The organism is Enterococcus sp. DIV0901a, from assembly GCF_051711525.1.
In the GTDB taxonomy this organism is placed as follows: domain Bacteria; phylum Bacillota; class Bacilli; order Lactobacillales; family Enterococcaceae; genus Enterococcus_B; species Enterococcus_B faecium.
In genome coordinates, this window is the sequence record NZ_JBIOMW010000001.1 from 1,593,428 (window position 1) to 1,708,770 (window position 115,343).

108 protein-coding genes and 1 riboswitch (2 of these 109 running past the window's edge) are annotated in these 115,343 nt (G+C 38.0%); of the genes, 27 read left to right on the forward strand and 81 right to left on the reverse strand.

Features of this window, described 5'->3' with window-relative positions; all coding sequences use genetic code 11:
- The 3 genes from IGL70_RS07620 to IGL70_RS07630 all read right to left on the reverse strand — a co-directional run.
- Positions 1-196 carry the 5' portion of a LacI family DNA-binding transcriptional regulator gene (locus IGL70_RS07620; protein WP_002289258.1) on the reverse strand. The gene continues 752 nt to the left of window position 1, outside the view, so the window shows 196 of its 948 coding nt (coding positions 1-196); the start codon lies at positions 194-196; its stop codon lies beyond the left edge, outside the window.
- A 128-nt stretch (positions 197-324) separates the two neighbouring features.
- Positions 325-1,089, reverse strand: a complete 765-nt coding sequence (locus IGL70_RS07625; protein WP_002289259.1) for an alpha/beta fold hydrolase — start codon at positions 1,087-1,089, stop codon at positions 325-327.
- A gap of 3 nt (positions 1,090-1,092) precedes the next feature.
- Positions 1,093-1,482, reverse strand: a complete 390-nt coding sequence (locus tag IGL70_RS07630; protein ID WP_002297001.1) for a hypothetical protein — start codon at positions 1,480-1,482, stop codon at positions 1,093-1,095.
- Positions 1,483-1,616: 134 nt separating this feature from the next.
- Here IGL70_RS07630 and IGL70_RS07635 point away from each other — a divergent pair, with 134 nt between their 5' ends.
- Entirely contained in the window at positions 1,617-2,159 is a 543-nt protein-coding gene (locus tag IGL70_RS07635; RefSeq protein WP_002289260.1) for a DUF2179 domain-containing protein, read from the forward strand.
- Positions 2,160-2,306: 147 nt separating this feature from the next.
- Positions 2,307-2,939 (forward strand): hypothetical protein, encoded by a 633-nt coding sequence (locus IGL70_RS07640; RefSeq protein WP_002289266.1) that lies wholly within the window; start codon positions 2,307-2,309, stop codon positions 2,937-2,939.
- A gap of 133 nt (positions 2,940-3,072) precedes the next feature.
- Here the strand turns inward: IGL70_RS07640 and IGL70_RS07645 are convergent, their stop codons facing one another.
- Both IGL70_RS07645 and IGL70_RS07650 read right to left on the reverse strand, forming a co-directional pair.
- On the reverse strand, positions 3,073-3,198 hold the full coding sequence (locus IGL70_RS07645) for a GNAT family protein (RefSeq protein WP_002296999.1): 126 nt from the start codon (positions 3,196-3,198) through the stop codon (positions 3,073-3,075).
- 133 nt (positions 3,199-3,331) lie between these two features.
- Positions 3,332-4,228: a DUF1803 domain-containing protein gene (locus IGL70_RS07650; protein ID WP_002324666.1), complete on the reverse strand. Its 897-nt coding sequence runs from the start codon at positions 4,226-4,228 to the stop codon at positions 3,332-3,334.
- A 124-nt stretch (positions 4,229-4,352) separates the two neighbouring features.
- Between IGL70_RS07650 and IGL70_RS07655 the strand changes: the two genes are divergently transcribed.
- Positions 4,353-5,312, forward strand: coding sequence for an IS30 family transposase (locus IGL70_RS07655; RefSeq protein ID WP_002336308.1), 960 nt, complete (start codon positions 4,353-4,355; stop codon positions 5,310-5,312).
- A 162-nt stretch (positions 5,313-5,474) separates the two neighbouring features.
- On the opposite strand, the gene IGL70_RS07660 is transcribed toward IGL70_RS07655, so the two are convergent.
- From IGL70_RS07660 to IGL70_RS07685, 6 genes are all read right to left on the reverse strand, one after another.
- A complete protein-coding gene (locus tag IGL70_RS07660; protein WP_002289263.1) occupies positions 5,475-6,401 on the reverse strand; it encodes a manganese-dependent inorganic pyrophosphatase in 927 nt (308 codons plus the stop codon).
- A gap of 84 nt (positions 6,402-6,485) precedes the next feature.
- On the reverse strand, positions 6,486-7,247 hold the full coding sequence (gene pflA, locus IGL70_RS07665) for a pyruvate formate-lyase-activating protein (RefSeq protein WP_002289264.1): 762 nt from the start codon (positions 7,245-7,247) through the stop codon (positions 6,486-6,488).
- Between the two features lie 243 nt (positions 7,248-7,490).
- Positions 7,491-9,722: a formate C-acetyltransferase gene (gene pflB / locus IGL70_RS07670; protein WP_002289265.1), complete on the reverse strand. Its 2,232-nt coding sequence runs from the start codon at positions 9,720-9,722 to the stop codon at positions 7,491-7,493.
- 276 nt (positions 9,723-9,998) lie between these two features.
- On the reverse strand, positions 9,999-12,449 hold the full coding sequence (gene parC / locus IGL70_RS07675) for a DNA topoisomerase IV subunit A (protein WP_104873784.1): 2,451 nt from the start codon (positions 12,447-12,449) through the stop codon (positions 9,999-10,001).
- 11 nt (positions 12,450-12,460) lie between these two features.
- Positions 12,461-14,506, reverse strand: coding sequence for a DNA topoisomerase IV subunit B (gene parE, locus IGL70_RS07680; RefSeq protein ID WP_104873785.1), 2,046 nt, complete (start codon positions 14,504-14,506; stop codon positions 12,461-12,463).
- A 165-nt stretch (positions 14,507-14,671) separates the two neighbouring features.
- Entirely contained in the window at positions 14,672-15,106 is a 435-nt protein-coding gene (locus IGL70_RS07685; protein WP_002298106.1) for a CoA-binding protein, read from the reverse strand.
- Between the two features lie 126 nt (positions 15,107-15,232).
- Here IGL70_RS07685 and plsY point away from each other — a divergent pair, with 126 nt between their 5' ends.
- Positions 15,233-15,871, forward strand: a complete 639-nt coding sequence (gene plsY / locus IGL70_RS07690) for a glycerol-3-phosphate 1-O-acyltransferase PlsY (protein WP_002296995.1) — start codon at positions 15,233-15,235, stop codon at positions 15,869-15,871.
- A gap of 131 nt (positions 15,872-16,002) precedes the next feature.
- On the opposite strand, the gene IGL70_RS07695 is transcribed toward plsY, so the two are convergent.
- The 10 genes from IGL70_RS07695 to ylqF form a co-directional block, all read right to left on the reverse strand.
- On the reverse strand, positions 16,003-16,878 hold the full coding sequence (locus IGL70_RS07695) for an aldose 1-epimerase family protein (RefSeq protein ID WP_002296994.1): 876 nt from the start codon (positions 16,876-16,878) through the stop codon (positions 16,003-16,005).
- 81 nt (positions 16,879-16,959) lie between these two features.
- Positions 16,960-17,751, reverse strand: coding sequence for a GTP-sensing pleiotropic transcriptional regulator CodY (codY, locus tag IGL70_RS07700; RefSeq protein WP_002290223.1), 792 nt, complete (start codon positions 17,749-17,751; stop codon positions 16,960-16,962).
- 19 nt (positions 17,752-17,770) lie between these two features.
- Entirely contained in the window at positions 17,771-19,171 is a 1,401-nt protein-coding gene (gene hslU, locus IGL70_RS07705) for an ATP-dependent protease ATPase subunit HslU (RefSeq protein ID WP_002298110.1), read from the reverse strand.
- A gap of 13 nt (positions 19,172-19,184) precedes the next feature.
- Complete coding sequence (hslV, locus tag IGL70_RS07710; RefSeq protein ID WP_002288419.1) at positions 19,185-19,733, reverse strand: HslVU peptidase proteolytic subunit; 549 nt, start codon at positions 19,731-19,733, stop codon at positions 19,185-19,187.
- Between the two features lie 36 nt (positions 19,734-19,769).
- Positions 19,770-20,675, reverse strand: coding sequence for a tyrosine recombinase XerC (gene xerC, locus IGL70_RS07715; RefSeq protein ID WP_002288415.1), 906 nt, complete (start codon positions 20,673-20,675; stop codon positions 19,770-19,772).
- A 197-nt stretch (positions 20,676-20,872) separates the two neighbouring features.
- The gene (gene trmFO, locus IGL70_RS07720; protein WP_016627889.1) at positions 20,873-22,249 is read right to left on the reverse strand and encodes an FADH(2)-oxidizing methylenetetrahydrofolate--tRNA-(uracil(54)-C(5))-methyltransferase TrmFO; all 1,377 of its coding nucleotides are present in this window, start codon (positions 22,247-22,249) and stop codon (positions 20,873-20,875) included.
- On the reverse strand, positions 22,218-24,296 hold the full coding sequence (gene topA, locus IGL70_RS07725) for a type I DNA topoisomerase (RefSeq protein ID WP_002288411.1): 2,079 nt from the start codon (positions 24,294-24,296) through the stop codon (positions 22,218-22,220). Before topA ends, trmFO begins: the two co-directional genes overlap by 32 nt.
- Positions 24,297-24,417: 121 nt before the next feature.
- Positions 24,418-25,275 (reverse strand): DNA-processing protein DprA, encoded by an 858-nt coding sequence (gene dprA / locus IGL70_RS07730; protein WP_104857729.1) that lies wholly within the window; start codon positions 25,273-25,275, stop codon positions 24,418-24,420.
- A gap of 55 nt (positions 25,276-25,330) precedes the next feature.
- Entirely contained in the window at positions 25,331-26,098 is a 768-nt protein-coding gene (locus IGL70_RS07735; protein ID WP_002296990.1) for a ribonuclease HII, read from the reverse strand.
- Positions 26,091-26,951 (reverse strand): ribosome biogenesis GTPase YlqF, encoded by an 861-nt coding sequence (gene ylqF / locus IGL70_RS07740; RefSeq protein WP_104873786.1) that lies wholly within the window; start codon positions 26,949-26,951, stop codon positions 26,091-26,093. Before ylqF ends, IGL70_RS07735 begins: the two co-directional genes overlap by 8 nt.
- 260 nt (positions 26,952-27,211) lie before the next feature.
- Between ylqF and IGL70_RS07745 the strand changes: the two genes are divergently transcribed.
- Both IGL70_RS07745 and IGL70_RS07750 read left to right on the forward strand, forming a co-directional pair.
- A complete protein-coding gene (locus IGL70_RS07745; RefSeq protein WP_002298119.1) occupies positions 27,212-27,610 on the forward strand; it encodes a VOC family protein in 399 nt (132 codons plus the stop codon).
- 236 nt (positions 27,611-27,846) lie between these two features.
- Complete coding sequence (locus IGL70_RS07750; protein WP_002298120.1) at positions 27,847-28,389, forward strand: folate family ECF transporter S component; 543 nt, start codon at positions 27,847-27,849, stop codon at positions 28,387-28,389.
- An 82-nt stretch (positions 28,390-28,471) separates the two neighbouring features.
- Here the strand turns inward: IGL70_RS07750 and lepB are convergent, their stop codons facing one another.
- From lepB to IGL70_RS07780, 6 genes are all read right to left on the reverse strand, one after another.
- On the reverse strand, positions 28,472-29,023 hold the full coding sequence (gene lepB / locus IGL70_RS07755; protein ID WP_002294418.1) for a signal peptidase I: 552 nt from the start codon (positions 29,021-29,023) through the stop codon (positions 28,472-28,474).
- Positions 29,024-29,175: 152 nt separating this feature from the next.
- Positions 29,176-29,403 carry a YozE family protein gene (locus IGL70_RS07760; RefSeq protein WP_002288398.1) on the reverse strand — a complete coding sequence of 76 codons (228 nt, stop codon included), beginning with the start codon at positions 29,401-29,403 and terminating at the stop codon, positions 29,176-29,178.
- Complete coding sequence (msrA, locus tag IGL70_RS07765; protein WP_002288397.1) at positions 29,400-29,918, reverse strand: peptide-methionine (S)-S-oxide reductase MsrA; 519 nt, start codon at positions 29,916-29,918, stop codon at positions 29,400-29,402. Before msrA ends, IGL70_RS07760 begins: the two co-directional genes overlap by 4 nt.
- A gap of 19 nt (positions 29,919-29,937) precedes the next feature.
- Positions 29,938-30,651 (reverse strand): YpmS family protein, encoded by a 714-nt coding sequence (locus IGL70_RS07770; protein WP_002288396.1) that lies wholly within the window; start codon positions 30,649-30,651, stop codon positions 29,938-29,940.
- Between the two features lie 2 nt (positions 30,652-30,653).
- Positions 30,654-31,550 (reverse strand): SGNH/GDSL hydrolase family protein, encoded by an 897-nt coding sequence (locus IGL70_RS07775; RefSeq protein WP_104873787.1) that lies wholly within the window; start codon positions 31,548-31,550, stop codon positions 30,654-30,656.
- Positions 31,551-31,707: 157 nt separating this feature from the next.
- On the reverse strand, positions 31,708-32,550 hold the full coding sequence (locus IGL70_RS07780) for a DegV family protein (protein WP_002298122.1): 843 nt from the start codon (positions 32,548-32,550) through the stop codon (positions 31,708-31,710).
- A gap of 131 nt (positions 32,551-32,681) precedes the next feature.
- Between IGL70_RS07780 and trhA the strand changes: the two genes are divergently transcribed.
- Entirely contained in the window at positions 32,682-33,335 is a 654-nt protein-coding gene (gene trhA / locus IGL70_RS07785; RefSeq protein WP_002288393.1) for a PAQR family membrane homeostasis protein TrhA, read from the forward strand.
- Between the two features lie 62 nt (positions 33,336-33,397).
- Here trhA and IGL70_RS07790 read toward each other — a convergent pair whose 3' ends face one another.
- From IGL70_RS07790 to IGL70_RS07825, 8 genes are all read right to left on the reverse strand, one after another.
- On the reverse strand, positions 33,398-33,925 hold the full coding sequence (locus IGL70_RS07790; protein WP_002288392.1) for a dihydrofolate reductase: 528 nt from the start codon (positions 33,923-33,925) through the stop codon (positions 33,398-33,400).
- Positions 33,926-33,944: 19 nt separating this feature from the next.
- On the reverse strand, positions 33,945-34,892 hold the full coding sequence (locus IGL70_RS07795; RefSeq protein ID WP_002298126.1) for a thymidylate synthase: 948 nt from the start codon (positions 34,890-34,892) through the stop codon (positions 33,945-33,947).
- Positions 34,893-34,903: 11 nt separating this feature from the next.
- Positions 34,904-36,787: an ABC-F family ATP-binding cassette domain-containing protein gene (locus IGL70_RS07800; RefSeq protein ID WP_033581979.1), complete on the reverse strand. Its 1,884-nt coding sequence runs from the start codon at positions 36,785-36,787 to the stop codon at positions 34,904-34,906.
- A 167-nt stretch (positions 36,788-36,954) separates the two neighbouring features.
- Positions 36,955-39,027: a cation:proton antiporter gene (locus IGL70_RS07805; protein ID WP_002324658.1), complete on the reverse strand. Its 2,073-nt coding sequence runs from the start codon at positions 39,025-39,027 to the stop codon at positions 36,955-36,957.
- Between the two features lie 12 nt (positions 39,028-39,039).
- Complete coding sequence (locus IGL70_RS07810; RefSeq protein ID WP_002290188.1) at positions 39,040-39,315, reverse strand: hypothetical protein; 276 nt, start codon at positions 39,313-39,315, stop codon at positions 39,040-39,042.
- Positions 39,316-39,676: 361 nt separating this feature from the next.
- Positions 39,677-40,132, reverse strand: a complete 456-nt coding sequence (locus IGL70_RS07815; protein ID WP_002290187.1) for a hypothetical protein — start codon at positions 40,130-40,132, stop codon at positions 39,677-39,679.
- Between the two features lie 153 nt (positions 40,133-40,285).
- The gene (locus tag IGL70_RS07820; RefSeq protein WP_002324657.1) at positions 40,286-41,494 is read right to left on the reverse strand and encodes a CCA tRNA nucleotidyltransferase; all 1,209 of its coding nucleotides are present in this window, start codon (positions 41,492-41,494) and stop codon (positions 40,286-40,288) included.
- Positions 41,495-41,605: 111 nt separating this feature from the next.
- A complete protein-coding gene (locus IGL70_RS07825) occupies positions 41,606-41,938 on the reverse strand; it encodes a nucleotide pyrophosphohydrolase (RefSeq protein ID WP_002290045.1) in 333 nt (110 codons plus the stop codon).
- Between the two features lie 147 nt (positions 41,939-42,085).
- Here IGL70_RS07825 and IGL70_RS07830 point away from each other — a divergent pair, with 147 nt between their 5' ends.
- On the forward strand, positions 42,086-42,961 hold the full coding sequence (locus IGL70_RS07830) for a YitT family protein (protein WP_002294412.1): 876 nt from the start codon (positions 42,086-42,088) through the stop codon (positions 42,959-42,961).
- Positions 42,962-43,042: 81 nt separating this feature from the next.
- On the opposite strand, the gene IGL70_RS07835 is transcribed toward IGL70_RS07830, so the two are convergent.
- The 10 genes from IGL70_RS07835 to IGL70_RS07880 form a co-directional block, all read right to left on the reverse strand.
- On the reverse strand, positions 43,043-43,624 hold the full coding sequence (locus IGL70_RS07835) for a ReoY family proteolytic degradation factor (protein ID WP_002289878.1): 582 nt from the start codon (positions 43,622-43,624) through the stop codon (positions 43,043-43,045).
- Positions 43,625-43,629: 5 nt separating this feature from the next.
- Entirely contained in the window at positions 43,630-44,889 is a 1,260-nt protein-coding gene (locus tag IGL70_RS07840; RefSeq protein WP_002298134.1) for a tetratricopeptide repeat protein, read from the reverse strand.
- A gap of 1 nt (position 44,890) precedes the next feature.
- Positions 44,891-45,937: a hypothetical protein gene (locus tag IGL70_RS07845; RefSeq protein ID WP_104873788.1), complete on the reverse strand. Its 1,047-nt coding sequence runs from the start codon at positions 45,935-45,937 to the stop codon at positions 44,891-44,893.
- A 234-nt stretch (positions 45,938-46,171) separates the two neighbouring features.
- Positions 46,172-46,447 (reverse strand): HU family DNA-binding protein, encoded by a 276-nt coding sequence (locus IGL70_RS07850; protein WP_002290178.1) that lies wholly within the window; start codon positions 46,445-46,447, stop codon positions 46,172-46,174.
- A gap of 242 nt (positions 46,448-46,689) precedes the next feature.
- Entirely contained in the window at positions 46,690-48,000 is a 1,311-nt protein-coding gene (gene der, locus IGL70_RS07855) for a ribosome biogenesis GTPase Der (protein WP_002296982.1), read from the reverse strand.
- A 181-nt stretch (positions 48,001-48,181) separates the two neighbouring features.
- Positions 48,182-49,411, reverse strand: coding sequence for a 30S ribosomal protein S1 (gene rpsA / locus IGL70_RS07860; protein WP_002294406.1), 1,230 nt, complete (start codon positions 49,409-49,411; stop codon positions 48,182-48,184).
- A gap of 134 nt (positions 49,412-49,545) precedes the next feature.
- On the reverse strand, positions 49,546-50,226 hold the full coding sequence (cmk, locus tag IGL70_RS07865) for a (d)CMP kinase (protein ID WP_002294405.1): 681 nt from the start codon (positions 50,224-50,226) through the stop codon (positions 49,546-49,548).
- A 48-nt stretch (positions 50,227-50,274) separates the two neighbouring features.
- Complete coding sequence (locus tag IGL70_RS07870; protein ID WP_002294404.1) at positions 50,275-50,910, reverse strand: SAG1386/EF1546 family surface-associated protein; 636 nt, start codon at positions 50,908-50,910, stop codon at positions 50,275-50,277.
- A 65-nt stretch (positions 50,911-50,975) separates the two neighbouring features.
- Positions 50,976-52,379 (reverse strand): RecQ family ATP-dependent DNA helicase, encoded by a 1,404-nt coding sequence (locus tag IGL70_RS07875; protein ID WP_002339416.1) that lies wholly within the window; start codon positions 52,377-52,379, stop codon positions 50,976-50,978.
- The gene (locus IGL70_RS07880; RefSeq protein ID WP_104765465.1) at positions 52,366-53,397 is read right to left on the reverse strand and encodes a helix-turn-helix domain-containing protein; all 1,032 of its coding nucleotides are present in this window, start codon (positions 53,395-53,397) and stop codon (positions 52,366-52,368) included. The genes IGL70_RS07875 and IGL70_RS07880 overlap by 14 nt, the downstream gene beginning before the upstream one ends.
- Positions 53,398-53,427: 30 nt before the next feature.
- Here IGL70_RS07880 and IGL70_RS07885 point away from each other — a divergent pair, with 30 nt between their 5' ends.
- Complete coding sequence (locus tag IGL70_RS07885; RefSeq protein ID WP_002294401.1) at positions 53,428-53,649, forward strand: ferredoxin; 222 nt, start codon at positions 53,428-53,430, stop codon at positions 53,647-53,649.
- A 164-nt stretch (positions 53,650-53,813) separates the two neighbouring features.
- Here the strand turns inward: IGL70_RS07885 and IGL70_RS07890 are convergent, their stop codons facing one another.
- From IGL70_RS07890 to IGL70_RS07970, 17 genes are all read right to left on the reverse strand, one after another.
- A complete protein-coding gene (locus tag IGL70_RS07890) occupies positions 53,814-54,551 on the reverse strand; it encodes a thioesterase (RefSeq protein WP_002294400.1) in 738 nt (245 codons plus the stop codon).
- Between the two features lie 153 nt (positions 54,552-54,704).
- Positions 54,705-56,045, reverse strand: coding sequence for a M20 family metallopeptidase (locus IGL70_RS07895; protein ID WP_104873789.1), 1,341 nt, complete (start codon positions 56,043-56,045; stop codon positions 54,705-54,707).
- A gap of 236 nt (positions 56,046-56,281) precedes the next feature.
- Complete coding sequence (locus tag IGL70_RS07900; protein ID WP_002290168.1) at positions 56,282-57,805, reverse strand: YfcC family protein; 1,524 nt, start codon at positions 57,803-57,805, stop codon at positions 56,282-56,284.
- A gap of 377 nt (positions 57,806-58,182) precedes the next feature.
- Positions 58,183-58,794, reverse strand: coding sequence for an ECF transporter S component (locus IGL70_RS07905; RefSeq protein ID WP_002294393.1), 612 nt, complete (start codon positions 58,792-58,794; stop codon positions 58,183-58,185).
- Between the two features lie 122 nt (positions 58,795-58,916).
- Positions 58,917-59,041: riboswitch (FMN riboswitch) on the reverse strand.
- A gap of 81 nt (positions 59,042-59,122) precedes the next feature.
- Complete coding sequence (locus IGL70_RS07910) at positions 59,123-59,839, reverse strand: pseudouridine synthase (RefSeq protein WP_002294391.1); 717 nt, start codon at positions 59,837-59,839, stop codon at positions 59,123-59,125.
- A 5-nt stretch (positions 59,840-59,844) separates the two neighbouring features.
- Positions 59,845-60,414: an SMC-Scp complex subunit ScpB gene (scpB, locus tag IGL70_RS07915; protein WP_002296975.1), complete on the reverse strand. Its 570-nt coding sequence runs from the start codon at positions 60,412-60,414 to the stop codon at positions 59,845-59,847.
- Positions 60,398-61,168, reverse strand: a complete 771-nt coding sequence (locus IGL70_RS07920) for a segregation/condensation protein A (protein ID WP_002298145.1) — start codon at positions 61,166-61,168, stop codon at positions 60,398-60,400. Before IGL70_RS07920 ends, scpB begins: the two co-directional genes overlap by 17 nt.
- Positions 61,165-61,536: a GNAT family N-acetyltransferase gene (locus IGL70_RS07925; protein WP_002298147.1), complete on the reverse strand. Its 372-nt coding sequence runs from the start codon at positions 61,534-61,536 to the stop codon at positions 61,165-61,167. Before IGL70_RS07925 ends, IGL70_RS07920 begins: the two co-directional genes overlap by 4 nt.
- An 18-nt stretch (positions 61,537-61,554) precedes the next feature.
- Positions 61,555-62,442, reverse strand: coding sequence for a site-specific tyrosine recombinase XerD (gene xerD / locus IGL70_RS07930; RefSeq protein WP_104873790.1), 888 nt, complete (start codon positions 62,440-62,442; stop codon positions 61,555-61,557).
- Positions 62,443-62,537: 95 nt separating this feature from the next.
- Positions 62,538-63,011 carry a ferric iron uptake transcriptional regulator gene (gene fur / locus IGL70_RS07935; protein WP_002294385.1) on the reverse strand — a complete coding sequence of 158 codons (474 nt, stop codon included), beginning with the start codon at positions 63,009-63,011 and terminating at the stop codon, positions 62,538-62,540.
- 104 nt (positions 63,012-63,115) lie between these two features.
- On the reverse strand, positions 63,116-63,979 hold the full coding sequence (locus tag IGL70_RS07940) for a virulence factor B family protein (protein ID WP_002290060.1): 864 nt from the start codon (positions 63,977-63,979) through the stop codon (positions 63,116-63,118).
- Between the two features lie 407 nt (positions 63,980-64,386).
- Complete coding sequence (locus IGL70_RS07945; protein WP_104873793.1) at positions 64,387-66,492, reverse strand: cell division site-positioning protein MapZ family protein; 2,106 nt, start codon at positions 66,490-66,492, stop codon at positions 64,387-64,389.
- Between the two features lie 219 nt (positions 66,493-66,711).
- Positions 66,712-67,821, reverse strand: a complete 1,110-nt coding sequence (gene rpoD / locus IGL70_RS07950) for an RNA polymerase sigma factor RpoD (protein WP_002289498.1) — start codon at positions 67,819-67,821, stop codon at positions 66,712-66,714.
- Between the two features lie 23 nt (positions 67,822-67,844).
- Positions 67,845-69,686 carry a DNA primase gene (gene dnaG, locus IGL70_RS07955; RefSeq protein WP_025476769.1) on the reverse strand — a complete coding sequence of 614 codons (1,842 nt, stop codon included), beginning with the start codon at positions 69,684-69,686 and terminating at the stop codon, positions 67,845-67,847.
- 181 nt (positions 69,687-69,867) lie between these two features.
- On the reverse strand, positions 69,868-72,183 hold the full coding sequence (locus tag IGL70_RS07960) for a cation-translocating P-type ATPase (protein WP_002303731.1): 2,316 nt from the start codon (positions 72,181-72,183) through the stop codon (positions 69,868-69,870).
- A gap of 184 nt (positions 72,184-72,367) precedes the next feature.
- A complete protein-coding gene (locus tag IGL70_RS07965) occupies positions 72,368-73,228 on the reverse strand; it encodes a DUF368 domain-containing protein (protein ID WP_104873791.1) in 861 nt (286 codons plus the stop codon).
- Between the two features lie 58 nt (positions 73,229-73,286).
- Positions 73,287-73,919: a lysozyme family protein gene (locus IGL70_RS07970; RefSeq protein ID WP_002289460.1), complete on the reverse strand. Its 633-nt coding sequence runs from the start codon at positions 73,917-73,919 to the stop codon at positions 73,287-73,289.
- 166 nt (positions 73,920-74,085) lie between these two features.
- On the opposite strand from IGL70_RS07970, the gene IGL70_RS07975 reads away from it, so the two are divergent.
- Positions 74,086-74,847 carry an alpha/beta fold hydrolase gene (locus tag IGL70_RS07975; protein WP_002289461.1) on the forward strand — a complete coding sequence of 254 codons (762 nt, stop codon included), beginning with the start codon at positions 74,086-74,088 and terminating at the stop codon, positions 74,845-74,847.
- A 25-nt stretch (positions 74,848-74,872) separates the two neighbouring features.
- Positions 74,873-77,464 (forward strand): bifunctional lysylphosphatidylglycerol flippase/synthetase MprF, encoded by a 2,592-nt coding sequence (gene mprF, locus IGL70_RS07980; protein WP_002300997.1) that lies wholly within the window; start codon positions 74,873-74,875, stop codon positions 77,462-77,464.
- A 187-nt stretch (positions 77,465-77,651) separates the two neighbouring features.
- Here the strand turns inward: mprF and tuf are convergent, their stop codons facing one another.
- On the reverse strand, positions 77,652-78,839 hold the full coding sequence (tuf, locus tag IGL70_RS07985; RefSeq protein WP_002289463.1) for an elongation factor Tu: 1,188 nt from the start codon (positions 78,837-78,839) through the stop codon (positions 77,652-77,654).
- A 367-nt stretch (positions 78,840-79,206) separates the two neighbouring features.
- Here tuf and IGL70_RS07990 point away from each other — a divergent pair, with 367 nt between their 5' ends.
- Positions 79,207-79,563: a YxeA family protein gene (locus IGL70_RS07990; RefSeq protein ID WP_002289464.1), complete on the forward strand. Its 357-nt coding sequence runs from the start codon at positions 79,207-79,209 to the stop codon at positions 79,561-79,563.
- A gap of 240 nt (positions 79,564-79,803) precedes the next feature.
- Here the strand turns inward: IGL70_RS07990 and IGL70_RS07995 are convergent, their stop codons facing one another.
- A complete protein-coding gene (locus IGL70_RS07995; protein WP_104765457.1) occupies positions 79,804-80,808 on the reverse strand; it encodes a nucleoid-associated protein in 1,005 nt (334 codons plus the stop codon).
- A 165-nt stretch (positions 80,809-80,973) separates the two neighbouring features.
- Between IGL70_RS07995 and IGL70_RS08000 the strand changes: the two genes are divergently transcribed.
- From IGL70_RS08000 to IGL70_RS08010, 3 genes are all read left to right on the forward strand, one after another.
- A complete protein-coding gene (locus IGL70_RS08000) occupies positions 80,974-81,825 on the forward strand; it encodes an aldo/keto reductase (RefSeq protein WP_002319269.1) in 852 nt (283 codons plus the stop codon).
- Positions 81,826-81,841: 16 nt separating this feature from the next.
- Entirely contained in the window at positions 81,842-82,087 is a 246-nt protein-coding gene (locus IGL70_RS08005; protein ID WP_002289275.1) for a hypothetical protein, read from the forward strand.
- Positions 82,088-82,273: 186 nt separating this feature from the next.
- A complete protein-coding gene (locus IGL70_RS08010; protein WP_002289272.1) occupies positions 82,274-82,978 on the forward strand; it encodes a hypothetical protein in 705 nt (234 codons plus the stop codon).
- A 329-nt stretch (positions 82,979-83,307) separates the two neighbouring features.
- On the opposite strand, the gene IGL70_RS08015 is transcribed toward IGL70_RS08010, so the two are convergent.
- A complete protein-coding gene (locus IGL70_RS08015) occupies positions 83,308-85,749 on the reverse strand; it encodes a hydroxymethylglutaryl-CoA reductase, degradative (RefSeq protein ID WP_104765456.1) in 2,442 nt (813 codons plus the stop codon).
- Between the two features lie 184 nt (positions 85,750-85,933).
- Between IGL70_RS08015 and IGL70_RS08020 the strand changes: the two genes are divergently transcribed.
- A complete protein-coding gene (locus IGL70_RS08020; RefSeq protein WP_002289270.1) occupies positions 85,934-87,088 on the forward strand; it encodes a hydroxymethylglutaryl-CoA synthase in 1,155 nt (384 codons plus the stop codon).
- Between the two features lie 21 nt (positions 87,089-87,109).
- Here IGL70_RS08020 and IGL70_RS08025 read toward each other — a convergent pair whose 3' ends face one another.
- A complete protein-coding gene (locus IGL70_RS08025) occupies positions 87,110-87,862 on the reverse strand; it encodes a class I SAM-dependent methyltransferase (RefSeq protein WP_002289269.1) in 753 nt (250 codons plus the stop codon).
- A 363-nt stretch (positions 87,863-88,225) separates the two neighbouring features.
- The gene (locus IGL70_RS08030) at positions 88,226-90,892 is read right to left on the reverse strand and encodes a cation-translocating P-type ATPase (RefSeq protein WP_002294372.1); all 2,667 of its coding nucleotides are present in this window, start codon (positions 90,890-90,892) and stop codon (positions 88,226-88,228) included.
- Between the two features lie 340 nt (positions 90,893-91,232).
- On the opposite strand from IGL70_RS08030, the gene cls reads away from it, so the two are divergent.
- A complete protein-coding gene (gene cls, locus IGL70_RS08035) occupies positions 91,233-92,684 on the forward strand; it encodes a cardiolipin synthase (protein ID WP_002294371.1) in 1,452 nt (483 codons plus the stop codon).
- A gap of 325 nt (positions 92,685-93,009) precedes the next feature.
- Here the strand turns inward: cls and thiD are convergent, their stop codons facing one another.
- Entirely contained in the window at positions 93,010-93,825 is an 816-nt protein-coding gene (gene thiD / locus IGL70_RS08040; RefSeq protein ID WP_002294369.1) for a bifunctional hydroxymethylpyrimidine kinase/phosphomethylpyrimidine kinase, read from the reverse strand.
- A 293-nt stretch (positions 93,826-94,118) separates the two neighbouring features.
- Here thiD and IGL70_RS08045 point away from each other — a divergent pair, with 293 nt between their 5' ends.
- Complete coding sequence (locus IGL70_RS08045; protein WP_002289474.1) at positions 94,119-94,394, forward strand: hypothetical protein; 276 nt, start codon at positions 94,119-94,121, stop codon at positions 94,392-94,394.
- A gap of 426 nt (positions 94,395-94,820) precedes the next feature.
- Positions 94,821-95,276, forward strand: coding sequence for a Spx/MgsR family RNA polymerase-binding regulatory protein (locus IGL70_RS08050; protein ID WP_002289471.1), 456 nt, complete (start codon positions 94,821-94,823; stop codon positions 95,274-95,276).
- Between the two features lie 78 nt (positions 95,277-95,354).
- On the opposite strand, the gene IGL70_RS08055 is transcribed toward IGL70_RS08050, so the two are convergent.
- The 4 genes from IGL70_RS08055 to IGL70_RS08070 form a co-directional block, all read right to left on the reverse strand.
- The gene (locus IGL70_RS08055) at positions 95,355-96,104 is read right to left on the reverse strand and encodes a permease prefix domain 1-containing protein (protein ID WP_104873792.1); all 750 of its coding nucleotides are present in this window, start codon (positions 96,102-96,104) and stop codon (positions 95,355-95,357) included.
- Positions 96,105-96,431, reverse strand: a complete 327-nt coding sequence (locus IGL70_RS08060) for a PadR family transcriptional regulator (RefSeq protein ID WP_002289468.1) — start codon at positions 96,429-96,431, stop codon at positions 96,105-96,107.
- 147 nt (positions 96,432-96,578) lie between these two features.
- Entirely contained in the window at positions 96,579-97,019 is a 441-nt protein-coding gene (locus IGL70_RS08065; RefSeq protein WP_002289467.1) for a universal stress protein, read from the reverse strand.
- A gap of 80 nt (positions 97,020-97,099) precedes the next feature.
- Positions 97,100-98,497 carry a glycoside hydrolase family 1 protein gene (locus tag IGL70_RS08070; protein WP_002323562.1) on the reverse strand — a complete coding sequence of 466 codons (1,398 nt, stop codon included), beginning with the start codon at positions 98,495-98,497 and terminating at the stop codon, positions 97,100-97,102.
- A 152-nt stretch (positions 98,498-98,649) separates the two neighbouring features.
- Here IGL70_RS08070 and celB point away from each other — a divergent pair, with 152 nt between their 5' ends.
- The 4 genes from celB to IGL70_RS08090 all read left to right on the forward strand — a co-directional run bounded on the left by celB (position 98,650) and on the right by IGL70_RS08090 (position 102,785).
- Positions 98,650-99,921 (forward strand): PTS cellobiose transporter subunit IIC, encoded by a 1,272-nt coding sequence (gene celB / locus IGL70_RS08075; protein ID WP_002294365.1) that lies wholly within the window; start codon positions 98,650-98,652, stop codon positions 99,919-99,921.
- Between the two features lie 126 nt (positions 99,922-100,047).
- Entirely contained in the window at positions 100,048-100,767 is a 720-nt protein-coding gene (locus IGL70_RS08080; RefSeq protein ID WP_002294363.1) for a GntR family transcriptional regulator, read from the forward strand.
- A gap of 382 nt (positions 100,768-101,149) precedes the next feature.
- Positions 101,150-102,124, forward strand: a complete 975-nt coding sequence (locus IGL70_RS08085) for a ring-cleaving dioxygenase (RefSeq protein ID WP_002288275.1) — start codon at positions 101,150-101,152, stop codon at positions 102,122-102,124.
- Positions 102,125-102,179: 55 nt separating this feature from the next.
- The gene (locus tag IGL70_RS08090) at positions 102,180-102,785 is read left to right on the forward strand and encodes an alpha/beta hydrolase (protein ID WP_002297939.1); all 606 of its coding nucleotides are present in this window, start codon (positions 102,180-102,182) and stop codon (positions 102,783-102,785) included.
- A 93-nt stretch (positions 102,786-102,878) separates the two neighbouring features.
- Here IGL70_RS08090 and IGL70_RS08095 read toward each other — a convergent pair whose 3' ends face one another.
- The 5 genes from IGL70_RS08095 to IGL70_RS08115 form a co-directional block, all read right to left on the reverse strand.
- A complete protein-coding gene (locus IGL70_RS08095; protein WP_002288278.1) occupies positions 102,879-103,631 on the reverse strand; it encodes a class II aldolase/adducin family protein in 753 nt (250 codons plus the stop codon).
- A gap of 13 nt (positions 103,632-103,644) precedes the next feature.
- Positions 103,645-103,905, reverse strand: a complete 261-nt coding sequence (locus IGL70_RS08100; RefSeq protein WP_002291816.1) for a hypothetical protein — start codon at positions 103,903-103,905, stop codon at positions 103,645-103,647.
- Positions 103,906-103,926: 21 nt separating this feature from the next.
- On the reverse strand, positions 103,927-105,288 hold the full coding sequence (locus IGL70_RS08105) for a PTS galactitol transporter subunit IIC (RefSeq protein ID WP_002294360.1): 1,362 nt from the start codon (positions 105,286-105,288) through the stop codon (positions 103,927-103,929).
- 72 nt (positions 105,289-105,360) lie between these two features.
- Positions 105,361-105,660 (reverse strand): PTS sugar transporter subunit IIB, encoded by a 300-nt coding sequence (locus tag IGL70_RS08110; RefSeq protein ID WP_002288285.1) that lies wholly within the window; start codon positions 105,658-105,660, stop codon positions 105,361-105,363.
- 12 nt (positions 105,661-105,672) lie between these two features.
- The gene (locus tag IGL70_RS08115) at positions 105,673-106,131 is read right to left on the reverse strand and encodes a PTS sugar transporter subunit IIA (protein WP_002294359.1); all 459 of its coding nucleotides are present in this window, start codon (positions 106,129-106,131) and stop codon (positions 105,673-105,675) included.
- A gap of 223 nt (positions 106,132-106,354) precedes the next feature.
- Between IGL70_RS08115 and IGL70_RS08120 the strand changes: the two genes are divergently transcribed.
- The gene (locus IGL70_RS08120; RefSeq protein WP_002306971.1) at positions 106,355-107,146 is read left to right on the forward strand and encodes a DeoR/GlpR family DNA-binding transcription regulator; all 792 of its coding nucleotides are present in this window, start codon (positions 106,355-106,357) and stop codon (positions 107,144-107,146) included.
- A complete protein-coding gene (locus IGL70_RS08125; protein ID WP_086300141.1) occupies positions 107,112-108,065 on the forward strand; it encodes a 1-phosphofructokinase family hexose kinase in 954 nt (317 codons plus the stop codon). Before IGL70_RS08120 ends, IGL70_RS08125 begins: the two co-directional genes overlap by 35 nt.
- Before the next feature lie 519 nt (positions 108,066-108,584).
- Here the strand turns inward: IGL70_RS08125 and IGL70_RS08130 are convergent.
- Positions 108,585-109,559 (reverse strand): alpha/beta hydrolase, encoded by a 975-nt coding sequence (locus IGL70_RS08130; RefSeq protein ID WP_086300143.1) that lies wholly within the window; start codon positions 109,557-109,559, stop codon positions 108,585-108,587.
- Positions 109,560-109,673: 114 nt separating this feature from the next.
- Here IGL70_RS08130 and IGL70_RS08135 point away from each other — a divergent pair, with 114 nt between their 5' ends.
- On the forward strand, positions 109,674-110,108 hold the full coding sequence (locus IGL70_RS08135) for a MerR family transcriptional regulator (protein WP_002337766.1): 435 nt from the start codon (positions 109,674-109,676) through the stop codon (positions 110,106-110,108).
- Positions 110,109-110,232: 124 nt separating this feature from the next.
- Here the strand turns inward: IGL70_RS08135 and IGL70_RS08140 are convergent, their stop codons facing one another.
- On the reverse strand, positions 110,233-111,255 hold the full coding sequence (locus IGL70_RS08140; RefSeq protein ID WP_002299744.1) for an LLM class flavin-dependent oxidoreductase: 1,023 nt from the start codon (positions 111,253-111,255) through the stop codon (positions 110,233-110,235).
- A 392-nt stretch (positions 111,256-111,647) separates the two neighbouring features.
- Between IGL70_RS08140 and arsC the strand changes: the two genes are divergently transcribed.
- Entirely contained in the window at positions 111,648-112,070 is a 423-nt protein-coding gene (gene arsC, locus IGL70_RS08145; RefSeq protein WP_113792399.1) for an arsenate reductase (thioredoxin), read from the forward strand.
- Positions 112,071-112,349: 279 nt separating this feature from the next.
- Here arsC and IGL70_RS08150 read toward each other — a convergent pair whose 3' ends face one another.
- A complete protein-coding gene (locus tag IGL70_RS08150) occupies positions 112,350-114,272 on the reverse strand; it encodes a BglG family transcription antiterminator (protein WP_002288297.1) in 1,923 nt (640 codons plus the stop codon).
- An 86-nt stretch (positions 114,273-114,358) separates the two neighbouring features.
- Positions 114,359-115,343, reverse strand: the 3' portion of a protein-coding gene (locus tag IGL70_RS08155; RefSeq protein ID WP_104765294.1) for a PTS fructose transporter subunit IIABC. 956 nt of this gene lie beyond the right edge of the window; only the last 985 of its 1,941 coding nucleotides appear in the window; its start codon lies off the right edge, out of view — the gene reads right to left on this strand; it ends in the stop codon at positions 114,359-114,361.

Genomic DNA, 115,343 nt, shown 5'->3' on the forward strand with positions numbered 1-115,343 from the left:
TAAATAATTTGATGATCTGCGACCGATTCGTGACAAGTGCTTTTGCAGCAATATTTGGACGGTAATCCAGTTCAGCCATTGCTGAGAAAACTAACTCTTTCAATTCGTCAGTCACCTGTTCCGGATGATTGATGACTCGAGAGACCGTCATTTTTGAAACATTGGCACGTTTTGCAACATCTGCTAAAGTGGGCATGCTCTCTTCCTTTCTAACATGTTGTCATTCTTACTATCAATTATACCAAATTTTCCTAACAGAGTTTATTATAGCCCAAAATAAAAAACGGAAAATCCTCTATCGTCATGAGTGATTTTCCGTTTCAATTATTTATACTTTTTTATCAAATTTTTTGCTAAAAAAGTGGAAGCTTCTTCCATTAGTGGTATTTGTACCATATGTCGCTGTGTTTTTGAGGAACGAAAAACAATTTCTTTTCCGTAAGACTTATGCCGATTTTTTTCTACAAATCGTTCCGTTTGTATATAAGGGATTTTTTCGTCAGCTTGTCCATGCCAAAAGAACAGAGGACGTCCAGCTAACTTTTCCGGCTGCAATGACAAATCATAGCTCTTAACCCATGAAATCAAATCAAAATAGTCTTTTGGTACGACATAATTATATTCCGATGCGCGCCTTACGATTTCTTTTCCATATTCCAAAGGTGCAGGGGAACCCATCAAACACACGCCCGCTACTATATGAGGATGTTTAGCCAACAAGGCGCATGTTGTCATTCCCCCCATCGAAACCCCGCCAACTGCAAGCTGATCATGTAGAAGACCTCTTTTTTCTAAATGCTTGATAAGTGTGTCAAATTCAAACAGATTTCCGTAGATACTATCCCAAAATGTATAGGATGGAATAGAAGAAACCGGCTGTTTGCGCTCCCCATGATTCATCGCATCTGGCAGGATCACACGAATGCCCTGCTGCGCAATTTTTCTTCCTTGCGTCAAAACTAACTCCTTACTTGTCTGCCATCCGTGATAATAGATGACAACGGGAATACGTTCCTCTCTTAATTCTTTCAGAACAACTTCTAACACTGGAATATGATGGACAGAACGTTTCAATATAATTGGATTCAATTGTTACTCACCTATTTTCATTAAATTTCCTGATCGCCATAGCAACCATGCTCCAACAGTTGTCTGGAACAGGTTCAGTGTACCAAATAATATAAATGCAGGACTGAATGGCTCGGGAAATAAGCACAGAGAACAAAGTCCCACCACTCCTAATGCTAACGAAAGGAGTGGATAAATAGAAAAATTCAAAAAACTGGCAACGCTACCGAAAATATTACCAATAAACAGTATCAAAAAGAAAAAAACGCTTAAAATTAAACCATCTGTCAGCGACATCTGAAAAACAATGTTCTCTACCTCAATTGGCTGTTGAATCGAATAGACACCTAAGTATATACTGAGAAGGAGACTTAGCACGTGGCTGGCACAAAACACACGATTGACCGTTTTCATTTTAATCACCTAACCTATCTTTATAATTCTATTATAATCATTTTATCATTTTTTTGTATGTATAAAGTTTCAATTTTTCTTCACTTACGATTTTTTTTGATATTGTTGTTATATAAATGAAAGGAGTTTTACAAATGATTGATCCAAAAATGTTGGGGATGATCTTCCTCATCAATTTTGCTTATATCACTCTGAACACGTTACGTTTCATGTTGACAATGAAAGGCTATCGACTGATTGCTCCACTTGTCAGTATGGTCGAGATCACGATTTATATCGTCGGCTTATCCCTTGTTTTAGATCGTTTAGATAATCCACTGAATTTATTTGTCTATGCGTTAGGTTACGCAGTAGGTATCAGTGTCGGAATTTTAATTGAAGACAAATTGGCATTAGGATACATCATGGTCACAACGATTTTGCCAGCAAATAGCGCAGAAGATAAAAGTTTGCCGGGTATACTGAGAGAACACGGTTATGGTGTGACACAGACTTCTGCAATGGGGCTGGAAGGTGAGCGGCTAGTTCTCGAAATACTTTCTCCTAGAAAAAGCGAACGTGAACTGTATCGCCTGATCAAAGAAATCGAAGAGCGTGCTTTTATCATTTCTTATGAGCCAAAATATATTTCAGGTGGTTTCTGGACTAAAAAAGTGAGAAAACGACAAGGAAAATAACTCACAAACTTAAAAACTGTCTAATATCTAAATTAAATTTTAAATGTTAGACAGTTTTTATTTATTATTTTGATTAAAAAACATCGACATATACTCATCAATTTGTTATTATACTTTATATACTTATCAATTTAATTTGGAGATATTATGGAAATTCAACGTAGAACCACTAATTTTTTACATTTAGGCTCTTTTTTTGCAACTTTGACGATCTTATTTTTTCTATGTTATTCATACCTTAAGACCTCACATGCGCCTTCTAGTGCATTAGGCTGGTTGCTTTTGGATCATTCTGATATCACAGAAGCCGAAGAAAATCCGTTTTTTTTGATTTTGTCTTCTCTTTGCGGCTTACTGTTTTCTGTTTATTTCGGTGCCTATTTTTTTCATCGACATCCTGGTACGTTAAACGAAGCTTCAAGCGTATTGATTGCATTTAAAACGTTTTCTTTTTTAGCAATTCTTTTTTATTCGTTTAATCACAATACGCTTTTCTTCTTTATCATGAATGGTTTAGTCGTGATTTTATCCATTTTTACTTATTTTATTTTTTCGCTCATTTTTAGCCAATTGAAATGTCCACTCTTCTTTCGATTAGTTCCTGTCACCTGTTTTATTTACAGCTTGTTTTCCTTTTTTGTCCTTGCTTTAATGCCACTGACCAACCCTTCGACGATCCAAGTCGCAGGAAATCTGTTGGATATGCTCTTCATCGTCAGTCTAGGTGTATTTATGTGGCAAAGAAAAAACAAACAAAATAAAAAGCATTTTGAAGCCTGACTATTACGACTTCATAAATGCTTTTTTAGTTTTAAACACTTCAATCTAAAAGAATAACCCAAGATTGGATAAATTATTAATGACTCGCCATTCGTTTCTTAGTGATTCTGGATCATCAAATGGACTTCCTAATCTAATCAGCTAGTTCTTCCCATAAAATGCCATACTTGACTGAATCATAATATTGATTATTTAAAAATCTAACTTTTCTTATCACTACTTCCTTTGTCATTCCACATTTCTCACCATTTTTTTGCATTCCTTTGTTTCCAGACCATGTAGTGAATCCAATAGGTGGTAGATAGGCAAAATACTCAAATAATTCTTTTAACCATAAAGGAAGAGAAAGGCTCCTCCTGCAAGAGTCAGTATAATTTTTGCTTACTGCTCTCTTAGGTTTTACTCACTAAAACTGTTCTATATTCTTTGATATAAGAAAATGCATGCGGTATAAATTTCTTGCTCAGCTCAGAAAAGATTTGTCGTTTAAGAAAGGCCGTTTCCTCCATTGTCAATGAAGGATCCAATGTTGGTAATTCAATCTCAAAATTGTTTTTTTCGACAATAGGTAATTCTAATGTGAATGATTCTTCTTCCTTTATAGTATTCGTCACAAGTAGAGACTGATGGAAAATACTAGGCCGGCGATTTTTATATTTATTCTTACGTATCCTGTCAACGATAACTTCTATTTGATCAAAAAAGTACGCTTCATTTACGTCTCCAATAAGTTCGGCTAATTCTTTGAATGCCTTCGTTACAGGAAGCTGATTCTTCTGTACAAAAAAGTAATTAGCCAAAGTAAGCGGGAAGTGTTCTATAGAGGAAAGTGTGATAAAACGGTACTTCTCATTTCCTGCAGTTGTCCTCAACAATTCTGTCTCTCGGCTGTTTCTTACTCCATAAAAATACGCTTCTTTCCGTTCATCTTCGAAACAATACGCCCAAATAACTTCTCCCATCGCTAATTTTTGTTCATCAACAGAGAGTCTCTTCAATTGTTCAGCTATGGTTTCAGCAGCCGAAGTGGCTTGTTGCAAGTAATCTTTAGGATCAAATATTGGAAAGTTCAAATGATATCTTCGTTCTTCCCTCTTGATTAATCCTGCATCGATCAATAGATCAAGAAAATGGGAAAATTTATTTTGCGAAAATTCTTTTTTCAATTCTCTTAGAATCGTTTCTTGTTCTCGATGTTCATATAGATAATCGGTCAATGAAGAAAAAAGCGGATCATCGGTCAGTTTTTGATAAAAGTTTTCCTTATTTTTTGAATAATAATAGTTCATATATGTTCTCTTTTCTATCCGTTTTATTTTACGCCGATTGTAAAATTAAGCTAGACAACTAAAAAAGTCATTTGTGCTACACTCAAAATAGTTCCGACCAAAGAATTATAAGGAGTGAGTACAAATGACCTATACCCATCTTACAACGGATGAACTTGTAATAATAGAGTCTTATTTCAAAATTAATCAATCTGTTGCTAAAACTGCCCATTGCTTGAATCGTTCAAGACAAACGATCCATAAAGTATATCTGTTCTTCAAGCAAGGAAAATCAGCCTTAGAATATTATCAACAGTATAAGAAAAACAAATCAAACTGTGGTAGACGTCCGCTTGTTTTACCCGAGGAACAATCAGAATATATTCAAAGAAAGGTTGTTCAAGGATGGACACCCGATGTGATTGTTGGTCGTGCAGCGTTTCCTATTAGTTGTTCTGCTCGTACCATTTATCGTATGTTCAAAAAGGGGCTATTTGATTCTTCTGACTTACCGATGAAAGGCAAGCGTAAACCGAATGGACATCAAGAAAGACGTGGAAAACAAACTTTCCGCCGCTCTATTCATGAACGTGAAAAGGATTATAGCCAATTCTCAAATGAGTTTGGTCACCTTGAAGGTGACACTATCGTAGGTCTGAAACATAAAAGTGCTGTAATTACCTTAGTTGAACGATTATCAAAAGTTATCATCACATTGAAACCGTGTGGTAGACAAGCGATTGATATTGAAAAAAAATTAAATCAATGGTTTGAATCTGTACCGAAAAACCTATTCAAATCCATCACTTTTGATTGTGGAAAGGAATTTTCAAATTGGAAACAGATCAGTAATGTCAATGATATTGCCATTTATTTCGCTGATCCAGGAACGCCGTCTCAAAGAGGCCTAAACGAGAATTCTAACGGATTGTTACGTAGAGATGGTTTATTGAAATCTATGGATTTCAATTCAGTAGATGAATTTTTTATTCAATCTGTCGCATCTAAACGAAATAATATTCCTAGAAAATCACTGGATTATCGAACACCTTTGGAAGTATTTTTGAGTTACGTAAGTATTGATGATCTGTCTAACTTAATTTGACAATTAAGATTACTTAAAAGGCTTTTACGTAAAAAGGAGGAAGAACAAGAGTCATAATTGACTGTTATTCTCCTCCATTTCTTCGGCCTTTAGTATGTTCTATGTTTCTTTTTATATCAATCGCTTATCCATTCATTTTGAATGCTTCATACTACCATTTGATTAGCTAAATACAGCCGTCAATTGAGGTACGACTTGTTTTTTACGTGAAACGACACCTTTAAGCAAAGCACGGTTGTTGGTCAAAGTTGTTTGGAAAGCTTCTTCTACTTTTTCTTTTCCTTTACCAGCAACAAGTAATTCTGAATCACTGTCTAAGATGTTTGTGACAACTAATACGAACAGATCGTAGCCATTTGCTTTCATTTCATCTTCCATTGCTGCTTCTAGCTCTGCTTGTCGATCCATCACTTCATTAAGGTCCACTGTATTGACTTGAGCGATACGAACGTTGGAACTGCCCATTGGGAAACTTTTTGCATCCAAATCAAGAAGAACCGCAGCTGATTTATCACTTAGATTTGTTCCTGCTTTCAACATTTCAAGTCCATAAGTGTTTAGATCGACTTCAGCGATTGCTGCAAGTTCTTTTGCAGCTGCTTCATCTTCAGGCGTACATGTTGGTGATTTGAACAACAATGTATCTGAAATGATAGCTGAGAGCATGATTCCTGCGATTTCTTTAGGAATTGTTACTTGGTTTTCTTTATATAGTTTTAAAATAATCGTACTTGTACATCCAACTGGTTCTGCACGATAGTACAATGGATTAGCTGTTTCAAAGTTTGCAATACGATGGTGGTCTACTACAGCTAAAATATTTACTTCGCTGATATCTGAAATACTTTGTTGGAATTCATTATGATCCACAAGCATGACATCTGCATTTTCTGCTTTAGCTGACTCTACTACTCGTGGTGCAGATAGCTGAAAGTGGTCTAATGCGTATTGTGTTTCTTCATTAGGTGTACCTAGAGCAACTGCTTCAGTTTCTTTACCTAATTCATTTTGCAAGTGTGAAAACGCAATGGCTGCCCCGATTGCATCTGTATCTGGATTTTGGTGACCAAAAACTAAAATTTTTGACATGTCATTCGCTCCTTTGTGATTTCTCCTATTTAATAATAGCAAAAAAACGGAAAGAAGCAATACTTATCTTCTTTCCGATGCGACCTATCGCGTTAAATATTTTGTATACTCTTCTGTATGAAGCAATCGTTTAGCATTTTCGACACGTTCTTTTGTAGGTGGTTCGATCCCTTCTAATGGATATTTCAAACCAAGTGTTTCCCACTTGTATTTTCCCATCGTATGATAAGGAAGAATCTCTACTCTGTCTACATTTGACAAGGTTTGAATAAAGTTGTCTAGTCGGATCAAATATTCATCATAATCACTTCGCTCAGGAACTAGTACATGGCGAATCCAAACCGGTTTGTTGATTTTTGACAAATATTGAGCCATTTCTAAAATATTTTCATTGTCCCAATGCGTTAGTTTTTTATGCTCTTCATTATCGATGTGTTTGATGTCAAATAACAGTAAATCTGTATACTTCATCAATTCTTGAAAACGTGAAAAGAAAGGTTCTTCATACGTAAAAGGTTTTCCGCATGTATCCAATGTAGTATGCATCTTCCGCTCTTTTGCTTTTTTAAATAGTTCGATCAAAAAATCGATCTGCAATAGAGGTTCTCCACCACTAACAGTAATACCACCTTTATCTCCCCAGTAAGGTCTGAAGCGTTCTGCTTTATCTAAAAGTTCATCTGCTGTGTATTCTTTCCCTCCGCCAATATTCCAAGTATCTGGATTGTGACAAAATTGGCAACGCATGCGGCATCCTTGCATAAACACGACAAAGCGCAGTCCAGGTCCGTCTACTGAACCGAAAGTTTCGATAGAATGAACATAGCCGATTGTTTTTTCTTCCATTTAAGTTCACATCTTTTCTTTGATTTCATTTTAAGTACAAGTTAGCTGTCGAAGCGAAGCTTTCTGAACAAAATTTTTCGCAATTGCCGCTTCGTTATGTGTAAAATTTACAGGGACGGAACATACAAGTCCTGCCCCTGTAAATCGTTTCTTTCAAATAAGCATACTGATTATTCGATTTTGATGCGATGGCTATTCAACGTCCTTTCGACGCTAAGTCGAAAAACTTTTTTCACGAACTTTTTACATTCTGTCGTGTGAAGTTCTCATCAAGACATCTAATTGTTGTTCTCTTGTCAAGTCACGGAATTTAACTGCATAACCAGATACCCGGATCGTCAAGTTCGGATATTTCATTGGATTTTCCATTGCATCACGCAATAAATCATTACTGAATACATTGACATTCAAATGATAAGCTCCTTTTGAGAAGTATCCATCTAAGACATTACGCAAGTTTTCGATTCTTGTATCTTGTTCTTTTCCAAGACCTGAAGGATTGATTGTTTGGGTATTTGAAATTCCATCCAATGCACAGCCGTAATTCATTTTAGCTGTTGAGTTCAGGCTAGCTAATAACCCACTTTGTTCCGCATTGTAACTTGGATTTGCTCCTGGCGCAAGTGGTTTTCCAGCTTCACGGCCATCAGGAGTATTTCCTGTATTTTTACCGTAAACAACATTTGAAGTAATCGTCAATAATGAAGTTGTTGGTTTTGAGTTGCGGTAAGTTTTATGACGTTTGATTTGTCCCATGAAGTATTCCAAGATCCATGAAACTAATTCATCTGCACGGTCATCATCATTTCCGTATTTAGGGAAGTCGCCATCCACTTCAAAATCAACTGCTATTCCTTTTTCATTACGGATTGCTTTTACTTTTGCATATTTGATCGCTGACAAGCTGTCTGCCGCATGAGAAATCCCAGCAATACCTGTAGCAAATGTGCGTTGCAAGTCAGAATCCATCAAAGCCAGCTGAGCTGCTTCATAAGAATATTTATCATGCATATAATGAATGATGTTCAACGTATTGACATATAGTTCTGCTAACCAATCCATCATATTCATGAAGTTATGTTTCACTTCTTCAAAGTCTAGTATTTCTGATGTGATTGGACGATATTCTGGTCCAACTTGGGCGCCAGTCACTTCATCGACTCCGCCATTGATGGCATATAATAGTGTTTTAGCCAAGTTAGCACGAGCACCAAAGAATTGCATGTCTTTTCCGACAACTGTTCCTGATACACAGCAAGCAATCGCACAATCATCAGAACCCCATTGTTCACGAAGCTGATTATCATTTTCGAATTGAATCGAAGAACTTTCGATAGCGATTCTGCTAGCATATGTTCTGAATCCTTCTGGAAGGTGTTCAGAATACAAAACAGTCAAGTTTGGTTCTGGTGAAGGTCCCATATTTGTTAATGTATGAAGCAGACGGAAATCATTCTTTGTAACTAATGAACGACCATCTAATCCCATACCTGCAATGGATAAAGTAGCCCAGATAGGGAATCCTGAGAATAATTGGTTATATTCAGGTGTACGCGCGAATTTGACCATACGTAATTTCATTACTAAGTGGTCGATCAATTCTTGTGCTTCTTTTTCTGTGATTACTCCATTATCCAAATCACGTTGGATATAGATATCAAGGAATGCTGAGATACGTCCGATTGACATCGCAGCACCATTTTGTGATTTGATTGCTGCTAAATATCCGAAGTATAGCCATTGGACAGCTTCTTTTGCATTTGCAGCTGGTTTAGAAATATCATAGCCATATTTCGCAGCCATTTCTTTCATTTGCGCTAATGCACGATATTGTTCAGTGATTTCTTCACGTAAACGAATCACTTCTTCACTCATTGTATGATAACCAGTCATATCATGATCTTTTTTCTTTTGTTCCATCAAATAGTCGATTCCATACAATGCCACACGACGATAGTCACCGATGATACGTCCGCGACCGTAAGCGTCTGGAAGCCCTGTAATGATTTTGTTTTTACGAGCAGCACGCATTTCAGCAGTATAAGCGTCAAATACACCTTGATTATGTGTTTTGCGCCAGTCAGTGAAAATATGTGTCAATTCATCGTTTGGTGTATAGCCATTACTTTTTAGCGCATTGTTAGCCATATTGATTCCGCCGAACGGCATGAATGCTTGTTTCAAAGGTTTGTCTGTCTGTAGACCGACGATTTTTTCCAAATCTTTATCCAAATAGCCTGCATCGTGTGAAGTAATAGTTGATACGATTTCTGTGTCCATATCATAGACACCGTTACGCTCGAATTGGATATCATTTAACTTTTGCAATTCATCCCATAATTTTTCTGTTGCTTCTGTTGGGCCTTCCAAAAAGCTGTCATCACCGCGATATTCAGTGTAGTTATTTTGAATAAAGTCTCTAGTGTCTACGCCTTCTTTCCATTTGGTACCTTTAAATCCATTCCATTGCTCCATTGTATGGACCTCCTAAATTTCTGTTTTATGTAACAGTTTTTACGTGATTAGTATAACACAGCACCCTATCTTTGCAAGGGTTTTCTTGTTTTTTATTTAACAATTTTTATGTTTTATTTACATATATTTAAATCAACGTTGACATACCAACATTTAAGCATTGTGAACACTTTCATCTTTTTTTGCAAACGTATAAGGATTTATTAAAAATGAATGAAAAAGAGACGCCATCTGTATTAATACAGATGGCGTCTCTTCATTAAAATACTACAACAGTTACGACTCGATGAAAATCTCAGGAGCATCGATAACTTCGATGACTTCTCCACCTTTTTTCTCATCCATCGCAAATGATCCATTCGATGTTCGATCACCTATAGGGAAATCAGTTGGGTCAATCGTTAACTGCTGCCCTTTTTGATTCATCAAGGTTATTTCTTTTGATCTTCCTTCCGACATATAGATAATACGGTGCGGATTTTTTTTCAGCTCACGCATGACCGTCACTCCCCGCTTCGCACGTGAAGTTTGGCTGATTTCTTGAGCAAGCATGCGTTTAACAGCTCCTCGCTGAGTAACGATTACGATCGGCGTATCACCTTCTGCTAACACAAGCAGCCCGTTGATAATCCTATCTCCATCTTTCAAATTCATAGACTTCACTCCAGCTGCCTTTGCTCCAACAACGGGAACATCTGTTAAAGGATAGCGCAAACCCATTCCTTGATGCGTTACTAAGAAAACATCTAAGCCTGGCTGATCTTCTTTCAGATACACAGCAATCAGTTCATCTTCTTCCGCCTTTAGCTTCATACAGCTGAGCGGACGGCTCTTATAGGTGCGCCATGGTTCGAACTCTGTCATTCGTGTTTGCTTGATCAATCCATTCTTGCTGATGAATACAAATGTTTTCTCTGCTTGAATTTTTTGATATGGGAAAACAGCTAAAATCGATTCGTCTACAGACAGATTGGAGATTGTTTGAGAAATGTGCTCACCAGCATCTTTCCATTTCAAATCGGGTAGTTCATGGACAGGGCGGTAGATCACATTTGCTTTATTTGTGATCAGAAGAACATGGTCCAATGTACTCAATTCACCTGAGTATAGCAAGTAGTCGCCTTCTCGCATCCCGATTTCTTCTGGTTTGGAAGCACTATAAGAACGAAGGCTTGTTCGCTTCACATAGCCTTCTCGCGTCACACTGACAATTACGTCTTCTTGTGCCACTAAGACTTGCGTATCAATTTTGATTTCTTCGATTTCGTCTTCGATTGTCGTTAGACGAGCGGAAGAATAATTTTTTTTCACTTCTCGCAATTCTTTTTTCATAACAGAGAAAAGCTCTTTGTCATTTGAAAGGATTTTATTCAACTCTGTGATTTGCGCAATCAAGCTTTCGGATTCCTTTTGAAGCTCTGTGATATCCGTGTTCGTCAAACGGTATAATTGCAATGTGACAATTGCTTCTGCTTGTTCTTCTGTAAATTGAAAGACGTCGACTAAATTCTTTTTGGCGTCTTTTTTGTCTTTACTTTCACGAATCGTTGCGATTACTTCATCCAGAATCGATAAAGCTTTCATCAATCCTTCTACGATATGCTGTCTTTTTTGAGCTTTGGCTAAATCGAATTGACTACGTTTTGTTATGACTTGCTTTCGATGCTCGATATAACTTCTTAAAATGTCTTTCAGTCCAACTTGATGCGGAGTCATATGGTCGATAGCGACCATATTGAAATTGTAATTGATCTGTAGCTCAGTGTTTTTGAACAAATAATTCAAAATTCCTTGAGCATTGGCGTCTTTTTTCAATTCGACGACAATTTGCAGACCTGTTCTATCACTTTCATCTCGTACTTCAGCTATTCCATCGATTTTCTTATTCAAACGGATCTCATCCATTTTTTTCACCAAGGTCGCTTTATTTACTTCATATGGGATTTCTGTGATCACGATTTGCTGTTTATTACCCTTCATTGCCTCTATCTTTGTTTTCGAACGAAGAATAACTTTTCCTCGCCCTGTTTCATAAGCTTTTTTGATTTCATCTTTTCCTTGCAAGATCCCTCCTGTTGGAAAGTCAGGTCCAGGAATATATTCCATCAATTTTTCAAGGCTCGCTTGTGGATGATCGATCATATAGATTGTGCCATCGATCACTTCAGCTAAGTTATGAGTCGGGATTTCTGTTGCATATCCAGCAGATATACCTGTCGATCCATTGACGAGAAGGTTTGGGTATCGAGCTGGAAGGACTGTTGGTTCTTTTTCTGTATCATCAAAATTCCACACGAGATCGACTGTTTCTTTTTCGATATCTGATAGCATCTCTCCACTTAACTTGGATAATCTGGCTTCAGTATAACGCATCGCAGCAGGTGGATCACCGTCCATACTCCCGTTATTCCCGTGCATTTCGATCAGTACTTCCCGCAACTTCCAGTCTTGGCTCATGCGGACCATCGCTTCATAAATACTGCTGTCACCATGAGGATGATAATTCCCCATGATATTTCCGACAGATTTTGCTGATTTACGGAATCCTTTGTCATACGTATTGCCATCTTTGTTCATGGCAAATAATATCCGGCGTTGCACTGGCTTCAATCCATCACGGATATCAGGCAGTGCACGTTCTTGGATAATATATTTGGAATAACGTCCGAAGCGGTCACCCATCACTTCTTCTAAAGTTAATTCTTGTACTTCTTGTCGATTTTCCATCAGGTGACCTCCTATTCTACTTCAAATAACTGATTGTTTTCATTTTTATCTGCTCGTTCTTCATCTAATAAATCATTAGAAACTGAAGGAGAGATTTCAGTATCCTCTTTTTTATCTAAGATACTGCCATCTTCTTCGAGCGTAAATTGCACGTGATTTTCGATCCATTTTCTTCGAGGTTCTACTTTGTCACCCATCAGTGTGGTTACTCGACGTTCAGCTTGCGCAGCATCATCGATACGGACGCGGATCAACGTACGGGAAGTCGGATCCATCGTTGTTTCCCACAATTGTTCCGCATTCATCTCTCCAAGTCCTTTATATCGCTGCAGCATATATCCTTTGCCGACTTTTTTAATCATTGCTGCCAATTCGTCATCTGTCCACGCATATTCAATGACTTGCTTCTTTCCTTGTCCTTTGGATACTTTATATAAAGGCGGTAACGCGATATATACTTTCCCAGCTTCAATCAGCGGTTTCATATAACGATAAAAGAAAGTAAGCAGTAATACTTGAATATGGGCGCCGTCTGTATCCGCATCGGTCATGATGATTACTTTGTCGTAATTACAGTCTTCGATAGAAAACTCAGGACCGACTCCTGCACCAATCGTATAGATCATCGTATTGATTTCTTCATTTTTCAAGATATCTTGCATTTTAGCTTTTTCGGTATTGATGACTTTTCCTCGTAAAGGTAGAATTGCTTGGAACTTTCTGTCTCTTCCTTGTTTAGCAGATCCGCCAGCAGAATCCCCTTCGACTAAATACAATTCATTTTTCTTAGGGTTTCGGGATTGTGCGGGTGTCAATTTTCCTGAAAGAAGAGATTCGCCTTTTTTACGCTTCTTCCCATTTCGGCTTTCTTCTCTGGCTTTACGTGCTGCTTCTCTCGCTTCTCTGGCTTTGATTGCTTTACGGACCAACATCTGGCTCATTTCGCTATTTTCCTGCAAATAAAAGCCCATTTGTTCACTGATGACGTTATCTACTACGGTACGAGCAACTGGCGTACCAAGTTTTTCTTTTGTTTGCCCTTCAAATTGCAGAAGATTTTCAGGTACACGGATAGAAAGTACAGCAGCTAACCCTTCTCTGAAATCACTACCTTCCAGATTCTTGTCCCGTTCTTTCAGCAAACCAACTTTTCTCGCATATTCGTTATAAGATTTCGTCATCGCCGCTTTCATACCAGCTTCATGGGTTCCCCCATCTTTTGTCCGAACGTTATTGACAAAAGATAAGACATTTTCTGAATACCCGTCATTGTATTGATAAGCGACCTCTACTTCGATACCTTCTTTTTCTCCTGAAAAATAAACAACTGGTGTCAATGTATCTTTTTCTTCATTCAGATAATCAACAAATTCTTTGATTCCTTCTTCGTAATGAAAAATTTCCTTGACTGGTTCTTCTCCACGAAGATCAGAAAGAGAGATTTTAACGCCTTTTAGAAGAAAGGCAGATTCTCTTAACCGTTCGGCTAAAATTTCATATGAAAATTTCGTTGTACTGAATATTGTATCGTCTGGTAAAAAATGGACAGTCGTCCCGTTTGCTTTTTTTGTTTTTCCTATCTTTTTTAACGTACCGTCAGGTTTACCGCCGTTTTTAAATTTCTGCTGATACTCTACGCCATCTCTAACGATCATTACAGTTAGCCATTTCGATAAGGCATTTACCACACTGGCTCCTACACCGTGCAGTCCACCAGAAGTTTTGTACCCTCCTTGACCAAACTTTCCGCCAGCATGCAGCACAGTAAAAATCACTTCAACTGTTGGTATTCCGGAAGCATGCATTCCTACAGGCATCCCACGTCCGCTATCTGCAACAGTTATACTATTGTCTTCATGGATGGTCACATCAATCTCACTGCCATAACCTGATAATGCTTCGTCAACTGCATTATCGACGATTTCATAGACTAAATGATGCAAGCCTCGGCTGTCAGTGGATCCAATGTACATCCCTGGTCTTTTTCTAACTGCCTCTAATCCTTCCAATACTTGGATGGACGAGTCATTGTATTCGTTGTTTACTTTTTTTGCCAAGGCAAACGCTCCTTCAATAATACTTTGCGGCAAAACCGCACCACGATTATCATACTAGAAAAGGTCGTGAAAAAAAAGAGGGTAGACGAGAAATCAATTTTAATTATCTCCTAACCGCTTTTTCGACATTCCCCTCTATCGATCATCTCTTCTTTGTGGTCATTTTTATTTTTGGTTTTCTTTCAACTTACCAAGTTCAATCTTAATACAACGATCCATTACGATATCTGTACGTCCTGCTTTTCTTAGCATCTCAGCTGCTTCTTTGTTTTCAATCCCTAATTGTGCCCAGAACACTTTAGCATCAGTTTTCAAAAAATCATCTGCTACTTCAGGTAAAAATTCACTCCGTCTAAATACATCTACGATATCGATTGGATCATCGATTTCTGTCAAATTCGCATAGACTTTCTCGCCTAGAATTTCTTCACCAGCCAATAATGGATTTACTGGTATGATTTTATATCCATTGTCTTGCAATACCTGTGCAACCATGTAACTTGTTCGTTCTGGTTTATTGCTCAAGCCTACGACGGCAATATTTTTTGCTTCTTCCAAATAGTTGAAAATCGTTTCTTGTGTTGGATTTTTTACAGACATTTCTGCCACCCCTTGCTTTTCTTTTTATTCCATCTATTATACTTGTATCTTTCATTTTTTCAATTGTTCCTGTTACCTATTCATGCTAAAATAAAGGATAGTTTTCAACTTGAAAGAGGGTAAAAAATGAAATTGATCTTATTACTTATTTTAGCATATCTTTTAGGTTCTATTCCTTCCGGTGTCTGGATTGGCAAATTGTTTTTCAAAAAAGATATCCGACAACACGGGAGCGGTAATACTGGAACGACCAATACATTTCGTGTATTAGGCAAAACAGCCGGGATTGTTGTCCTGCTTATGGATATTTTAAAAGGTACATTGGCTACTTGTTTGCCGATGATCTTCCACCTTTCTGGGATTAACCCTCTTTGGTTTGGGGTATGCGCCATTCTTGGCCATACATTTCCGATTTTTGCTGGGTTCAAAGGAGGAAAAGCTGTTGCGACAAGTGCAGGAATGCTTTTAGGATTTAATCCTGTATTTTTTGTTTATTCTTGTATCATCTTTATCGTTAGTTTATTTTGTACAAGTATGGTGAGTTTGAGCAGTATGATCAGTGCAGTATTGATCACTTTATCTACGATCGTCCTTCCTTATGTAGCTCCTGTGATTTTGGCTAAGCCCAATTGGTTACTGACGATCATTGCCTTTTTAGTTTCTTCCTTTATCTTTTATCGGCATAAAGACAATATCAAGCGTATCAGAAACCATACAGAAAGTCGCATCCCGTTTGGTTTGAATAGCAGCAAGAAAAAATCCTGATACTTTTTCATTCCAAAGAGATAAAACGGGAGTGTGACAAATCGATGTCACACTCCCTTATTACTTACAGGATAGCTTTTTTACACACCTTGGTAAACGGTGTTCCCTGCTAACTTCTCGGTCACAACCTCTTACTTCACTGTGATGGAATATTTTGTCTTGAAGATTTCATGGGCACCTAGTTGATTGATCCCTACTTTTTCCATCAAGTTTCCACTACTGTTCACCGTGTCAGCGATTCCGCACCACGGTTCGATACAAACGAAAGGCGCTTCTTTTGGATAAGGAGACCAGATCCCTACATAAGGCATATCTTTATAGCTTAAAGTTACGCTATGGGAAGATTTTTCACTTCGAATGGCGTACGCATTTAGACCCCTTGTTTCAAAAACCAAGGCATCTTGCTCAAAAAGTTCACGATTCAAAGCCAGATTCGTATTTGTCTGACCTAACGTCTTTTGATCCATATCGATGAATGGGCCTTTCAATGGTAGGCGTAATCTTGATTTCAATGGAGAAAATGCCAGATAGAAATCTTCAAATGACAATCCTTCTTCAAGAGGTACATTGAAAGCAGGATGTCCACCGATAGAAAAGAACATTTCTTTTTCACCGGTATTTGCCACTTGATAATGAACCGTGATGCCGTCTCCTCCTAATTCATAGCTGATCACTAATTCAAAATCAAATGGATACTTTTCTAATGTCTCCGGCGTACTCCTTAAGATGAAACTAGCCATTTCTTGTCCATGTTCAATGACTTCAAAATCCATATCCCGAGCAAATCCGTGTTGCCCCATTTGATATGTTTTCCCTTGATAAACATACTGATCATCTTTTAAACGTCCAACAAAAGGGAATAAAACCGGTGCATGTCTGCCCCAATACGCTGGATCACCTTGCCAGATATACTCTAAACCGTGTTCTTTTGATTTCAGACTGATCAATTCCGCACCGTGTTCAGCGATTTCGGCGATCAGCTGGTCATTTTGAATAATAACAGTCATTGCCATTCCTCCAACTTCGACTTACTTTTTAAAATGGGAAGGCTGGAACAAACATTTCTATCTGCCCCAGTCCCCTTACTTCTAATAACTGTGTTTTGCTAACTCGTCTTTAAAACGGGAATTCAATACTTTTAAATAAGTTCCCTTCATGCCTAACGAACGAGATTCAATGATTCCAGCTGATTCCAATTTTCGTAAAGCATTGACGATCACAGAACGAGTGATGCCGATACTATCGGCAATATTAGAAGCAGTCAGACGACCTTCATCTCCATCCAATGCTTCAAAGATAGCTTGTACAGCCTTCAATTCGCTATAAGATAATGTGTTGATTGCCATTTGGACAGCCGTTGCACTCCGTACATCTGCTTCGATGCTTCGAGACTTCTGATAAAGGATCTGCATACCGACAACCGTAGCTCCATATTCTGCTAAGACTAGATCGTCATCTGCAAACGATTGTTCCATACGAGATAAGATAATCGTACCCAAACGTTCGCCAGCTCCAAAGATCGGAACGACAGTCGTCAGACCAAATGGATATTTCTCTCTTGACTCTACCGGAAATGCAGTAATATCACTAGTAATTGGGATATTAGCTTCAGTTTTCATCAACTGTGCCACTGTATCAGTATAAGATTCAGGAAATTGTTTCTCAACAAACATTGTTTTGATTCGTTCATTGTTCACATCGTGACGTTCATTATAACCTAGTAATACTCCGTCACTTCCTATGATATAGGTGTTGCTGTCAAGAATACCACCTAGTGTGACAGCCATTTTATCGTAAGGCAAATCTGCTTGCATGTCAAAAGTATTCTTTTGCTGCAAAAGTGTGTTTATCTTGCGGGTTTTCGTTAGCAAGTCTGTCATTGTCGTCCTCCGATTTTTTTTATAAAATATAGCGACTTAAATCTTCATTTGCCGCAATTGAGCCAAGTTTGTCATCCACATATGCTTCTGTGATCGTTATTTCTCCCATTTGCATATCTGGTGCTTCAAATAATAGATCTTCTAGTAGTTTTTCCAAAATGGTATGCAGTCTGCGTGCGCCGATATTATCTGTGTCACGGTTGACATCGAAAGCGATTTGAGCGATCCGTTCAATTGCTTCTTTTGTAAACGTAACTGACACATTTTCTGTACCAATCAATGCTACATATTGTTTTATTAAAGCATTATTCGGTTCAGTCAGAATTTTCACAAAATCTTCAGCTGTCAAATCATCTAATTCTACCCGTATTGGGAAACGCCCTTGGAGTTCTGGAATCAAATCACTCGGTTTAGATAAATGGAACGCTCCTGAAGCAATGAATAAGACATGATCTGTTTGGATGATCCCGTATTTTGTATTTACTTGTGAACCTTCGACGATTGGCAATATGTCTCTTTGGACGCCTTCTCTGGATACTTCTCCAGATTGCTGTGATTTAGAAGTGATCTTATCGATTTCATCGATAAAAATAATTCCACTTTCTTCCGCTAATTTGATTGCCTCACTATGGATATCAGCATCCTTGACTAATTTTGCTGATTCTTCCTTGATCAATAACTCTAAAGCTTCTTTGACTGTTACCGTCCGTTCCACTTTTTTCTTCGGTGTCAAAGCACCTAGAGTTTCATTTAGGTCGATCCCCATTTGCTCCAATCCATTGTTCATCATTGGTGCAGGTTTCTTTTGGTCTTCAACTTCAATGGTTACTTCACGACTATCCAGTAAACCCTTTTGTAGTTGTTCCAAGACTGTACGGCGATTGATTCGAATATCTTCTGTCACTTCTTCTTGCGGTTCAGCGGTATTTTGCTGACTAGCATTAAAAAGATTCATCATTTGTTCAAATTGATTAGTGGATTGTTTCTGTTCTTTTTTGATACCAGGTACCAAGATTTTTACCAAACGTTTTTCTGCATTTTTTTTAGCACTTGTGTATACACGGCTGTACTGCTCTTTTTCTACGATTTGGATCGCATTTTCTACTAAATCCCGAACCATTGATTCTACATCTCTTCCGACGTAACCGACTTCAGTAAATTTTGTTGCTTCGACTTTGACAAATGGTGCATTGACGATTTTTGCCAAACGTCGTGCGATTTCTGTTTTACCGACCCCTGTAGGTCCGATCATCAGCATATTTTTTGGTGTAATATCTTGTTGCATTTTTTCATCTAACTGCAAACGGCGATAGCGGTTACGCAAAGCAACGGCAACAGATTTTTTTGCTGCGTGCTGTCCTACGATATATTCATCTAATTCACTTACGATTTGTCTTGGTGTTTGTTTTAATTCATACATATCTACTCACCTCTTACAGTTCTTCTACGATAATATTATGATTAGTAAAGATACAGATATCTGCGGCAATATTTAACGCATTTTCTGCAATTTCTTTCGCACTCATGTCGTTTTGAGCATAGTTTTTCATTGCTCGGGCTGCAGCCAACGCAAAATTCCCTCCTGATCCGATAGCTAAGATACCATCATCTGGTGTGATAACTTCTCCTGTACCTGAAACAAGAAGCATTTCTTTATCATTCATTACGATCAGCATCGCTTCAAGTTTTTGCATAGATTGCTGTGTCCGCCATTCTTGAGCTAATTCGACAGCTGCGCGTTGTAGATTCCCGTTATATTCGTTTAATTTGCCTTCAAATTTTTCTTCTAAAGTAAACGCATCTGCAACACTTCCGGCGAAACCTACAACAACTTCTCCATTGTAGATACGTCGTACTTTCTTTGCAGTGCCTTTCATGACAACAGATTCACCCATTGTTACTTGGCCATCTCCAGCCATAGCAAATTTCCCGTCTTTTTCGACGGCACAGATAGTGGTTGAATGAAATGGTGATTCGACCATGTTTGTTTCCTCCTAAATTTGTTCTTTTCCTTATTTTTACGCTCTTGGATGGAAAGAACGATAGTTTTTTTGTAAACTTTCTTTTGTTACATGGGCATAGATCTGGGTAGTCGATAAATTGGCATGTCCTAGCAATTCTTGGACTGTCCGCAAATCTGCCCCATTATTTAATAAATGAGTAGCAAATGTATGGCGCAGCATGTGAGGATGGATATCACTATCCAAACTGCTTTTTTTGATCATTTGATTCAAGACATATTCAATTCCAGTAGGCGTGATTGGTTTTCCATGATGATTCACAAAAACGATATCATGCTCTTCGTGATATTTTGTCATCAATACCTGGCGGCCTTCCCTGAAATATTCTTGCAGAGCATCTTGAGCAAAAGAACCTAGAGGAGCATATCTCTCTTTGTTCCCTTTACCATGGATCAACATGACCTCTGAATCAAAATCAATGTCTGATACCGACAAACTGCTACACTCACTTAAACGGATGCCTGACCCGTAAAGGACTTCCAGTAAAGCGCGGTTCCTCAAATCCAAAGGACTATCTCCTGCTACGCTGTCAAAAAGTGCTTGCATTTCATTTTCATAAAAAAAACGTGGCAGTCTCAAATTTTTCTTTTTGAGATGAACGTAAGAAAATGGATTTTCTTTTATCACTTCTTCTTTGAGAAGATACTGATAAAACGAACGTAGGCTGGCTATCTTGCGACTGATAGAATTTCTGCTATAGCTAGGACGATGATCAGCTAATGCACTCAAATAGACACGAACCGTAAAATATTCCGCCTTCAGCAGATCAGCGTCTCCAGATTCCTCCAAAAAATGTTTGAAATGGAGAATGTCTTCTTCATATGCTTCTTTCGTTTTTTCTGAATATCCTCTTTCGACAATCAAATAACGCAAAAATTTTTGTTCCCACGTGGCTTCTGTCATTTTCTCACCTTCCTTTTGTCCCAGAGAATAATTTAGCACAGCGTTTATAAAAAGACAAATAAATTGTCAGAATTTAACCAATATTTCTAAGTTTGTTCACAATTGGTGCAATTCCTCACATTTTATTTGAGAAATTCTTAAGAAAAACGCAAGAAAAAGAGCGAGACTATCCGTCTCACCCTCTTCATGGAGCTTCCTTACTCATTTGGGACTGCAGTTTTTTCTAATTCTGTTTTTATTGCCTCATTAGCTTTTAAAGCTCGTTGTGCAATTGCTTCATATCTTGCTTTTTTGTCTCGAATGCGCTCTGGCAGTTCAGGAAACAGACCATAGTTGGCATTCATCGGTTGGAAATGTTTTCCTTCCGCATGAGTAATGTAGTAAGCCATGCTCCCAATAGCTGTTTCTTGTGGAAACTCGACTGGTTCCATTTCTTTTGCTAAGCGTGCGGCGTTGATTCCAGCAAGTAGTCCGCTCGCTGCACTTTCAACATAGCCTTCTACACCAGTCATCTGACCTGCAAAGAACAGATCTTCGCGTTTCGTTGATTGGTAAGTCGGTTTCAGCAATTCTGGCGAATTCATAAAGCTGTTTCGGTGCATCACACCATAGCGAACGAATTCAGCATTTTCCAACCCAGGAATCATCCGGAAAACACGTTTTTGCTCGCCCCATTTCAAGTGAGTCTGAAAGCCCACGATGTTGTATAAAGAAGCTGCAGCATTGTCTTGACGCAGCTGGATAACAGCATAAGGACGTTTGCCAGTTTTAGGATCTTCCAATCCAACTGGTTTCATAGGTCCGAAAAGCATCGTTTTGAATCCTCGCTGTGCCATTACTTCAATTGGCATACATCCTTCAAAATATTTTTCTTTCTCAAAAGATTTAAGTTCTGCCACTTCGGCATTGATTAGTGCCTCATGGAAAGCTTTGAATTCCTCTTCTGTCATCGGACAGTTCAAGTAAGCTGCTTCTCCTTTGTCATAGCGGGACTTCAAATATACTTTATCCATATCGATCGTAGCTTTGTCTACGATTGGTGCAGCTGCATCATAGAAATAAAAACCATCTGAACCATTGAATGCTTTGATGCTTTCTGCTAATGGATGAGAAGTCAAAGGTCCTGTTGCTACTACGGTGATTCCTTCCGGTATTTCAGTAATTTCTTCGTTTATCACTGTTACTAATGGATGCTCTTTGACTTTTCGGGTAATTGTTTCAGAAAAAGAATCGCGGTCAACAGCTAAGGCACCACCAGCTGGCACTGCTGTTTCATCTGCCGAAGTGATTACTACAGAATTCAATCGGCGCATTTCTTCTTTCAATAACCCTACTGCATTAGCCAAACTGTTTCCTCTTAATGAATTGGAACATACTAGTTCAGCAAAATTACTTGTGTGATGCGCCTCAGTCGATTTGACTGGACGCATTTCATATAAACGGACAGGGACTCCTGCTTGTGCGATCTGCCAAGCAGCTTCACTTCCGGCAAGCCCTGCTCCAACAACATTTACCATTTTCAATGAAAGAACCTCTTTTCTATTATTTTTGGATGTCTTCTTCGTAATCTCCATTTACACAGACTACTTGTTTACCGCCTTTGACTTTCTTCTCGACCAGATATCCGTCACATTTTGGACAATTTCTGCCCACTGGTTTATCCCAAGAAGTGAATTCACATTCTGGAAAACGGGAACAACCATAGAATAGTCTGTTTTTCTTAGATTTTCGTTCAATGACTTGTCCTTCATGACATACTGGGCAAGTCACACCGATTTCTTTTACGATTGGTTTCGTATTCCGACAATCAGGAAAATTACTGCAAGCATAAAACTTCCCATATTTCCCTAATTTTATCACCATCGGATGTCCACAGACATCACAATCGAATCCTGCTGGTTCATCTTTGATTTGAATTTTTTCGATTTTTTCTTCCGCATTCGTCAGTTCTTTTTCAAACGGTTTATAGAAACGATCAACCACTTTGACCCACGCTTCCGTGCCTTCTTCAATTTTATCCAAATCTCCTTCCATTTCTGCTGTGAAATGGATATCGACGATTTGAGGGAAGAATTCACAGATCAGTGAATTGACAATTTCTCCTAGTTCAGTCGGCTCAAATCTTTTTTGTGTCAATTTTACATAGTAGCGTCTTTGGATCGTATCAAGTGTTGGTGCATAAGTGGAAGGTCGCCCTACCCCGTTTTCTTCTAGTGCACGAATCAACGTAGCCTCACTAAAACGTGCTGGTGGTTGAGTAAAATGTTGTTTTGGTTCAATATCAACAGATTGGACTACATCGCCTTCTTCAAGTTCTGGAAGAATATTTTCTTTCTCTTCTTTGCCGTCATCTCTACCTTCCACATACACTTGCATGAATCCTTTGAATTTGATTTTTGAACCGTTCGCAATGAAGATGACACCATTTTGTTCTAATGTCACTTTCATTGTATCTAAAATAGCTGGTGTCATCTGACTAGCCACAAAACGTGACCAGATCAATGTATAAAGTTTCAATTGATCTTTATCTAAATATTGTTTGAGTTCATCTGGTGTACGAAGCACACTCGTTGGACGCACAGCTTCATGGGCATCTTGTGCGCCTTGAGCATTTTTGATCTTTCGGTGATCATGTCTAGAAAATTCTTTTCCATACGTATCTTCAATAAATGCTGCGGCCTCTGCTTTTGCTGTATCGGCAATCCGGGTAGAATCAGTACGCATGTATGTAATCAAGCCGACTGTTCCTTGTTTACCCAAAGTGATTCCTTCATATAATTGCTGTGCTACCATCATGGTTTTTCTTGTTCGAAAGTTTAACTTACGGGCAGCTTCTTGTTGCAGGCTACTTGTAGTGAAAGGATTCGCAGGGTTTCTTTTGCGCTCTTTCTTTTCTACTTTTTTAACTTCGAAGTCTGTTCCATCAATTCTAGCAGTGACTTCTTTTACACTTTGTGCATCTGGTAATTTCTTTTTCTTACCGTCGATTCCCCAGAAATTTGCTTTGAATTTCTTGCGAGCTTTTTTAAAATTACCGTCGATGCTCCAATATTCTTCTGGAACAAATTCTCGGATCTCTTTTTCACGGTCAATAATAATTTTTAAAGCGACAGATTGGACACGTCCTGCACTTAACCCTTTCTTGACCTTACGCCAGAGAATAGGACTGATCGAATAACCAACGATTCTGTCTAAGGTACGACGAGCTTGCTGTGCATCTACTAAATCTACATCGATCGTTCTTGGTTCCTTAAAAGCTGCTTTGACTGCGTCTTTTGTGATTTCATTGAAGACCACCCGATTTTTTTCTTTCAGATCCAACCCAAGTAGGTACGCTAAATGCCAAGCAATCGCTTCTCCTTCTCTATCCGGGTCACTTGCCAAGTAAACTTTTTGAGCTTTTTTTGCTGCGGCTTTAAGGCTTTTGATGACATCGCCTTTTCCGCGTATAGAAATATAATGGGGTTCATAATTGTTTTCAAAATCGATACCCATTTTACTTTTCGGTAAATCTCTTATATGGCCAACACTGGCCATTACTTTATAGTTTCGTCCAAGATATTTCTCAATTGTCTTGGCTTTTGCAGGTGATTCTACAATCACTAAATATTTATACGCCATTACTGAATGGACTCCTTTCCATTGTCGTGTTCCTACTATTAAAAGAGGATTCATACAAATCGTAGCTAATCATATCCATTCAGAAAACGTTTGTCAAGAAAAGCAAATGAAAAGTATGGTGTTATTCTTTAAATTCTGCCAAGATATCTTCACCCGAAACCGTGCAAACTGCACCATCTTGGATCAAATGATGACATCCGGTAGAATGTTCTGTTAAAATATTTCCTGGAACAGAAAAAACTGTTCTTCCAAGATCCAATGCTTGCTGTGCTGTTATCAGAGAGCCGCTTTTTTTCTTGGCTTCAAAGACACATGTTCCTTTAGACAAAGCTGCGATAATCCGATTTCTCATTGGAAAACGATGCTTTTTCGGGCCGGATTGAGGAGGATATTCACTCAAAAGAAGATGATCATTTGCAATCACCTCTTGCAAGTCACGATTTTCAGCAGGATAGACTTGCTCTATCCCTGTTCCAATGACTGCGATTGTCCGTCCACCATGAGAGATTGCTGCTTGGTGACCGTATGTATCTATCCCTTTCGCGCAGCCACTGACGATCACATATCCAGCTTCTATCACTGGTTTTAGTAAATAATAAACTGTTTTTTTGGCTAAAGCAGAAGTGTGTCTTCCACCAACAACGCTTAACATGTTACAAGAAAGTAAAGATAGATCACCATTATAAAACAGTACAATTGGCGGATAGGTCAAGTGAAGCAGCTGAGGGGGATATTTGGGATCAAAGCAAGTGATAAACGACTGTTTCGATTGGATTTTGCCCCAGTTAGCGTGAATTTCCTGCCAACTTTTGCGAAACAGCTCCCGATGTGTGGTTATTTTACCTATCTTAATGATGTCTTCAAATCCGATTTCTTTATAAGGATACTGCATCATCCAGTTAGCAAGTGCCCATTTTCCTTGACTACTGATTCCTTTTGTATAAGCAAGTTTCAATAAATTTTCTTCTATTTGATACATCATAAAACCGCCTTTCGTCTCTCTTTCTAATAAGATACGTAAAAGCGGCTGTTTTTTATTGTAAATATTTTTTTACAGGTGCAAAACTTTTACGATGGATTGGCGTAATTCCTTGTCGTTCAAGTCCTTCTAAGTGTTCCTTTGTTCCATAACCTGCATTATGCGAGAAACCATATCCAGGATAAAGCACGTCATATTCTTTCATCAATTGGTCTCGATATACTTTAGCAATGATACTTGCAGCAGCAATCGACACAGATCGTGCATCCCCTTTGATTATTTTTTCCTGCTGAATAGGCAAATCCAAGGTCATCGCATCGATCAACAAATAGCTTGGTACAATGGACAATTTTTCTACTGCTTGGATCATCGCTAATTTACTTGCTTCATAAATATTCACATCATCGATTGTCTGCTGATCAACGATCCCGATCCCGATTGCCAGGGCTTTTTCTTGAACTTGTTGATAAAGAAGTTCTCGCTTTTTCTCTGATAATTGTTTGGAGTCATTCAGCCCTAATATGATCTCATTTTTCGGCAAGATAACTGCAGCTGCCACGACAGGTCCAGCTAATGGTCCTCTTCCTACTTCATCAATGCCGGCAATCCATTGGTGACCTTGTGCGTACCCTTGCTTTTCAAAGCAAAACATTTCTTCATATTTTTCCTTAATTAATGCTTCCTTTTTCAATCGTCGTTCAAAAGAAGCCAGTGCTTGCTGCACGCCTTTGCGTGGATCATTTCTTAATGATTCTAGTGTAGGATCATCTATTCTCTGTATGCTTTTCAATCGTTCTTTGATACTTTGGATGGATTCAGTCATCACTTTTTTGCTCCATTTCTTCGCAACGATCCAGTGTGTATCGTCCAAGTTTTCCTTGGCGAATATCATGCACGACTAATTCGCTGCCGCGATCATAGTCTTCTTTATACCCACGTTTTGCTGTAATATCCATCAGTAATTCCGGTGCCAATTTTTCTTCTTGCTCGATTGATAAACCATAACGATCGCTGATTCTTCCTGAATAATATCGGGCAAAAAAGTCTAATCCGTAAATCGCTAAATCATCTAAATGGACAAGCTGGTCTTTGATCGCGCCTGTCAGCGCTAGTTTTTTGCCGATTTCTTCATCTTCAAATTTGGGCCATAAAATCCCTGGTGTGTCTAACAATTCCAACTCATTACCTAAACGAAGCCACTGCTGACCTTTTGTTACGCCAGGCTTATTTCCTGTCTGTGCAATTTTCTTGCCTACTAGTCGATTCATCAACGTAGATTTCCCAACATTTGGAATACCTAAGACCATTGCCCGAATAGCGCGAGGCTTGATCCCCCGAGCAGCATCTCTTGCCCGTTTTTCTTTCAATGCTTCTTTAGCCGCAGGTACTAGACCTTTAATTCCTTTACTTTCTTGTGCCGTGATAGCTAATGCAAGATGGCCTTGTTTACGAAAATATTCTTGCCACAGCTTTGTCTGTTGTGGATCTGCCAGATCCGCTTTATTCAATAAAACAAGGCGAGGTTTTTGCTGAATGATCTGATCTAGCATTGGATTACGAGAAGATAAAGGTAATCGTGCGTCTACCAATTCAAATACGATGTCCACATATTTCATTTTTTCAGAAAGTTCTCGTCGGGCTTTTGCCATATGTCCCGGAAACCATTGGATGGTCATTGTTCTCTCCATTCCTTTCATACCGGAATATTCCCCGGCTTTACTTGTTTTTTTTCTTTTTCAATATAAATTCACTTTTTTATTATAAAGAAATTCCATCTATTAGTTAAGTGAAAGTGAACCAGTCCTCATTCTATCATATCTTCACTTTTTTGATGATGTAAATTTTTATTTTGGTTTCTATATATGAATCTAAATTTTTGACAGCGTTTCCTAAATAAGAGATGATAGACGAACAAAACAGAAAGGAGACGAAACAAATGAATAGTATGGTTTTTGTTAATTTTCCCGTTGCTGATGTCAATCGTTCCGTTGCTTTTTATGAAAAGCTGGGTTTTAAAAAAAATGAAGAATTTTCTACTGAAGAAGCTGGTTCAATGGTATGGGATGACACTTTTTGGGTAATGCTTCTCTCTCATGATTTTTATAAAAAATTTATAAAAGATAAAGAAATAGCTGATAATAAAAAAACAAGTGGTGCTTTGATTTCGTTTAGTGTTGAAAACGCGGATGAAGTAAAAAAATTTGCTCAAATTGCAAAAGAAAATGGTGGTACTTTCCACGAAGTAGATATGGGAATGCCTGAAGAAGAAATGTTTTCATTAGAAGTCCAAGATCTAGACGGAAATACATTAGAACCCGTATGGATGAAGATGTAAGCAGATAACTAATCTGACGTTTTTTATAACAAAAAAACAAAGGCGGATGATACGATAAGTATTCTCCGCCTCTATTTTTTTCATTCGTACAATCTCTTTTTTACAGTTTATAAAAGCAGTCTTCTCACCCTTTTTTTAATTGTTAGATGCCAGTGTATGTAAATCACCAATGTGTCATGACACATTGGTGATTTTATGGTATCCTTTTATTATTAACTGACAAAGGAGAGAATATTTTGAACACTTTGATTGCAAAAGACGTTTTTAGATTGCCCGAAATGAATGCAAGATTGTTGTCGACCTCTGCTCTTTTATTAGCCCTTGATGTCATCTTATACAAGATAGCGATTGGTCCTGCTTATTTTCAAATCACATTCGGATTTTTAAGTATGGCGCTTATGGGTTATCTATATGGACCGATCTGGGCTGGTTTGCTTGAAATGTTGTCGAACACTTTAAATTTCACGATATTTGGTTCAGGAACGTTTCAAGCTGCTTTTCTTATCACGGCTTTCCTTGGTGGATTTATTAATGGCTTATTTTTATATCATAAAAAGATAAACCTGCCTTCCGTCATCGCTGCCCAATTATTGATTATGATCCCAGTCAGCCTTTTTATCAATTCTTGGCTGATGTCTGTTTTGTTTGGTGCAGATTTCAAAGTGATTTTTCTAGGTAGAGTCATCAGGAATATGATCCAAATCCCTATTCAAATAATGGTTGTTTATTCATTTATCAAAACTTTAGAGGCTAGAAAAGTGTTTAAACGAGCTGTTTGATTTTACGTACTAAGGTAGTAAACTGATTTTGGATTAAACAATAAAGCGTGCAGTCTCAACAGACTGCACGCTTTATTGTTTCTCACTGGATCCATTTTATTTCATCAAGTGGATAATAGACAAATCTTGCTTTACCTAGAATATCAGTTTTATTGATCGTGCCAAACGAACGACTATCTTTTGAAACTCTTCGATTATCTCCAAGTACAAAATAATTATCTTCCGGAAGCTTGGATTGTCCCGTTAGCTCTTGTAGTGTAAAGTCCGTCGTATAGGATGCATTTGCATGATCTGATTTCAGGTTTTTAGTTAGATAAGGTTCCTTAACTACTTTCCCATTGATCTTCAATTGATCATTTTGGTAGCTGACATTTTCTCCTGGAAGACCGATTACTCGTTTGATATAAATCGTGCCATCTGCTAATTGAAAAACAACAATATCAAATCGTCTGATCTCCGAAAATTTTTCCATCACAACCATATCACCTTGCTTCAACACGTTTTCCATTGAATTGCCTTCCACTGGTACCGGGATGAATAAAAATCCCCGCAACATGAACGCAAGGAATACAGAAACAAGTAAGTATTTGAATACAAGCCAGAAGCGATTAATATAGCGTTGTTTTTTTGTCAATCTCTATCAATCCATCCCTCGTTTTTTCATTCTTTCTTTATTATAAGAAAAATATCAAAAAAATGCGACTAGATAGCTGAAATAAAAATAATTCTTTCAATTAGGCTATTGGACAAAAAAACTTTTTTGATCATAAAGTACAAAACTATCTCTTATATGTCATGATTATTTTCTAAATATTTTTCCCATGCTTCGTCAAAGATATCCATGGACGGCAAATAGTCGACATTCAGTTCCAGATAATTAGAAATTTCTTCGTAGCTAGAGCTGTGCTTAGGAAATTGGATGTCTTTACCGGCTTCTGTAGCGAAAACAGATAAAGCATCATGTGTGCCACCGCCTCGCAGTGTCATTAAATAATGAAAAAAGCTTCGATTCACCCTTCGTTCCTCCAATTTTCTTCGATAAAGGCAGCCCGGCGTGCATGGTTTCTTTTAAAATTTTCAGGATGCTTTTTATAATACTCTTGATGGTCTTCTTCTGCTAGATAAAATGGTTGGGCTGGTTCGATTTTTGTAACGATTGGCTGTTCGAAACGTCCACTTTCAGCTAACTGTTTCTTACTTTTTTCAGCAATGATCCGCTGTTCTTCTGTCAAATAAAAGATCACCGGGCGATAATTGTCACCGCGATCCTCGAATTGTCCGAAAGCGTCAGTTGGATCAGTTTGCTGCCAGTAAAGTTCTACTAATTGTTCATATGAAATCAATGTTGGATCATAGATAATCTCCACTGCTTCTGTATGTCCAGTCGTTTGGCTTTTTACTTGTTCATAAGTCGGATCTGGTACATGCCCTCCAGTATATCCTGACATCACTGTATGGATACCAGGAAGCGTGTCGAAAGGCTGGATCATACACCAGAAGCAGCCTCCTGCAAATATTGCTCGTTCCATTATGATTCCCCCTCTAATACTACTCATCCGATGATTTTTTATTTTCTTTTGTCTTGCTTTCAGTACTGCTGGTGCTAGTTTTGTTGGTATTTGAGTTGTTTGAAGCATCAGAGGTATCTTTTGGCAAATATAGACTAAACCGAATGTCATCATTTACTAAGTCGATTTTATCTGCTTTAATATACATCCCGTTTTGCATTCGGAATTGATCCAACCTAAGCATGATAGTCAGATCATCTGTATTGACTTCGATCCAATCTGGTAATTTATAGTTTCTCTTGATCATATTCATCACATCTTTGATTGGCAAACTCAATGTTCCGATAGAAAGACTTCTAGCTTTTAGTTGGACATTTCCGTTTTCCATCACATACGGATCAAAATATAAATAGAAATCGATAGGAAAACCTAGTACTTCGAAAGTACCATTGAGTAGTGCTTCATTTTCCAAATAAAATTTATATTCAATATCGCTATCTTTTTGATACTCACTAAGGAAAAAGCTGATGATTTGATTGACTTTTTCTTTATTTGAATTGATCGTTAAGACAGGATCTCCTTGTCTTTCCGTAAGAGCTGGTATTTCTGGGAGTTCTGGTTCCCGATTAGCAAAAATACGGCTGCCTAAAAATACGGTCGAACCAAGTACTACCCCAAGAAGGATAAGGAAGGCGAATTTCCAGTAATTTGTTTTCTTTGTTTTGTTTGAAGATACGTCAGATCTTGTTTTCATGTTTATTGATCATCCTCCTTCTCTAGCCATTGGTTTTGTGTCTCGATCAGCTGATCTCTCACTGCATTTGCCATCAATTGATAACCTAAATTATTTGGATGGAAATGATCTTCTTCATAGAGCACATTATTTTTGATGCCATTTAGATTTTCTGTCGTGCTAGTTGTTTGATCTGTTCCTTCTTCTGTGACACCTACTTCCTGATTCAATCCTTGATAAAGCAAATCATTGATTGGGATAAAGTAGCAGTTCGGCATTTTTTTCGTCACCGTTTCTGTTCCTTTGTTCCAATTGTTAACAATTGTCTGCATGTCAGTGATCTCAGGAAAGTTCAAATAAAATGGATTGTAGATGCCTAAAATGTAAATAGGTGCGGTTTTATTGAGGGATCGAAATTCTTCCAATAGTTCTGTGACATTTTCCTGATAGTTTTTCAGTGGCTTTTTAAAGGAATTGACCGTTAACCCGAATAAATTATTTTGGATAACTTTCATCAAATCATTACCGCCAACAGTCAGTGTGATAAAATCAGCTGTTTTGATATTGTTTCGAATTTCTTCTTTTGTTTTTACTCGCTTTAAGATCTGGTCACTTCGTTCACCATTTACACCATAGTTTTCTGTTTCAACCGCGGTCAAATTATAACGGTCTTTTAGATCATTTGCGACAAGGGGAACGAATCCTCCTTGCTTGGTTTGATCTCCTACTCCTTCAGTCAGCGAATCTCCGATAGCTATGTAGTAAAGTTTTTCTTTTTTATTTGGATCTTCTCTCACAGTAGTTACTGGTTTCATTAGTGGGCCAGCTTTCGGTATAGAAGCAGCTAAACCTGCATAGATGATGATCGCAATTAATAATGGGAACAAAACGAGGGTCAAATGTCGTTTCGTTAATTTCATTTTTTCACCTCTTGTATTCGATTGGTTCTAATGTTATCAAAAATTTTATCAAAAAGGTAGTCTTTATGAAAAAAGAAAACAATTATTTTCCTAATTTTATAAAGAAAAAGAGAATAAGCTGCAAGCCTTTCAGGCTGAGGGCTTATCCTCTTTTCGACTAATCTACATAATACATGATTGCAAACGCGTCTTTACCAGTATGCGTAGCGATAACCGGATTCGTATGCAGTACAGGGATATGCATGTCCGGGAATAATTCTTGCAAACCCTCTTTGAATTCTTGCGCCAATTCTTTTGCATCCGCATGTGAAATACCGATTTGTCGCACATTTGGCAATTCTTTCAGTTCATTTTTCAAATTATTAAACCATTTATCGAACGTTTTCTTTCCTCGCCCCTTAGTTACAGGGATTAATTCAGAATGGGCGAAATTCATCACCACGCGTATGTTCAAAACACTAGACAGCAAACCAGTTGTTCGGCTGATTCTTCCACCTTTTACCAAGTTATCTAGTGTGGATATTCCGATGTATAATTTTGTATTGTCTTGTACTTTTTTGACTTCTTCAAGGATTTCCTCTACTGTTTTACCTTCTTTTGCTAATTCAGCTGCTCGAATTACCTGAAAAGATAATCCTTGGTCAGTGGTATCACTGTCGATAACCGTTACTTTCGTTTTTGTTAGATTACTGGCTTGTCTTGCTGCTTCTACTGTTCCACTCAAGCCTTTTGTCATATGGATCGAAATCACTTCACTGCCGTCTTCTCCTAGCTCATCATACATCGAGATGAATTCTCCAATTGGTGGTTGGCTTGTTTTGGGCAGATTTTTTGCTTTCGCCATCATTTCCATAAATCTTTCGCCGTCTAGTTGGTCATCATCGGGATATACTGTTCCGTCGATCATGATGGATAGCGGCATGACACGAATGCCTAAAGCATCGCGTACATTTTTTTCCATCGTACATGAAGAATCTGTTACGATTTTTACATTTGTCATTATTTTCTCTCTCTCTTTCTTTAACAAGATGCCTTATTCATGTTAAACTACATGTAAGACAATTTCTATTTTTAGTATAACAGACAAATAATGATTTTTCATTAATTACACCTAGTAAAGGAGCCGTTTTCATGGAAAAAACGAAATTTAATCGAACGTATGAAATATTAAATGAAGTGTTTAATGCAGTCACCCATGGAATTGGGACTGGATTGAGTATCGCGGGACTAGTGGTTCTTTTAGTAAAAGGTGCCCACTTGCATTCCTCCCTCCATATTGTCTCTTATGCTATCTATGGATCGATGATGATTCTTTTATTTTTAACGTCTACTTTGTTTCATTCATTGATTTTTACAAAAGCAAAAAAGGTGTTCCAAGTATTCGATCATAGTTCGATTTTTCTTTTGATTGCAGGAAGTTATACTCCTTTTTGTTTGCTGAGTATCCGAGGATGGCTAGGTTGGACTTTATTTGTATTAATCTGGTTGTTTGCGATTCTTGGCATTATATATAAAGCGTTGACGTTGCATAAACGGGAGAGAGTATCAAAAGTATCTACGATCATCTATATTTTTATGGGGTGGCTCTGTGTCGTGGCTGCTGTTCCTCTTTATCACTCTCTTGGAATGACTGGTGTTATTTTGATGGTAGCAGGCGGGCTTTCTTACACGATAGGCGCATTCTTTTATAGCTTGAATTCTATCCGCTATATGCATGTTGTTTGGCATTTGTTTGTTATGTTAGGTGCAGGTTTTATGTACTTCTCTGTTTTATTCTTTACTTAATAAAAAAAATAAAGCTATGGATGGGACAGCTCTAAATAACAGCTAGTCTATCCATAGCTTTTTTATATCGTCAATTCGCCTGTCCCGCTTTTTACAGGATTCTCATTACGCTGATACGTTTCAAATTGATGCGGATAACGATTTTTTTCATCCATTTCTCCTTGACTAGTATTGATCAGTGACCAATCAGACCAGTCAACAGGTGGAAAATAAGCATCTCCATCGAATACATGATGGATGACTGTACGGTATAATATCGTACAAAATGGCAGAAATTCTTGATAAACAGCTGACCCTCCAGCGATGAAAAAGATACCGTCTGTTTCTTTTTCCAGAGCAAGCACGTCTTCCACACTATGCATGACATGCACGCCTTCTGCTTTATAGGAAGAATCTCTCGTCAAAACAATCGTCTGACGATTCGGCAACGGACGGCTACCCATCCCTTCGAATGTTTTTCGTCCCATCACTAGTGTATTTGCTTCTGTCATTTGTTTGAAGAATTTCAGATCATTTGGCAAACGCCAAGGAAGACGGTCTTCTTTTCCAATCAATCCGTTTTCATCCTGTGCCCAAATTGCAGCTAACATTTTCTCATCCTTTCTGATTCTAAACAGCGATAGGAGCTTTGATCGCCGGATGTGGGTCATATCCTTCTAATTGGATATCTTCCATCTCAAAATCAAATACTGACTGCTTTTCCTGATTCAAAACTAAAGTCGGAAATGCGCGTATTTCTCGGCTCAATTGTTCTTTCATTTGTTCGATATGATTGATATAAAGATGAGCATCTCCTAATGTGTGAACAAATTCGCCAACCGCTAAACCTGTTTCATGTGCAATTAGGTGAGTCAGCAACGCATAACTTGCAATGTTGAACGGAACGCCTAGAAACACATCCCCACTGCGTTGATACAATTGGCAGCTTAGCCGTCCCTCTTGAACATAAAATTGAAACATCGTATGACAAGGAGGCAAAGCCATGCTAGGAACATCTTCCGGATTCCATGCAGAAACGATCAATCTTCTAGAATCAGGAGTCTTTTTGATTGCTTCAATCACTTCTTTGATTTGATCGATAAAGCCACCGTCTTTTGTTTCCCAGTGACGCCATTGATAGCCGTAGATGTGTCCAAGATCGCCGTATGTTTCAGCAAAGGAATCATCGGTTAGGATCTTCTCGCAAAAAAGCTTGCTCTGCTTTTTATATTCTTCATTGAATTCAGGATCTGTCAAACATCTATGGCCAAAATCAGTCATATCTGGTCCATTATAGTCTGGACTTTTGATGTAGCGTTCAAATGCCCATTCATCCCAAATATGGTTTTTATTTTGTAATAGATAGCGGATATTCGTATCTCCTTTTAAAAACCAAAGCAATTCGCTTTTGATCAATCCAAAAGGTACTCGTTTCGTTGTTAACAAAGGAAACCCTTTTTGCAGATCAAACCGCATTTGGTATCCGAATAAGCTTAATGTGCCTGTGCCTGTTCTGTCTTCTTTACGATGCCCTTCTTCCAACAATTTTCTTCCTAAGTCAAGATACGCTTGTTCCATCCTTTTTCCTCCTAATCTTCTACCCATTCACTCAAGTATTCCCACCGTGCCATTTTTTCTTCAAGTTGTGCTTCTGTTTCAGATACGTCGTTTTGCAATTCTTGTAATCGAGTGAAATTATCTCCTTGATGATTCATCTCTTCTTGGAGCAATGAGATTTTTTCTTCAAGTTCTGCAATCTCATCTTCAATCGTTTCCCATTCTTTTTGTTCCATGTAAGATAATTTCTTCTTTTCAGCAGGTTCCTTGCTCTGTATTTTTGGTTTCGCTTTTTCAGCAGGCTGCTGGGTCTCTTTTTGCTTCAGTAAATAACTGGACATGTTTCCGTAATAAAGTTCTTGTTTTCCGTTTCCTTGGAATACTAATAACTTATCTGCTACCTTGTCCAAGAAATAACGGTCATGGGAAACAGTGATCACAGCACCTGGAAAACTTCTAAAATAATCTTCCAAAATCGTCAATGTTGCTATGTCCAAATCATTGGTCGGTTCATCCAATAATAAAACATTAGGTTGCTGGATCAGCAGTTTCAACAAAAATAACCGGCGTTTTTCTCCGCCTGAAAGTTTGCCTATCAGTGTCCCATGCATAAATCTTGGAAATAAAAATCGTTCAAGTAATTCTGCTACTCCGATTTGACTGCCATCTGCTGTTTTTGCTTCTTCAGCAGCTTCTTGTAAGTAAGCAATCATCCGTTTATCTGGTGCCATTTCTTCATTTTCTTGTGTATAATACGCAAGATGAACCGTTTCACCGATAGACATTGTACCGCTATCCAGGGGAATTCTGCCAGCTAAAATATTAAGCAATGTCGATTTTCCCGCACCATTTTTACCAGTAATACCTAGTCTTTCCCGAGATTGAATCAGTAAATCTAAATGTTCTAGCAGTGTTTGGTCATTTATACGGTAACTGCCATCTTTGATTTCCAGTACTTTTTTCCCTAAACGTTGTGTCGCTAGGTTCAGCTCTAAATCATCTTCTTGGTTTACTTGGTACAAGTTCTCCTTTAGATCTTCGAAACGGTTGATCCGTGCTTGCTGCTTGGTGCCACGTGCCTGTACGCCAGCCCTCATCCAAGCTAATTCCTGTTTATAAAGCCGCTTGCGCTTTTCTTCTTGTTCTACTTCTACACGATCACGTTCTGCTTTTTCTAAGACGTAAGCTTCATAATTTCCTTTATACTCGTATAATTTTCCAAATGAAAGTTCGAAGATTCGGTTTGCTACTCTATCTAGAAAATAACGATCGTGGGTAACCATCAATAGTGCGCCACGGTATTGTTTCAAATAGTTTTCCAACCACTCGATCGCTTCATAATCTAAATGGTTTGTTGGTTCGTCTAGTAATAGTAAATCGGGTTCATCAATCAACACTTGCGCCAGACTAACTCGTTTTTTCTGACCACCTGATAAAGTACTGATTTTTTTATCTAATTCACTGATTCCTAATTTTTGCAAAATAATCTTTGCGTTGGTATCTGTAGTCCAAGCATCTTCTTTATTCATTTGTTCTTCTGCTTTAGCATAACGTTTTTGCACATCAGGGTCTTCTCCGTTTTCCCCTAGTTCGATCAACGCTTCCTCATATGCTCGAACAGTTTGGATCAAGGGGCTGTTTCCTTGAAAGACTGCTTGGAGAACAGTTAATTCATCGGAAAATTCAGCTGCTTGAGAAAGATAACCAATACGGTAATCAGTTGGATAAAACACTGTTTGCCGATCACCGTCGCCGCTATCGATACCGGCAATAATATTTAAGAGACTTGTTTTACCCGTCCCGTTCGTCCCAATCAACCCGATACGGTCTTTTTCGTGGACCAAAAAAGAAATCTGGTCAAACAAATCTTTTTCACCATAAGTTTTTTTGAGGTCAGTTACTTTTAATTCTTTCAACATGTTCCCTCCTTATCTTGGATATTGTATCATAAAAATAGTGAACTTCAGGAAAATTTTTTTGGTATTTGTTCTTTTTGTGTTCTCAAAAAAAGAACAGGACCGATTCGATCCTGTTCTGATATGTTTTGTTTTTTATAAAACTTGAAAATTTTTACCTTTTTATTTTATTGGACTCGTTTTTTTGACTTTGCTCGAAACGCAAATCGGAAAGAAAAGTTATCAGATGGTTTGTTCATCGTATAAGATTCTAACAAATTGATATTCCTGCGATAGCTGTTCGCAGAAAACGTCGTGATTTTTTCAGCAACTTCGTATTCATCAATGATTTTTCTTTCAAGATAATAACCTCTTAGCATTTTTTTCGTAAACAGACTATCTTGCTGGATCATCCACGAAGAAATCAAATTCCCCGAGTTCATTTTTATTCCTTCAAGTTTGCGTTGCTGGATAAAAAATTGAACCATCGTTTCATCATAAATATCAGTCAAGTTATCTAAACTTTCAATAATCAACTGAGTATTTTTTTGATATGTCTCTCTGATTTCTTGGATATCTTCATCACTAATAAATGTCTGACGATCAGCATATCTTCTTTGCCAAAACATTTTCGGATGGAGAACGATTCGCATTAACCTACGGACAACAATGAACCAAAAGCCGATAAAAGACAAAATCTGGCTTGTGATAGAATGTTCGAATCGAGAAAGAAAACGGGAGTAAAAACGATAACCATTAGAAGAAAGCTTGCCCGAACGATAACTTTCATCCAATCCATCCCGTTCGATCGACAAAATCAGTGCTTGTATTTCTTGTACTTCTTGCTTTTCATCATCGGTTAAATCTTCCAAGTAAAGATCACGTATCCGTTCTTGATAATTTTCTATCACTGCTTCAGTGGCTAAAAATTCTTTTGTATTACGATCAATTTCCTTTATTTCTTTTCGCAAAACTTCAACGACCTCTTCTAAAATCATCAAAGCATTCAAATCCGTGCTTTTCGCTTCCTCTGTTTCCGTCAGCATAGGCAAGACAATGATCCCTATGACCAAAGTCACTAAGATGACACCCGCCGTCAGAAACAAAAGCAAAGACCGCTGGTAAAACATCATATTATTGATTGAAAATGGCAAAATAAAAATCGTAGCCAAACTGACTGTTCCCTTTACACCGCCAAATGTTAAGATCAAGATCTCGTTCAACTGTTTTTTGAACTTTTTACTGCCATCTTTGAATACATAAAAAAGACTGATAGAAATGAATCTGATCACAAAAAGCATGACAGAGATTAATACGATAATCGCTAATAAAAGACCGTTTGGATATAAACCGTCTCCCCATACTGGCGAGAACACTTGCGTCAATTCGATTCCTAAAAATATAAATACTAATGCATTCAGTGTAAAAGCAATAGTTGTCCATGTACTGTGGGACAAGCTCGACAATTCTGCATCAAACACAGAGATTTTCCTAAAACCAGAAGCTTGGAGAATACCTGCTGCCACTGCAGCAATGATTCCAGATACATCAAATGCCTCTGCCAATACATAGGCTAGAAAAGGAAGCAAAAGTTCGATCAGCAGATACCCTGTGACATCTTGTGCTGATGCTTTTTCGATCAAATGAATTATTTTTTGTTTGAACCAGACAAGCAAAAAGCCGATCAAAGCTCCCCCAATACTAGAAACTACTAGACTCATCCCCGCGTTTACTGCTGAAAAAGATCCGGTGATCAGCGCACCAAGAGCAAACTGGAAGGCAGTAACACCAGATGCATCATTCAAAAGACCTTCTCCTTCCAAAATATGCATCGCCTTTTTAGGGATATTCACTCGTCCAGAAAGAGAACTGACTGCTACCGCATCTGTCGGACCTAACGCTGCTCCAAAAGCAAAGCAGGCAGCAAGTGGGACACTTGGCAACAGGAATGATAACGTCGCACCTACCCCGACAAGGGTCAAAATGACTCCTCCAAATGCCAAGAACAAAATTGTCCCGAAATTTTTGAGAATCGAAGAAATATCTGCTTTTTCTCCTTCTCTAAATAACAATGGTGCAATAATCATAACTAAGAACAATTCAGGTTCAAAATCGATTGATTGTCCCCACTCTGTCAGACCTAATACCACTCCAAGGAAAATTTGGATCAGTGGAGCTGGAATCATTGGCAAAATGCGGCTAGCTATGTTCGATAAGGTGATCGTTACTGCAAATACAATAACTAACTCAGCAAATTCCATCGTCCATCCCCTTTATTTTTTATTTTGTGTAAGCATTTTTAAAAATTGTTCTTTTTTCTTTAAAATTTTGGTTTCGACTACTTCAACCTGTGTTTGGTTTCCCTCTAATTCACACTGTACACGTTTTGACTCCAAACGAAGCAGATCATGTTTCAGACGTTCCAACTGACGATACATCAATATATTTCTTTTACGCAACTTACAAAGTATTTGACGGCGGTCATCCATCGAAAGGGCGCCATAGCGATCATGCAACAGTTTTTTTTGTTGTTCAAAACTCTCTCTCATTTTCCAGATCTCCTATACACAAACTTCCATCATTATAGCAAAGTTCTTTTTGGATGAAAAATATTTCATTGTTTCATCGTTTATTGCTAGTTAGAAATTTCCATAAATTTTTCAACGCCTCATTCTATTCCAAATAGTATCAGATATCAAGTAAAACTTAAGAAAGATAAAAGTTTCTGACAAAAGGATGTTTACTTTTCCATTCCTGCCTTTCTTGTTCTTTTATCACAACAAAAAAATGGGGCTGCGACAAAAATCTTGTCACAGTCCCTTATTCTGAATAAACGGTGTGGAAGAGACAGCCTATCAGTAGTAATAAGACACATCTCTTTCACAGCCTCATTTTTGCGTAAAAATCGATTTATTCGAAAAATTCCCCGTATACATCTTCTACACGTTGATCTGGATTGATCACGATATACAAGTTACCTGTTTTTTCGCTGATTTTTGTTGATTGATATTGATTGTCTAATCCTTCTGTTCCTTTATCTAGATATGGGAAGTACACAAGATCAGGTGTGCCATTTCGGTAAAGGATTTCCATTCGCTCGATATCTTCGTATTTCAATGCGCGATTAAACATGCCCATTTCCAGTCCGCCTAGGTTGATATCATGTGTCGCAACTGCGTCCCCTTCATGGAAGATTTCGATTTTAAATCCAGCACACGGATGGATTTCAACAAATTCACTGCCATTGATTCGTCCAAAACTTGTTGTGATTTGTTTGATCCAAAGATCGCCGATATGACGGCGGTTGATCGTCCAGGTTTCTCCATTTCTAAAATAAAATTTTAGCGCTGTCATTTCTTTACTCATTAAAAAGACTCCTTTATGATGTAATTTATTCTTGTACTACCTCAGTTTAGCACAAATTTATGTAAGTGGTCACATCTTATGTTTTTTCTTCTAATGACGTATCTGCCCACTTTAAGTAGCCAACAAAGCTGAGCAGATACAGTCTAGTGTTTTTTAAATCAATTTTTCTTTCGATAAAAAATCCAAAACCTGTTTTTTATCATTTTTTATTCTTTGTTCTACGACGGCTTTTTCAGCTAATTGCAAAGCTTCACTAACCCACTTACCAGGTTTTTTTCCAGTTTCTTCTAGCAAGATTTTACCATCTACTGCTAATTCGCTTAATGACTTGATAGGTAAACGATCATAGGATTCTCCTACGGCATCCATCTGAGGTGTTTCGTCAAAATAGATCATCAATTCTTCTACTTGCAGTGCATGTTTTTTGCCTAAGAAGTACAATTCGAATGGTTCCAAAGCTCCAGTTTCTCGTTGTCGTAGTCCTTGGACAAGTGCTTGAACGTCTTTAATCATTTGGTTAGAACACTTCCACGATTTCAAAAAGGAACGAATCTCATTTTCTTTTAGACCCAGTTGGCTGATCAATAATGTCCATACTTGGCTCTCTTCTTTCAATGGGACGGATGGTAATTCAGCAAAACGTAAAAGTGCTTCGCCTTCTTCTTTCAAACCGGGACAGCAAATGTAGCACTCTGTTTCAATAAATGCATGGATTCCCGCGGCCCGTTCATTTCCCAAGAGCATCTTGATGAATTCCACATTTATACGTTCTACAGATATTTTACCTAATAGCTCGTGGTTTTCTTTGATGGCGTAGAAGGTTTCTTCCTCTAATTTGAACCCTAGTTGACTGACAAAACGCAACCCGCGCATCATTCGTAAGGCATCTTCATGGAACCGCTCATGAGGATTGCCTACAGCTCGCAAGATCTGTTCTTCTAGATCTTGCAGACCATCGAACAAATCGATGATTTCTCCATCTTCTTTCAAAGCAAACGCATTGATCGTAAAATCTCTTCTTTTCAAATCTTCTGCCAACGAACGAACGAATTCGACATGATCTGGTCTACGGTAGTCCTGATAAGTTGATTCCGTCCGAAATGTGGTGATCTCATATTGTTCATCATTTTCTAATACCAACACAGTTCCATGTTCGATCCCAATATCTATCGTTTTTGGAAAAAGCTGTTTGATTTCTTCTGGAAATGCGCTTGTTGCGATATCCACATCATGGATTGGCTGGTTCAGCAAGATATCACGAACACTTCCACCTACAAAATAAGCTTCATATCCTGCATTCTCTAATTTTTTCAGAACTGGAATTGCCTTTTGGTATTCCAGAGGTAATTGTTTTAATTTCATTTTTCCAACCTTTCCTGCGTGTTTCTTGTCCTGAGATAAAGACTCAGTTGCATGGTGACTGTTTGACAAGTCCGTTTCAGAGTCTTCAAGGCCAGGACCACTTCATCTTGTTTACTCGTCCTTACGCTCAAAGCGATTATGGTCTCTTTGATTGAATTTTTCCATGTTTTTTTCAAAAACTTCAGTTAAGTCGATATTCAATGAATTAGCCATGATCATCGTAACGAATAAAACATCACCAAGTTCTTCTGCTACCGAGTTAACTGGTTCAGAAGCCTTTTTGCTTTTTTCTCCATAAGTGTGGTTGACTTCTCTTGCCAATTCACCTACTTCTTCAGTTAATCGAGCCATCTGAGCTAATGGAGAGAAATACCCCACCTTGAATTGCTGGATATATTCATCCACTTCCTGCTGCATACTGTATAAAGAACGCTTTTTATCCATCTTTTTCCCTCCAAAACTATCTTACCAAAACTTTAACGCAAATCCTAGATAAGAGCAATTGAGAAAATCGAATTTCCATGCTACATTTAGGAAGGAATTTCTAAATGGAAATTCTGTGAAAATACATAATTGAAAGCTGGAATTCATATGGTCAAACGAAAAACAGTAAAAGAAGTTCTTTTTATCATTATAGGAACAAGTATTTATGCATTTGGTCTTGTTTACTTGAACATCGCTAATCATTTAGCAGAAGGGGGCGTCTCAGGGATCACCTTGATCTTAAGAGCTTTATTTGGTATTGATCCAGCTTATACGACTTTATTAATCAACATCCCATTGATTTTACTAGGAGGAAAGATCCTCGGTAAACGTTCCTTGGCCTATACTGTTCTAGGTACACTTTCTTTGTCATTCTTTTTATGGATCTGGCAAAGGGTTCCACTAGAAATCAATTTACAGCATGATCTACTGATCGTTTCTCTACTTGCTGGTTTAGTTGCAGGTGTAGGAAGCGGGATCGTCTACCGCATGGGTGGAACAACAGGCGGCAGTGATATTATCGCTCGGATTTTAGAACAAAATTACGGCATCACTATGGGGCGTTCCCTATTGGCATTTGATATCATCGTCTTACTTGCTTCATTAACCTATATCGACTTGAAACGTATGATGTATACGTTGATTGTTTCGTATGTTTTCAGTCGTGTGATTGATTCGATCTTAGATGGCGGATATTCTGCAAAAGGTCTACTTGTCGTCTCCAACAAAAGCGAAGAGATTGCACCACTACTGATGACCGGTCTGCAAAGAGGTGTGACTTTCCTTTCTGGAGAAGGCGCATTCTCTGGTAATTCAAAAAAAATCATCTATATGGTCGTTAGCTCTAGTGAATTAACTGAAGCTAAGAGGATCGTCCACGAGATTGACGAAAAAGCTTTCCTTTCAATCATCAATGTGCATGAAGTGGAAGGGCAAGGCTTTACTTATTTGAAGCCACAGACAAGATTACTGAAAAAACTATAAGAAAAAAGACAAAGATAGGCTATGAGGAAAGATTCCACATCCAGCTGACCTTTGTCTTTTTTAGTACTATACTATTTTTAACTAATTGTTATGTTCACTTACCCGGTTACTTTTCTTTTGTGTCTGCAAAAGGATCTTTCGGTTAACTTCATCAGATAATTTCAAAAAAGCATCCCTATCTCCATCTTCTAGTGCTTGATCGATTTGAGCATAAAGCATTTTTAGTTTTGCCTCTTCTTCTTTTTCTTGAAAATATCGTTCAATTAATTCAGTATCTTCTTCACTGACTGAAGAATCCCAAGAAGAAAATGGATTGTCTTCTAAGATAGATAGATATTCTCTTGTCTGCCAAGCATTTTCGAATATACATTCCACATATAAAGGCTTTTTCCAATTCAAACGGATTTCATGAAAAATCTGGTCTGTGTCCGTAAATTCTTTTCCCTGCAAAAACAATTTCATGGGTTCCCCTTCAACAGATAGATCACTGATCTGCAGTCCTCGATCCGCAAAATTCGCCCCTTCAACAAAGTGGACATTGCTTAAAATCGCTTCATGATTGGCAAGATAATTCAAGATCCAAAAAACTTCTCTTCGGCTAAAAGATACATGATTGACCATCCACGTTAAAAAATTCTTCTTTTCCCGTACATCAATTAGCATTTTTCTCACCTCTCTGTTAGGTCATCTAATAATGACAGTGCCTCCATATCTCCTGGTTCAAGTGTTAAATAATAAGTCAATAATTCTTGCGCTCTTTTCAGCTGCCCTTCTTCTCTTAAGAAAAAGGCATACTCTTTCAAGAAATCTGGTTCATGTGATAGTTCATGATAAGCCTGTTCATAGTGTACAGCTGCAACGGTAAAGTCTTCTAATTCATTATAAGCATGGGCTAGGTTCCATTCTGCATAAGGATTAGCAGTTTCTTCCATCTGATTGATCACTTGTATCACATCTTCATATCTTTCATCATCCAAGTAAAGATTGCTTAAAGTAAGTAATGTTTCATCTTGTTTGTCTCCTACTTCTAAAGCTTTCAGTAAAAGTTCTTCTGCTCGCTGTCTATCATGCAGACGGAAAGCATTTTCCGAGGCCAGGTGATAAAGTTCGACTTGGTAAGGATTTTCTTTGATTCCTTCTTCTAACACTGTTTGTGCTTCTTCAATCATTTCTTCTTCTTGAAGAGCTTGTCCTAGATATAGATATAACGATTGATAATGCGGATTAACTTCTCGAAGTTCTTCCAGATAGTTGATTGCCTGCTGATTTTCTTTCAATTGAAGATTCGTAAAAGCTAGCTGGAACAGTCGATCATCTGTCCTTTCTTCTTTCAGTGCTTCTTCTAAAGGTGCGATAGCTGCTTCGAATTCTCCTTGCATACTTAAGGATTGTCCTAAACGTTCCTGCATCGAGATTCCTGAAATTTCATTTATCCCGCTTGCCAACAATGTTTCATAAACCACTGCTGCCTCTTTGAAACGATCAACTGAAAAATACAATTCAGCTAGCGCAAACTGGATCAATGGTTCATCAGGAAGCAACCCAGCTGCTTCTTTCAATTTTGCTTCACTCACTTCAGGGATTCCGATAACTTGGTACAAATCAGCTATCGCCAATAAGCTTTGCGGATAGTAATCACTTTGCTTATCCACTTTTTCCAGGTATTCAAAAGCTAAGTCGATCTCATTATCTTCGATTGCAATTTCTGCTAACGGGATGTTCAGTCCGTCATTTTCTGGGTATTGGTTGATCAGTTGTTCAAAAATCTGTTTTGCTTCGATCAAAAAGCCAATAGCCAGCAATTCTTCGCCTAGTTCAGCTAATATATCTGCTGGGTCTTCTTTTAATGCTTTTTCTAAAAAGATTTGTGCTTGTGACAAGTCTTCATCTGATAAAGCTTGCAACATTTTTTCGCTATTTGTATTCATTTCAATTCCCTCTTATCTCACTGACGATTTGTTGAAATACCGTCATTGTTCTCAATAATTCTTTTTCGTTTGGACGTTGGTATCCGTCTATTATACCTATTTTTTCTAAAACAAGTATTTTTTTGCTTTTTTCTGCCAAAAAAAGAACTTTTTCCAAATACTCCATCTTTGAAATCTGTTCCAGCCAGTGGATTGGATAGCCAAGCAAGTCCAGCCACACAAAAAAGTTTTTTAGTTGGAAATCAAAAGGATATGCTTGGAGATTCCACACGAAATGAAACATCATTCCTAAAAATTTTTTCATACTAGCAGAAAGTAGATGGCCATTTTCGGTCAGATAAAAAGCTTGTTCAAACAGTTTACCATAATTTGACAGGTTTTCTGCCTCTAATTGATAAAAATAGATCATTTCTTCGATCATCCCGGCAAACGGCCGAGTCGTTAATTGCTTTTTATTTGGATAGTTTTTATACAGATTTTGCAAAAAACGATGATCACAAATCATTCCGCAACAGATAAAAGTCAAAAAGTCAATCTGCTTTCCGTCCACTTGCCGCTCGCTGATCGTTTGATCATAAACGATGCGTTCTGGCAGATTGATGGTTTGCAGCACTACACGATTTGGTAGCTGCAAAATCGTCCGCTGCGGTGTTAATGCTCGGTTTAGAGAACGGATCGATACAGGGATCATCCATAGTGATGAATCAAGGGTTGTATGTTTTTGAAAAAAACCTGCCAGATCCATGATCCCTTCATTTCCAAATCCGATGATAAACATGGATTGATTTTCGGGATAGCGTTTGACGAAATCAAGCAGGTTCTTTAATTCTGTTAAATGATTGCATTGAGTGTTGGCACAAATATACCAGTCATTGTTTGCTTGATTTGCAAATAACGGGTTGATCTTATCTGCAAACAAATCATAATAGCGCTGATTCGTTAAAAATAAGATTGGCTGATCAATGGAAAGTTCTCTTAGCTGGCTGACTAGCGTTTCTCCGTAAAACACTTTCGTCAACGCATCTTCTACTTGATAATCAAGTTCCATACGCATCCCTCCTCTTCTTATTTTTATTTTACCATTAGTAAGCAAATTCTAGAAAAGATAAGAGCAAAGCTCACCTCATAACTTGGAAATAAATAAAAATTAAATAAAATACATGTGTTTTCTATGTATGACATACGGATTCGAAATCTCTGTCTCTTATTTATTCCTTTTCTGCTAGGAAATAAAAAGAAAAGCACTTGTAGCCCTAGAGCCACAAGCGCTTTTTCAACTGTCTTATTTAACAGCGTCTTTTAATGCTTTACCTGGTTTGAATGCAGGTACTTTGCTAGCTGGAATTTCGATTTCTTCACCAGTTTGTGGGTTGCGACCTTTGCGAGCTGCGCGTTCGCGAACTTCAAAGTTACCAAAACCGATTAATTGAACTTTTTCGCCGTTAGCTAAAGCATCTTGAATAGTTGAAAATACAGCATCTACTGCTGCAGTTGCATCTTTTTTAGTTAAATCAGTAGCTGAAGCAACTTTTTCGATTAATTCTGCTTTGTTTGCCATGGATAGATTCACCTCCTCCACAAGAGATATGATAGAAATATCATTTAGTTAAAACTTTCTGAGTGGTCCAGAAGTTTAAAAAGAAATATTGATTAACTTCAATATTCTGTTATCACGATATCATATGAACCGCTTAATAGCAAGGTTTTTACCAATTTTCACATGCTTTTTTTAGTCATAGAAACGTAACAAACAAAACTGTCTTTTTCTTTTGAAAAAAAAACGTCGATATGGTAAAATGCCTATTTTCTTCTACGAGGGATAATCCGGATGGACGTCCCTTCAAAAGTAAATGCTTTTCTGATTTGATTTTCTAAGAAACGTTCATAAGAAAAATGCATCAATTCCTCTTCATTGACAAAAACGACAAATGTAGGTGGTTTGACAGCGACTTGTGTTGCATAAAAAATCTTCAGGCGTTTTCCTTTATCTGTTGGTGTTGGATTGATTGCTACAGCATCCATAATGATATCATTCAACACAGCCGAAGAGATACGAAGATTCTGGTTCATACTTACTTGTTCGATCATTTCAGGCAGACGTTCCAACCGTTGTTTAGTCACTGCAGAAACAAAAACGATTGGAGCGTAATCAAGATACCGGAATTCATCACGAATCTCTTGTTCGAAATCACGCATTGTATTGGTTTCTTTCTTTACAAGATCCCATTTATTCACGACGATAATAATTCCACGACCAGCTTCATGGGCGTAACCCGCTACTCGCTTGTCTTGTTCCCGAATCCCTTCTTCAGCATTCAGTACCATCAAAACGATATCAGAACGGTCAATGGCACGCATTGCACGCATCACGCTATATTTTTCAGTATTTTCGTATACTTTTCCGCGTTTACGCATACCAGCTGTATCGATCATTAAGAATTTCTGACCACTTTCAGAAACGAAGTGGGTGTCGATTGCGTCTCGGGTCGTTCCTTCAATATCCGAAACAATTACACGTTCTTCTCCTAAAATCGCATTGATCAAAGAGGATTTACCAACATTTGGGCGACCAATCAAACTAAACTTAATCGTGTCGTCGTCCTCTTCTTCAGTCTCTTCAGAGAAATACTTCACTGCTTCATCTAAAATATCACCAATCCCTAGTCCATGGCTTCCTGAAACAGGATAAGGATCGCCTAGCCCTAAGGAATAAAATTCATAGATATCGTTTCTCATTTCTGGATTATCTACTTTATTGACTGCTAAAATCACTGGTTTATTACTTCTGTATAAAATTTTCGCAACCATCTCATCTGCGTCTGTCACGCCTTCGCGTCCGCTGACTACACAAATGATTACATCTGCTTCTTCAATCGCGATTTCTGCTTGATGCTTGATCTGATCCATAAAAGGTTCATCGCCAAGATCAATTCCGCCTGTGTCGATCACGCTGAATTCTCGACCTAACCATTCACCTTTTGCATAAATACGATCACGAGTTACTCCAGGAGTATCTTCGACAATCGAGATACGCTCACCAGCGATGCGGTTAAAAATCGTAGACTTACCGACGTTCGGGCGGCCAACGATTGCAATTGTTGGATTTGCCATATTATTTCCTCCTCACAAGTTTCCAATCTCACTTAGTTTAACGAATGCATTGCCAACTTTCAAGCATAGATTGTCAATTAAACGAAGTATTTTTATTCCTTATTGAAATACTAATCGCTTTTCAAAAGAAAAACTGAGACAAAAGCAGCTGCTTTCATCTCAGTCACAGATACAAAATCAATTATTTTTCAGAATCATCGGTTGCTTTTTCTTCTACTTCTTCTTTCAACGCATCACCTAAAATGTCTCCCATAGTAAATCCAGTATTTTCTTCTGGTAATTCATAAGACTCAACATTTTTTGGTTCTTCTTCTGAAGCTGGTTTTTCTTCTAAAGCTTTGATACTCAATGCAATACGATGTTCTTCTGGATGGATCTCTAATACTTTCACTTTCACTTCGTCACCTTCATGAAGCACTTCATGTGGTGTCGCAATATGTTTATGTGAAATTTGAGAAATATGGACTAGCCCTTCTACTCCAGGGAACACTTCAACAAAGGCACCGAAGCTTGTCAAACGTTTAACTGTTCCGTCTAATACTGTGCCAACTGGAGCTTTTGTATCGATTTCTGACCAAGGTCCAGGCTGTGTGTCTTTGATTGACAAGGAAACACGTTCTTGTTCAGGATTGATAGACAACACTTTGACATTTACATCATCATTGACAGCCAATACATCACTTGGTTTTGCTACATGACTATGTGAAATCTCTGAGACATGGACTAGACCGTCAATTCCGCCTAGGTCGACAAATGCGCCAAAATCAGTAAGACGTGCAACACGTCCACTGAGAACATCTCCCTCATGGATAGTTGAAAGAATTTCTTTTTTCTTTTCTTCTCTTTCGTTTTCCACTACCGCTTTATGCGATAAGATCAAACGATTTTCTGATGGTTCGATTTCGATGATTTTAAAGCTCAATGTTTTGCCTTTATAGTCTGAAAAGTCTGCAACAAAATGATCTTCCACCATTGATGCAGGGACAAAACCACGTACACCGACGTCAACGACTAAACCGCCTTTGACAACATTTGTAACAGGTGCTTCGATCACCTTGCCCTCTTGGAAATCTCTTTCGATATCTTCCCAAACTTTTTTAGCATCTAAACGGCGTTTTGAAAGTAGGTAGCTGCCGTTTTCTTTATCTTTGCCGATCGTACTGATAACGACTAAGTCTAATACATCACCGACTTTTACTACTTCGCTGATATCTTCTACCGGCAAAGTTGATAATTCTTTTGCCGGAACGACTCCTTCAACTCCAGCCCCTTCGATTCCGACAATCACTTGTTTGTCTTCAATGACTAAAACTTCGCCCTTAACAACATCGCCAACTTTTACTTCTTGTACGCTTTTCATTGCGTCTTCCATTGACTGGTTGTTCTCTTGATTTTGATCAAATTCTGTCATAACACTTGTCCTCCTAACCAACATTCTGCCGTAAGTACGGTACTGTTTTTAGTTTAATTGATTATTCAAAAAAAATAAAGCGATTTCGTTCGTTTTCCTTGAAAAAACAATTGTTTTTCATTTTTTTTCTTAATTTAAAAAAGAAGATAACCTTTTTTCAAAACAACAGCTTTTATTGCTGCAACGACTTCTGGAATCGATTTGCCAGTCGTATCGATACGAACAGCATCCTCTGCTTGCTTCAGTGGAGAGACGTCCCTTGTTGAATCATAATGGTCTCTTTCCTGTATCTCTTTCGTCAGTGTTTCAAGATCAGTCGGAATTCCTTTTTCTTGGTTCTCTTTGAAACGTCTTTCTGCACGCTCACTTACGCTTGCTACTAAAAAGATTTTCACTTCTGCATTCGGTAATACAGCTGTCCCGATGTCTCTTCCGTCCATGACAACGCCACCGCGTTCCCCTATTTTTCGTTGGATAGCAACTAATTCTTCTCTGACTTTTCCATGTGCAGAGACTTCAGAAACAGCTTTTGTGACATCTGGTTGACGGATTTCTAAAGTCACATCTTTTGATGCTATGAATACATGCTGTCCATCTTCTTGTTGCGAAAAAGAGATAGGATACTTTTTGATCAGCGAAACTAGCCCTTCTTCATCTGAAAAAGATACATTGTTCGTAATAGCTAAATAAGTTACTGCGCGATACATGGCACCGGTATCTGTATAAATATAATTCAATTCTTTTGCTAATATCTTGGCAACGGTACTTTTCCCAGATGAAGCAGGCCCGTCGATTGCAATACTGATTTGTGTCATGATATAACTCCTTTTTCTCAAAAAAAAAGCCGCAAAGCGCGGCTATTATTATTTAATTCTTAATTCTTGACCAGGGTAAAGCATAAAGTTGTTTGGATCTAAGCCATTCAATTCAAACAATTGATCAGTGGTGATCCCTGCACGCTCAGCCACTTGTTTTGGACCTTCGCCTGCTTGAACAGTCGTTGTTGAACCGGCTGCAGCTGATGAAGAAGGTGTTGTTTCTGCTGCATTGCTGCTTGAATCCCCTGCTTGATAAGTTGCCTCACTTGAGGAAGTCGGTGTTGTCTCTGCTGCAATACTGCTTTCTGACGTTACACCTGTATCTTGAGACACAGTAGATTCTTCCGCGATTGTACTAGATTCTACTGTTGAAGTCTCAGTTGACTCCTCTTTTGTTGTACTTGTAGAACTTTCAACTACTGATGTCGAAGTTTCAGAAGAAGTTGCTGCTGTTGCATTGTTGCTTGATCCATTTCTGATCCAGAAATAAGCACCTGCTGGAATAGCGATACATAAGACCAGTAAAATCAAAAATAGCGAAAGAAATAATGTATTTCCTTTCTTTTGTTGTCTCTGAGAACTTCTTGATGAAACTTCATCATCTGTATCGTAGATTGGTTGTTCCCATGGTTCTTGTGTTTCGTTATTTTCTGTAGATTGATGTCTATCTTTTCTGCTCACTGTTTTACCTCCTAAACTCTATCGTGTGTATTATACCATAGGAAAAAGTGTCTTGTCCTAAAAAATCAATGTTCCATGTTTTTTTTAAATAAATTTAGTAAAATCGTTTCCCAATGAAGTTGTTCAGTCTTAGAAAAAAGCTTCCTCTTTGGCAGAAGTTCTGCTTTTGCTCCATCAATATCACAACAATTCTGCGGCTTTTCGGAGAGTTTTTCGCCAAAATAAGCTAAGATGAATTTTCTGCGGCAGTTTTCTTCATTAATATAGCGAAGCATCTGCTGCAGGCGGAATTCTTTTTCTTTTTCCTGACGTTTGAGCCGTTCCACCCAATTTTCTGGTTTTTCAGACTGCTGGATCAGCTCCATCCATTTTTTTTGCAGCTCATCAAAGGGAGCTTGCTCTGTGGCATATTCCAAATAAAGCTCAAAACTTTGTCGCTGTTCTCTAGAAAGTTGATTAAAGAAATAATGGATACGTTCATCCCCACTTTGATAAAAAAGAATTGCTGCACTTTCTTCCTGATCTCTGCCTGCTCGACCGATTTCTTGTACATAGTTTTCTAGACTGTCTGGCAAATCATAATGGACCACATAACGGATATCAGATTTATCGATCCCCATACCAAATGCATTCGTAGCAATGAGAAACTGCAGCTGATTTTTTACAAACTGCTGTTGAAGTTGTCTTCTTTGAGCTGCATCAAGACCACCGTGATAGTATCCAACTGTAAAACGTTCCCTGAATAAATGATACAATCGTTCGACTTCTTTTTTTGTTGCACAATAAATGATTGCCGCTCCTTGTGCTCTTTCCATGAAGTGTTCAAGTTCTTGTTCTTTTTGCTGCGTTTTCCGAACAAAAAGCGAGATATTTTGCCGATTGACTGATTGTCTGATCTCTTTTGGTGGTCGATCAAATAGTACATGACGTATATCTCTTGCTACTAAATCTGTTGCTGTCGCCGTTAGTGCCAGTGTGACCGGGTTTCCTAAAAGCTTTCGGATTTTTCCTAACTGTTGATATTCTGGACGGAAATCAACTCCCCATTGAGACACGCAATGAGCCTCATCTACTACATATAACGCAATATTTTGTTTTTTCAGATGCTCTAAAAGAGAAGGATTAGTCAACATTTCGGGACTCAAAAACAAAAATTTATATTGCGATAGATGACGGAGGACGTATCTTCTTTCAGATTGCGAAAGTAAACTATTGAAAGCAGTTACTCGTTTCTCCCCTCGTTTTTGTAATTGCGTCACTTGATCTTCCATTAGAGAAAGCAGCGGTGACACGATGATGACCAGACCTTCCATTAAATACCCCGTCAATTGATAGCAAAGGCTTTTTCCCGTTCCTGTAGGCAAAATAGCGAGAGTATCTTCTCCATCAAGCAACGCCTGAATAATTTCTTCTTGGCCGGGACGAAATGAATCAAATCCAAAATATTTTTTTAATTCATTTATTAACATTCTGTATCGCTTCCTTTCTCAATAGATAGATTTGATACAAACGAAATTCTCCATAATCTAATTGTCCATCTACATTCCATTCGCTAAAGCGCCACTCTCGCACGGAATCCTTATTTGGTTCCAAACGTTCGATTGTTTCTGCAGAGAGAATCCGCTCGTATGGAAAATCATCAAAAAACAAGGCCCACTCAATAAGATGATCTGTTACTGTTCCTCTTTTTAAATGACGGATTGCCATGATCTGGTCAATTGTCTGACCATTCATAAACATCTGCTTGGTGATCATCATGCTTTGATTGAAATTTTGCTGTAATAATGAATCGATCAAAGTGTGCCAAAGCGAATCTGGCCGTTTTTCGATTTGTGCTAACAAAAGGTGGATACATCTGCTTTGTTGCAGATAAACCGCTGACTCATCATCGTTTTTTGCCAGCTGATAAGGAAGCAGCCCTATTCGCTCATTTCCAGATAATTGGTTAGCTAAAAAATCTGCTGCTTCTTCTGGTATCTCCGAAAACAGCTGCACCAAACTCTCATACGCAGTATCAATCAAAATTTCACGTGGCAATTGGCTTTCACTAAGCCATTTTTTTAGTTGGAAAGTATAAAAAGGACTTGTCTCTGCTGGAAGATAGTCTTGAATACCCGTTGCCAGATTAGAAATTACTTGAACAGCAAATTTAATGAGCCGCCAACTAGTTTCCCCTGTTCTGCCATAGCGGTCAAAACGCAAACCAGTATGTTCTATTTGATGTTCGGACAACATATCAGCCCCTGCAGGCGTTAGCTTTGCTTCATTTTCATTTATTTCGATCCAACCTTGCTGCGCAATTTTTTGCAAAATTTGATAAAACTTATCCTGCTTCAATTCTGGAAAACTGTTATGGATAAACAAAAGTTCGTGGGTAAATCCATAAATAAGTACTGAAGTCGTTCGTTTTCCCACAAGGAGTTGGTAAAGAGAACTAATCCGCAGCTTGTGTCCTGATGAAAATAGCGATAAAATAAAAACAATCATATTATTCTCCTTAAGTTAGGATGGTTAGAAATGTCACTACTATGTAAACTTGTACCTGAACGCTGTATTGCATGCGGTCTTTGTCAAATCGAAGCGCCAGATATTTTCGATTATGATGAAGAAGGAATCGTTTTATTTGCCCAAGAACCAGAGGCTCATCAACAGTTCGTGATGCCGGAAGAAGAAACATATGTAAAAAAAGCGTATCAAAAATGTCCAGTTCGAGCGATTTTATTAGAAAATAAAATATAAATATAAACGAAACTTTAAAAACGTACACTAAGTTCTCTAAACTTGAAAATAAGCCGGGATCTGTTTCTCTTGTTCCGTGAAATCCCGACTTATTTTGAAAGATTCATTTGCTATCTATAGTTAATTGACTAGTTTTTTCACGGACCCTATAGGACCCATTTATATTATTTCAACTTTTTCAGCCAGTTTTCCAATGTATTGACGATCACAGTTTGCTGGTCTGCGTTAGAAATTTCTGCCTCTCCATCTCCTTTTTGCTCACCATAGCTGCCAAAACCTCCATGATTTCCGCCATTGATTGATACATACTCTGTTCTTTCCGGTAAATACTGCTTAGCTTCTTGATAAGCTTCCTGATTCAATACTTTATCTTTTGTCGCCGTGATCGATAAAACAGGGACAGCTGATTCTGTCAATGTTCCTTTTTTGTCGGGATAACTTGCCATGAAGAATACCCCTTTTAAATGTTTGTCTGAATGATTCTTATTGACATAACGACTTGCCATTACGCCACCTAATGAATGGCCACCGATCACATAATCGGAATTTGGAAAATCTTCTTTGACCTTATCCGCTTTGTTTCCGCCCATCACTGCTAGATCAAGTGGCATTTTGACAATAGCGACTGAAAAGCCGTTTTTTGCTAAATCTTGCGCCCAAATACTATAACTTTCTGGCTCTACGAGAGCACCAGGATAAAAAATAAGTAATGGAGACTTTCCATGATTCTTTTTCTCTCCTTCAAAAAATAAGTAATCTTCTTTGTTTTTTCCTTCTTTTACCAACACTTGCGCTTCTGACGATGGTTCGTACGTATTTTGCTGTATATAGTAATAACCGGCTCCACCGAGTAATCCTAAAATGATGACTAAGCCAATTAGTATTCGTCTAAATATTTTCACTTTCTCCCACCTTTTCTATCTGAGTGACCCCTTTTTCTTAATCAAGTATGATTATACCTTAAAAAAAATAAGAGAGAAATGCAAACTTTCCAGCATCAAATAAAAAAAGACGGAATATCCATTTGAATATCCGCCCTTTTTGTATGTTTATTTTTATTTAGCACATAAACGATACACAGCTTCTGCATAAATTTCCATTGCTTTATACATACTACTTAATTCCCATCGTTCATTCGCCTGGTGCATAAAGTCAGGAGTATCAGGGAACATCGCACCGAATGCCACACACTGGTTCATCGTACGAGCAAAAGTAGCGCCGCCTGATACAAACGGTTCAGTCATGTCTCCAGTAATATCGCGATATGTCCCCAATAGATTTTTCACTAACTCACTGTCTAGTGGCACGTATAATGAATCAAGGAAGTCAAATTCTTCATAAGTCAACCCATATTTTTCTGCTGTTTTAGTTAATTTAGCTACTAAATCATCTTTCTTGAATGTAACAGGGATTCTCATATCTACACCGATTTTTGTTTGTTCTGGTGTGATTTCCAAACTTGCAAAGTTCATCGTTAGCTCGCCGGATTGTTCATCTTCTGTTTTGCCCACGACAGCTTCACCAGTTGCATTTTCTTGAACTAATTTTCCTAAGAAATTGATTGGGCCAAAATCGAATACTTCTGAAAGAGCAATTGCCAGACGAGAAATAGCATTCACTCCTTGCGCTGCATCTTTCGCGTGGATACTTTTACCAAGAACGACGATGCCTTCACCTTGTTCTTCGAAATCGAATTCGTGTTTTTTCAATGCTTCTTTTACTTCAGAAAGCTTTTCTCCAGAGTAAGGAGCTGCATCAGGAACAACATTCAACGCTCCTCCAGCTTTTACAGAAAACTCGTTCGTTCCTGGTCCTGTCAAGTAAGCTTGCAATAAGCCTTTTTCTGCATAAATTAAAGGAAATTCAGCATCTGGCGCAAATCCTTGCGTAATTCCTTCTTCTTTTTCGTTATATTTTTCTAAACAACGCCATAAATTTTCTTCATCTGTACCAAAGATAAAACGAATACGTGTCTTGAATTCCACGCCAGCATCAATCAAAGCTTTGACGGCATACATTGCCGCAATAGAAGGACCTTTGTCATCTTGGGATCCGCGACCAACTAACCAGCCGTCTTTTATAATTGGATCGAATGGTTTTGTTTCCCAATTATTTTCGTCCCCTGCTGGAACAACGTCCATATGACACAAGATACCGAATAATTCATCTCCAGAGCCAATCTCTGAATAACCGTAATAGCCTTCTGGATCTTTAAATGTTCTAAATCCTAGCTTTTCACTGATTTCCAATACTTTATCCAAAGCTTCAATCACTTTTTTACCGAAGGGATGTCCTTGTCCTGAATCTGCTTCATCTAGTACGGAAGGAATTCGGATCAATTCGCTCAATGATTCTAATGCTTGTTCATGATGTTGTTCTGTCACAAATTTTTTCATGATATTATCCTCCTAATATGTTAAAAAGGGTCATGTCAAATTCCTCCGACACAACCTCTTCTTCTCAAATAATGACGTTTTAAGCCTGCTCCATCAGCAAGCAGAATGTTCTTAACAAATGATGAAAGAAAAAACACTCACTGAATGGAGCTATTGACTTGTCCACGTGCTTATCGATAGCCGTTTATCGGTTTCTTCATTCTTATGATAGACCTTGTACCTGTATTTGTCTAGGTTTAGAACATTGCTGCTACACCTAGGATCACACAGATGGCTACAAATAATATCGCAATTAATTTACCGGTAAATTTCCACCACACTGAAACATCGAAACGAGCAATTGCTACAGCACCCATTACGATAGCAGATGTTGGTGTAATTAAGTTTACTAAACCAGATGCAGATTGATAAGCAGTGATTACTAAATCCTTACCGACGCCGGCAAATTCACCCATAGGTCCCATGATTCCCATTGTTGCAGCAGCTAAGCCGGAAGTTGAAGGAATCAAGAATGACATAGGGATATAGAAAATAAATGTAATAATGATGAATACACTTGAAGATAATGAACTTAATCCTTGTTCGCCCCAATGTAAGATGGTGTCTGTGATTAATCCATTGTTCATAACCACTTGGATACCACGAGCAACAGCTACTACGATTGCTACACCGATCAAATCAGAAGCACCAGCTAAAAATTCAGAGACAAATTCAGACTCTTTCATGCCATAAGTGATTGCTACTACGATGGACATTACTAAGAATAACATAGTAATTTCTGGGAAGTACCAGTCACCTAATGGAAGCATGCTTTTACCTAGAACAGTACCTAGTACCGGAAGGTTTGTTAACCAGTTTGTCAATGATTCAAAAATCGTGAAATTCGCATTCAAGGTTGTCCAAGGAATCAAACTGATGATCATGATACCAAAAGTAATAAAGAACAATACATTAACATGTTTTTGTTTTTTCGTGATTACTTCTTGACGACCGATTGCTTCAATATCGAAATGCTTCATATCTTCTTTACGTTGGTTGTATACTAATGATTTTGTTGGATCTTTTTCGATCTTTGATGCATAACGATACACATATACAATAGAAATAGCTAACAAAATAACGAACATCAAGAATCGAAGACCAATACCTTCACCCATCGAAATCCCAACAGCTTGTGAAGCTACGCCTGTTGCAAAAGGATTTACCGTTGAAGCTAGACAGCCTACTTGAGACCCTACTAATACGATTGCTACTGCTACTACTGTATCAAAGCCTACAGCCATCATAACTGGGATCAGTAAAGCATAGAATGGAATCGTTTCTTCTGCCATTCCGTAAGTAGAGCCGCCTAATGCAAATAACAGCATCAATACTGGAATAAGCATTTTTTCTTTTCCTTTGAATTTCTTCACAACTGAAGCAATCCCGGCATCTAGTGCCCCTGTTTTGTTGATAATACCTAAAAATCCACCAACAACCAAAATGAAGAAAGAGATTGGGATTGCAGCAGGTGTTTCTTTAGTTAGCTCCCCCGCTGGTACACCTAACATCCCATTGATTGGCGCCATGAAAATATCCCACAGCCCTTGAGGATTTTGTTGTACTCGTTCATATGATCCAGCGACGATGTTGCCTGCATCGTCTACACTATAGTGCCCAGCTGGTATAAACCAAGTAAGTACAGCGATTACTGCAATAATAATAAATAAGACCGTATACGCTGAAGGCATTTGAAATTTTTTCTTTTTTGTTTGTTCCATCTTCTTCTTCCTTTCTTTTCCGTTAGAGACAACAATTTTGGCTCTAATGTTATTTTATCAAAAAGAGTATCAGAACAAAAATAATAACACGCATTTTGTAAAACTTTTGTTCAAAAAGTTCGTTTTTCCCTATTCCCTCCTCTTTTTTCAGGTTTTTAAAGCTTTCTTCTTTTTCATTGTAGCGTTTCCTTTTTTTTATAAACAAACATTTTCGTCTTTTAAAAGGAGAAGAATTTCACATTTGTAAAGAATTGATTGATTTTTATGCATAAATCAAAAAAATACTCAAAACAAACAAATAAAACGTTTACATTATTGCATGTCTTGTATTTTTTTCCAAAAAAAAAGACCAAGAAATTTCTTGATCTTTTTGATATTTATTTGACTGCTGTATGACGTTGTTCGAACTGATGTTGTTTTCGACTTAACCATGGAAGAAGTTGCGCATGCAGCACTAAAAAGACAGCGCTCACGATGAATCCTTTGATCAAGTTGAAAGGAACGATCCCAATCAGTACATAGTTTGCTAAAGACATGCCTAGCATCTGTGTTGCGTTCAGTCCTAAAAACATTAAGTAAAGAGGCGTAATAACGAAATAATTTGCGATACTCATAAAAATAGTTAGAGCGATGGTTCCTGTAATGACACCTAAAAATTTGTTTCTTCCTTTATGCTGTTTCTTTACACTAAAGAAATAATAAATCGGGAATGTAAAGATCGTTGTTGATAAGAAACTAGCAGTGTCTCCTACCAAATTATCCGGAGAAAAACCTGTAGTCAGCAGATGTAATACTGAACGCAAGAACGCTGTTGCAACTCCGGCCGCTGGACCGAATAAGAACATGCTGATCAATACCGGGATATCACTAAAATCGATCTTCAAAAAACTAAAAGCCGGCATGATCGGAAAAGCAAAATACTGTAAAACTAACGCGATCGCAGCAAACATCGCTACTGCAACCATTTTCTGTACACGGGTGTTCTTCATTTGAAATCCTCCTGTTAGGACTCCTCTTCAGCGAACTTTTTGACGTTTCTCTCCAAATGAAAAAACTCTATTTTCCAGGGAAAATAGAGTTAGAGTTATTTGATCAAGCGTCGTCAAATAAGCTCTATCTTCTTTATCCAGACTATACTGTCGGTATCGGAATTTCACCGATTCAGCTATTTTTTGCAAAATAGGTCGTGGACTATAACCACCGGTCGGGAATTTCACCCTGCCCCTGAAGACGAACCTTATATAATTTTTGTTTACATATTCATTATACATATCTATTCAAAAAACGCAACATCTAACACTTATAAAAAGTAAGTGTTCATTTTGAGTGGTTCAGCAAACTGCTGACTTCTTTTTTGTTCAGTTCACGGTAATCCCCAGGACGTAGGCCTTGTAAAGTCAGATCTCCGTATTTTTCACGTTTTAGTTTTTGCACAGGAAGACCAACTGCTTGAAGCATATTTTTCACTTGATGATTACGTCCTTCGTGGATCGTCAATTCCACGATACTGTGGTTTGTCTTAGGATCCACTGATAAAATTTGGAATTTAGCTGGAGATGTTTTTCGTCCTTCGATCTTTATTCCTTTTGTCAAAGGTGCAAGCATCGATTTTGTAGCGATCCCTTTTACCTTTGCAACGTAAACTTTATCCACTTCATGTTTTGGATGTGTCAGGCGCTGAGCAAAATCTCCATCATTTGTCAGTAGCAAGATCCCCGAAGTATCGTAATCCAGTCGACCTACAGGATAGATACGTTCTTTTACCATCGGCAAAAGATCCGTAACAACTTTTCTTCCTTTGTCATCTGCAACAGCAGAAATAACTCCTTTAGGTTTGTACAATAAATAATAACCGTATTCTTCTTGATAAATTGGGACTTCATCCACTTCCACAGTGTCATGTTTCCCAACTTTTATCCCTAATTCCCTTACAACTTGTCCGTTTACTTTTACACGTCCTGCAAGGATGAATTCTTCTGCTTTTCGACGAGAAGTGATGCCAGCGTGGGCAATTACTTTCTGCAATCTCTCCATTACAATTATTCTCCTTTATTCATTCCATCAAAGAATAGATCTGGTGACACGTCTTCTTCAAGTGAAATTTCCATTTCTTGTGTATCAGGCAGTTCTTCTAATGATTTCAAACCAAAATAATCTAAGAAGTAGCCAGTTGTTCCATATAATATCGGCCGACCTGGCCCTTCTACTCTACCTTTTTCTTCAATCAGTTTATGGGCAGCTAGACGCTGTACCGCTCCTGAAACCTGAACTCCTCGAATCTGCTCGATTTCAGCTCTTGTGATTGGCTGTTTATAAGCGATGATTGCTAAGGTTTCGACAGCGGCTTGAGATAATGTATTTGATGTCCCTTGCGCATATCGCTTAAGTAAGGGAGCCAGCTCTTTTTTAGTCGTTAATACATAATGGCTTTCCGTTTCAAAAATATGCAAAGCTGAGTGCGAGTTTTGAGTGTAAGATTCTTTTAATTCTTTCACTAAACTTGTGACTTCTGCTTCGCTGAGATTTAACAGTCCGCTTAATTCTTCATTACTGATCCCTTCCTCGCCAACAATAAAAAGAAGGGCTTCAAGTTCACTTAATTTCGTCATGTTCGGTATCTCCTACTGCTGGATAAAGCATAATTGATTCATAGTTTTCTTTTTGTTGCGCAATGATCTGCCCTTTTTTCATCAATTCTAGCAAAGCCATAAAAGTAGTGACAACTTCACTTTTAGAAGGTGACTCAAAAAAAGAATCGAAAGTACAGCCATGCGCATTTCTTTTTATACGCTCTTCGATAAATACCATTCGTTCTTCGATCGTTGTGTCATCGGGCGTGATCGTTTTTTCCACTTTTTGAGAAAATTTCTTACGTTCTAAGATTTTCTGCATGGCACGGATCAAATCGATTTTTTTGACTTGTCCTCGCTTCAACGGCTTTTCAGCATCCGCTAACCCATCGATGTTCATAGGTTCTTTTGTGTAATAAAGACTTCGTTCCTCTGCTTTTTCTGTCAGTCTTTCAGCTGCATATTTATATTTACGGTATTCTAAAAGCTGAGTGACCAATTCTTCTCGAGGATCTTCTTCCCATAATTCTTCATCATCTGTGACGAATTCTTGGACAGGAAGCAATGTCTTGCTTTTGATTGCCATCAATGTAGCAGCCATCACTAAGTATTCTCCTGCAACAGCTAGCTCTAGTGTTTTCATTGTATGGATATAATTCATATATTGCTCCGTGATCGTAGCGATCGGTATATCATATATATCGATTTCCATTTGCTGAATCAGATGAAGCAGCAGATCGAGAGGACCCTCGAATACATCTAATTTAATATTGATCTCCGTCAACTCATTCACTCTTTCTTCTTTTTCTTTGCTAGCCATTTTCCAATGTAAGGCTCTGTGATTTCAGTTGCACGGATGGAGACATCCGGGTACTTTTCCTGTAATTCATCTAACATTTGAAAGCCCATATTCTCACCGCGATAAGACGGATTCAAAGAAATGTCATGGATGATCAGCTGATCGTTCGTTGCCCAGTAAACACCAATAATCCCTTGAATGTTGGTTGAACCTTCTGGCGTAAAGAAAAAAAGTTCATAATCGTCTTCAGATTCGTACGTATCAATCTCCTTCAACAAAGAAGTTTTACCTGTCAGTTTCTTATGGAAACTCAATAGTCCCATAGCAATTTTACGGTTTTCTTTCCGGTAATGTGTTAACATCTTCTCACCTTCCTATGACTAAGCCCTTGGAAAATGCTGCTTATAAACATCCGTCATTCTTTTCTTCGTGATATGTGTATAAATCTGAGTCGTAGAGATATCCGCGTGACCTAACAATTCCTGTACTGTCCGCAAATCAGCTCCATTTTCTAGCAGATGTGTGGCAAAGCTATGCCGCAGCGTATGTGGTGTTACTTCTTTGTAAATCCCAGCCTCTCGTACTAGCTGCTTCAGATTTTTCCAGATTCCTTGCCGAGAAAGACCTTTCCCATGATTATTGACAAATACATGCATTTCAGATGCGTCCTTTACAAGTAATGGACGTGCTTCGTCTAAGTAGCGTTCCAGCCATTGGATCGCATAATCACCTAAAGGAATGATCCGCTCTTTATCTCCTTTTCCAACTGTCTGTACCAGTCCAAGAGAAAGATGAAGATCTCCCAATTTCAATCCAATCAATTCACTGACGCGCATCCCAGTAGCATACATGACTTCCAAGATTGCACGATCTCTTATCCCTAACGTTTTTGACGTATCAGGTGCTTCAATCAGCTTTTCTACTTCTGTCAGAGTCAATGTACTTGGTAATTTCTGTGCTTTCTTCGGCGTATCGATATGTTGCATCGGATCATGATCAGTGATACGCTCTTGCCGTAAAAACTGATGGAATCTTCTGAGACTTGAGATCATCCGAGTAACAGTTGCTGTCGCTTTTTTTTCTTCATGCAACTTCTCCAGAAAACGGATGACTAAAAAGCGATCGACATCCTGCCATGAAGCAATTTTCTGCTCCTGTAGAAAATGCAAGTACTGTTCCAAATCACGTTCATAGCTTTGTCGTGTATTGGCGGACAATCCCCGTTCAATATTCAAGTAGTGGAGATAATCGTTGATTTGCTCTTTCATAATAATCCCCCTCATGCCTCTCTATCATATCAGATACCGCTTCATTCTGATAGTCTTTTTCCATAATCTGAGCAAAGAAAAAGCCGTCTAGACACTCAGACGGACTGGTTTCTTTTTTCTTTTTCATAACATTCCTGACAGATTCCATGGAACGTCAGCCGATGATCTTTTACTAAAAAATGATAACGTTCTTCTACTACTTGCTCCACTTCAAGTAAAAGATCCTCTTCTACTTCCTCGATCGTGCCGCAGTTCAAGCATAGTAAATGATGATGGAAATGTTTGGCGCCTTCTTTTCTCAAATCATAACGGGCTAATCCATCATTAAAACTTACTTTATCGACAATTTTCAATTCTGTCAAGATTTCAAGGGTTCGATAAACAGTAGCAAGTCCAATTTCCGGACTCTTTTTTTTCACTAAAAAGAAGATTTCTTCTGCAGATAAATGCTCTTTCTCATTTTCCAAAAGCACAAGCAGAGTGGCTTCTCTTTGCGGTGTCAGCTTAAACCCCGCTTCATGTAGCTGCTGTTTTGTTTTTTTCATCGCCGAAATAGCATTCATGACCATTTACTCAACCCCAACAATTTATAATAATTACAAATAAAAAAAGATATAACACTATGTTAATTAAAATTATTATAAGCTAGTTAAGAAAAACATGCAAGGGATTCTCAATTAGATTTTTTGACTAGTTTTGTCACACCGTTTTCTTGTGTAATCAATCCTTGTTTCAAAAGATTACCTAATGCGCGCTTAAATGCTCCTTTGCTGATACCAAAAGCTTTCATGATTTCTTCTGGATCCGATTTATCTGTAAAGTTGATTTGCTGATCTGCAGAACGTTCTAAAATGGTTAAAATCATTTGTGCATCATCTGATATAGCTTCATATGCTCTTGGCTTCAATGAAAGATTCAGTACACCGTCTGGTCGGACACCAATCACTCGACCTTTTATCTGCTCGCCTAGACGAGGTTCATTATATCGTTCAGAAGGATGGATAAACCCAAGATAGAAATCTTCCGTTAAAACGTACGTACCTGTTAATTTCAAGCGGTATGCTGTTCCTATCACATCTTTGTTTTTCATTTCTTCTGTTCCATATTTGCTTAAAGATTTGAATATTTTTTCATCTGCTAAACTGCCCCAAATACGGTCTTTTGCATCAACTCTAAGGGAAATCATCAAGCGATCCCCTTTTTTAGGCCATAGCTCTGTCATTGTCGGCAATTCATCAAGAGATACGACAAAGTCTTTATCTGGAAGACCGATATCGACAAACGCACCTAAATCTTTTCGTGTAGCAGTAACGATTCCAAAAGCGTAATGACCGATACGGCTTTTAGGAATTTGTGTAGTGATCCGATTTTCATGTTTTTGATTTTGGTAACCGAATCCTTCAACTGCTTCACCGATTTTGTGTTCACCTTCTGATTTGCTTAAGCCAAAGGTTTGTCCGTTTTTTTGGACAAAGTAGTTTTTTTCATTTTCATCAATAATAATACCTGTAAATATAGTTGCTAATAAATCGTTCATTTTTTTCTCCCTCTATAGTGAAAGGTTTTCTTAATACATTTCTTTGCTATCATAACATAATGTTTTCTGATTGAATAGCTGACCCTTGCTTAAGGGAAATGAAAAAGGGAGTATGACAAAAATTGTGTCACATTCCCCTTTTTCGAGCAAGCGGTATTCAATCAGTTAGTCTTCGGTACTAGATCAAAAAGCGGGAAAATATGAGAAGCTGATTTTCCTGTTTTTTTCTCTAATACTCAGAATAAAATGCTGATTTTACAATCTCTTTCTTAAACGGTGTTCTCTTGCCAACTCTGACTCACAATTCACAATAGTCAGTCATAAACTATGAGAAGCTGTTTTTTGAAATTGTTCCTTGTTACTCAGAATTAAACGGCAGGCTCACAGCCTCTTTCATTTGCCTAAAATTAATTGCTCCCATTTCCTCCGAACCATCCAGTTTTACAGTTGATGGTTACGATGTAAAATGGCAAAGCACTTTCTCCAATGCCTTTCATCAATGCAGATTTTGTTGAAGTGGCATATAGATTGTAATAGCCTTCCCCATTTTCGATTCTGGCTTTTTCTAATCTGTATCCTCCTTCAACGATATATCCACGTTGGATACATGTAGCAATCACTTTGCTTTGGACACCTGGTGCCCACGTCCATGCTGGATTAGATGCATCGGCAATATCACTTGCTCTGGCAGATTTGATTGGCTGATTCGCTGAGTTTGAAGAGGAAGGGGTCGAGGATGCCGCTTCTTGCTGTGCTGCTTGTGCGACCGCAGCTTGTTGAGCGGCTTGAGCTGCAGCTGCTGCTTGAGCGGCTTGTTTTGCTTGTTCTTCAGCTGCTTTTTTCGCTTCTTCTGCTTTTTTCTTTTCCTCTTCTTCTTTTTTCTCTTTATCAGTGAGCATCTTATCTACTTGTTTCAATTGTTCATTCAACTGAGCAGATAGATCTGTATTTTTCACTTTTTCTACTGCTTCTTTTGCCGTCTTGTATTGGTCGCGTGTTGCTGAATCCACTACTTTTCCGTCTTTAAAGACTATAGCTGTTTTTTCTTTAGCTGTTTGCAATTCAGCATATTGATTTTTAGCTTCTGTTTGTGCTTGTTGAATCAATTTTCCAAAATCTGTGTTATCCGTTTCGATTGCTTGGATCTCTTTATCTGCTTTCAACTTGATGTCATCTGCTAGATGATCATCGACGATGGCAGGTGCTATGAACCACTCATTCACTTTTTGGATATCTCGGATCTTAGATTGGATATCTTGGTAAGTTGTTTCTAACTCTGAATATCCTTTTTCATTCTTAAGACTGGATAAATCATTTTTTAGTTTTGATAAATCTTGATGAATCATATCTGCACGAATAAATTGATGGTGATCATCTGTATAAAAGGCAGCAAGTTTCTCATGAAGTTCTTCCATTTGTTGCTGTCTTTTTGCTTCTGCTGCTACTTCGGCTTCTACTTTTTGATGATGGTCATAATAAGCCCAGCCTCCCCCACCTAGTAGAAGAACTGCTGCTAAAGCGAGATACGGCACTTTTTTTGATTTTTTCTTTTGTGTCTTATCTAAATCTTTTTTTTCTGGGTTTGATTCTTGAGGCGTTTTTTCAGTATTTGGCACGATTGTTATTGGTTCTGTTTCTGCTTCAATCAGCTCAGGCTGGTTCTCTTCTTTTTCTATTTTAGCTTCAAGAGCAGTGCTATCTTCACTTGCAGATTGAGTTTCAGCATCGGCTTCATTATTTATTCCATCCGACTCTGTTGCCTTCTTGTCTGCTTTTTCGAGCATTTCTTTTTTATCTGCTTCCGGCAACCCATTCGATTTCTCGTCTTCTGATTGTTTTTCAGACAATGTTTCAGTTTTTTCCGGGATATCCGTTTTTAGATCATTCGTTTTTAATGATTCTTTACCTGCAGCGTTTACTCCACTAATGTCTTTTTCAGTGTCTTTTTCAGCTTCATGTTCTGGCTCTACTTTGTTTTCCTGTGCAATTTTTTCACTGATCATTTTGAGCAGCTCTTTCGCGTGCTCTTCTTTTGTATCTTCACGATGTGCTTTGATATAAGCGGATAGTATCGAATTTTCTTCCTCATTATCGACGATTTCTTTCAGTTCAGCTACTCTTCTTTTTTGTTTTGATTCAAGCGTTTCTTCTTGATTCTTTCCTGATTCTTCCGAAGTCTCATGAACAGTTGCTTTCTTCTGTTCATTTTTCTCTATATTAGTTACTTGATCGTGAGTAGGTGGTTCTTCGTCTTCTGGTTCTGCTTTTTCGAATAATTCCATTACAGATTCTAGAGGTAAATCTTTCAATTCCGACCATTCGATTGGATCGTTTAATTCTGTATCAGGAAAGACTGCATCTTCAGTTGATTTATCCTGCATAGCTGCATCTGTATTTGTTTCTTCAATTGATTCTTTTATTTGCTGATCTTCTGCAGTTAGTTGATGACCGCAGTCTGGACAGATAGTATTCTGCTCCATTTTTTTCGATCCGCAATTTGGACATTTTTTCATCACTTAGCGATCGGCTCCTTTACTAGGTTTACGCTACCATTTAATCTATCATATTCTATACGTCACGCCAATAGCTTATTTTTAGGATTTACTTAAAAATAATGAATGAATTTCCTTCCTATAGAAAAAAAAGCTTGAGACTGCGTAGTCTCAAGCTTTTTTTCTTTTAAAATAAACCAAACAGTTTTACTGATTTCTCTTCTGGTCAATAGTTCATGCTTATTCTAAGAAATCTTTTAATTGTTTTGAACGAGAAGGATGGCGCAATTTTCTTAATGCTTTAGCCTCGATCTGACGAATACGTTCCCGAGTAACACCAAATACTTTCCCTACTTCTTCCAATGTTCTCGTCCGGCCATCATCTAAACCAAAACGTAAACGAAGGACATTTTCCTCCCGGTCAGTCAATGTATCTAGTACATCTTCCAATTGTTCTTTTAGTAACTCATAAGCTGCGTGTTCTGCTGGACTTGTTGCTTCCTGGTCTTCTATGAAATCACCTAAGTGAGAGTCATCTTCTTCACCGATTGGCGTTTCAAGTGAAACAGGTTCTTGCGCGATTTTCAAGATTTCTCGGACTTTTTCTGTTGGAAGATCCATTTCCGCACCGATTTCTTCTGGCGTAGGTTCTCTTCCAAGGTCTTGCAGCAATTGACGTTGGATACGTATCAATTTATTAATTGTTTCAACCATATGAACTGGAATACGGATCGTACGTGCTTGGTCAGCGATTGCTCGAGTGATGGCTTGACGAATCCACCATGTAGCATAGGTTGAAAACTTAAATCCTTTGCGGTAGTCAAATTTTTCAACTGCCTTCATCAGTCCCATGTTTCCTTCTTGGATCAAGTCAAGGAACTGCATACCTCGTCCTACATAACGTTTAGCGATACTTACTACTAAACGAAGGTTTGCTTCTGCCAGACGCTGTTTCGCTTCTTGGTCGCCTTCTTCGATTTTCAATGCTAACGCTACTTCTTCTTCCGCAGTTAAAAGGGAGACACGGCCAATTTCTTTCAGATACATACGAACCGGGTCATTGATTTTTACACCGGTTGGCGCAGATAGATCTTCTGTTTTTGCTTGTTCAGCTTTTTTCTCAGCACTCTTCAAGCTGTGAATTGATGGATCACCATTTTCATCCACCACACTGATACCTGCGTCTTCAATCTTTTGGATCAATTTGTCCATTTCATCTGCATTCAAAGTGAATGGTGTAGCAAGCTGATTGGATAAATCATCATATACAACTTGTCGTTTGGGTTTGTTTTCTTTGATGAAAGCTGCTACTGCTGCTTCATACGTTTTTTTATCTGTTCCATTTGCCATAAAAGAAGGCCCCCCTTGAGTAGCTATTTGGCTTGTTTTAACTGTTTCGTTAAATTGATGATTTCAATCGTCAATTCAAGCTCAAGCTGTTTGTTTCCAGTTCGTCTGGCTTCTTGCTGCATTTGTTTTTTTAATGTTATTTCATCAGCTAAGCCAGATTTGCTGATCACATCTAGCAAGTCTTGGATTTCTCGTGGCGAACTTTCTTCTGCCACCGGTAAATATTCGATTTCCACCACCAACCGCCTTAAATTTTCATCTTGCAAAAAGTCTAAAAACTCTGCAAGGTTGAATTCATAATGTTGTGAGACATATGCATCGAATAAAAAATAAACTTCTGCATATGCATCATGAATAAACTGAAATTCTCGTTCTTTTAAAATATTACGGACAGAAACTTCTTTAAATGCACGATATAATAGAATCTGCTCTGCCTTTTCTACTTGCGTCAATGGTCTCTTTTTTCGTGCAGTTTCTTGTCTCGTAACCTGAGTGTGTTGACTTTCCTGAGGTTCTTGACGATTTTGCTGATTTGTCCTTCGAAGATCGCGCAGTTGTTTTTGTATCGTCTCTCTGCCGATCTGAAACTCTGTTGACAGTTGAGATAGATACATATCTTGTTCGATTGGTGAAACAACTCGACTAAGTTCAACTAGTAATTCTTCGAGGTATTCGATCTTGTCTTTTTCATTATCTAAATTTTTCCCTTGTTTTAAATAACGTGATTTAAAAGTAAAGACTGTTTCGCGCCCATGAGCCACTAATTCTTGGAAAGATGCTTCTCCATACTTACGCAGATATTCATCCGGGTCGAGTTTTTCTGGAACGACTACGACAGAAAGTGCTAAGCGACTGTTTTGCCGAAGCAATTCAATGCCTCGATTGGTTGCTTCAAAACCTGCGTTGTCTCCGTCATAGCAAAAGACCAATTCTTTCGTCAGCTTTTCCATTTGTTGGATCTGTTGAGCTGTTAGACTTGTCCCCATAGAAGCTAATCCAGTTTTGATACCAGCCTGCCATGCAGCAATCACATCCATAAACCCTTCGAACAACAAAATTTCTCCGTTTTTCCGGATATCGCTTCTTGCTTTATCAAGATTAAATAAAACTTGTCTTTTATTGAACAGTTCTGTTTCTGGACTATTCAAGTATTTGGGCTGATCTTTTTCCTGCCCTTTTTCAGGTGCAAGCCAGCGTCCTGAAAAACCGATCGTCTGGCCTTGAGAATTACGAAGTGGAAACATCACTCTTTGATAAAAACGATCAGACATACGGCCATCATCATGCGTGACAAACAATCCAGAGCGTTCTAACAATTCATTTGAAATTGATTCATTCTTGAATACTTGCTGAAGAAAAGAACGCTCATTAGGTGCAAAACCTATGTTGAATTCTTCAATTAATTCTAAAGACAACCCACGATTTTGCAAATATTCTAAAGCTGGCTGTCCAGCTTTTGTATGCAATAGCATGTGATGATAGATTTCCGCTGCTTTTTCATGAGCAGCAATCAGTTTCCCCGTAGCAGATTCAGGATTTTGGACAGCTATAGTACGCTGACGCCATTGATCTTCTAACGGTATCTGTTCGAAGTCTGCCACTTTTACCACTGCTTCTGGAAAACTTAGACCTTCTAGTTCTTGAAGAAAAGTAAACACGTTTCCGCCCTTACCACAACCAAAGCAATGAAAAATCTGCTTGTCTTCTGCAACAGAAAAAGACGGTGTACGTTCTTCATGAAAAGGGCACAGCCCCAAGTAATTTTTACCAGATTTTTTCAACTGGACATATTGTCCAATCACCTCAACGATATTCGTTTGACTGCGTACTGTTTCGATAACCTCTTGAGGAATCCGTTGAGCCATTTTTTCACCCCCTGCTCTATTGATATCTTTTGGGTTTAACAGAAGATATTTCAGGAGAATAACCGGTAAAAAATCGCACTAACTGAAATCAGTGCGATTTTAAAGGACACAATTATACATGTTTGATTGTATCATATTTCATTGCTTTTTCAAGTATAACACATTTCTATCTCATTAAGCATCAATTTGCTACTCTTTTCAGTAACTGATTTTGAATATCAGCCTTCCAGTACAATACTCGAAGAACAATATTTACGAGCATGAATACAAAGAAGTATCCTACGCTCTCTCCCAACCCTAAGTTTACTTCCAAAATTCCATGGAACAGCATTGCAGCTACATATATCCCTACGATCGTCGTTACTGCTAGGAAGATGCGCAATGGGTTGAAGGGATAACAAGCTTTTACAACTGCCATGCAACTGATCCCAATCAGCAAGTAATACATCAAAGTAGTAGTTTCAGCATTTCCCCATGCGAATGTTTTTCCAAGTAGATACACCGCAATGATATTCACTACTACAAGCAAGGCATTTGGTAAAGCATTAATAAGTGCTGTAGGCAAATAACGGTAAGTGATTTTTCTTTTATCTTGTTCAAAAGATAAAAAGAAGGAAGGATACCCTTCAATCGCTAAATCAATCAGCGTGATTTGGATAGGGATAAACGGAAATCCAATTGCTGTAACGGCACATATAATCGATAAAATAAATGAATAAATCGTTTTGATAAAAAAGATGCCTGAGACTTTCGTCACATTGTTGACCACTCGTCGTCCTTCAAACAGGACTTCTGGCAATGTAGTAAAATCAGAGTCCAACAATACCAGATTCGCAATCTGACGTGTTGCTCCATCACCTTCTGCCATAGCAATGCTGCAATCTGCTTCTCTTAACGCCAAAACATCATTCACACCGTCGCCTGTCATTGCAACCGTTCTGCCGCTTTCTTTCAATTCATTTACCAGCAATTTCTTTTGCTGAGGACTCACTCGTCCAAAAACCGTATAGCGATGAGCAGCTTCTCGCACTTCCATTTCTTCAGTAATTTGAGAAAGATCGACATACGCATCATAATTCGGTAATCCTGCACGTCTAGCGATATTGGAGACAGTAAAAGGATTGTCTCCAGAAATCACTTTCAGATCCACACCTTCCTCATGAAGATAAGCTAGTGTTTCTTGAGCGTTTTTTCGGATTGGATCATCGATTTCAAACAGAGCAACCGGCTCAACAAATGCTGGTTTTTCTTCGTTCAATTGCTGATTTGGAGCGATCCCCAACATAAGTACGCGATATCCATTCGCTTGGGCTGTTTTTAGACTGTCCGGAAGCCGATCTTCTTCCACCAACCGTTCAGGCGCTCCTACGTACACGACTCCCAGTTCTGGAAATTCCATCGCGCCCCATTTGCGATCAGAAGAAAATGCGACTTTGTTTGTCACATCATACCGATTAGAAAGCTCAAAATAATCTCTCATAGCCCGCATAGTGATGTTGTTATCACTGCTTTCTGCCAGATACGTCCCCATAATTTCTGGGATGGCTTTCTCGTACAGCGGATGTAGTGCTTCTACCCGCTGGATACTCATTTTTCCTTCAGTAATGGTCCCTGTTTTATCCAAGCATAATGTATCGACATGGGCCAGCGTTTCAATTGAATACATGTCTTGAACAAGGATTCGTTTTTTTGCCAGTTTGGTTACCCCTGTCGTTAATGCAATACTTATTAGCAATACCAAACCCTTTGGAAGCATACCTAACAAAGCTGCTGCAGATGCAATAACAGAAATTTTGATAGAAGCATCTCGGATGAACAGTGCTTCCAAAAATAGTATGATCCCCAAAGGAATAATCACGAAACTAGTGAATTTGGATACTTTGCGAATCGAATCTACAAGTTCAGAACGAATAGCTTTGTGAGTCTTTGCCTCGCTAGTCAAGCGGACAGCATAATTATCTGCACCTACTCGGATAACTTCAGCCATGACAGAACCGCTTGTCAAAAAGCTTCCAGAAAGCAATTCAGCTCCAGTTTCTTTGACAATCAAATCAGATTCGCCTGTCAAAAGAGCTTCATTTGCTTCTGCCCGTCCAGATATAACCTGTAAATCGGCTGGTATCTGTTCTCCTGCTCCGATTTTTACCAAATCTCCTAATACCAGCTCTTTAGTAGAAATCGATTGTTCTTTACCGTCCCGGATCACTAGTACTTCTGATTGGGAAACAATCGATAATTTCCGTACAAGATTTCTTGCATGTATTTCTTGATAAATTCCAATAACGATATTGACGACAATAATTGCTAAATACGCCATGTTGGAATACGCACCTACAAATAACAGACAAATCCCAATACCAAAGTTCAGAAAATTGAATAACGTCAATATATTATCGCTGAATATTTGTTTTGTACTTTTTGATGCATCTTCCTGGTAGTCATTTTGCTGGCCAGAAGCCATTTTCTGAACTACCTCTTGCTGTGTAAGTCCATTCATTTTCTTTTTCTCCATTTTCCGCCAACTTTCAAAAATAATCACGTGTTTAAGTCTAGCGTGTTCCAAGATTAAAAACAACTTGTTTTTATAAAATTTATAGAAAAACACACGAATGATTTTACAAAAAAGATGCCAACCTTTTTGTTTGAATCACCCGTGTGCTGTTTTTATTATCAATCTATCTTTACTTATATTGTTCCTCCAAACGGCTCATCCACCAACCTAGTGCTGTACCGACTATAAAAAGAACAGGACAAGCTAGTACCCCAGCAACTCCCAATCCCGCGTAATCGGTAGGAATGATCATAATCGTTGAAGCAAAAACTACACCTAAAATGAAATGGAATAGCTTGCTATATGCCTTTGAGAAAATGTAATCCATGATTTTTGACAATCCAAGAACACAAAGAATCCCACCAATTCCGATCGGCACAATCACTTCAAGTCGTACTTCTTTAAATCCGTCAGCCATCGCTTTATACAATCCCATATACACCAAAAAATTAGAAGGGCTCAATCCTGGGACGATCATACCCAAACCAATCAATCCGCCGGCAATCAGCCATGTTCCAAAATTCTGATCGACTTGCCCGTCAAATAATTGAGCGCCGTATAATAAAAACAAATAAGCCAGAACAAAAGTAACAACCATGATGATCACATCAGAAGTATCTCTTCCTTTTTTTCCTGCTTCTTTCCATAACGCAGGAACAGTTCCAGCGATACATCCGACAAAAAACCATAATATCGTTGTTTCATACGCACCTAATAAAAAACTGACTAAAAAAGAAAGTAGAAAGATGCCTGTCACTCCGCCTAGACCAACAGGCAGAAAAAACAAAACATTTTCTTTGAAATTTTTTGTAAGGTGGGCTAAAAAAGAAATCAGCCGCTCATACATGCCAAAGACAGCTGCTAATGCACCACCGCTGACTCCTGGCAAGATAAATCCTGAACCGATAAACATTCCCTTCACAAACCGTAACATCCAGTCTTTGGTTGTGTACCCCACTTTTTGATTTTCCATTTTTTGCCTTTTTTCCACTATTTGCGCACTCCTTCTTTCAACTAATTTTATTCATGATTGAACATTTCCTGCTATTTTACTTAAAGACTTTTTCATAGGTCTCTATTATTTTTTCATTCATTTTGACAATATCAGGATAAAACATGTTACCTCCATTATGATAGAGATAGCCGCCATTGTAAAGCAAGGACTGGATCCGCCAATATCGGTATTGTTTCCCTTCCTCATTTCCTAAAAGTGGGCTCAGCACATCTTTAGAATACGCTTCTGCTAATTCTACTGTGTTTTCTCCGCCATGATTTTTTACATAGGCAATATAATCTTTCCCAAAATTATATGCTTGGACAGCTGTCCATAAATCGCATCCTTGTTTCTTTGCTTCTACTATCATTTCCGCCAAATATTTGACACCTTGATCAATACTGTCAGCTGGATTATCAATGATCTCAGCTTCTCCATGCAGACTTTCCGAGCTCTGCATGAGATCTGTCCCTTTTCCTTTTGATTCGGTCAATATTATCGCCTTGATCAAATTCTCGTAGTTTTCCATATGATAATTTTTTGCAGCTGTTGTTATTTCTATTTGATAGCTTTCCACTCGTTTTACCGAACGATAAGTTCTTCCTCCTAAAAACAACACCGCACCAATAACCGTCAGAATGATCATGTAAAAAAGAATACGGATAATAGATAATCGTTTTCGCTTCATTTCATCACCTAGTTATTTTGACATCTTTTTTTATCTTACTATTTCTTTATCTTCTTGGCTATTTCTTCCTTGATTTCTGTGTACGCCTTAAGAAAAAATGAATTTTCCTGTATTTTTTGTCATCTTACGAAAATGATCGTTGTTTTTCAGTAAAAACAATTGCCCAATGACTGATATAATCGTTATACTTTACACAGTAGGTGATTATGTGAAAAAAGAAAAGAAATATGCAAAAATGCCAGATGGGAGCGAAATTTACTATGAAAAGAGCGGTCAAGGCTTCCCTCTCTTTTTACTGCATGGCAATGACGGCAGCGGCCGCTTTTTTTCAGAACAGGTCCCTGTACTCGAACGCTACTATACCGTGTATCTAGTAGATAGCCGAGGACATGGTCGTTCGACAAACGAAGCATCTATGTTGAATTTTCAGTTAATGGCCGAGGATCTGAATACGATCATGTTGCTGGAAAAAATCGATCAGGCAGATTTTCTTGGATTTAGTGATGGAGCAAATCTAGCACTGGTATTTGCCAGCAGCTTCCCTAAAAAAGTTCATCGATTGATTTTAAATTCTGGAAACACGCTTGTTAAAGGCGTTCGTTTTTCTGCCAGAGTCATCAGTAATATTCATTATGCATGGGTATGGTTACTCTCTTTATTTCGCCCAAGTCTTCGCAAAAATCTTTTAGTTATCAAACTTTTGCTGCATGACATCGGGCTTACAGAAAATGATTTAAAAAAAATCAACTCCCCCACTTTGATCATCGTGGGAAAAAAAGATGTAATCAAGCTAAAACATTCTTTGTATATAGCTAAAACTATACCAAAAGCTTCCTTTGTGCTTGTGAAAGAACAAGGACATGAATTAGCTAGAAAAGATCCTGAACGCTTCAATCGAGAAGTTCTTCAATTTCTTTCTGAAACATAACTATTAGGAATAGAAGGTGATTTATTTGTTAAAAAATACCATACAATGGCTGAAAAACCACCTAGGACTGTTCAAAACAATCTTTTTGATTTCTGTCATTGTCATTATTGTCGGTGAATTGATGTCCATCGGTAAAACTCTATCTATCCAGCAATTAGGAGAAACGTTTGCCACTATACCTGTATGGAAAAGCGGACTTATGCTGTTGATTGGTCTTGTCTCTGTGTTACCTATGATTGGTTATGATATTATTTTGAATCGGATGCTTGAACAAAAGCAGAATCCTCGTTACTTGTTTGAGACAAGCTGGCTGATCAATACAATCAACAATATTGCCGGTTTCGGCGGGTTTGTTAGTGTGGGGCTTCGCTCTGAACTATATGGACAAAAGAAAGAGAGCAGAAACGTGATCCAAGCATTATCGAAAGTTTTCTTGTTTTTGATGGCTGGACTTTCTATTTACAGTCTGCTTTCTTTTTTACTTGTAGTCTTCACGCCAGTTGCTCCTTTTTTGAAGCAATATTGGATATGGTTGATCGGCGGCGGTCTATATTTTCCTGTCGTCTTTTTATTTACTACTTTCAAAAAGAAAGGATTCCTTGGTGGTACCTCACTTAAAACTCAAGGACAGCTATTGCTAGTTTCATTGTTGGAATGGACCGGTGTCCTGTTTAGTTTCCTTTCTGTTGGTTATTTAATGGAAATCCGGATTGATCTGTGGCAAACAATTCCGTTATTCATTGCTGCTTCAGTGATAGGAATCGTGTCTATGATTCCAGGAGAAATTGGGAGTTTCGATGTAATGATGATTATCGGGTTGTCCGCTATTGGTGTGCCAAGAGAAATAGTCGTTGTGTGGATCTTGCTCTATCGCCTGTTCTACTACATCATTCCGTTTTTGATTGGAATCGTCTTTTTCTTCAAAAATATCGGTTCCACTTTTGATCAGCGTTATTCTGGTATCCCTAAACAATTAGCAACAGAAATTGCGCATAAAATCGTGGTTGTCTTATTATACTTTTCTGGAATCATGCTAGTACTTTCTGCCACTATCCCGCAAGCTTTTACAGAGTTTCGCTGGCTTCATAGTTTGAACCCATTGAAATTTCATTTTATTATCCAATTTCCTAGTATACTATTGGGATTTCTTTTAATCATTATGGGCAGAGGGATCGCAGCACGTGTGAAACGAGCATATTTGCCTACAATCTTCTTGATTGTTCTAGCTTTACTTTATGTTTTATTAAGTGATTTTAGTTTCACACCGGTGGTTTTCTTGTCTATTCTGCTTCTGATCATTCTTGCTTCTAAAAACGAATTATTTCGGGAACAATTGATCTATTCATGGGAGTGGCGTACGATCGATGGAATCATTATTGGTGCACTGTCCTTGCTTTACATCGTTATTGGGGTATACAATCTGCCGGATTTCCCTCATCGGCGTCACCATTTTATTTCCTTTTTCTTATTTCCTTCTGAAAAGATTTGGTTTTCGGGATTGTTGGCCATCATCGCTGTTAGTTTCATGATCGTTCTATTTGTTCATTTCCTTCAAGGAGAAAAGAAACAGATTGGCGAAGCCTTTAATGAAGAAAAGGCCCTGAAGATCCTTACAACTTATGGAGGAAACTCCGATAGTCAATTGATCTTCTTAAAAGATAAGCGGATGTTTGCCTATGAAAAAGACGGTGAACCAACTGTTCTTCTCCAATTCGCTTGCTTCAATAATAAATGTATTGTAATGGGTGATCCTTCTGGTAAGAAAGAAGATTTTCCAGAAGCAATCGAAGCTTTTATCGAAGAAACAGATCGACTATGCTATTTACCAGTTTTCTACGAAACAAGCGAAGAGATTGTTATGATTTTGCATGAATTCGGCTACGATTTCATTAAGATGGGGGAAGAAGCTTATGTAGACCTGAATAGTTTTACAACTTCAGGGAAAAAAATGAAGGGCACTCGTGCTGTCTTGAATCGGATCGAACGAGAAGGATTTACATTTGATGTCTTACAACCACCATTTTCTACTGAGCAAATGAGTACTTTCAAAAATATCTCTGATAATTGGTTGGGTTCACGAAAGGAAAAAGGGTTTTCTTTAGGCTTTTTCTCTGAAGATTATCTACAAAGAGCGCCTATTGCAGTTGTCAAAAATACCCAAGAAGAAATTGTCGCTTTTGCAACGATCATGCCTACTTACACGAACAATAAAGTAGGAACGATTGATCTGATGCGATATGATCCTAAAAAAGCACCTTCTGGCAGTATGGATTTCTTGTTCTTGCATTTGTTTGCCTATATGAAAGAAGAACATATCCAATGGTTCAATTTAGGGATGGCCCCTCTTTCAAATGTCGGAACTTCCAGAAAGAGTTTTTTACAGGAAAGGATTGCATACTTGGTTTACGAGTTTGGTTCTCATTTTTATTCTTTCCATGGATTAAGAGAATATAAAAGCAAGTACGCTACAAACTGGGTCTCACGTTATACTCTATATTCTAGAGATAGTTGGATTGCATATGTTATGATTGCTTTGCTGATTATTGATAATGCGCCAGTTGAGCAGACACAAGGTAGAATAAGTGGTTTGAAAAAATGGATACGAAGAAAGTATTAAAAACTGCATACCGATAGATGAACACTCTCATGATGAATAAAAGAGACTGAAGTAAAACGAAAGTTCATGCTTCTACAATCTCTTCTTATACAATTGAAGAACAAAGAGCGGTCCAAACAGAAATCCTGTTTGGACCGCTCTTTTATTTTAAACATTTTTCATTACCAAAATATTCGAGTCGCGTTTCTTATGCTTCGATCTCTGTAACGATACCTGAACCTACTGTCCGTCCGCCTTCACGAATTGAGAATGTCGTTCCGTTTTCAACAGCGATTGGATGGATCAAGTCAACATCAATCGTCACGTTGTCACCAGGCATGACCATTTCTGTATCTTCTGGCAATGTGATTGTTCCTGTAACATCAGTTGTGCGGAAGTAGAATTGTGGACGATAGTTGTTGAAGAATGGAGTATGACGTCCACCTTCTTCTTTTGTCAACACGTACACTTCTGCTTTGAATTTTGTATGTGGAGTAATGGAACCTGGTTTAGCAAGCACTTGTCCACGTTCGATATCGTCACGTTGGATCCCCCGTAACAACACGCCTACGTTATCCCCAGCTTCCCCGTAATCTAACGTTTTACGGAACATTTCTACACCTGTTACAACTGCTTTTTGTGTTTCAGGTTTGATCCCTACGATCTCTACCTCATCACCGACACGAACAGCACCACGATCAATACGACCTGAGGCAACAGTTCCTCGACCTGTAATTGAGAAGACGTCTTCCACTGGCAATAGTAATGGTTTATCTGTATCACGTTCTGGTGTTGGGATATATTCATCTACTGTATCCATCAATTCCATAATAGCAGCTTCAGCATCTGGATCGCCTTGCAATGCTTTTAATGCGGAACCTTTGATCACAGGAGTGTCATCGCCTGGGAAACCATATTCGCTCAATAACTCGCGAACTTCCATTTCTACCAAATCGATCAATTCTTCATCATCGACTAAATCAACTTTGTTCAAGAAAACAATCAGGTATTTTACACCAACTTGGCGTGACAATAAAATGTGTTCACGTGTTTGAGGCATCGGACCGTCAGTTGCAGAAACAACTAAGATTGCACCATCCATTTGTGCTGCCCCTGTAATCATGTTTTTCACATAGTCCGCGTGTCCTGGTGCATCAATATGCGCGTAGTGGCGTTTTTCTGTTTCATATTCTACGTGTGCGGTATTGATCGTAATCCCACGTTCACGTTCTTCTGGAGCTGCATCAATACTAGCATAGTCTTGAGGATTTGCTAGACCTTTTTTGCCTAATACTGTAGTGATCGCAGCAGTTAAAGTAGTTTTCCCATGGTCAACGTGTCCAATCGTACCAATGTTAACGTGTGGTTTACTTCTGTCATAATGTTCTTTTGCCATAATTTACAAACCTCCTAAATAATATAGATCACTGAAAAATTTCAGCTCTCACCTTTTTATTATAGTCTTTTTTTGACTAAATCAAAAAGAATACGTCCGACTTACTTTTTGTAAGATTCGAACTAAGCTTATTATACGTCAATATTGGTCAAAGTCAACTAAGAGCACTCGTCTGTCTTATACGCGAAAAAAGTACCTTTTATAAATAAAAAAATGTGTTTTTTGAGAAAAACTTCAAGATAGTCCTTAACTTTCTTTTGAAGCAATAAGAACAAAATGAGGAAAAGTTTAAAATTCAGCTGTTGCCAACAACTTTCAATAGACGAAATCTTCTATTTCGTTAATAATAAGGAAAGAGGTGAAGTACATGAAAAAATTAATTGGCGTACTTGTCGTTTTAGGCATATTTCTCGGCGGAAGTTTTGCAGCTTATCATTATTTTTACGGCGGCGAAGCTTATTATACAAAAATCACGACGAATGGCGAAATGTCAGCTACCCAAGCAGATAACGGAGAGAAATTCACGACTTATACCTACAAGCAAGCGGCTTATAATAAAGATGGTGAAAAAAAACAGGTGACGCTTCGCGAAGAAAGAGAACATCCATTAAAGATGAATGCGTATCTTAAACTCAAAGTCAATCCTCGTAAAGGTGTATTAAGCTGGGAAGAAATAAAGGCTTCTGAAGTGCCTAAAAATGCGGCAGAAAAAATCGATAATTAGTAAATGGTCTTAAAATTTTATTAGATAAAAAGAGGCTGGGACAGAAGCGTTTAACTCCAAGAAATAAGAAGGAGTTGCTTCTGCTTCCGCCGTTTATACGTGTTTAGAGCGTGAGACAAAAGTGTTCTTTACTTTTGTCTCACGCTCTTTTTTTGTTATATTCGTCTTTTCCGATCCTTCTCTTGACACAATTCATTTAACTGATCACTGGTACTTGAACACCTAATGTTCTAGTCATTTTTATAAACGATTCAATACTTCATCCACATTTTTGATCATCACGGATATCGTACCATCCGGATTATTCACAAATTCAATCAAATCTGGGTTGCGATATACATCTACTGGTACGATCAGTTCGATCCCGTTTGATAGCTTGAATTTTTGTTTTCCAAATTTTTTCTCAGAAATTTCTTGTACTTCTTTTACAGGAGGTGCTTCTGGGACAAATCCTTGCTCTTGTACTTCTTCTTTAAAAGCCATTTTTGCCGTGATGTTTTCCTTGAAGACTTTTTCCGCAATCATCTCATGATCCAACCGACCTTTTTCTTCTATCGTATCATAGACAGCTTCTTTCAAATCAGCCATGATATCAAATTCGTCTGTCTCAAATTTTTTTCCAAGATGCTTGGCTACTTTTTGGATCACTTTTACATTTTCTTCTAAAGAAGGTGCAGGAACACTTTCGATCACTCTTCCAGAAAAATAAAGCTCTTTTTTGCCAGAAAACTCATATTTTTTTTCAATTAATTCGTAGGTCCAATCAGTCAAATTCACAGCGAATGCTTCATCTGCTTTTTGTGTTTTCGCCCCGAGAATTGCTCGATTCAAAATCAAGCGGTTGTCGATCCCTGCTTCGTCTGCTTCAACAAAGTGAGTGTAAGCCTCACGATAATTGACTTTCAATAAAGATAAGTACATCACTGTATCTAATTCATACAAAACAACAAATACATCTGCACTAGGTGCTTCTTCACTTTCTTGGTAGATATCGAACCACCGCTGAACGATTGCTTCACTTGCTTCCACAAAATTTTCTTGAGCGATTTTAAGTGATTCAACGATCATGCTTTCTTCTGCTAGTTGTCCAGTTTTTGTTTGAGCAGAAGAGATTTTTTGGATCTTCTTTTGAAGAAAATCACGAATATATTCTTTTGTCAGATCCAGCTCTTTTTGTGAAAAGACTGGAGAACCAGTTTCTCTGTCAATAATATGCAGAATTGCTTTTTTTAAATAGATATCCATTTTCTCATTCCCTTCTGTCTTAGTTTACGGAAAAAAAATCAAAAATACCAGAATCAAAATCATTTTCTTTTAAACAAAAATTTCAAGAGTAGAAACAAAATGGATTCTTTTTTTCGAAAAATGCGCTACACTTATAGTTGAACGAATAAAAAAGGAGCTGAAAGTATGAATTCATTAACAAGCACTTATCGTCTATCAAATGGTTACGAAATCCCGGTAGTAGGATTCGGCACATGGCAAACACCTGATGGGGATGTCGCTGTTTCCTCTGTTAAAGAAGCGCTGGCTGCAGGTTATCGCCATATCGATACTGCCCAAGGATACAAGAATGAAGAAAGTGTCGGCCAAGCGATTAAGGAAAGTGGAATTCCTAGAGAAGAGATATTCTTGACAACAAAATTATGGAATGCAAACCACAGCTATGAACTTGTGATGTCTTCTTTTGAAGAATCATTGAAGAAGCTCCAAACAGATTATTTAGATCTGTTTTTGATCCACTGGCCAAACCCTGTTGCTTTTCGTGATAATTGGGAACAAGCAAATGCAGATACATGGCGAGCATTTGAAGAACTGTATGAAGCAGGTAAAATCAAAGCAATCGGTGTGAGCAATTTCTTACCCCACCATCTAGATACACTAGCAAAAACAGCAAAAATTATGCCAATGGTCAATCAAGTTTTCCTTGCACCAGGCGAATTACAGCCAACTGTAGTTGAGTATGCAAAAAAACATGATATGATCCTCGAAGCATATAGTCCATTAGGCACTGGTAAAATCTTCGATGTGCCTGAAATGAAACAAATCGCTGAAGCACATGACAAGACGATTGCACAAGTTGCTTTGCGTTGGTCGCTGCAACACGAATTCCTTCCTCTTCCTAAGTCAGTGACACCAAGCAGAATCAAAGAAAATACTGAATTATTTGATTTTGAATTAACAGAAGAAGAAATGAAACAAATCGATCAGTTAGATGGTGTAGTCGGCAAAGCAAAAGACCCAGATACTACCCAATTTTAAGTCGAAAGGTGATTTTATGGATCCAATCGAACGCTTGAATTCTCTCTCGGAAGAAGTTACCCAGACTTTTCATTCCGATTTTGTCTTTTTGATCGATGCAGAGAAAATCCAACATTTTCCTGCAAGAAACTGGACACATGATCAAATCATCGAAGAACTGAAAAAACGGTTCGATCATTCGCTAATGGTCAAACCCTGGCACGAACATGAAGTCATTTATTCACCTGAACTACCTGTTTTTGCCTTGATACCGAAAAAATAGAAAGAATGGAACGGATTATGTATATATACATAATCCGTTCCATTTTTTATTTTTCTTTCAAAAAACGGGAAAATACGCAAATTTTTCTGTTGTAATTTGCGTATACGCAAGTTTTTTTGCATTACTCCTTTTCATTTGGCTGTTTTTTTCTTATAATCGAAAGGGTATGAGCGAAGGAGAGAACATATGAAGAAAAAACAGAAACAAAAATTATTAAATCAATTCCGTCCTTCATTGGATGGTGTAAGAGGACAATTATTCCGTTCTCTAGAAGAAGAGAGCTTGCGACGTTATGGTTTGCCGTTACAAGTCATGCTTGATCCCAAAAACCGTCAAATCTTAACGATCGGATTAGCTGGGAAAACAAATGAAGATACACGGATCAACGTGCCAATCGATGACAACTTCAATACTGTATTAAAGAGAATTCGTTCAGGAGAAAACGGGATTTTCGAACGATTCCGTGACAATCTTCTTATTGAAATCGTGTCTTACTGGAATGATCAACGATTGAAAAACGATGAACCAACTGCGCAAGCTGTTGCGACACCAGTTACAGAAGAAACAGTCAGTGTGCCAGAAGAAAAAACGGAAAAACCAAAAGCGGACACAACTGAAAATACACGCTCAACTGATACGAATGCCGCTTTAAGTTTTGCTGATTTTTCAAAAGCCGTTGCTGAGTATCCTAAATTTTACACAGAACAAAATGAACATGAAGTAGTTATTAATGAAAAAAATGCTGATGAACCTCGTAAATTAGCAACTATTTCTATGACTACTGAAAATGAGTTCGTTATCGAAAAAGCACTCGAACGGAAATACAAAGTCAAATTGACTTTGATTCCTTTGATCGAACAATTTGCAGCGACAGCGATTACTGATCGATAAAAATTCTATTTGTCATAAAAGGCTGGGATTTAAAATCCCAGCCTTTTTAGTCATATAATAATTTCTACAGCAAGTAAAAAGAAATTCCTTCTAACATCAGGCTCAAATATCAGCTTGACCTGTCCAACAAATCACCTATGATCCTACAATGTTAGGCGACTTCTCTTCTACCTGAAGATATCTTGAAGTTGCCTGATTTCTTAAGATGCCTAACCTTAACTATAAAAAATTCTAATAATAAACATATTTTCTGATAGAGAAAAAAGCAAGATCTGCAGTAAATAAAATAACTGTAAATCTTGCTTTATTCTTCTAAAGATATTGCTTTTTTATTTTTCCCGGATTTTTTCCAATATTTGTATAGCTGTCTGCTGGTTCATCTTTTCTGCTTCACGTAATTTTTTCGCAACTTGCTCGATTTCCTCACCAATAGCCCCAATTGAGATCGCTAATGAACGAGCTTGAAGTCCCATGTGGCCTTTTTGGATTCCTTCTGTAACTAATGCACGCAAAGCAGCCAGGTTTTGAGCTAACCCTACTGCAGCAATTACTTGTGCTAGTTCCTTGGCTGAATCAATATCTAACATAGCTAAAGATGCTTTTGCTTTTGGCAGGATATTGGAAGCTCCGCCTACTGTGGCAACAGCCAAAGGCACCGTTAGTTTTCCAACTAGTTTATCCCCTTTGATCTGCCAGTCTGTTAATCCTTGGTATAATCCATTTCTTGCCGCGTAGGCGTGGATCGAAGCGCTAACCGCACGTGTATCATTTCCTGTAGCTGCCACTACAGCTTCTATACCATTCATGATCCCTTTGTTGTGCGTTGCTGCACGGTAAGGGTCAAGCTTCGCATATTCCCCTGCCTGTTGGATTTTTTTGGCAATTTGTTCACCGATTTCTTTGTTTCTCCCTAAGCGTTCGAATGGGATTGCACAACAGGCAGAAGCCAATGATTCTGTAGCAAAATTACTTAAAATACTGAATAGAATCTCTTCTTCAGGGAACCACTCCCGTAACTTGTTTGCCACACTCTCAAGAATCGAGTTGATCATGTTAGCGCCCATTGCATCTTTTACATCCACTAAAAAATCAATAGATAAGTATGCATGGAAACTCCCCATGAATTCCCGAGTAGAGATATCTTGAACACCGCCCCCGCGTTTCACGATTGAAGGATAACTTTCATTTGCACAAAGAATCAGCTCTTCTTTTCGATGATTAACTGCATTGATCACTGCTTGATACTCCGATTTTCCTGATAGAACGATTTGCCCTCGCATCAGCCGCTGAGGTGTTTCTGCGCAGATATTTCCACAGATTTTTGCACCATTACTTGCAGCTGCAATGACAGATGGTTCCTCTGTTGCCATCGGAATCCATTTTTTCTTGCCATTGATTTGAAAATTCTGCGCGATGCCCATTGGGATTTCCACTTCACTCACTTGGTTTTCGATCATGTGATCGGAGAGCTCTTCAGAAAGTGTTTGTTCCTGAAAAATCAACGCAGTTTCTTGTGTCAATACATTTTTTTCTATTAATTGACTGCGCCGTTCAGATGGCGTAAGCTGATAAAACTTTTTTTTTTGCACATCCTTATGTGTTTGCTCCATATTCGCTTCTAACAAGACTGCCAAGCCTAAACCTCCACCAATACATAATGAAGCAATACCGTATCTCTTCTGTTCACGAAGCAATCCGTAAGCTAATGTAGTCAAGATACGTGCACCGCTTGCACCAATTGGATGGCCTAATGCGATTGCTCCTCCATATATATTGACCTTTTCTTCATCTAACTGCAGTTCTTGGCTAACTACGATAGAAGAAGCTGCAAATGCTTCATTGATCTCAAAAAGATCGATTGTTGATAAATTCATTCCTGATCTATCTGTCAATTTTTGAATGGCTTTGATTGGAGCGATTCCCATGATACTTGGGTCAATACCGACCTCCGCTACTTCTTTGATGGTTGCTAAATAAGGCAGATTATTATTTTCTGCGTATTCTTTGGATGCAAGGATCACCACAGAGGCACCGTCATTCAACGGGGAAGCATTTCCTGCTGTTACAGTTCCTTCTTCTGAGAATACTGTACGTAACGTGCCCAGTTTTTCCAATGTACTATTTCCACGAACTGCTTCATCCTCAGATAACACGTCTTCATCAGAAATCTTGACTGGGATGATTTCCTCAGAAAATACACCGGCTTCGACAGCATGTGCTGCTTTCAACTGGGACGACAAGGCATAGCGATCCTGCTCTTCTCTGCTCACAGAAAATTGTGTTGCAACCTTCTCTGCGGTTAATCCCATATGTGCATTTGAAAATGCGTCAGTCAATCCGTCGTTGACCATACTGGAAATTGGTTCACCATATTCATTTGTTTCTGACTGATACTGTTTCAGCATAGGTGCTTGAGACATACTCTCTGTTCCGCCGGCTATCACAAGTTCTGCTTCACCTAATTGGATCAGCTGGCGTGCTAAGATCACTGCTTTCATACCAGATCCGCAAACTTCATTGATCGTCATTGCTGGGACATCTACAGGGAGACCGCTGTTCAAAGCAATCTGTCTGGCAACATTTTGACCATTACCAGCTTGCAGGACATTTCCAAATATTACTTGATCGATTTTATCTTTTTTCAGTTTTGTTTTATCTAATAATCCTTTAGTCACAAGTGTGCCTAATTCAACTGCAGTAAATGGACTTAAACTTCCGCGATACTTTCCTATCGGCGTTCTTGCAGCATCTATCATAACGACTTCTTTCAAGTAAGCCACCTCCTACAAAAATATACCATTCTTTGCTGTAAAAACAAATAGCTCTTGTTCCAGTTATTTTTTTCTAAGATTAAATTTTAACAATCCTTAAATATTCTCTTTTTTATATTTCTTTTAATCTTTTTATGATACCTTAGTAAAGTAAGTTTTTTATCATAAGTAAAGAGGTGTTGAAATGAAAATAGGGATTGATCGTCTTTCCTTTTTTATTCCTAATTTATATTTAGATATGACAGAGTTGGCAGAAAGCCGTGGGGATGATCCTGCAAAATACCATATAGGGATTGGTCAAGACCAAATGGCAGTCAATCGTGCAAATGAAGACATCATTACACTAGGAGCAAATGCTGCCAGCAAAATCGTAACAGAAAAAGACCGTGAGCTAATCGACATGGTCATCGTCGGAACAGAATCCGGGATTGATCATTCAAAAGCGAGTGCGGTAATTATCCACCATTTACTGAAAATCCAATCTTTTGCTCGTTCTTTTGAAGTAAAAGAGGCTTGCTACGGTGGCACCGCAGCTTTGCACATGGCGAAAGAATATGTCAAAAATCATCCAGAACGAAAAGTACTAGTCATAGCAAGTGATATTGCTCGTTACGGCTTGGCAAGCGGTGGTGAAGTGACGCAAGGTGTCGGTGCTGTTGCGATGATGATCACTCAAAACCCGCGTATTTTATCGATTGAAGACGACAGCGTATTTCTGACAGAAGATATCTATGATTTCTGGCGTCCAGATTATAGCGAATTTCCTGTTGTTGATGGTCCTTTATCTAATTCTACGTATATCGAATCATTCCAAAAAGTTTGGAATCGACATAAAGAATTGTCGGGTCGAGGACTCGAAGATTATCAGGCGATTGCTTTCCATATTCCGTATACTAAGATGGGAAAAAAGGCATTGCAAAGCGTATTAGACCAAACAGACGAAGAAAATCAGGAACGTCTTATGGCTCGCTATGAAGAAAGCATCCGTTACAGCCGACGAATCGGTAATCTTTACACTGGTTCATTATACCTGGGGCTAACTTCTCTACTGGAAAATTCGAAATCACTACAGCCAGGAGATCGCATCGGTCTATTCAGCTACGGTTCTGGTGCAGTAAGTGAATTTTTTACAGGTTATCTGGAAGAAAACTATCAAGAATATCTCTTCGCACAATCTCATCAAGAGATGCTAGATTCTCGAACACGGATCACTGTTGACGAATATGAAACGATTTTCAGTGAGACGCTTCCTGAACACGGAGAATGTGCAGAATATACTTCAGATGTACCTTTTTCGATTACAAAGATCGAAAATGATATTCGTTACTACAAAATATAATAAAATCATAAAAAGAACCCTTCACGAGTCGTGAAAGGTTCTTTTTTTATCTGCGGACCAAAGGAGCAGTCTATAGGTCAGCTTAGTCGTACTAAGGATTTCTCGTTTTTCACTGAATAGTTTGCGAATGTACCTAGTCACAACAGGATCTTTTGCGTACGCGTCATAGTATAGCTTCATCAATTCTTCAGTAATTGATTCCTGTGTAAAATAAGTAAAATCTTTTTTCTTCACTTTGAATCCTTCATCAATTAAGTATGTTTCAAATTGATCCATTACAACTGGCGATGTATTAGGATCTTCTTCTATCATTCCTAGTTGCTTTTCGATAGGATAAAAAACATCATCGATTGATTCCACTACTCTGATTATCACGCACCATTTGCTTGACTTTTTCATCAATTTTTCTAATTGAATAAGATGTACCAATGCTGGATTTGCTGCTGTAAAAACCATTTCATATGTCTCATTTGATTGGATAAATTCTTCTAACGACTGTTTGATAAAGGAAACATTTGGCAACTCATTTTTTTCTGCTTCTTTTTTTGCATTTTCTAGCATTCCTGAAGAAAAATCGATCAAATCATAGCGATTAATTTCTTTTGCTAAGGAAAGAAATCTGCCAGATCCTCCAGCAACGTCTGCTGCTGTTTCAGCAGGCAGGACTTTCTCCGTTTTCAGATAATTTTTTACATCTTCAGCAATAGTTACTTGCGATTCTTGCTGGATTTCATAATATTCTTCAGCAAATTCATCCCATTCTTTTTCATTCATTTGATTTCCTCTAATTTTTTGTTATATGTTTTCACTTTTCGGAATAAATTATTCTCCTCTTTTATCTATTCTATCTCTTTTGATGAATAATAAAATGATTGGCTTTCCGTCTATCATAAATAAAAAAAGGGACTGTGACCAAAGTCGTGTCAAAGTCCCTCTTTCCGAATAAACAGTGTCCAATCAGATGACCCTCAGTATTAGCTCAAAATGCTGATTTTACAACTTCTTCCTTAAACGGTGTTCTCCTGCCAACTCTTCGGTCACAAGTCACAATATTCAACAAACATGAGAAGCTGTTTGTTGAAATTGCACCTTGTGACTCAGAATTAAACGGCAGGCTCACAACCTCGTTGATTCGTTTTATTTATTTCCTTGTACTCGTACAATGATCAATTTAGTGATTTCCATCAAAACAATTGTCACAAGTGCGATTCCCATACATGTAAAGACTTCTGTCAATCCAAATGCTGATGGGATAGAGAAGACTTCTTTCAGTCCTGGGATCATTGTTAAGCAGTAAAGCGCGCTACATACAACTACAGCTAGTAAGACACTTCTGTTAGAGAAGAACCCTGCTTGGATAGCTGTTTGTGTGTTTGAACGTGCTGGGAATGTTTGCAATGTCCGACACCAAATCAATGTTGAAAATGACATGGCTACACCGAATTCAGGTGAATGCTGCATGCCAAGCCATTGAGCAAAGATAACAGCAATCCCAATCAGCACACCACGATACGTTACAGAAATCAATGTTTTGTCCGTAAAGATTCCTGAATTTGGATCTCTTGGCGGGCGGTTCATCGTAGCAGGTTCAGCTTTTTCTGTACCTAATGCAATTGCTGGCAGTGAATCATTGACTAAATTGATGAACAACAGTTGTAATGCTGTAAATGGATTGGACCAGTCAGCAACTAAGGCAAAGATGATCGCAATGATCGCACCTAAATTTCCTGCAAATAGATAAGAAATAGCTTTCTTGATATTATCAAACACATTACGTCCTACTTCTACTGCGCTGACAATAGAAGCAAAGTTATCATCCGTCAATACCATCGCTGCTGCATCTTTTGCCACATCTGTACCCGTTCCCATAGCAATTCCGATGTCTGCTTGTTTCAATGCTGGTGCGTCATTTACACCATCACCTGTCATAGCTGAGATATGACCTTTATTTTGCCAAGCACGAACGATACGAATTTTATTCTCAGGTGAAACACGTGCATAAACAGTGACTTTTTCTAAAACTTCGTTTAGTTGATCTTCTGTCAATTCATCTAGTTCCGTCCCGGTCAAAGCCAGGTTTCCTTCTTCAAAAATCCCGATTTGTTTTGCGATAGCAACAGCTGTTGTTTTGTGGTCACCAGTAATCATGATTGTTTTGATTCCTGCACTTCTTGCTTCTGTTACCGCCTGAGTCACTTCAGCACGTGGAGGATCGATCATAGCAAGCAAACCAACAAGGATCAAATCGTCTTCATCTTCAAATGATAAATCAAAATTATCAAGTGGACGGTAAGCAAAAGCTAGTACACGTAATGCGCGTGTTGAAAAAGCTTCATTTTGCTCTTGGAATTTTTTCATCAATTCATCCGTCATCGGAACGACTTCACCATTTAGCAATACTTTTTTACTGCGTTGGAAGACGATATCTGGTCCGCCTTTAACAAACAAGTAATTTTTGTTATCAATTGTGTGTCCAGTAGACATTAATTTTCGATCTGAGTCAAAAGGAAGTTCTGCTTGTCTTGGGTAGTTGTTTCGGATTTCCTGATAAGGCTGGTTTAATTTTTCACTAAAGTCGATAAACGCTACTTCCGTAGGGTCGCCCAATTTAGTACCGTCTTCACTGATCGATGCATCATTCGCTAAAACACTGATTTCGATCAAGCGACGTTCGTCAGCTGTCCATTTTGAAGGGTCATTTGTGAAATCCCCAGTATCGCCATTACCTAAAAAGTAGTCAACAACTGTCATTTTGTTTTGTGTCAATGTACCAGTCTTATCTGTACAGATGATACTTGTCGAACCAAGTGTTTCAACTGCTGGAAGTTTTCGGATAATGGCATGACGTTTTGCCATTTTATTCGTTCCCAAAGATAACACGATTGTTACGATAGACTGTAATGCTTCTGGAATAGCAGCTACGGCTACGGCTACGGCAAACATCACTGCGCTGACGATATCTGCAGTCATATCTCCTGTACCTTCTCCAAGATAAATACGAAACAGTTGGATACCTAAAATCAATAAAGACAATGCTAAAATAGCCAAACTTAGTTTTTTACTGAATTTATCCAGACCTCGTTGTAACGGAGTGACTTGCTCAGTTGTTGATTCCAAAAGGCCAGCAACTTGTCCGATCTCCGTATTATTCCCAGTTGAAGTCACTAAGAATTTACCGCGTCCGTAAGTTACGATCGTTCCACTGAATACCATATTTGTACGATCTCCGATTGGTACCGTACTTGTGATATCCGTTACTTCTTTTTCTGCAGAAGTCGACTCTCCTGTCAGCATACCTTCATCTACTTTTAATGATCCCGCATCTAGTAAACGTCCATCAGCAGGTACATAATCGCCTGCGTCTAACAACACGATATCTCCTACCACAAGTTCGTTTGCCGGAATCGTTTTTTCCTTACCATCACGAATCACTCGAGCATCGGGCGCTGAAAGGTTTTTCAACGCTTCTAAAGAACCTTCTGCTTTTTTTGTTTGGACAACACTGATTATAGAATTCAACATCAATACTGCAAAAATAACTAAGAATTCGATGTAGTCACCCATGACCATCTGAATCAGTGCGACAATCAGCAATACGATAACCATTGCATCTTTGAAAGTTTCTAAGAACAATTTCCAAGTTGGCTTCTTCGGCTTTTCTTTTAGCTGGTTCAAGCCATCTCTTTCTAATTTTTCCTTCGCTTGCGTGGTGCTCAATCCATCGGTTGAGCTCTGCGTTTGCTGCATCAACGAGTCGATCGTTTCTTTATAGACCGCTTGTTGTGCTTGTTCCTTGTTTTCCAAATTTCATCCCCCATTTTTTGATCTTGGCCCTAGTCCTGTCTGAAAAAAAAGAGACCTAAGACAAATACGCATTTGTCTTAGGTCTCACCATTTCATACAATACCAGAAAACCATTTGGTTAACTTACTGTTGATATTATCGCAACAAACGTTGCCGGTTACTCCCCTAAGGAGATATTCAACTGTACTAATATCCTACCTTATTAACCTACAAAAAGCAACTACTTTAGCCCGATTTACCTACATTTTCATGAAAGGAGTGAAAAGTATATTCACCTTGGTAGGCTTCTTTCTTCTATCATGCTATACTAATGTTATTGTATGTAAGGAGGAACATTTTTGTGGTATCTAGTATTATAACCGCCCTTTATCTATTAAATGCACTTATTGCTTTGGTGGCTATTTTGATCAAACCCCGAGATGTAGCAGCCATTTGGGCATGGCTCTTAGTATTGTTTGCCCTTCCTGGGGTGGGTTTTGTATTATATTTATTTTTCGGACGTGGATTAACGGATAAGAAAAAATTCTATCTCCGACAAAGTGACTTGAAAGAATTAGAAAACTTTCAGTCTTTTAGAGGAGATACCATTGAACATTACGATCCTGACATGGGCGATAAAGACAAACAGCAATTTGTCGACTTCTTCTCTTCATTAAATCGTATGCCGCTGACAAGAATGAATTCTGTCACTCTTCTCACAGACGGACAAGAGAAATTGGATTCACTGCTTCAAGATCTAAAAAAAGCCAAACATTCGATCCATATCGAATATTACGCATTTGTGACAGATAATATCGGCCAGCAAGTCTTACATGTTTTAGAAGAAAAAGCCGCAGAAGGCGTGGAAGTTCGAATATTATATGATGCATTTGGCTCTCATGGCACAAAAGCAAAAGATTTCAATCGTCTAATCAAAAATGGTGGACATGTCCATACATTTGTTACCTCACAAAAGGCATTACTTCGTTTCCGATTGAATTACCATGATCACCGAAAAATCGTTGTGATCGATGGAAAGATTAGTTATACCGGTGGTTTCAATATTGCCAATCAATATGTAAATACAACAAAAAAATTCGGCTATTGGCGCGATACGCATATACGGATTTTCGGTGCCGCTTCTTCTTTGCTCCAGCTTCGCTTCTTAACAGACTGGAACGTCTCGGTACCTGAAGAAAAAAAGGTCGGCTATCATTTGAATTATTTCTTTAAAAAAGCAGATCGAGATGAATCTAAGCTTGCTGATACATCCATCCAGCTTGTTTCAAGCGGACCGAATAACGAAAGGGAACAAATCAAGCTTTCATTTATCAAATTGATTACTTCTGCTAAAAAACGTGTTTGGATACAGACACCTTACCTTGTTCCTGATGAAAGTGTCATTGCTGCTTTAAAAATCGCAACTGCCTCTGGTGTAGATGTGAAAATCATGATTCCCAACAAACCGGATCATCCTTTTATTTATCGAGCAACACAATATTATGCTCGGCAGCTGATCAAGGAAAATGTACAAATCCTTGTCTATGAGAACGGCTTCCTCCATGCAAAAACATTGATAATGGATGATGAAATCTGCATGGTAGGTTCAGCAAATCAAGATATTCGTAGCTACCGATTGAATTTTGAAACAAGTGCTGTCATTTACGATCCTGAGTTTTTAGAAGAACTTGCTACTCAGTTCAAAGAAGATGAGACACATTGTTCATCCATGACAACTGAAACAGTCAAAGAAATGTCTAACTGGCTATTATTCAAGCAACAAATTTCTCGATTATTTTCTCCAATCCTATAATTTTTTTATTCAAGTAGAGAAAAATATACTAAGATTAAAGGGACTGTGACAAAAATCTTGTCACAGTCCCTTCTTCCGAACAAACGGTGTTCTCCTGCCAACTCCTCGGTCACAAGTCACAATATTCAACAAACATGAGAAGCTGTTTTTACTTGGCTGTTCTTATTACTTGATGCAGGGCAACTTTTTCACAACCTCTTCACTAAACGGTGTTCAATCAGCTGACCTTCGGTATTAGAGAAACAAACGGCAAAACATGAGAACTATTTTTCCGTTTGTTTCTCTAATACTCAGAACAGGACGCTGATCTCACAACTTCTTTCTTTTACTCTAATTCACCAGCTGCCCAATGATTGATGGGTCCATATTTGTGCCCTACATTTATTTCTTCACGAATTGCACGGTTTACATAGTCTTTTGCCAATCGGATCGCTTGTTCAACTGTTTTTCCTTTCGCTAACTCAGCTGCAATACATGCAGATAGCGAATCGCCAGTTCCGTTGATCCGGTCGGTAGGATAAAATGGTGCATTTAACCAAAATGATTTTCCTGATTCGAGCAATACGTAGTCATTGACTGTTTCTTGCTGCGCATCTTTAGCATGATGTCCTTTGATCATAACGTTTTTTGCACCCATATCTTGCAGTTCTTTTGCTGCTTGCACAAAATCTTCTTCAGCTGCTAATGTCCGTCCAGTCAGCTTTTCTGCTTCATAAAAATTAGGTGTCAGTACTTCGGCCAAAGGGACAAGCTTTTCTTTCAAGCTTTGCAAAGCAGATTCTTCTAGTAAAAGATTTCCATGTTTCGTTACGATTACGGGATCCACGACTAATGGTCCAAAATCATATTTTTGGTAATTTTTTACAACTGTCTCAATCAACTTTGAATCTGCTAGCATACCTGTTTTAGCTGCACGTATTTGAAAGTCCTTCGCAATCAGTTCAAATTCTTTGTCGATAAAATCTGTTGGCAATGTCACACTTGCTCCGATTCCGTAAGAATTACCTGCAACACATGCGGTCATGACAGAAACACCGTAAACATTTCTTGTAAAGAATGTATGCATATCTGCTTGCATCCCTGCGCTTCCATCGCTATCTGATCCTGCGATCGTCATTGCTTGTACATACTGATCTTCCATCAAATCGATTCCTCCATTTTTATAAAAAGATTTTTCATAATGCTGTTACTGTTTCTATCATATGTTTTTCAAAGTATCCCTCAGTAAATATACCACTACCTTTTCTTGGTAATCAAATTTATTTGAAAAAACATTTGCAATAAATCAGAAAATAGTGGTCGTTTATTTGTATTCGCTATTCTAATAATAAATAACCACTATTTGATTTATATATATTTCAGTATCCTTCTTGTTTTCATATAACCAAAGGCGCTATGATTTCCATATGAAAAAAATAAAGTCAGGTGAAAAAAATGAAACTTGAGGATAAAAAAGTCATTTTGAAGAAAATCAAACGACTACCAGACCAAATAGATGGCTATACGATCTGTTCTTTCAAAAAAGACAGGAGTATAAAAGCTTATACGCAAAACACAGAAAAAGGAATAATCTATTTCCTACATGAAGAAGGTTACGATACCCAAACCTTTATGTTTACTGAAAAAAAAGAATTTCATAAACAGATGAAAAAACTGATTGAAAAAGAATTTCCAAGAAGTCATAAACTCTATGTGAATCAGCAATTTTAACTTCTAACTGTTCTTTATTAATTAAAAATGTTCTGTAATAAAATAAAACTTTATAACAACTATAACAAAACCGAATACAAAACAGAAGTTCTATAAGTTATAATCATAGTTGTTAGGTGATTCATCTAGTAAAAACACCAGATTTCAAATTTCACACAATTTAAACTAGATCAATCATCAACCTTCTTCAAATTGTTAGAACCCTTTCCCGAGGAGCTGCAGCATAAGCAAAAAAACAAACAGGAAGCCAAATGGCTAAGACATTTTTTCTATTAGTCTAGTTGTTTCTCGTCGCAAGTTTAAGACTTTAGAAAGTTATTTCTAATGATGTTTGGGTTGTTTTGATCAATGCTTATGCACAGCTCCTTACCTATTATTTATCTCAACAGATCTAACAAATTAATGGACTATTTAAGGAGTTTTTTTATGCTTACGATCTATTCTTCTCGCACACATAGTTACCATCTGATGGCAAACTGGCTGAAAGACCATCAAATGCCTTACAGAGAACGAATTTTCACACCTAAACAGCCTTTAACAAGGAAAGAGATATTTTATTTATTGTCATTAACAGAAAACGGATTTGACGATCTATTAGCTAAACGCTCGATTGATTATAAAAATTTGAAAGATCAAATCGACCAATGTACGACCTCAGAGCTTGTCGATCTGATCGTCTCGCATTTTACTTTGTTACAACGTCCCATCATTACTGACGGAAAGAAATTATTAGTCGGATTCAATGAAGATAGCATGCGTCTTTTTATCCCTGTACAATGGCGCAGAAGTCAACTGAAATCTGTCTATAACGATTTTACATGGGTAAGCAATCTAGAAAATTCTACGGATTTAGATGATGAATTTTTAAATTATTATATATAAAAAAGACTGTGACAAAAGCGTGTCACGTCTTTTTTTCTACGCCGGATAAATAGAATATTTTTACAAATCTGAATACATTCACCAGTAATAAGCATTTTGAGTGAATTGACGATAAGAATGACGGACCAGACTGCCATAAATGATCAAGAAGACTCCCGTTCCTACCGTAACAAAAAATATAGAGGCACCGATACTACCATCCATATACCACATTAAAGAAGCCAAAAGTGGGAAAAGTGAAAAAATACATAATCCGATTCCTGCAATCAGTGAGAAGCCAAAACTTCGCTGATACTCTTCTTCTTTTTCTTTTGCTTCTGCTAATACTTTTTCAGGTATTTTCCGATGGTGCAAAAAGTGATTTAAACGTGTGATTTTCATACCAGAAGCAATAAAAAAACCGACAGCTAATGCTATACTGAAAATCAGACAAGAAATACCCATGAACACATATCCTGATGAACAAAAGAAAAGAAAACTTGCAAAAGATAAGCTAATGAATAGAACACCTGATGCCACTTGGAGACTTGCCGCTCTGTATTCTTTCCAGTAGTTTTCTGCTTCGCTTAAATAAATAGAAGCTGTGTTTGTTTCCGTCTCGTCAGCTTGATGTTTTTTTTCGACATCTAGTTCTTCTAATAATTCATCGATTGAACCAAATGTCGAAATTACTGTACCGATGGCCTCCTGTTCATTTTTTCCTTCTCCCATCAATTCATGATAATGGTCTTCCATATTTGCCAACAAATCAGTTTTCAGCTTATCTATCTCGGTACTTTGAGGTACTCCGATAAAAAGACTGTCTAAATAATTACGGATTGTATCCATTTAATTTCCCTCCAAAAATTGATCGACTACGTCTTTCGTCGTCAGCCACTCTTGCTTTTTTTCTTCTAAAAGATTACGCCCTATTTCAGTGATTTTATAATATGTCCGCTTTTTTCCATGAGTCACTTCTCCAGGATACGAAACAATCAGTTGATTCTTTTCTAAACGGGCAAAAACGGAGTAAAGTGTTGTCTCTTTGATCACATAGGAATCATTTGTCCTCTCACGAATCGTTTTAGAAATTTCATATCCATAAGAATCGTTTTTGTTAAGGATCGATAAAATAATCGCATCATTGTATCCGCGTATTCCATCACTTGAAATCATTTTCTTTCCTCCATATTACTCCATCTGTCGTTGTAATTAGAATAGCATGATTACTTCATCAGGTAAAGTAATTTTTTACAAAAAAATAAAAGGAACAGAAAGCAAAAGAAGCGTTATGCTTTTTTGCTTTCTGTTTCCTTAATTTATTTATTTTACAACCATGACGTTACATGATGCGTGGTTGACTACATAGGAAGTAGTGGAACCTACTAGTGCACGTTCTACCGCATTCAGACCTGTCGCCCCCATGACAATCAGATCGATTGGTTCTTTCGATTCATGGAAATTAGCAATCAGTGTCTTTGGATAACCGTAAAGAACATATGTCTCGATATCTGTCAGGCCTTTTTCAATTGCCAAGTTTCGATGTTCTTTCATCTGGTTTTCCGCAACCTCATCCAATTCTTCCTGAAGGCTTGTTGTAACAAATGCAAAATCACCAAAGTAATTTCCTGTTACTTCATTGACATACAGGATGTGCAACGTTGCCTGATTTCGTTTGGCAATCGTGATTGCCTCAAGAAATGCTTTTTCTGCCTTTTCAGAACCATCAATTGCTACTAAAATATTACGATAAGTATCTACCATTGTAAACGCCTCCTTCACTGTTAGTGTAGCACGATTACAGTGTTAGAACAAACATTTTGTGAACGTTTTATCAAAAAATATCAGGCATCAAATCCGTTTTTTTCAGAGACCGTTTTAAACCAGCGACCTGATTTTTTGATCGTCCGTTTACCGTCTTGTGCCAAATCAACAGCGATAAAGCCATAGCGATTCTTATAAGCATTTGTCCAAGACCAGTTGTCCATACATGTCCACATGTGGTAACCCACACAATTGGTTCCTTCTTGGATTGCTTGATGGACGTATTTCAAATGATCCGTAACGAACTCAATCCGGTAATCATCTTCAATAGTTCCTTCGCTGTTAACAAATCGTTCTTCTCCTTCGACCCCCATCCCATTTTCAGAAATATAGCATTTGATATTACCATAGTTTTCTCTTGTATTCGTTAAAATATCATAGATTCCTTTTTCGTAAATTTCCCATCCACGATATGGATTCATTTTTTTATTGGGCATGTCGTAATTATCAAAATAATCATCTGGCATGGGGCTATGTTCGTGATTGATTGGAGTTTCTTTTGCTTTGATTCGACGAGGCTGATAGTAATTGATTCCTAGCAGGTCAATCGTGTTTTCACGGATGAGTTCTAGGTCTCCTTCATGGATCTCTGGCATTATAGCCAATTCTTTGACAATTTCGATCAACTCTTGTGGAAACTCTCCTTTCACTGCAGGGTCAAGGAATGATCGGTTGAAGAATGCGTCAGCGATCTTCGCCGCTTTTACATCTTCTGGGTTCGTTTCATCTCTCGGATAGCTTGGTGTCAGATTCAAGATGATTCCGATCTCACCATCATGTCCGCCTTCATGGTAGGCTTTGATTGCCTTTGCGCTTGCTAGATTCTCATGATAGCCTACTTGGACCGCTTCTTTCATATTGATATGATTTGGATAGTGGAATTGATACAAGTAGCCTCCTTCTACAGGTACGATTGGTTCATTATGAGTAAACCATTTTTTGACCAGATCTCCAAACAGTTCAAAGCACGCTGCTGCATAAGAAACATAAGCGTCGACCGTTTCTCTTGATAACCACCCGCCTTTTTCTTGCAGTGGTAGTGGCATATCGAAATGGTAAAGGTTCACAAAAGGTTCAATACCATTATCCAGCAATTCAGTAAAATAATCTCGATAAAAAGAAACAGCTTTTTGATTGATTTCACCTGTCCCTTCTGGAATCAAACGACTCCATTGGATAGATGTACGAAATGTGTTATGGCCAGTTTCTTTCATTAACTGAACATCTTCTTTGTATTTTGTGTAAACTTGCGAAGTTTTTTCAGGTCCTACTTGATCGAAGAATTTTTCAGGCTCTAATTCATACCAATGATCCCAAATATTTTCTCCTTTACCATCATCACTTACTCTTCCTTCTGTTTGCGGTCCGCTAGCAGCAGAACCCCACCAAAAATTTTCTGGGAATGTGTAGGTTTTCATTTTTTTACTTCCTCTCTTTTTTCTTGATACCGTAATCATAACGAACCCTAAAAAATAAATCAATACTTTTTATGAAAATGACTAGACATTTAAAATTTTTGGCGTTATACTTTGTATGTAATCGATTGCAAATAAATTTGAGGTGAATAAAAATGAACGGTTTTATGGACAAGCTTTCTGAGAAAATCATGCCCTTAGCTAATTTATTAGGGCAAAATCGTTACCTTACAGTGCTGAGGGATGCTTTCATGCTTTCCTTCCCTTTAACGATGTTCGGTTCGATCGTTGTCGTTATCAATAACTTGCCTTTTTTCAGTGACGCAACAAAGGGAACTTTATCGAACTTATTCGGTAATGGGCAAAATGCAACAATGAGCATCATGTCGGTTTTTGTTACTTTTGGTATCGGCTATTATTTATCAAAATCTTATGACGTTGAAGGTATTTTCGGTGGTGCCGTGTCTTTTGCCAGCTTCTTGATTCTTACGCCTTTTGCAATGAAAACCGCTGGCGGTGAAGATGTGACTGGTGTGCTTTCACTTGATCGTCTTGGCGCAAAAGGAATGTTCATTGGAATGATCGCTGCTTTCTTGGCTGGAGAAATCTACTGCAGAATCACGAAACGCGGCTGGCAGATCAAAATGCCTGATGGAGTTCCGCCTGCAGTAACAAAATCATTTGCCGCTTTGATCCCTGCTGTAGTGACACTAACTATTTTCTTAGTAATCAATGCTGTGATGACTGGTATTTTCAATGCTAACTTACATGACGTCGTTTATGAAGTGATCCAAAAACCATTAACTGGTTTGGGAAGTAGTTTACCTGCAACATTGATTGCTTTGTTCTTTGTCCAATTCTTATGGTTCTTCGGACTTCACGGACAAATCATCGTCAACTCTGTAATGGACCCGATTTGGAATACACTGATGCTTGATAACTTAGAAGCTTATCAACATGGAAAAGAATTACCACACATCATCACAAAACCATTCATGGAAACCTTCACTGTTGGTATTGGTGGCTCTGGAATGACTTTAGCTGTCGTTTTATTGATGGCCTTTGTTCTTAAAAAGAAACAGTATCGTGATGTTGGACGATTAGCTTTAGCACCTGGTATTTTCAATGTAAATGAACCAGCGATCTTCGGTCTACCGATCGTATTGAATGCAACAATCCTTATTCCTTGGGTTGTGGCACCTCTAATCGTAACGACGTTCAATTATTTGGTAATGGCTGCTGGACTTGTCCCTGCACCAACTGGCGTCTCTGTTCCATGGACTGTGCCAATCATTGCAAGCGGTGTCTTAGCAACAAATTCATGGCTTGGTGGTATGCTGCAAGTCATCGACTTTGTCATCGTTGCCTTTATCTGGTACCCATTCCTGAAAGTACTAGATAAACAACCAGATTTAGATATTGCTTAATAGATCATTAAGGGGTTGTGACAAAAACTTGTCATGACCTCTTTTTTCGAATAAACAATGTTCCAGATGCTACTTCGAGTTGTCGGAAGCATAATCTTTCGTTATACTCTAGAAGAGGTGAATAACGTGCCAAAATACGAAGAAATCGCAAATATTTTAAGAGAACGTATCCGTTCAAAAGAGTATCCTCCCGATAGTTTTTTGCCTAATCAAGTCGACTTGGTAAAAGAATTTGGTGCGAGCCGGATGACAATCAAAAAAGCCATCAATATCTTAGCAATGGAAGGACTTGTCTATTCGCAGCGAGGATCAGGAACGAAAATCTTGAATCATCCATTTATGCAAAAAGACACATCGCCCGCTAACGAGTATGAAGGTTTGAGTCTCCAAATGAAACGCAGACATCGTTCTTTGAAGAGTCAAATCATTCATTTTGATGTTGAATTCCCTAATCAATATATCCAAGAACGATTGATGATCGATGCCGAGCAACCTGTCTACAATATTCACCGGTTAAGGATCTTAGATGGCGAGCCATATGTTTTAGAGCATACCTTTATGCCAGTCCATCTTGTGCCGGGTTTAAAAAAAGAACATTTGTTAGCCTCTATCTATGATCATCTTCATCAAGAATTGAATGTCCATTTTGCAGGGGCTTATCGTGCTATTTCTGCAGATAAAAGTGATGAATATGATCAGCAATATTTGAACTGTGCAGAAAACGATCCTGTACTGGAAGTTCAGCAAGTCGTCTATCTCAAAGATGGACAGCCGATTGAATATTCTTCCAGCCGAAACCGATTTGATGTTCGGAACTATTCTGTGCTGGATGTGCGTTCAACTTAAATGAAGAGGTTGTGAAAAAGCCGTTTACCAAGAGATCGTGACAGTGGAAAGCAGTTTCAAGTAACAAGAAGAGATCGTGAAATCAACATTCTATTCTATCCTATCCTAAGCATTAGCTCAAAAATGAAAAAATAACTCAGCATAAAAAGACTTATGACCACCCGTAATGATTCTAAAGTTAGCTTTTTAAAGCTAGTTTTTTTGAAATCGATACAGCTAGTCGTAAGTCTTTTTATTTTATTGATCCGTCCCTCCTCTTTTCCATTCTTGATTCCTTCCTGATACTTTAGAAGACAAATTAATTGCAAAATAGAGATGCACCCTCTATACTATGTCTAAATCAACTACTTACTTTTTGTAAGTTAACAGGAGGAAATTTATCATGGATACACAAATCAGAGGAATTCACCACGTCACAGCAATGACATCTAGCGCTACAAAAATCTACCGCTTTTTTACAGATATTTTAGGAATGCGCTTAATCAAAAAAACAGTTAACCAAGATGACATCGAAACTTACCATCTTTACTTTACAGACGATACTGGTGCGCCAGGAACAGATATGACTTTCTTTGATTTTCCAAATCAGCCAAAAGGAAAAAAAGGAACAGATACGATCTCTCGTGCTTCTTTCCGTGTGCCAAGTGACGCAGCATTAGACTTTTGGTTGGAACGTTTTGAAAAATATGACGTTACTCATTCAGCAATCAATGAACGTTTCGGCAAAAAATATATCGAATTTGAAGATTTCGATAATCAGTATTATCAATTGATCTCTGACGAAAACAATCAAGGTGTAGCAGCTGGCATTCCTTGGAAAAACAGCAATGTACCGACAGAGTTTGCGATCACAGGACTTGGACCTGTCTTTGTCCGTGTCAGTCAATTAGAGCATATCCGCTTGATTCTTGAAAAAATCTTAGGATTCAAAGAAACAGACCATTCAGGAGATTTCTACTTATTTGAAATCGGTGAAGGCGGAAATGGTGCAAGCATCATTATTGAACATCGGACAGACTTGCCAAAAGCAATCGAAGGATTTGGAAATATCCATCACTTAGCATTGCGTGTAGCAGACAAAGAAGCATTGGAATACTGGATTCAAGTAATCAATAAGATTGAATTGCCAAATTCTGGTTTCGTCGATCGTTTCTATTTCCAATCTGAGTACTTCCTAGCCGCTCATCACGTACTGTTTGAATTAGCAACTGATGGTCCTGGATTCCTTGAAGATGAACCAGCAGAATCAGCAGGAGAAAAACTATCTCTTCCTCCATTCTTAGAAGAACGTCGTGAAGCCATTGAAGCCTATGTCCGTCCTTTCGATACAAGTGATGCAAATAAAAAACGTGAATAATCTCTTCATGCTACTTCATTTTTTGCATCTATAGAAACAGAAAAGAGGGAACAAAATGACCTACATTTTTGAAAAAGGAACAAGTGGCAAGCATTTGATCTTACTTCATGGCACAGGTGGCGATGAACATTCTTTACTGGATATCGCTCACTTTCTTGCACCAAACAGTACATTGCTTTCTTTTCGTGGCACGGTCCAAGAAGATGGGATGAATCGTTTTTTCAAGCGTAATGGATTGAATCAATTCGACCTGGACAGTTTGGAAAAAGAAACAGATAAACTCCATGAAAAAATCAAAGAAATCAGCGAAAAAGAACTGATACCGTTAAGTGATTGGCTGCTTGTCGGCTATTCAAATGGCGCAAACATCGCTGCTCATTTATTATTGGAGCGTGAGACCGAGCTAAATAAAGGGTTGTTTTTCCATCCGATGTCTTTAGGTGTTCATCAAAGCCGTTCCACATTAGAGGATAAAACCGTCTGGCTTTCTTATGGTGATAACGATCCAATCGTTTCCCCTGCTTCCTTTAAAGAATTGGCCGATCAATTCGAAACACGCCAAGCAAATGTGACTATTCAGCTAACTGTAACAGGTCATCAGTTGACGATGGACGAAATCGAGCAAGCGAGGGAATGGACAGACCACCTCTTAACTAAATAAAAGAAAAGAACTACGACTTACATAATACAACCTGAAGCAGATATCGATCTGGATCAGATTTTGTGAAAGTCGTAGTTTTTTGTGTCAGATAGGTTAGTCTCCACCAGCTGCAATAACAGATTTATTATAAATAGCCGTTTTATGTTTCAACTCTTCCAATCCCCCGATTTTCTCACCTTTTGAATAAAAACCGTCAGTAATCCCTAATGCTTGAAAAATCGTCTGCTTGTAGGCAATTTCTGCATTCCATTCAACTGTATCAAGGATTTGCAGTGCTTTATGGATAGCTTCGATTCCTGATTCTCCACCTGTGTTGATCAATACGCCATGAGAGTTGAGCAGCAACATATGCGGTAATTCAAGATGCTGTTTTTTTACATAGTCGCTTGTCAATTCAGCAAGTTCTTCAGAGCAATTAGGCTCAAAGTCCATGACAGGAATCTCTTTTACTTTAGCTGTGGCTTCTGTCAAATTAGGCATAGGCAACCCAGTAGTCGCCCAGAACATTGCATTAGGCGCATGAGCATGGAGGACAGCTTTGATAGCTGGATTAGTCTCGTACATCGCTTCATGCATATTGATCTCCCGAGTTAAATGACCGACTCCGTCAACGATTCTACGCGTTCTTGGTTCTACTACTAGAACCTGTGCAGGAGAAATCTCTCCTAGATAGGCTTCTGACATCATGGTCGGCGTCATGATGATGTAGTCTTTCCCTTGATCATCAGTGGTTTTAAAGGAAAAATTCCCTCCTGCGACATTTGTGTTTTTCCTTTCGAAAATCACTCTTACGATACGTGCCATGTCCTGTCGTTCTCTCTCAAATAACATACGTCCATCTGACATAATGACCCCTCCATTATCTTTTTATAAAACTTTTTTCTCTCAATATTTCTTTGGTAGCTTCTTTTATTTTTATTGATTCTTCTATTTTCCGTTTTCTTTTTTCATCGTACTCTCTGAATAAAACGTGATTTCCATATTTATAGATCACTAGTGCGAAAAAAATGACCAATAGATTGATGATGATATTCTGAGTAAAGAGTCCATATAGAAATAGCAGAAGTGTACCACAAAGAGCGACTGTCCATTTTATTTTATCTGTCTCTTCTCTTTTCATTACTTTCCCACCATTTCAATGCTATTTTTGTAGTTCAGCATAACGTTCACTCGGTACTTTCGCTTTTATCATATATTTATAAAGTAGAACAAACAGTCCTAGAAAAATCACGCATCCTACAATAGCGAGAATATTCCTATTAAATGCCTCCGCAAATAAAACCCTGAACTCCGGCCCTTCTATGGATGACCATGTGATCAACTGTCCTTTCTTGATTCCCTCGACTGCTCCGCTTTTTTCTGCTAAATCACTGAGTATTGGCGCAAGGTAAGTGGCCCCGTACAAATAAATAGGCATCGTGAGGATTCCCAAGATCAGCATACGAGCCAAGTTTCCTCCTGTTAAAAGTAATCCGCCGACCGCAATCGAATAGTTGATAATCCCTGCTAATGGTAATACTTGGTTTCCTGGCAAAATAATGGCATAACCAATAAACACAGGAACAAGTAAAATAGCAGTAACCCAAATTTCTGAACGACCAGCTAATATCGGCCAGTCCAATCCGATATATACTTCACGATCCTTAAACCGCTTTTTCATAAATTCTGACATAGCGTCTGCTAGAGGAGACAAAGATTGCATGAACATTTTAGAGATCATAGGAAACAAACTTAATGCTGTAGCTGTTTGGATCGCTAGATTAAGAGAACCTGAAACGCCATACGCAGCAGCAAAGCCAAGCCCCAATCCAATAATGAATCCCATTACAGAGTTTTCAGAGAAGATCCCAATTTTCTTCTTCAATGCATTCGTATCCGCTCGTTTATTTAAAGCAGGAATTTTATCCATGATCATATTGAAAGGCAGCAATAAGACAGCGGCAGATGTCATAAAATGAGTCACTGTTACTAATGGAATCCCTGTGAGATCTTGTATATGTTTTTGAAACATATCACCAAGCTTTAATTCCAATATAACTTGGACCATTGCAGTAAGAAAGCCTGCAGCCAAACTACCGGAAACATAATAAACTAAATAAGCAGTTAAAGCTTTCCCCCAAACATTCCACATATCAACATTCAACGTCTTCGTCCAATTAAAAAGTAACAGTACAAAATTGACCCCAATCGTTACTGCAAAAAATATAAAAGCATAACTCCACGACCATGTGATGCTTGCTGCACCTGTCCAACCAAGATCAAGTGCAGGCAAACTGATTCCCGTATTTTTAGCCAATGCTTCTGATGCTGGACTTACTGCGTTAGACATATAGCCAATGACCATAGACATTCCGCTAAAAGCAATCCCTAAAGTCAAAGCAGACATGAATGCTTTTTTTAATTTCATCCCTGCCAACAATCCAAGTATCAAAATAATCAGGGGAACAAAAATGGCTGATCCTAAGTTCAAAACATAATTGATAATGGTTTGGAAAACTTCCATAAATAAACCTTCTTTCTTTCGAAATATAGTAGATAAAACTATGAACCAACTTTTTTATCCAACAATCCTCCTTTACTGTACTAACTCTTTGATACTGTCATAAATAGGTTCTACACCCATTCCAGTTAAAAATGGAATTCCTGGAAATACTTCAATACCCAAATCTTTTGCTTGTTCAAGTACTTCCTCATCAGGTTGTGCGACATACACATAGATTCCAGCAGTTAGAAGCTCATTTTGAATCGATTTGTAATCAACTGCTTCTACAGGAAATGCGATGCCGTCATCTTCTAACATACTTTGGATCTTACTAGCGATTGTCTGACTCGTTGCTACTCCACTTCCACATGCGACAATTAACCGATTTTTCATTTTTTCTTCCTCCTAAATATAATTTGTAATAAGTTCGTATATGTTTTGCGGTGTTTCTTGTTTCTTATAGTTTTCCACGAATGTTTCATCCATGAATAAATTCATAAACGCTTGAAGTAATCCTACTTGTTCTTTTGGTTCTTTGATTCCTAAAAAAAATAGATTTTCTACAGTCATTTCCTGACTATCCCCCATTTGATAAAAATAAATTGGGTTCTTCAGCTGCATAACAAAAACAAATGGCTTTTCGACATATTCACATTCCGAATGTGGCAGCGCGATATTTAAATACTTAGTAATCAATCCAGTAGGAAATTCTCTTTCTCTTGCAATCAGTCCATTCAAATAATTCTCATTGACGTACCCCATTTTTTCTAATCGTTGTGCAGCGATTAAAAAAGCTTCTTCTTTATTTTTTACTTCTACCGCTAATTGAATCAAACTAGGAACGAACATCTCTTTATATTTCATTCCAACCTCCTCCTTTTTGATTAAGTTTGTTAATTTATTGTTCTACTAAGTTCATCTTTGTTTTACAAGAACATTATATTTCTGTTAGCTTGTTTTGTCAACGCTTTCAAAAGAAATTTATTTTGTTAAATTTGATCTACTTGAAAATAAAATCGTTTATCTATATAATTAAGAAGAACAAAGTCGAACAAAAATTGACTTTTATGTTAAAGGAGTAATTCATATGCTGAAAAAAGAAAGACAAGAACGAATCATTACGTTATTAGAGAAAGATTTTTATTTAACTAATTCAGAAATCGCTAACAAATTAGGCGTATCAGAAATGACCATACGCCGAGATGTCACTGAATTAGCAAAAAAAAATAAAGTAAAAAAGCTATATGGTGGCGTTGAACGAAAGGAACCTTATAATCGAGAACTATCGACTCAAGAAAAGATTGATACGAATGTAGCCGAAAAAAAATATATTGGTCAAGTCATGAACAGTATGATTCCCGATAATTCTACTATTTATGTCGGTGCTGGAACAACGATCCTATATGCACTTCCTTTCATTCAAAAGAAAAATCTATTTGTAATTACAAACAGTTTGATTGCTTTCAACTATTTAAAGAATCATACAAGTTATCGGATTTTACTTACTGGTGGCGAATTTTCTCCTATTACAGAAGAGTTCATTGGGGAAGTTGCAGAAAGATCTTTTGAAAGTTTGAATGTCGATATCTCTTTCGCTGCAACAAACGGCATATTTGATAACAATGTGACAACCGCTCAATTTATTGAGGGAAATATTCAGAACGCAGCGCTCAATGCAGCAAAAATCAAATGCATTGTTGCAGATTATTCAAAATTAAATAAATCAGACGTCTATACTTTTAGAAAATTAACCGATTTTGATTATCTAATAACCGATAATCATTTATCAGAACAGGATTTCAATCATTATTCAAAATACTTAACAATATTAAAGGAGCCCAAAAATGATACTGACAATCACGATGAACCCATCCATTGATTCCATTTATTTTACAAAACACTTTGAATTAGGTACGATGACACGCTTTGATTCTCCGGTACGCTATGTAGGCGGCAAGGGAATCAATTGCGGACGAGCTTCTGCTCTACTAGGTTCATCAGTTATTTTAACGGGGTTTTTGGGCGGTTATTTTGGCAGTATGATTCAAGATATGCTGAAAAATGAAAATTTGTTTGATTTGCATTTTTTACCTATTGCAGAAGAATCAAGAGGTGCCGTCACGATCATGCATGATGATGAAACGCAGACAGAGCTAGTGGAAGCTGGTCCTGAAATAGCAGATACTACTATCAAAAAATTAATGAATGATATCAAACTAATCAGTAAAAATAATTACCTTTCAGTCATTACAATAAATGGTTCTGTTAACAATCCAGATCCCTTTTTGTATGCTAAATTATTACAATATATCAAAGAACAAATAGATCCTTCCACCTATATATTAATGGATATATCTGGACAACATCTCCGTGAAGTCTTAGCAAGTAAGTATAAACCGATGTTCATCAAACCTAATATCCATGAGTTTTCAGATATCATCCATCAAAAAATTACTCAAAAAAGCGACATAAAACACCATCTAAAAACAAATCAACTATTTAAAGATATCGATGTTATCATGATTTCTTGCGGCTCGTATGGTGCAGTAGTCAAAGTAAAAGAAGAATTTTGGAATGTTGAGATCCCTAAGATTCCTATCATTAATACAACAGGCTCTGGGGATGCCACTGTTGGAGGTTTTGCTCATTCATTAGAACAGAATTATCCTTTAAAAGAATGTGTAAGGTACGCAATGGCTTGCGGCATGTCGAATGCACAGCAATCAGAAGTCGGGAAAGTTATTCCAGCTGATGTAAAAAATTTAGCAAAAAGCATTAAAATCACAGAAATGAAATAAATAGTACAAAGTAAATAATTGTTTATATGAAATGAGATACAAAGAGACTGTGACAAAAAACGTGTGTACCGACCCCCAAAAGTTAGATTTTTTGGTCTAACTTTTGGGGGTCAGTACAGTGTCACAGTCCTTTTTCGAATAAACGGTGTTCTCATGCCAACTCCTCGGTCACAAGTCACAATATTCCACAAACATGAGAAGCTATTTTTTGAAATTGCTCCTTGTGACTCAGAGTTAAACGGCAGGCTCACGACCTCTTGGTATAAACGGTGTTCAAAAGCCAGTTTCTCGGTATTAAGCCAAATTTATGCAAAAATGTGGAAAGCCATTTTCACAAAATTTTTCTTAATACTCGAAACTAAGCGGCTTTTTCACAACCTCTTCTTTAAACGGTGCTCAAAAGCTTGCATCTGCGCTAATGAGTCCAACCAAGTCAAAAATGAGGAGCTTTTTTGGCTGTCCTTATTACTTGATGCAGGGCAGTTTTTTCATAATCTCTTTTAGATTAAATCCTTTTGGTTACACAAGGTTCTCTTCAAAGAATGTTGCCATTTTTTCAAATGGAATGATGTCTGTCTGGTCGTATAGATCTGTATGGGATGCTCCTGGAATGATCATGAGTTCCTTGTTGTCACCTTTTAGTTCTTTGAAAGCGTCCTCCCCAAAGTAACGTGAATGAGCTTTTTCCCCGTGAATGACTAAGACTGCATGACGGATTTCTGGAATATAATGCAATAGTTTTGCATTCATAAGTGACAACCCTGATGTCCTATTCCAACCATCATTGGAGTTTAAAGAACGGACATGATATCCGCGGTCTGTTTTATAATACGCATGATAGTCTTTGACAAATTGAGGAGCATCTTCAGGCAATGGGTCAACCACTCCTCCAGCACGTGCGTAGTCCCCTTGTTTGAAATCAATGATACGTTGTGCATTTAATTCTTCACGCATTTTATATCGGGCATCTTCATCCATAGCATCGAAGTAGCCATTGGCTGTTACTCGAGTCATATCGTACATTGTTGAGACGACTGTTGCTTTGACCCGTGTATCGATTGCTGCCGCATTCAATGCCATACCTCCCCATCCACAAATACCGATGATTCCGATCTTCTCAGGGTTTACATTTTTTTGTACAGATAAAAAGTCTACTGCCGCTTGAAAGTCTTCCGTATTGATATCAGGTGAAGCAACATATCGTGGTATTCCTCCGCTTTCTCCTGTAAACGATGGGTCAAATGCAATCGTTAGAAAGCCTCTTTCAGCCATCGTCTGCGCATATAGACCAGACGATTGTTCCTTTACTGCGCCAAATGGTCCGCTCACAGCGATTGCTGGCAATTTCTCTTCACTTACTTCTTTTGGTTCATATAAATCAGCGACTAATGTGATACCAAAACGATTCGGGAAGCTCACCTTTCGATGATTGACTTGCTCGCTTTTTGGAAATACTTTGTCCCATTCTTGGGTGATATTTAATTCTTTACTCATATTCTAAACGCTCCTTTGATCAAAATTGACATTTGTTTTTGAATGTATTATCATGATAAAACTCAAACCTGACTTTAGGTCAAGGGTAAAATTTTAATTTAGGAGGATTTTTTTATGTATTCCATTGGACAAGTATCTGAAATGTTTGGACTTCCTGTTTCTACTTTACGTTATTACGACAAAGAGGGATTATTTCCTGATATCCAGCGTGTTTCCGGTATTAGAAAATTTTCAGAGAGTGAATTAGAGGCTTTGAGAGTCATTGATTGTTTGAAAAAATCTGGTTTAGAAATAAAAGACATCAAGCAATTCATGGAATGGAGCAAAGAAGGCAGTAAGACGTTTGCGGTTCGTAAAGAACTATTCGAAAAGCAAAAAGAAGTTGTAGAAGAAGAAATAACAAAATTAGAAAGAGTACTCGCTATGCTAAATTACAAAAGCTGGTACTATGAAGAAGCAATAAAAACCGGCAATGAAGAAGCCGTATTGAAACTGATTCCTGATGATTTACCCCAACATGTAAAAGAAGCTTATGAACATTCTCACTGAACAAACGGATAACTCACTTTCCTTCTCTATGAACTTCATGAAAACATGAATAAACACCTCTAACTGATTGTTAGAAGTGTTTATTTTTTCACTCAAGTATCCTGCACTTACAGAAATATCCTTTTTATCGCCATCCTAATTCTGGAGCGATATCTTTTACGATTGTTTCAAGCAAATGCATGTTGTATTCAACACCTAAAGTATTAGGAATCGTGACAAGTACTGTGTCTGCTTCTTTGATTGCTTCATCTTCAGCTAGCTCCTTGATTAATTGATCAGGTTCACCAGCAAAAGTTTTTCCAAAAATCGTTGGGTTTCGGTGATAAGCAAGATAGCCGACAGCATCTTGTTGCGGACTACCGTCTTGTCCAAATAAGCGTCGATCCAAATCAGTGGTGATTGGCTGAATCGAGCGAGTAACTAATGTTCTTGGTTCAAAATCATGACCTGCTTGCTTCCACGCTTCTTTATACGCACGTAATTGGTTTGCTTGTTGGATATGGAATGGCTCATGGGATTCGTAATTGACTAATGTAGATGATTGCAGATTCATTCCATGTTGTGCTGCCCAGATTGCCGTTTGCTGCGAACCAGCTCCCCACCAGATTCTTTGTCGTAATCCTTCTGAATAAGGTTCTATCCGTAATTTTCCTGATCCTTGCGGGAACATTGGTTGAGGATTTGGTTCTGCAAATGGTTTTCCTTCAAGTAATTCCAAGAATTCAAGGGTGCGTTCCCGTGTTACCTCTTTGATTTCTTCTTCACTGTAATCATAACCAAAGTATTTCCAGCCATCTAGAACTTGTTCAGGTGAACCACGCCCCACTCCTAGTTGCACTCTTCCTTGCGTGATGATATCTGTCAATCCGGCATTTTCTGCCATATAATAAGGGTTTTCATATCGCATATCAATAAGTCCTGTACCGATTTCAATCTTACTTGTCTTTGCGCCGATTGCCGCTAGCAAAGGAAACGGCGACCCAATCTGAGGGGCAAAATGATGTACGCGGAAAAACGCTCCGTCCACTCCGATTTTTTCTGCTTCCACCGCTAAATCAATCGATTGCAAATAAGCATCTTGAGCTGATTTCACAAGCGATCCTTGCTCCATCCAATGTCCAAAGCTTAAAAAGCCGATTTTTTTCAAGGTAATGACCTCCTTTAAACCTACAAAAATGGAAGGTTTTTTATTTTTAATATGAACTGATTCTACTACTTTTTTTCTTAAAAGACGAATAATTGTTCTCGCCTCACAATCAAGAAATGTATCGGCTTACTACACCCCTACTTTCTTCATCATCTGCCGTGTCTTAATCTCTTTTAACAGTCTGTTACATCGTTGATTTTTGACTCAAAATGATTGTTTCTAACATGTATTTATGGTAAAAAAGACAAGATGAGTTCTTTGTACACATCGATTTATACGCTGAACAAAAAGAAATATATAAACTAAGAAACCCATTGTTTTTTTCGCTCCATCACATAGAGTTTACTTTAGATAAACAGTGACATTTACTAATCCATAACGGAGGAAATCAAATGAAAAAAATCTATTTCTTATGTACGGGCAATTCATGTCGCAGTCAAATAGCAGAAGGCTACGCGCGTAAATACTTGTCTCCTTCAATGTTTGAGATCAGAAGTGCGGGAATCGAGACACATGGCTTGAATCCAAGAGCTGTAAAAATCATGGCAGAAGACGGCATCGATATTTCCAAACAGACGTCTGATTTGATTGATAGAGATTACTTTACTCAGGCAGACTTGATCATTACACTTTGTGGTGATGCCAAAGACAAGTGCCCTGCCATTCCAAACAATCACGAACACCTTCACTGGGACCTAAAAGATCCTGCACAAGCTGTCGGGAGCGAAGAAGAAATATTAGCGGAATTCAGAAAAGTCAGAGAAGGAATCAAAAGAAAAGTTTTAAACTTAAATCAACGTACATCGATCGTATAAAGAAGTATTCAAAATGATTTTTCAAGCACTAAGAAACAATGTTAAAAAAATAGCTTTCCATATTTTACAAAATTGTGCCTTATTGCCGACAAATTGTCTCTTGAACACCGTTTACCAGTAGTCAAGACATCGTAAGCAACTATAAAAAATTATAAGAAACTCAAAATAAAAGGATGTGCCACAACTTTGGCCACATCCTCTTTTTTTGTATTTAGTTTTCTACTTCCAAATAAATAGATAGAATTATTATAAATATAAAGGCAGTTTTTTAATCGCTACTTATTCATAACTAGATAACAACGTTAAGATTTCTAGCGGATGATTGGATTGCATCAACTGAGCCATTTGTTCTGGCTGCTTTTCTAAATAGTGAATAACAGAAAATATTTTTTTGAACTCTGCATGTTTCAAATCATTTTTCTTTATTGCTAATAGCAGTACGATACGTATCTGTTCCCCGTGCCATAGGACTGGTTCTTTCATTGTAGCAATAGAAATCATCGAATGCTTCACATACAGCGGATTACCGTGAGGGATTGTTACAAATGGTGCTACTCTAGTACTGGAGTGACTGTCTCTTTCCAAGACAGAATCGATGAATTCCGGCTCCACATAATGATGTTCCACTAAGACGTTTCCCATAAAGTTTAAAATATCGGCTGGGTCTGTCCGTTCAAGTTGAGGAAAGATCAGAAATGGATGAGTAAAGCTTGCTAGATCAAATGTTTTTTTCTTCTTGATAGGCACATGCTCCAGCATATATTTTGTCAAATAGGCTAGATCAGTTTCTGTGATCATTGGTGAGATCTCGATTACTGGAATGCTTATATGTTTAAATGGTAACGTAGCCAAGATAAAATCAACAGAGGGAAAATCTTGCCTCTTTAATTCTGGCTTATATTCAACTAGATCCATAATCGTTAATTCTGGAAGTTCTCTGTTCAGCCGTGCTTCGAGAAAAGTAGCCATAGCTTTTGAATATTCACTAACTAAAACCGTTTGATATCTTCTACTTTTCTGATGTTTGTGTCGCTCGATCGCTGCTTGGAAATGGATCGTTAAATAAGCTGTCTCCTCTTGTGGAACATAAAAATTTTCCTTTTCAAAATAATCTTCTAAAATTAACTGTAAAACTAAGAAAAGTTGTGTGTACGTACTAAACACATTTTTCGTCAATGGATTAGAAATCTGCAAACCATAATGGAGTCGAAAATAAGTTGAAGATAGATGAGACCTTAAATTTTGTTTTAGTAGCTGATCTTCTTTTAATGAATAGCCTAGAAACTGTTCCACTTGTTCGATCAAATGATCAGCAAGTGCGCTAGATTCCTTTTGAAAACGTGTGGCTGCTTGTGAATTTGTAAAAAGATTGGCGATACGCAAAGCCAGATAATTGATTTCATCAGGAGAAAATTCAATTGGATAGATGGTGGCTAGTTTTGCTAATATTTGACTACTTAACTTTTGTGCTTGGGTGTGTTCCACGACTTCGTTTTCGTCTTTACTTAATTTCACTTTCTGGTACTGTTTCATTCGCTCGAGCATAAAGTAGATGTGAATCTCCACACTAGCCAGTCCATTCGGCTGTTCTAAATGGTTTTCATAAAAAACATCTTGTAATGTATGTTGGATAACTTTTAATGTATCTTTAGCGAAGAATTCTTTCAACGACGGACTTTGCGGATCTTCTTTCTGCATATTTCGTAATGTCTTAACAAGCAACTGTCTTTTTTCTTGTTCATCGCCTTTAAGAAAAGTTCCTAGTTTTGTTTTGGATACTAGCTGTAAATGGTGATACTCAAAAAAGCTTTGCAACTCTGTCAATTCTTTACGAATCGTACGTTTTCCAACATATAGTTTTTCTGAAAGTTCTTCAAGACTAAATCCGTCTTTTGCTACTAGTAGATGGAAAATCAATAACTGACGAAGCTGTTTTTTATCCATTTCTGTTTGAGTCTCTTCATTAAGCGCTCGTTTCAGTTGTTCCCTTTCGTGAGGCAGACCATTCAACAAGATACCTGTACCTTTTTTTCTTTCAAACATTAAAGGCAGATGTTTGTCTCTCAACCAAGTTTCAATGGTATTCAAATCGCTATGAATCGTTCTTTCTGACACATGGAAATGCTCTGCTAGCTTTTTTGTTGTTATATAATTATTGTTCTCACTTAATTGATAGATCAAAGATTGCTGACGCTGATTCATAATGTGCAGAAACTCCCTTCTAAATAAAAAATCGATCATGATAACACATCTATTATGTCTCATCACGGTCGATTTTTCATCTTATGTTACATTTCGCTTAATAATTGGTGAACTGCTGTTTTATCTGGCGCTTCCATCAGTGCTTGACGGAAGTCATCATCCATCAATTTACGTGATAGACGTTGCAGTATTTTCAAGTGCATATCACCTTGGCTGTTTTCAGGTACAGCAATCATAAAGATCATATGTGCAGGTTTTCCATCTAAAGAATGCCAATCTACCCCAGATTGACTTCTGGCAAATGCCACTGTTGGTTTAAGAACATAAGCTGATTTTCCATGTGGAATAGCAATCCCCATACCGATTCCCGTTGTACTTTCATGTTCTCTATCATAGATGACTTCTTTAAATCTGGTTTTATCTGTGATCGCCGCTGTTTTTTCTAAACGTTGGACTAAATCTTCGATTACTCCGTCTTTTGTTGTTGCTGTTTCACCTAAAACGATTGCTTCATCTGACATAATATCCGTGATAGAATCAAAAGTTTCAGTTTTCGTATAAACATCACTTGTTTCAGTCTCTGATAGATCTGCTACTGTCACACCATTTGCTGCAGCAACCGCAGTTTGTTGTAATGTCGGTTTAAGGATTCTTAACATTAGCACGGTTACAGCAATACCAGCAATCACTGCTACAAAAAACATGGCTACGTGATCCACTGCTCCTAAAACCGCTACGATCGGACCGCCATGAGCTACATGATCTGTCACTCCTGAAAGCATCGCGATCACACTTCCTGTCATTGCCCCGACTACAATGCTTGGAATCACCCGTAGTGGATCTGTTGAAGCAAACGGAATAGCGCCTTCTGTAATCCCAAACAGTCCCATTGCTAAGGACGCCTTACCAGCTTCTCGTTCTGTTTTCGTAAATTTGGTTTTTAAAATCAATGATGCCAGCCCCAATGCTAATGGAGGGATACAGATAGCTACAGCAATTGGCCCCATAATGGAATAATTGCCTTCTGCAATCAAGCCAGATCCGAACAAAAAGGCTACTTTATTGAACGGC

Coding starts and splice junctions, on each gene's coding strand:
- IGL70_RS07630 (WP_002297001.1), bottom strand. CDS start 1,482: ATGAAAACGGTCAATCGTGTGTTTTGTGCCAGCCACGTGCTAAGTCTC.
- IGL70_RS07635 (WP_002289260.1), top strand. CDS start 1,617: ATGATTGATCCAAAAATGTTGGGGATGATCTTCCTCATCAATTTTGCT.
- IGL70_RS07640 (WP_002289266.1), top strand. CDS start 2,307: ATGGAAATTCAACGTAGAACCACTAATTTTTTACATTTAGGCTCTTTT.
- IGL70_RS07645 (WP_002296999.1), bottom strand. CDS start 3,198: ATGCAAAAAAATGGTGAGAAATGTGGAATGACAAAGGAAGTAGTGATA.
- IGL70_RS07650 (WP_002324666.1), bottom strand. CDS start 4,228: ATGAACTATTATTATTCAAAAAATAAGGAAAACTTTTATCAAAAACTG.
- IGL70_RS07655 (WP_002336308.1), top strand. CDS start 4,353: ATGACCTATACCCATCTTACAACGGATGAACTTGTAATAATAGAGTCT.
- IGL70_RS07660 (WP_002289263.1), bottom strand. CDS start 6,401: ATGTCAAAAATTTTAGTTTTTGGTCACCAAAATCCAGATACAGATGCA.
- pflA (WP_002289264.1), bottom strand. CDS start 7,247: ATGGAAGAAAAAACAATCGGCTATGTTCATTCTATCGAAACTTTCGGT.
- pflB (WP_002289265.1), bottom strand. CDS start 9,722: ATGGAGCAATGGAATGGATTTAAAGGTACCAAATGGAAAGAAGGCGTA.
- parC (WP_104873784.1), bottom strand. CDS start 12,449: ATGGAAAATCGACAAGAAGTACAAGAATTAACTTTAGAAGAAGTGATG.
- IGL70_RS07685 (WP_002298106.1), bottom strand. CDS start 15,106: ATGTCTGTAAAAAATCCAACACAAGAAACGATTTTCAACTATTTGGAA.
- plsY (WP_002296995.1), top strand. CDS start 15,233: ATGAAATTGATCTTATTACTTATTTTAGCATATCTTTTAGGTTCTATT.
- IGL70_RS07695 (WP_002296994.1), bottom strand. CDS start 16,878: ATGACTGTTATTATTCAAAATGACCAGCTGATCGCCGAAATCGCTGAA.
- codY (WP_002290223.1), bottom strand. CDS start 17,751: ATGACAGACTTGCTAACGAAAACCCGCAAGATAAACACACTTTTGCAG.
- hslU (WP_002298110.1), bottom strand. CDS start 19,171: ATGTATGAATTAAAACAAACACCAAGACAAATCGTAAGTGAATTAGAT.
- hslV (WP_002288419.1), bottom strand. CDS start 19,733: ATGGTCGAATCACCATTTCATTCAACCACTATCTGTGCCGTCGAAAAA.
- xerC (WP_002288415.1), bottom strand. CDS start 20,675: ATGACAGAAGCCACGTGGGAACAAAAATTTTTGCGTTATTTGATTGTC.
- trmFO (WP_016627889.1), bottom strand. CDS start 22,249: ATGGAGATTACGAAGAAGACATCCAAAAATAATAGAAAAGAGGTTCTT.
- topA (WP_002288411.1), bottom strand. CDS start 24,296: ATGGCGTATAAATATTTAGTGATTGTAGAATCACCTGCAAAAGCCAAG.
- dprA (WP_104857729.1), bottom strand. CDS start 25,275: ATGTATCAAATAGAAGAAAATTTATTGAAACTTGCTTATACAAAAGGA.
- IGL70_RS07735 (WP_002296990.1), bottom strand. CDS start 26,098: ATGACTGAATCCATCCAAAGTATCAAAGAACGATTGAAAAGCATACAG.
- ylqF (WP_104873786.1), bottom strand. CDS start 26,951: ATGACCATCCAATGGTTTCCGGGACATATGGCAAAAGCCCGACGAGAA.
- IGL70_RS07745 (WP_002298119.1), top strand. CDS start 27,212: ATGAATAGTATGGTTTTTGTTAATTTTCCCGTTGCTGATGTCAATCGT.
- msrA (WP_002288397.1), bottom strand. CDS start 29,918: ATGGAACGAGCAATATTTGCAGGAGGCTGCTTCTGGTGTATGATCCAG.
- IGL70_RS07770 (WP_002288396.1), bottom strand. CDS start 30,651: ATGAAAACAAGATCTGACGTATCTTCAAACAAAACAAAGAAAACAAAT.
- IGL70_RS07775 (WP_104873787.1), bottom strand. CDS start 31,550: ATGAAATTAACGAAACGACATTTGACCCTCGTTTTGTTCCCATTATTA.
- IGL70_RS07780 (WP_002298122.1), bottom strand. CDS start 32,550: ATGACAAATGTAAAAATCGTAACAGATTCTTCATGTACGATGGAAAAA.
- trhA (WP_002288393.1), top strand. CDS start 32,682: ATGGAAAAAACGAAATTTAATCGAACGTATGAAATATTAAATGAAGTG.
- IGL70_RS07790 (WP_002288392.1), bottom strand. CDS start 33,925: ATGTTAGCTGCAATTTGGGCACAGGATGAAAACGGATTGATTGGAAAA.
- IGL70_RS07795 (WP_002298126.1), bottom strand. CDS start 34,892: ATGGAACAAGCGTATCTTGACTTAGGAAGAAAATTGTTGGAAGAAGGG.
- IGL70_RS07805 (WP_002324658.1), bottom strand. CDS start 39,027: ATGGAATTTGCTGAGTTAGTTATTGTATTTGCAGTAACGATCACCTTA.
- IGL70_RS07810 (WP_002290188.1), bottom strand. CDS start 39,315: ATGAGAGAGAGTTTTGAACAACAAAAAAAACTGTTGCATGATCGCTAT.
- IGL70_RS07815 (WP_002290187.1), bottom strand. CDS start 40,132: ATGAGTAAAGAAATGACAGCGCTAAAATTTTATTTTAGAAATGGAGAA.
- IGL70_RS07820 (WP_002324657.1), bottom strand. CDS start 41,494: ATGAAATTAAAACAATTACCTCTGGAATACCAAAAGGCAATTCCAGTT.
- IGL70_RS07825 (WP_002290045.1), bottom strand. CDS start 41,938: ATGGATAAAAAGCGTTCTTTATACAGTATGCAGCAGGAAGTGGATGAA.
- IGL70_RS07830 (WP_002294412.1), top strand. CDS start 42,086: ATGGTCAAACGAAAAACAGTAAAAGAAGTTCTTTTTATCATTATAGGA.
- IGL70_RS07835 (WP_002289878.1), bottom strand. CDS start 43,624: ATGCTAATTGATGTACGGGAAAAGAAGAATTTTTTAACGTGGATGGTC.
- IGL70_RS07840 (WP_002298134.1), bottom strand. CDS start 44,889: ATGAATACAAATAGCGAAAAAATGTTGCAAGCTTTATCAGATGAAGAC.
- IGL70_RS07845 (WP_104873788.1), bottom strand. CDS start 45,937: ATGGAACTTGATTATCAAGTAGAAGATGCGTTGACGAAAGTGTTTTAC.
- IGL70_RS07850 (WP_002290178.1), bottom strand. CDS start 46,447: ATGGCAAACAAAGCAGAATTAATCGAAAAAGTTGCTTCAGCTACTGAT.
- der (WP_002296982.1), bottom strand. CDS start 48,000: ATGGCAAATCCAACAATTGCAATCGTTGGCCGCCCGAACGTCGGTAAG.
- rpsA (WP_002294406.1), bottom strand. CDS start 49,411: ATGACAGAATTTGATCAAAATCAAGAGAACAACCAGTCAATGGAAGAC.
- cmk (WP_002294405.1), bottom strand. CDS start 50,226: ATGACACAAATCAGTATTGCAATCGACGGGCCTGCTTCATCTGGGAAA.
- IGL70_RS07875 (WP_002339416.1), bottom strand. CDS start 52,379: ATGTTAATAAATGAATTAAAAAAATATTTTGGATTTGATTCATTTCGT.
- IGL70_RS07880 (WP_104765465.1), bottom strand. CDS start 53,397: ATGATTGTTTTTATTTTATCGCTATTTTCATCAGGACACAAGCTGCGG.
- IGL70_RS07885 (WP_002294401.1), top strand. CDS start 53,428: ATGTCACTACTATGTAAACTTGTACCTGAACGCTGTATTGCATGCGGT.
- IGL70_RS07895 (WP_104873789.1), bottom strand. CDS start 56,045: ATGAAAAAATTTGTGACAGAACAACATCATGAACAAGCATTAGAATCA.
- IGL70_RS07900 (WP_002290168.1), bottom strand. CDS start 57,805: ATGGAACAAACAAAAAAGAAAAAATTTCAAATGCCTTCAGCGTATACG.
- IGL70_RS07905 (WP_002294393.1), bottom strand. CDS start 58,794: ATGAAGAACACCCGTGTACAGAAAATGGTTGCAGTAGCGATGTTTGCT.
- IGL70_RS07910 (WP_002294391.1), bottom strand. CDS start 59,839: ATGGAGAGATTGCAGAAAGTAATTGCCCACGCTGGCATCACTTCTCGT.
- scpB (WP_002296975.1), bottom strand. CDS start 60,414: ATGACGAAATTAAGTGAACTTGAAGCCCTTCTTTTTATTGTTGGCGAG.
- IGL70_RS07925 (WP_002298147.1), bottom strand. CDS start 61,536: ATGTTAACACATTACCGGAAAGAAAACCGTAAAATTGCTATGGGACTA.
- xerD (WP_104873790.1), bottom strand. CDS start 62,442: ATGAAAGAGCAAATCAACGATTATCTCCACTACTTGAATATTGAACGG.
- fur (WP_002294385.1), bottom strand. CDS start 63,011: ATGGTCATGAATGCTATTTCGGCGATGAAAAAAACAAAACAGCAGCTA.
- IGL70_RS07940 (WP_002290060.1), bottom strand. CDS start 63,979: ATGAACGATTTATTAGCAACTATATTTACAGGTATTATTATTGATGAA.
- IGL70_RS07945 (WP_104873793.1), bottom strand. CDS start 66,492: ATGAAAAAATGTCCAAATTGCGGATCGAAAAAAATGGAGCAGAATACT.
- rpoD (WP_002289498.1), bottom strand. CDS start 67,821: ATGGCAAATGGAACAGATAAAAAAACGTATGAAGCAGCAGTAGCAGCT.
- dnaG (WP_025476769.1), bottom strand. CDS start 69,686: ATGGCTCAACGGATTCCTCAAGAGGTTATCGAAACAGTACGCAGTCAA.
- IGL70_RS07960 (WP_002303731.1), bottom strand. CDS start 72,183: ATGAATGGACTTACACAGCAAGAGGTAGTTCAGAAAATGGCTTCTGGC.
- IGL70_RS07970 (WP_002289460.1), bottom strand. CDS start 73,919: ATGAAGCGAAAACGATTATCTATTATCCGTATTCTTTTTTACATGATC.
- IGL70_RS07975 (WP_002289461.1), top strand. CDS start 74,086: ATGACTGATATAATCGTTATACTTTACACAGTAGGTGATTATGTGAAA.
- tuf (WP_002289463.1), bottom strand. CDS start 78,839: ATGGCAAAAGAACATTATGACAGAAGTAAACCACACGTTAACATTGGT.
- IGL70_RS07990 (WP_002289464.1), top strand. CDS start 79,207: ATGAAAAAATTAATTGGCGTACTTGTCGTTTTAGGCATATTTCTCGGC.
- IGL70_RS07995 (WP_104765457.1), bottom strand. CDS start 80,808: ATGGATATCTATTTAAAAAAAGCAATTCTGCATATTATTGACAGAGAA.
- IGL70_RS08000 (WP_002319269.1), top strand. CDS start 80,974: ATGAATTCATTAACAAGCACTTATCGTCTATCAAATGGTTACGAAATC.
- IGL70_RS08005 (WP_002289275.1), top strand. CDS start 81,842: ATGGATCCAATCGAACGCTTGAATTCTCTCTCGGAAGAAGTTACCCAG.
- IGL70_RS08010 (WP_002289272.1), top strand. CDS start 82,274: ATGAAGAAAAAACAGAAACAAAAATTATTAAATCAATTCCGTCCTTCA.
- IGL70_RS08020 (WP_002289270.1), top strand. CDS start 85,934: ATGAAAATAGGGATTGATCGTCTTTCCTTTTTTATTCCTAATTTATAT.
- IGL70_RS08025 (WP_002289269.1), bottom strand. CDS start 87,862: ATGAATGAAAAAGAATGGGATGAATTTGCTGAAGAATATTATGAAATC.
- thiD (WP_002294369.1), bottom strand. CDS start 93,825: ATGGAAGATCAGTATGTACAAGCAATGACGATCGCAGGATCAGATAGC.
- IGL70_RS08045 (WP_002289474.1), top strand. CDS start 94,119: ATGAAACTTGAGGATAAAAAAGTCATTTTGAAGAAAATCAAACGACTA.
- IGL70_RS08050 (WP_002289471.1), top strand. CDS start 94,821: ATGCTTACGATCTATTCTTCTCGCACACATAGTTACCATCTGATGGCA.
- IGL70_RS08055 (WP_104873792.1), bottom strand. CDS start 96,104: ATGGATACAATCCGTAATTATTTAGACAGTCTTTTTATCGGAGTACCT.
- IGL70_RS08060 (WP_002289468.1), bottom strand. CDS start 96,431: ATGATTTCAAGTGATGGAATACGCGGATACAATGATGCGATTATTTTA.
- IGL70_RS08065 (WP_002289467.1), bottom strand. CDS start 97,019: ATGGTAGATACTTATCGTAATATTTTAGTAGCAATTGATGGTTCTGAA.
- IGL70_RS08070 (WP_002323562.1), bottom strand. CDS start 98,497: ATGAAAACCTACACATTCCCAGAAAATTTTTGGTGGGGTTCTGCTGCT.
- celB (WP_002294365.1), top strand. CDS start 98,650: ATGAACGGTTTTATGGACAAGCTTTCTGAGAAAATCATGCCCTTAGCT.
- IGL70_RS08085 (WP_002288275.1), top strand. CDS start 101,150: ATGGATACACAAATCAGAGGAATTCACCACGTCACAGCAATGACATCT.
- IGL70_RS08090 (WP_002297939.1), top strand. CDS start 102,180: ATGACCTACATTTTTGAAAAAGGAACAAGTGGCAAGCATTTGATCTTA.
- IGL70_RS08095 (WP_002288278.1), bottom strand. CDS start 103,631: ATGTCAGATGGACGTATGTTATTTGAGAGAGAACGACAGGACATGGCA.
- IGL70_RS08100 (WP_002291816.1), bottom strand. CDS start 103,905: ATGAAAAGAGAAGAGACAGATAAAATAAAATGGACAGTCGCTCTTTGT.
- IGL70_RS08105 (WP_002294360.1), bottom strand. CDS start 105,288: ATGGAAGTTTTCCAAACCATTATCAATTATGTTTTGAACTTAGGATCA.
- IGL70_RS08110 (WP_002288285.1), bottom strand. CDS start 105,660: ATGAAAAATCGGTTAATTGTCGCATGTGGAAGTGGAGTAGCAACGAGT.
- IGL70_RS08115 (WP_002294359.1), bottom strand. CDS start 106,131: ATGAAATATAAAGAGATGTTCGTTCCTAGTTTGATTCAATTAGCGGTA.
- IGL70_RS08120 (WP_002306971.1), top strand. CDS start 106,355: ATGCTGAAAAAAGAAAGACAAGAACGAATCATTACGTTATTAGAGAAA.
- IGL70_RS08125 (WP_086300141.1), top strand. CDS start 107,112: ATGATACTGACAATCACGATGAACCCATCCATTGATTCCATTTATTTT.
- IGL70_RS08130 (WP_086300143.1), bottom strand. CDS start 109,559: ATGAGTAAAGAATTAAATATCACCCAAGAATGGGACAAAGTATTTCCA.
- IGL70_RS08135 (WP_002337766.1), top strand. CDS start 109,674: ATGTATTCCATTGGACAAGTATCTGAAATGTTTGGACTTCCTGTTTCT.
- arsC (WP_113792399.1), top strand. CDS start 111,648: ATGAAAAAAATCTATTTCTTATGTACGGGCAATTCATGTCGCAGTCAA.
- IGL70_RS08150 (WP_002288297.1), bottom strand. CDS start 114,272: ATGAATCAGCGTCAGCAATCTTTGATCTATCAATTAAGTGAGAACAAT.